At 66.7% G+C, this 115,057-nt stretch carries 97 protein-coding genes and 1 pseudogene (1 of these 98 cut by a window edge); 38 read left to right on the forward strand and 60 right to left on the reverse strand.

Annotation, left to right across the window (positions count from 1 at the left end; genetic code table 11):
• From VGN82_RS26480 to VGN82_RS15460, 4 genes and pseudogenes are all read right to left on the reverse strand, one after another.
• Window positions 1–586 (reverse strand): annotated as a pseudogene (locus tag VGN82_RS26480) (DNA translocase FtsK); the annotation flags it as partial.
• Window positions 587–1,709: 1,123 nt separating this feature from the next.
• Window positions 1,710–3,299, reverse strand: coding sequence for a copper resistance CopC/CopD family protein (locus tag VGN82_RS15450; protein WP_327527930.1), 1,590 nt, complete (start codon window positions 3,297–3,299; stop codon window positions 1,710–1,712).
• 46 nt (window positions 3,300–3,345) lie between these two features.
• Entirely contained in the window at window positions 3,346–3,867 is a 522-nt protein-coding gene (locus VGN82_RS15455; RefSeq protein WP_327527931.1) for a YcnI family copper-binding membrane protein, read from the reverse strand.
• A 239-nt stretch (window positions 3,868–4,106) separates the two neighbouring features.
• On the reverse strand, window positions 4,107–4,385 hold the full coding sequence (locus tag VGN82_RS15460; protein ID WP_327527932.1) for a hypothetical protein: 279 nt from the start codon (window positions 4,383–4,385) through the stop codon (window positions 4,107–4,109).
• A gap of 364 nt (window positions 4,386–4,749) precedes the next feature.
• Here VGN82_RS15460 and VGN82_RS15465 point away from each other — a divergent pair, with 364 nt between their 5' ends.
• The 5 genes from VGN82_RS15465 (at window position 4,750) to VGN82_RS15485 (ending at window position 9,331) form a co-directional block, all read left to right on the forward strand.
• Window positions 4,750–5,868, forward strand: coding sequence for an MBL fold metallo-hydrolase (locus tag VGN82_RS15465; RefSeq protein ID WP_327527933.1), 1,119 nt, complete (start codon window positions 4,750–4,752; stop codon window positions 5,866–5,868).
• 1 nt (window position 5,869) lies between these two features.
• Window positions 5,870–6,520 (forward strand): SCO family protein, encoded by a 651-nt coding sequence (locus VGN82_RS15470; protein WP_327527934.1) that lies wholly within the window; start codon window positions 5,870–5,872, stop codon window positions 6,518–6,520.
• A gap of 264 nt (window positions 6,521–6,784) precedes the next feature.
• Entirely contained in the window at window positions 6,785–7,720 is a 936-nt protein-coding gene (locus VGN82_RS15475) for a sulfurtransferase (RefSeq protein ID WP_327527935.1), read from the forward strand.
• A gap of 16 nt (window positions 7,721–7,736) precedes the next feature.
• A complete protein-coding gene (locus VGN82_RS15480) occupies window positions 7,737–8,999 on the forward strand; it encodes a YeeE/YedE family protein (RefSeq protein WP_327527936.1) in 1,263 nt (420 codons plus the stop codon).
• Window positions 9,000–9,085: 86 nt separating this feature from the next.
• Window positions 9,086–9,331: a hypothetical protein gene (locus VGN82_RS15485; RefSeq protein WP_327527937.1), complete on the forward strand. Its 246-nt coding sequence runs from the start codon at window positions 9,086–9,088 to the stop codon at window positions 9,329–9,331.
• 123 nt (window positions 9,332–9,454) lie between these two features.
• Here the strand turns inward: VGN82_RS15485 and VGN82_RS15490 are convergent, their stop codons facing one another.
• A complete protein-coding gene (locus VGN82_RS15490) occupies window positions 9,455–10,687 on the reverse strand; it encodes an MFS transporter (RefSeq protein ID WP_327527938.1) in 1,233 nt (410 codons plus the stop codon).
• A 400-nt stretch (window positions 10,688–11,087) separates the two neighbouring features.
• Here VGN82_RS15490 and VGN82_RS15495 point away from each other — a divergent pair, with 400 nt between their 5' ends.
• Genes VGN82_RS15495 through VGN82_RS15520 form a run of 6 tightly spaced genes read left to right on the forward strand, consistent with a single transcriptional unit; the run spans window position 11,088 to window position 16,173 of the window.
• Complete coding sequence (locus tag VGN82_RS15495; protein ID WP_327527939.1) at window positions 11,088–11,879, forward strand: ABC transporter ATP-binding protein; 792 nt, start codon at window positions 11,088–11,090, stop codon at window positions 11,877–11,879.
• A 2-nt stretch (window positions 11,880–11,881) separates the two neighbouring features.
• Entirely contained in the window at window positions 11,882–12,595 is a 714-nt protein-coding gene (locus VGN82_RS15500) for an ABC transporter ATP-binding protein (RefSeq protein WP_327527940.1), read from the forward strand.
• Window positions 12,596–12,644: 49 nt separating this feature from the next.
• A complete protein-coding gene (locus tag VGN82_RS15505) occupies window positions 12,645–13,850 on the forward strand; it encodes an ABC transporter substrate-binding protein (RefSeq protein ID WP_327527941.1) in 1,206 nt (401 codons plus the stop codon).
• Window positions 13,851–13,864: 14 nt separating this feature from the next.
• The gene (locus VGN82_RS15510; RefSeq protein ID WP_327527942.1) at window positions 13,865–14,728 is read left to right on the forward strand and encodes a branched-chain amino acid ABC transporter permease; all 864 of its coding nucleotides are present in this window, start codon (window positions 13,865–13,867) and stop codon (window positions 14,726–14,728) included.
• Complete coding sequence (locus VGN82_RS15515; protein ID WP_327527943.1) at window positions 14,728–15,669, forward strand: branched-chain amino acid ABC transporter permease; 942 nt, start codon at window positions 14,728–14,730, stop codon at window positions 15,667–15,669. Before VGN82_RS15510 ends, VGN82_RS15515 begins: the two co-directional genes overlap by 1 nt.
• Before the next feature lie 15 nt (window positions 15,670–15,684).
• Window positions 15,685–16,173 (forward strand): GAF domain-containing protein, encoded by a 489-nt coding sequence (locus tag VGN82_RS15520; RefSeq protein ID WP_327527944.1) that lies wholly within the window; start codon window positions 15,685–15,687, stop codon window positions 16,171–16,173.
• A 33-nt stretch (window positions 16,174–16,206) separates the two neighbouring features.
• Here VGN82_RS15520 and VGN82_RS15525 read toward each other — a convergent pair whose 3' ends face one another.
• The 3 genes from VGN82_RS15525 to VGN82_RS15535 all read right to left on the reverse strand — a co-directional run bounded on the left by VGN82_RS15525 (window position 16,207) and on the right by VGN82_RS15535 (window position 18,255).
• Entirely contained in the window at window positions 16,207–16,989 is a 783-nt protein-coding gene (locus tag VGN82_RS15525; protein WP_327527945.1) for an SDR family NAD(P)-dependent oxidoreductase, read from the reverse strand.
• Between the two features lie 136 nt (window positions 16,990–17,125).
• A complete protein-coding gene (locus VGN82_RS15530; RefSeq protein WP_327527946.1) occupies window positions 17,126–17,713 on the reverse strand; it encodes a thiamine pyrophosphate-dependent enzyme in 588 nt (195 codons plus the stop codon).
• Window positions 17,714–17,718: 5 nt separating this feature from the next.
• Window positions 17,719–18,255 (reverse strand): phosphonopyruvate decarboxylase, encoded by a 537-nt coding sequence (locus VGN82_RS15535; RefSeq protein ID WP_327529153.1) that lies wholly within the window; start codon window positions 18,253–18,255, stop codon window positions 17,719–17,721.
• A gap of 129 nt (window positions 18,256–18,384) precedes the next feature.
• Between VGN82_RS15535 and VGN82_RS15540 the strand changes: the two genes are divergently transcribed.
• A complete protein-coding gene (locus tag VGN82_RS15540; protein ID WP_327527947.1) occupies window positions 18,385–19,356 on the forward strand; it encodes a LysR family transcriptional regulator in 972 nt (323 codons plus the stop codon).
• Between the two features lie 49 nt (window positions 19,357–19,405).
• Here the strand turns inward: VGN82_RS15540 and VGN82_RS15545 are convergent, their stop codons facing one another.
• Window positions 19,406–20,290: a LysR family transcriptional regulator gene (locus VGN82_RS15545; RefSeq protein ID WP_327527948.1), complete on the reverse strand. Its 885-nt coding sequence runs from the start codon at window positions 20,288–20,290 to the stop codon at window positions 19,406–19,408.
• Between the two features lie 133 nt (window positions 20,291–20,423).
• Between VGN82_RS15545 and VGN82_RS15550 the strand changes: the two genes are divergently transcribed.
• The 7 genes from VGN82_RS15550 to VGN82_RS15580 all read left to right on the forward strand — a co-directional run bounded on the left by VGN82_RS15550 (window position 20,424) and on the right by VGN82_RS15580 (window position 26,604).
• The gene (locus tag VGN82_RS15550) at window positions 20,424–21,218 is read left to right on the forward strand and encodes a putative hydro-lyase (RefSeq protein ID WP_327527949.1); all 795 of its coding nucleotides are present in this window, start codon (window positions 20,424–20,426) and stop codon (window positions 21,216–21,218) included.
• Window positions 21,215–21,646, forward strand: coding sequence for a cupin domain-containing protein (locus VGN82_RS15555; protein WP_327527950.1), 432 nt, complete (start codon window positions 21,215–21,217; stop codon window positions 21,644–21,646). Before VGN82_RS15550 ends, VGN82_RS15555 begins: the two co-directional genes overlap by 4 nt.
• Window positions 21,643–22,716, forward strand: a complete 1,074-nt coding sequence (locus VGN82_RS15560) for a TRAP transporter substrate-binding protein (RefSeq protein ID WP_327527951.1) — start codon at window positions 21,643–21,645, stop codon at window positions 22,714–22,716. Before VGN82_RS15555 ends, VGN82_RS15560 begins: the two co-directional genes overlap by 4 nt.
• A 100-nt stretch (window positions 22,717–22,816) precedes the next feature.
• Entirely contained in the window at window positions 22,817–23,887 is a 1,071-nt protein-coding gene (locus VGN82_RS15565) for a TRAP transporter substrate-binding protein (RefSeq protein WP_327527952.1), read from the forward strand.
• A 15-nt stretch (window positions 23,888–23,902) separates the two neighbouring features.
• Entirely contained in the window at window positions 23,903–24,544 is a 642-nt protein-coding gene (locus tag VGN82_RS15570) for a TRAP transporter small permease subunit (RefSeq protein WP_327527953.1), read from the forward strand.
• On the forward strand, window positions 24,541–25,920 hold the full coding sequence (locus tag VGN82_RS15575; RefSeq protein ID WP_327527954.1) for a TRAP transporter large permease: 1,380 nt from the start codon (window positions 24,541–24,543) through the stop codon (window positions 25,918–25,920). The genes VGN82_RS15570 and VGN82_RS15575 overlap by 4 nt, the downstream gene beginning before the upstream one ends.
• Before the next feature lie 3 nt (window positions 25,921–25,923).
• Window positions 25,924–26,604: a DUF2848 domain-containing protein gene (locus VGN82_RS15580; protein WP_327527955.1), complete on the forward strand. Its 681-nt coding sequence runs from the start codon at window positions 25,924–25,926 to the stop codon at window positions 26,602–26,604.
• 19 nt (window positions 26,605–26,623) lie between these two features.
• On the opposite strand, the gene VGN82_RS15585 is transcribed toward VGN82_RS15580, so the two are convergent.
• From VGN82_RS15585 to VGN82_RS15610, 6 genes are read right to left on the reverse strand one after another with little or no spacing between them, the layout of a single operon-like run.
• A complete protein-coding gene (locus tag VGN82_RS15585) occupies window positions 26,624–27,808 on the reverse strand; it encodes an ABC transporter permease (RefSeq protein WP_327527956.1) in 1,185 nt (394 codons plus the stop codon).
• Between the two features lies 1 nt (window position 27,809).
• Complete coding sequence (gene rbbA, locus VGN82_RS15590) at window positions 27,810–30,548, reverse strand: ribosome-associated ATPase/putative transporter RbbA (RefSeq protein WP_327527957.1); 2,739 nt, start codon at window positions 30,546–30,548, stop codon at window positions 27,810–27,812.
• Window positions 30,548–31,594 (reverse strand): HlyD family secretion protein, encoded by a 1,047-nt coding sequence (locus VGN82_RS15595; RefSeq protein WP_327527958.1) that lies wholly within the window; start codon window positions 31,592–31,594, stop codon window positions 30,548–30,550. The genes rbbA and VGN82_RS15595 overlap by 1 nt, the downstream gene beginning before the upstream one ends.
• A gap of 60 nt (window positions 31,595–31,654) precedes the next feature.
• Window positions 31,655–32,866 carry an acetate/propionate family kinase gene (locus VGN82_RS15600; protein ID WP_327527959.1) on the reverse strand — a complete coding sequence of 404 codons (1,212 nt, stop codon included), beginning with the start codon at window positions 32,864–32,866 and terminating at the stop codon, window positions 31,655–31,657.
• A gap of 3 nt (window positions 32,867–32,869) precedes the next feature.
• Window positions 32,870–33,862, reverse strand: a complete 993-nt coding sequence (locus tag VGN82_RS15605; protein ID WP_327527960.1) for a phosphate acetyltransferase — start codon at window positions 33,860–33,862, stop codon at window positions 32,870–32,872.
• Window positions 33,863–33,870: 8 nt separating this feature from the next.
• On the reverse strand, window positions 33,871–36,165 hold the full coding sequence (locus VGN82_RS15610; RefSeq protein WP_327527961.1) for a DUF3141 domain-containing protein: 2,295 nt from the start codon (window positions 36,163–36,165) through the stop codon (window positions 33,871–33,873).
• Window positions 36,166–36,493: 328 nt separating this feature from the next.
• Here VGN82_RS15610 and VGN82_RS15615 point away from each other — a divergent pair, with 328 nt between their 5' ends.
• The 4 genes from VGN82_RS15615 (at window position 36,494) to VGN82_RS15630 (ending at window position 42,005) form a co-directional block, all read left to right on the forward strand.
• Complete coding sequence (locus VGN82_RS15615; protein WP_327527962.1) at window positions 36,494–38,671, forward strand: acetate--CoA ligase family protein; 2,178 nt, start codon at window positions 36,494–36,496, stop codon at window positions 38,669–38,671.
• Window positions 38,672–38,856: 185 nt separating this feature from the next.
• Window positions 38,857–40,053 carry an ADP-forming succinate--CoA ligase subunit beta gene (sucC, locus tag VGN82_RS15620; protein ID WP_327527963.1) on the forward strand — a complete coding sequence of 399 codons (1,197 nt, stop codon included), beginning with the start codon at window positions 38,857–38,859 and terminating at the stop codon, window positions 40,051–40,053.
• Window positions 40,054–40,151: 98 nt separating this feature from the next.
• Window positions 40,152–41,081, forward strand: a complete 930-nt coding sequence (gene sucD, locus VGN82_RS15625) for a succinate--CoA ligase subunit alpha (RefSeq protein WP_327527964.1) — start codon at window positions 40,152–40,154, stop codon at window positions 41,079–41,081.
• 198 nt (window positions 41,082–41,279) lie between these two features.
• Entirely contained in the window at window positions 41,280–42,005 is a 726-nt protein-coding gene (locus tag VGN82_RS15630) for a GntR family transcriptional regulator (protein WP_327527965.1), read from the forward strand.
• Between the two features lie 8 nt (window positions 42,006–42,013).
• On the opposite strand, the gene VGN82_RS15635 is transcribed toward VGN82_RS15630, so the two are convergent.
• Genes VGN82_RS15635 through gcl form a run of 5 tightly spaced genes read right to left on the reverse strand, consistent with a single transcriptional unit; the run spans window position 42,014 to window position 47,488 of the window.
• Window positions 42,014–42,844 (reverse strand): fumarylacetoacetate hydrolase family protein, encoded by an 831-nt coding sequence (locus VGN82_RS15635; RefSeq protein ID WP_327527966.1) that lies wholly within the window; start codon window positions 42,842–42,844, stop codon window positions 42,014–42,016.
• 16 nt (window positions 42,845–42,860) lie between these two features.
• The gene (locus VGN82_RS15640; protein WP_327527967.1) at window positions 42,861–43,916 is read right to left on the reverse strand and encodes a 2-dehydropantoate 2-reductase; all 1,056 of its coding nucleotides are present in this window, start codon (window positions 43,914–43,916) and stop codon (window positions 42,861–42,863) included.
• A 19-nt stretch (window positions 43,917–43,935) separates the two neighbouring features.
• The gene (gene glxR / locus VGN82_RS15645) at window positions 43,936–44,826 is read right to left on the reverse strand and encodes a 2-hydroxy-3-oxopropionate reductase (RefSeq protein ID WP_327527968.1); all 891 of its coding nucleotides are present in this window, start codon (window positions 44,824–44,826) and stop codon (window positions 43,936–43,938) included.
• 42 nt (window positions 44,827–44,868) lie between these two features.
• Window positions 44,869–45,654, reverse strand: coding sequence for a hydroxypyruvate isomerase (gene hyi / locus VGN82_RS15650; RefSeq protein WP_327527969.1), 786 nt, complete (start codon window positions 45,652–45,654; stop codon window positions 44,869–44,871).
• Between the two features lie 55 nt (window positions 45,655–45,709).
• On the reverse strand, window positions 45,710–47,488 hold the full coding sequence (gene gcl / locus VGN82_RS15655; protein WP_327527970.1) for a glyoxylate carboligase: 1,779 nt from the start codon (window positions 47,486–47,488) through the stop codon (window positions 45,710–45,712).
• Window positions 47,489–47,723: 235 nt separating this feature from the next.
• Between gcl and bhcR the strand changes: the two genes are divergently transcribed.
• Window positions 47,724–48,569: an HTH-type transcriptional regulator BhcR gene (gene bhcR / locus VGN82_RS15660; protein ID WP_327527971.1), complete on the forward strand. Its 846-nt coding sequence runs from the start codon at window positions 47,724–47,726 to the stop codon at window positions 48,567–48,569.
• Here bhcR and sucD (VGN82_RS15665) read toward each other — a convergent pair.
• Both sucD (VGN82_RS15665) and sucC (VGN82_RS15670) read right to left on the reverse strand, forming a co-directional pair.
• Complete coding sequence (gene sucD / locus VGN82_RS15665; RefSeq protein WP_327527972.1) at window positions 48,566–49,447, reverse strand: succinate--CoA ligase subunit alpha; 882 nt, start codon at window positions 49,445–49,447, stop codon at window positions 48,566–48,568. The two genes, bhcR and sucD (VGN82_RS15665), sit on opposite strands and share 4 nt — an antisense overlap.
• Before the next feature lie 3 nt (window positions 49,448–49,450).
• Window positions 49,451–50,620, reverse strand: coding sequence for an ADP-forming succinate--CoA ligase subunit beta (gene sucC / locus VGN82_RS15670; RefSeq protein ID WP_327527973.1), 1,170 nt, complete (start codon window positions 50,618–50,620; stop codon window positions 49,451–49,453).
• Window positions 50,621–50,941: 321 nt separating this feature from the next.
• Here sucC (VGN82_RS15670) and VGN82_RS15675 point away from each other — a divergent pair, with 321 nt between their 5' ends.
• Together VGN82_RS15675 and fdhF are read left to right on the forward strand one after the other, a co-directional pair.
• Complete coding sequence (locus VGN82_RS15675) at window positions 50,942–52,663, forward strand: NAD(P)H-dependent oxidoreductase subunit E (RefSeq protein ID WP_327527974.1); 1,722 nt, start codon at window positions 50,942–50,944, stop codon at window positions 52,661–52,663.
• Window positions 52,660–55,434: a formate dehydrogenase subunit alpha gene (gene fdhF, locus VGN82_RS15680; protein WP_327527975.1), complete on the forward strand. Its 2,775-nt coding sequence runs from the start codon at window positions 52,660–52,662 to the stop codon at window positions 55,432–55,434. Before VGN82_RS15675 ends, fdhF begins: the two co-directional genes overlap by 4 nt.
• A gap of 286 nt (window positions 55,435–55,720) precedes the next feature.
• On the opposite strand, the gene frc is transcribed toward fdhF, so the two are convergent.
• The 3 genes from frc to VGN82_RS15695 all read right to left on the reverse strand — a co-directional run bounded on the left by frc (window position 55,721) and on the right by VGN82_RS15695 (window position 59,494).
• Window positions 55,721–56,995: a formyl-CoA transferase gene (gene frc / locus VGN82_RS15685; protein ID WP_327527976.1), complete on the reverse strand. Its 1,275-nt coding sequence runs from the start codon at window positions 56,993–56,995 to the stop codon at window positions 55,721–55,723.
• An 11-nt stretch (window positions 56,996–57,006) separates the two neighbouring features.
• Window positions 57,007–58,743, reverse strand: coding sequence for an oxalyl-CoA decarboxylase (gene oxc / locus VGN82_RS15690; RefSeq protein WP_327527977.1), 1,737 nt, complete (start codon window positions 58,741–58,743; stop codon window positions 57,007–57,009).
• 64 nt (window positions 58,744–58,807) lie between these two features.
• On the reverse strand, window positions 58,808–59,494 hold the full coding sequence (locus VGN82_RS15695) for a GntR family transcriptional regulator (protein ID WP_327527978.1): 687 nt from the start codon (window positions 59,492–59,494) through the stop codon (window positions 58,808–58,810).
• Between the two features lie 264 nt (window positions 59,495–59,758).
• Between VGN82_RS15695 and VGN82_RS15700 the strand changes: the two genes are divergently transcribed.
• From VGN82_RS15700 to VGN82_RS15710, 3 genes are all read left to right on the forward strand, one after another.
• The gene (locus VGN82_RS15700; protein ID WP_327527979.1) at window positions 59,759–61,273 is read left to right on the forward strand and encodes a tripartite tricarboxylate transporter permease; all 1,515 of its coding nucleotides are present in this window, start codon (window positions 59,759–59,761) and stop codon (window positions 61,271–61,273) included.
• Between the two features lie 88 nt (window positions 61,274–61,361).
• Window positions 61,362–62,381 (forward strand): Bug family tripartite tricarboxylate transporter substrate binding protein, encoded by a 1,020-nt coding sequence (locus VGN82_RS15705; protein WP_327529154.1) that lies wholly within the window; start codon window positions 61,362–61,364, stop codon window positions 62,379–62,381.
• Window positions 62,382–62,463: 82 nt separating this feature from the next.
• Window positions 62,464–62,976: a tripartite tricarboxylate transporter TctB family protein gene (locus VGN82_RS15710; protein ID WP_327527980.1), complete on the forward strand. Its 513-nt coding sequence runs from the start codon at window positions 62,464–62,466 to the stop codon at window positions 62,974–62,976.
• Window positions 62,977–63,135: 159 nt separating this feature from the next.
• On the opposite strand, the gene VGN82_RS15715 is transcribed toward VGN82_RS15710, so the two are convergent.
• The 3 genes from VGN82_RS15715 to VGN82_RS15725 form a co-directional block, all read right to left on the reverse strand.
• A complete protein-coding gene (locus tag VGN82_RS15715; protein ID WP_327527981.1) occupies window positions 63,136–64,716 on the reverse strand; it encodes an ABC transporter substrate-binding protein in 1,581 nt (526 codons plus the stop codon).
• Window positions 64,713–66,236 (reverse strand): serine hydrolase domain-containing protein, encoded by a 1,524-nt coding sequence (locus VGN82_RS15720; RefSeq protein ID WP_327527982.1) that lies wholly within the window; start codon window positions 66,234–66,236, stop codon window positions 64,713–64,715. The genes VGN82_RS15715 and VGN82_RS15720 overlap by 4 nt, the downstream gene beginning before the upstream one ends.
• Before the next feature lie 262 nt (window positions 66,237–66,498).
• Complete coding sequence (locus tag VGN82_RS15725; protein ID WP_327527983.1) at window positions 66,499–67,836, reverse strand: aspartate aminotransferase family protein; 1,338 nt, start codon at window positions 67,834–67,836, stop codon at window positions 66,499–66,501.
• A 117-nt stretch (window positions 67,837–67,953) separates the two neighbouring features.
• Between VGN82_RS15725 and VGN82_RS15730 the strand changes: the two genes are divergently transcribed.
• A complete protein-coding gene (locus VGN82_RS15730; protein ID WP_327527984.1) occupies window positions 67,954–68,745 on the forward strand; it encodes an IclR family transcriptional regulator in 792 nt (263 codons plus the stop codon).
• A gap of 8 nt (window positions 68,746–68,753) precedes the next feature.
• Here the strand turns inward: VGN82_RS15730 and VGN82_RS15735 are convergent, their stop codons facing one another.
• The 6 genes from VGN82_RS15735 to VGN82_RS15760 all read right to left on the reverse strand — a co-directional run bounded on the left by VGN82_RS15735 (window position 68,754) and on the right by VGN82_RS15760 (window position 76,551).
• Window positions 68,754–69,701: an ABC transporter permease gene (locus VGN82_RS15735; protein WP_327527985.1), complete on the reverse strand. Its 948-nt coding sequence runs from the start codon at window positions 69,699–69,701 to the stop codon at window positions 68,754–68,756.
• Window positions 69,698–70,573, reverse strand: a complete 876-nt coding sequence (locus VGN82_RS15740; RefSeq protein WP_327527986.1) for an ABC transporter permease — start codon at window positions 70,571–70,573, stop codon at window positions 69,698–69,700. Before VGN82_RS15740 ends, VGN82_RS15735 begins: the two co-directional genes overlap by 4 nt.
• Window positions 70,570–72,102 (reverse strand): ABC transporter substrate-binding protein, encoded by a 1,533-nt coding sequence (locus tag VGN82_RS15745; protein ID WP_327527987.1) that lies wholly within the window; start codon window positions 72,100–72,102, stop codon window positions 70,570–70,572. Before VGN82_RS15745 ends, VGN82_RS15740 begins: the two co-directional genes overlap by 4 nt.
• 37 nt (window positions 72,103–72,139) lie before the next feature.
• Window positions 72,140–73,648: a M81 family metallopeptidase gene (locus tag VGN82_RS15750; protein WP_327527988.1), complete on the reverse strand. Its 1,509-nt coding sequence runs from the start codon at window positions 73,646–73,648 to the stop codon at window positions 72,140–72,142.
• 150 nt (window positions 73,649–73,798) lie between these two features.
• Window positions 73,799–75,100: a type III PLP-dependent enzyme domain-containing protein gene (locus VGN82_RS15755; RefSeq protein WP_327527989.1), complete on the reverse strand. Its 1,302-nt coding sequence runs from the start codon at window positions 75,098–75,100 to the stop codon at window positions 73,799–73,801.
• Entirely contained in the window at window positions 75,091–76,551 is a 1,461-nt protein-coding gene (locus VGN82_RS15760; protein ID WP_327527990.1) for a M81 family metallopeptidase, read from the reverse strand. The genes VGN82_RS15755 and VGN82_RS15760 overlap by 10 nt, the downstream gene beginning before the upstream one ends.
• 184 nt (window positions 76,552–76,735) lie before the next feature.
• Here VGN82_RS15760 and VGN82_RS15765 point away from each other — a divergent pair, with 184 nt between their 5' ends.
• On the forward strand, window positions 76,736–78,238 hold the full coding sequence (locus VGN82_RS15765; protein ID WP_327527991.1) for a M81 family metallopeptidase: 1,503 nt from the start codon (window positions 76,736–76,738) through the stop codon (window positions 78,236–78,238).
• A 30-nt stretch (window positions 78,239–78,268) separates the two neighbouring features.
• Here VGN82_RS15765 and VGN82_RS15770 read toward each other — a convergent pair whose 3' ends face one another.
• The 3 genes from VGN82_RS15770 to VGN82_RS15780 are packed head-to-tail and all read right to left on the reverse strand — an operon-like array spanning window position 78,269 to window position 81,239.
• Window positions 78,269–79,768, reverse strand: coding sequence for a tripartite tricarboxylate transporter permease (locus VGN82_RS15770; protein WP_327527992.1), 1,500 nt, complete (start codon window positions 79,766–79,768; stop codon window positions 78,269–78,271).
• 10 nt (window positions 79,769–79,778) lie between these two features.
• Window positions 79,779–80,228 carry a tripartite tricarboxylate transporter TctB family protein gene (locus VGN82_RS15775; RefSeq protein ID WP_327527993.1) on the reverse strand — a complete coding sequence of 150 codons (450 nt, stop codon included), beginning with the start codon at window positions 80,226–80,228 and terminating at the stop codon, window positions 79,779–79,781.
• Window positions 80,229–80,243: 15 nt separating this feature from the next.
• A complete protein-coding gene (locus VGN82_RS15780) occupies window positions 80,244–81,239 on the reverse strand; it encodes a Bug family tripartite tricarboxylate transporter substrate binding protein (RefSeq protein ID WP_327527994.1) in 996 nt (331 codons plus the stop codon).
• 249 nt (window positions 81,240–81,488) lie between these two features.
• Here VGN82_RS15780 and VGN82_RS15785 point away from each other — a divergent pair, with 249 nt between their 5' ends.
• From VGN82_RS15785 to VGN82_RS15800, 4 genes are all read left to right on the forward strand, one after another.
• The gene (locus VGN82_RS15785) at window positions 81,489–82,481 is read left to right on the forward strand and encodes a Bug family tripartite tricarboxylate transporter substrate binding protein (RefSeq protein WP_327527995.1); all 993 of its coding nucleotides are present in this window, start codon (window positions 81,489–81,491) and stop codon (window positions 82,479–82,481) included.
• 36 nt (window positions 82,482–82,517) lie between these two features.
• Complete coding sequence (locus tag VGN82_RS15790) at window positions 82,518–83,429, forward strand: LysR family transcriptional regulator (RefSeq protein WP_327527996.1); 912 nt, start codon at window positions 82,518–82,520, stop codon at window positions 83,427–83,429.
• A 125-nt stretch (window positions 83,430–83,554) separates the two neighbouring features.
• On the forward strand, window positions 83,555–84,505 hold the full coding sequence (gene kdgD / locus VGN82_RS15795; RefSeq protein WP_327527997.1) for a 5-dehydro-4-deoxyglucarate dehydratase: 951 nt from the start codon (window positions 83,555–83,557) through the stop codon (window positions 84,503–84,505).
• A gap of 215 nt (window positions 84,506–84,720) precedes the next feature.
• Window positions 84,721–85,812, forward strand: coding sequence for an SMP-30/gluconolactonase/LRE family protein (locus tag VGN82_RS15800; protein ID WP_327527998.1), 1,092 nt, complete (start codon window positions 84,721–84,723; stop codon window positions 85,810–85,812).
• 80 nt (window positions 85,813–85,892) lie between these two features.
• Here VGN82_RS15800 and VGN82_RS15805 read toward each other — a convergent pair whose 3' ends face one another.
• Window positions 85,893–88,955, reverse strand: coding sequence for an autotransporter outer membrane beta-barrel domain-containing protein (locus tag VGN82_RS15805; protein ID WP_327527999.1), 3,063 nt, complete (start codon window positions 88,953–88,955; stop codon window positions 85,893–85,895).
• 489 nt (window positions 88,956–89,444) lie between these two features.
• On the opposite strand from VGN82_RS15805, the gene pqqA reads away from it, so the two are divergent.
• The 3 genes from pqqA (at window position 89,445) to pqqE (ending at window position 91,172) form a co-directional block, all read left to right on the forward strand.
• Window positions 89,445–89,525 (forward strand): pyrroloquinoline quinone precursor peptide PqqA, encoded by an 81-nt coding sequence (pqqA, locus tag VGN82_RS26485; RefSeq protein WP_131856192.1) that lies wholly within the window; start codon window positions 89,445–89,447, stop codon window positions 89,523–89,525.
• Between the two features lie 226 nt (window positions 89,526–89,751).
• Window positions 89,752–90,045, forward strand: coding sequence for a pyrroloquinoline quinone biosynthesis peptide chaperone PqqD (gene pqqD / locus VGN82_RS15810; RefSeq protein ID WP_327528000.1), 294 nt, complete (start codon window positions 89,752–89,754; stop codon window positions 90,043–90,045).
• A gap of 56 nt (window positions 90,046–90,101) precedes the next feature.
• On the forward strand, window positions 90,102–91,172 hold the full coding sequence (gene pqqE / locus VGN82_RS15815) for a pyrroloquinoline quinone biosynthesis protein PqqE (RefSeq protein ID WP_327529155.1): 1,071 nt from the start codon (window positions 90,102–90,104) through the stop codon (window positions 91,170–91,172).
• Between the two features lie 35 nt (window positions 91,173–91,207).
• Here pqqE and pqqC read toward each other — a convergent pair whose 3' ends face one another.
• From pqqC to VGN82_RS15925, 22 genes are all read right to left on the reverse strand, one after another.
• Complete coding sequence (gene pqqC, locus VGN82_RS15820; RefSeq protein WP_327528001.1) at window positions 91,208–91,939, reverse strand: pyrroloquinoline-quinone synthase PqqC; 732 nt, start codon at window positions 91,937–91,939, stop codon at window positions 91,208–91,210.
• Window positions 91,936–92,823 (reverse strand): pyrroloquinoline quinone biosynthesis protein PqqB, encoded by an 888-nt coding sequence (pqqB, locus tag VGN82_RS15825; RefSeq protein WP_327528002.1) that lies wholly within the window; start codon window positions 92,821–92,823, stop codon window positions 91,936–91,938. Before pqqB ends, pqqC begins: the two co-directional genes overlap by 4 nt.
• A 258-nt stretch (window positions 92,824–93,081) precedes the next feature.
• Complete coding sequence (locus VGN82_RS15830) at window positions 93,082–94,683, reverse strand: isochorismatase family protein (protein WP_327528003.1); 1,602 nt, start codon at window positions 94,681–94,683, stop codon at window positions 93,082–93,084.
• Window positions 94,680–95,528 carry an MBL fold metallo-hydrolase gene (locus tag VGN82_RS15835; RefSeq protein WP_327528004.1) on the reverse strand — a complete coding sequence of 283 codons (849 nt, stop codon included), beginning with the start codon at window positions 95,526–95,528 and terminating at the stop codon, window positions 94,680–94,682. The genes VGN82_RS15830 and VGN82_RS15835 overlap by 4 nt, the downstream gene beginning before the upstream one ends.
• Before the next feature lie 12 nt (window positions 95,529–95,540).
• Window positions 95,541–96,425: an amidohydrolase family protein gene (locus VGN82_RS15840; RefSeq protein ID WP_327528005.1), complete on the reverse strand. Its 885-nt coding sequence runs from the start codon at window positions 96,423–96,425 to the stop codon at window positions 95,541–95,543.
• Window positions 96,422–97,534, reverse strand: coding sequence for a vWA domain-containing protein (locus tag VGN82_RS15845; protein WP_327528006.1), 1,113 nt, complete (start codon window positions 97,532–97,534; stop codon window positions 96,422–96,424). The genes VGN82_RS15840 and VGN82_RS15845 overlap by 4 nt, the downstream gene beginning before the upstream one ends.
• Window positions 97,531–98,415, reverse strand: coding sequence for an AAA family ATPase (locus VGN82_RS15850; protein ID WP_327528007.1), 885 nt, complete (start codon window positions 98,413–98,415; stop codon window positions 97,531–97,533). The genes VGN82_RS15845 and VGN82_RS15850 overlap by 4 nt, the downstream gene beginning before the upstream one ends.
• Before the next feature lie 4 nt (window positions 98,416–98,419).
• Window positions 98,420–99,463, reverse strand: coding sequence for a xanthine dehydrogenase family protein molybdopterin-binding subunit (locus tag VGN82_RS15855; RefSeq protein WP_327528008.1), 1,044 nt, complete (start codon window positions 99,461–99,463; stop codon window positions 98,420–98,422).
• Between the two features lies 1 nt (window position 99,464).
• Window positions 99,465–101,228 (reverse strand): xanthine dehydrogenase family protein molybdopterin-binding subunit, encoded by a 1,764-nt coding sequence (locus VGN82_RS15860; RefSeq protein WP_327528009.1) that lies wholly within the window; start codon window positions 101,226–101,228, stop codon window positions 99,465–99,467.
• An 11-nt stretch (window positions 101,229–101,239) separates the two neighbouring features.
• A complete protein-coding gene (locus VGN82_RS15865; RefSeq protein WP_327528010.1) occupies window positions 101,240–101,722 on the reverse strand; it encodes a (2Fe-2S)-binding protein in 483 nt (160 codons plus the stop codon).
• A gap of 10 nt (window positions 101,723–101,732) precedes the next feature.
• The gene (locus VGN82_RS15870) at window positions 101,733–102,557 is read right to left on the reverse strand and encodes an FAD binding domain-containing protein (protein ID WP_327528011.1); all 825 of its coding nucleotides are present in this window, start codon (window positions 102,555–102,557) and stop codon (window positions 101,733–101,735) included.
• A gap of 1 nt (window position 102,558) precedes the next feature.
• Entirely contained in the window at window positions 102,559–103,011 is a 453-nt protein-coding gene (locus VGN82_RS15875; protein ID WP_327528012.1) for an SRPBCC family protein, read from the reverse strand.
• Window positions 103,012–103,015: 4 nt separating this feature from the next.
• A complete protein-coding gene (locus VGN82_RS15880; protein WP_327528013.1) occupies window positions 103,016–103,453 on the reverse strand; it encodes an SRPBCC family protein in 438 nt (145 codons plus the stop codon).
• Window positions 103,454–103,465: 12 nt separating this feature from the next.
• Window positions 103,466–106,351 (reverse strand): flotillin family protein, encoded by a 2,886-nt coding sequence (locus VGN82_RS15885; RefSeq protein ID WP_327528014.1) that lies wholly within the window; start codon window positions 106,349–106,351, stop codon window positions 103,466–103,468.
• A 28-nt stretch (window positions 106,352–106,379) separates the two neighbouring features.
• Entirely contained in the window at window positions 106,380–107,270 is an 891-nt protein-coding gene (locus VGN82_RS15890; protein WP_327528015.1) for a phosphoenolpyruvate hydrolase family protein, read from the reverse strand.
• A 10-nt stretch (window positions 107,271–107,280) separates the two neighbouring features.
• A complete protein-coding gene (locus VGN82_RS15895) occupies window positions 107,281–109,521 on the reverse strand; it encodes an ABC transporter permease (protein WP_327528016.1) in 2,241 nt (746 codons plus the stop codon).
• Entirely contained in the window at window positions 109,514–110,302 is a 789-nt protein-coding gene (locus VGN82_RS15900; protein WP_327528017.1) for an ABC transporter ATP-binding protein, read from the reverse strand. Before VGN82_RS15900 ends, VGN82_RS15895 begins: the two co-directional genes overlap by 8 nt.
• A complete protein-coding gene (locus VGN82_RS15905; protein WP_327528018.1) occupies window positions 110,299–111,384 on the reverse strand; it encodes a branched-chain amino acid ABC transporter permease in 1,086 nt (361 codons plus the stop codon). Before VGN82_RS15905 ends, VGN82_RS15900 begins: the two co-directional genes overlap by 4 nt.
• Before the next feature lie 2 nt (window positions 111,385–111,386).
• Window positions 111,387–112,397, reverse strand: coding sequence for a branched-chain amino acid ABC transporter permease (locus VGN82_RS15910; RefSeq protein WP_327528019.1), 1,011 nt, complete (start codon window positions 112,395–112,397; stop codon window positions 111,387–111,389).
• Window positions 112,390–113,262, reverse strand: a complete 873-nt coding sequence (locus VGN82_RS15915) for a helix-turn-helix transcriptional regulator (protein WP_327528020.1) — start codon at window positions 113,260–113,262, stop codon at window positions 112,390–112,392. The genes VGN82_RS15910 and VGN82_RS15915 overlap by 8 nt, the downstream gene beginning before the upstream one ends.
• 160 nt (window positions 113,263–113,422) lie before the next feature.
• Window positions 113,423–114,673: an ABC transporter substrate-binding protein gene (locus tag VGN82_RS15920; RefSeq protein WP_327528021.1), complete on the reverse strand. Its 1,251-nt coding sequence runs from the start codon at window positions 114,671–114,673 to the stop codon at window positions 113,423–113,425.
• A gap of 258 nt (window positions 114,674–114,931) precedes the next feature.
• Window positions 114,932–115,057, reverse strand: partial view of a FadR/GntR family transcriptional regulator gene (locus tag VGN82_RS15925; protein WP_327528022.1) — the 3' end only. 573 nt of this gene lie beyond the right edge of the window; the window shows 126 of its 699 coding nt (coding positions 574–699); its start codon lies off the right edge, out of view; its stop codon occupies window positions 114,932–114,934.

A 115,057-nucleotide genomic window follows, 5' to 3' on the forward strand; every position in this document is an offset into this window, starting at 1 on the left:
TGCCGTCATAGACGGAGAGCTCGAGCATCTTCGGATCGACCATGATCAGCCGGCACTGCTCGGGCTTGAGCCGGTAGAGCAGCGACAGGATCATGGTGTTGATCGCCACCGACTTGCCCGATCCGGTGGTGCCGGCGACCAAAAGATGCGGCATCTTGGCGAGGTCGACGATCACCGGCTCGCCGCCGATAGTCTTGCCAAGGCAGAGCGCCAGCTTGTGCTTGGAGCCCTCGAAATCCTGGCTCGCCAGCAGTTCGCGCAGGAAGACCGTCTCGCGCTTGACGTTGGGCAGTTCGATGCCGATCGCATTCTTGCCCTGCACCACCGCGACGCGCGCCGAAACCGCGCTCATCGAGCGCGCGATGTCGTCGGCCAGGGAAATCACCCGCGAGCTCTTGATGCCGGGAGCTGGCTCGAGCTCGTACAGCGTCACCACCGGCCCCGGGCAGGCCTGGACGATCTCGCCACGGATGTTGAAATCCTCCAGCACGCCTTCGAGCAAGCCGGCATTCTGCTGTAGCACCTCGACGGGAACCGCAGCCATCTGGTCCGGCGGCTCGGCCAGAAACTCGATCGGCGGTAGCTCGAACGCGACGGAATGGGAGAGGACAGGCGCCGCTTCCGGGGCGATGTCGCTGTGCCTCGGCAGCTTGCGCCGCGGCGCCGGCGCGGCAGCCTCGCGAACCTTTCGCGTGACAACGATGCCGCTCGCCGCAGCCGGCCCGGCGCTGCTGGCAGGCAAGGCACTCGCAGCATCAAGCCCCTGCCCTGTGCCGCCCCAGACCTGAGGCGCGAGCCTGACGCTCACGCTGTAGCTCGGGGTCGCCATCGCATTGGTCCAATGGACGACCGGCGCGACAATCGGCACCTGGCCGGCAATTGGATTAGCGAGCGCGACCGACGGCACCTCGCCGGCTACGGGCGCCTGCACCAACTCGATCGCGCCGATCGCCTCGGCAGGCACATGAGCGTCGAGCGCGACGTCGACATCATCGGGGTCGGCCCCGGACAACCCTTCCCAGAAGGCAAAATCGGAGATGTTGGCAAAGGGTGCCGGAGCCGCGATCTGTTGATCCGGCCCAGTACCAGATTCGTCGTGCAGCTCGCTCTCGGCGCAGGCCGCTTCATCGGGATGGAAGCCTTCGTCAGCGGCCGCATGGAGATCAAGCGCCATGTCCGGCAGGGCCGACAACGCCTCCTCCGAGCTCGCCCCCTTGGACCAAACCTGCTTCACGAGTCGGTTCGGTGTCCGCCAGTAGCGGACCTGAGGCACATCCGATGGCGCGACCGCGGCGGGAACATCGCGTGAGGCCGATGCGCCCAGGGCGTCGCCACCGGTCGTGCGCGGCAGCACCCGCGGCTGGCCGGCAACGACGTTCGCCCGATTGTAGCGCGACGAAACCGGGGAAGGCGGCAGCGGCGCAATGCCGGGATCGGCAGACCTCGCCTGGCCAGGACCCGCAAGACCTGCGGGCCGCCCTTGCCCGAATGACGAAAAATCTTCGGTATCAACACCTTGCGTCAATAGATACAGATCGGACTTACGCATGGGATACCGTGAATTCTAGAAGCCTAAATCGGCTTCAACGGGTACCCGGGCACGGTTAAGAGGGCATGAACAAAGCCGGAAAAGCTGAACGGTCTTGGCCTGCACCAAGCCCGGTCCCGAGACCGGATGGCGGCCATGCCGGCGGTCTCGACGGCTGTCGTCACCGCTGAACGTCTATGGTCCCGCCAAGCCGCAGCATCTCGAAGTCCGAGACCAGGATCTCGAGTTCCACTGTCCATAGCCCAGGAACAGGCAGGCTGAGATTCGTCACCCTCCAGATGCCGTCGTCGCCCCTGACCGCAGGCCGTTCGATCGGCTCGACCCCGGCGCTGGCATTGGACAATCCGAGGCGCAGTTCCTTCGCGGGTAGCGGGCCAAACTCACCATTCATCAAAACGACATCGACCGCCACGGGCCCGGCGCGCCCTGGCGTCAGCGTGACGTCCGCCATCGCCTCGAGCGTATGGATATGGATGGAGGCGGGCTGGGTCGCGGCAATGGCGAGTGCGCGTGGTGGCGGCGTGAAGCGCCAGAGCGCCGCCGTGCCGAGGATCGCCAGCATGAGCAGGACCTCAGCTGCGATCACGCGGCGCAGCTGGCCGAGCGCGGCGCCCTGCCGACGCAGTGCGCGGCCCGTCAGACGATAGCGATTCCAGGCAGCTAGAGCTAACAGGCCGGCGACGAGTGCGAACTTGACCAGCAGCACGCGACCATAGGCCGTTGTCAGCAAGGCGGCGGGGGTCTCCACCTGAACGACGGCGAGCACGGCGCCGCTGGTGAGTAGAGGCACGACAATCCAGAGGATCCGCCTAGAAAATCGCTCGAGGACGCCTGCGGCATCGGCGCTCCGCAACGCGACGATCAGACGCCAGAGCGCCCCGGCCCAGGCGGCGATCGCGACGGCATGCAGGAAGACCGCTGGCCGCATCAGCACCTGCGGCGAGGCTGCGCTGGCGTGGCCGCTCGCCGCAAGCGCCGCGCCGGCGCAGAGCAGCGCCAGGGCTGAGAAGCTTCGTGAGACCCCTCCTTGCGGGGCGAGCGACACCAGCCCCGACAGGAGCGCCGCGGCCGCTACGAGAGCCGTGACAGCGAAACTGCTGCGGACCGCCGCAGCCCAGACCGCCCTGTCGAACAGGCTCATGGGCGATGCGTCGAGCCCGTCCAGCCCCTGGGCTGCCAGAGCCCATGGCAGGGCGACGAGCCCCAAGACGATCATCGCACGCGCCATCCGGCGCGCAGACGCGGACAGGGGCGCGATCCAGACCGCGAAGGCTGCGCCACCGACACCCGGAAACAGACCGAGATAGAGCCCTACCCTGCCGATCCAGAGCATGAGGCGAACGGCTGGATCGCCTTGCGCGAGCGCATCCGGCGGCGTTGCGCTGGGCTCGCCGATCGAGAAGACGACTGCCCCGCCGACGGGATGACCATCTTCCGAAACCACGCGCCAGCTCAGGACATGCGTTCCTTGGCCAAGGCCGGCAGGCGCCTCGATTGTCAGCGTCCGGTCCGCGAGACCGTAACGCGAGAGCGGCTGCGCCGAGCCGTCGGGAGCAATCAGCTTCAGAACCAGCGGCGATACAGGCTCGCTGAAGCTCAGGGTTATTCGCGCAGGTGCGCTCGCTACTACGGCCCCGTCGGCGGGCGAAGCGGCGGTCAGCGCGGCATGCGCAAAGGCCTGCCCCGCGATCCCTATGGTGGCGACGGCGGCCCAGAGCAGACAGAGCGCGAGGCGGAGGCGAACGGACATGGCGCATCCTCGCGGCCGGGCGAGAAGCCCGGCCGCTTCGACAGTTTCACTTCTTCGGCGTCAGCTTCAGACCCGGCGCCGGGAACTTGTAGTCATCCGGGACCTTGCCGGCAGCGGGAATCTCGATCCAGCGCTCGACAGCGCCGCCTTCGCATTCCTGAACGATAGGGACGTAGAGCATCGTGTCTGGCTGGAGATCGGTGGTGAGATAGGCGCGGAAGACGAACTCGTCGTAGTGCTCGTCCAGCAGCTTGCCGCCGCTCCAGACCACCTCCCTGACGCCCTCCGAGGTCGGCGTGCCGTAATAGTCATAGGCCTTTTCGTATTTGCCCTTGACCGTCTCCAGCGACCAGCCGGCCTTCGGCATCGGCTTGACGGCGATCACGCCCTCTGGGATCCGGACGCGAACCTTGATGGTCGCCGCGCCCTTGCAGCCATGGGGGACGCGCGCCACGGCCTTGTAGGTCGAGCCTATCGGGGCGGTCTGGGTTTCAAGGGTGACGTGGGCGAGAGCCGGGGTGGCGCTGAGCGCGACGAAAGCTGCCGCGACGAGAGTGAACTTGGACATGGATGTTGCTTCCAGAAATGGCCCTTTGGGCCGAGGAGAGTTGGCTTGAGCCCGCGCCTGCGGCGCGAGCCGATCGGCTTCGACGCTGCGCGACCGCAGGCCGCTTGAGGATCATCGTAGGTGTGGCGACGCATGCGGCGCGTCGGCGGATGACAGCGCATCGGCGCTCGACACGGCGCGGAGCGGCACGTTTCCTGATCGTCAGCGATCAGCGCCTGGCCGGCAGCGCGCCGGCCGCGTCAGGCCTGGGCGGGTGGAGCGCGCGGGTTCGCGGGCGAGCGGCCTGCGACGTAGCCATGCGGGAGGTCGAGGCGGCGCGCGAAGGCGATCAGGTCGATGGCGCGATGCACGACAGGCAGATAGGTGCCGCTCACGGGCGACCCGTCACCGCCCGGAAAGGCGGAGCCCGTGACGCAGCAGGACATCAAATCGTGCGGCGCGCTGGCTTGGTCGGAATGAGCTCCCGGCGCATCGCCGGTCGCGCAGAGCGTCATCGCCAAGGCACGGTCGAGGCTCATGCCAGCAGCATGAGCGCCCGACGCCATCCCAGCGAACACCGCCTGCAGCACGAGCAGATAGGCCGCGGCAATCGCAACCCAACGGCTTGATCGTGCTATCTGGCGCAAAGCTGGCAAAACGGCTCTCCTATGACCTCGATAGCACCCGCGGCCGCGCGATCAAGCGGAAACAACCGGGCTATCCGATGCGGAGCGCGCCCTCCTGCAAGCGCAAGGTCAGGCGACGGTTTCATGCCAACGTCGTCACAGAGCGCCGAGCGATATTCTACAATCGCCATATACTAAGAAAACTCTCCCTCGCAGGCCCGGGCTAGCATCGCGGCAGCGGCACGACGGCCGCACGATCAAGGCTGGGGAACCGGAAATGTCACAGGGAATCGAGCGCCGTTCATTCTTGAAGGCGTCCGCCGCGTTCGCGGCCAGTGCCACAGGCGCCTTCGCCTGCGTCGAGATCGCGAGTGCCGCACCGATCGAAGTGCCGACCGTCGACCGGCTGTCGCTGCGCGTGCTCATCGACTCGGCGCATGACCAATTCCTGAGGCCCACGACCGTCCAGGGCGTGCAGCATATCCCGCCCGGTTCCGGCCGCGGCGCGGACTACCGGCAGGTGCTGCACAACCAGTGGGGCCTGTCGCTCTTCCTGGAATCGCAGCGCGAGGCGGAAGCCCGCACCATCCTGCTCGATTTCGGCTACAGCCCCGATGCGCTGCTGAACAATATCGACATCCTCAAGGTCGACCCGACGAAGGTCGACGCGCTGATCGTCAGCCACGGCCACCATGATCATTATGGCGGGCTCAACGGCTTCCTCGCCAAATATCGGGGCTCGCTAGCGCCCGACCTCAAGCTCTATGCCGGTGGCGAGGACAATTTCTGCCATCGCGTCAGCCCGAGCGCGGTGCAGGGCCAGTTCACCGATTTCGGGCAGCTCGACAGGCGCGACCTCGTTGCGCAGAAGGTCACGACGGTGCTGTGCGAGACGCCCACGGTCGTCGCCGGCCACGCCTTCACGACCGGCCAGATCAAGCGCCGCTCGATCGAGCGCATCCTGCCCAACACCTTCGTGGAGCGCGGCATCAAGGACGGGCTCGGCTGCGACGCCGGCCACTACAGCGCAGCGGAGCTCGCCGGCAAGCCGATCCCGGACGAGCATGTCCATGAGCATGCCACCTGCTTCAATATCAAGGGCAAGGGCCTGGTCGTGATCAGTTCCTGCGGACATGTCGGCATCGTCAATTCGGTGCGGCAGTCGCAGGAGGTGTCCGGCGTCGAGAAGGTCCATGCGATCGTCGGCGGCTTTCATCTCGGGCCGGCGCCCAAGGACTACCTGCAGCAGGTCGTCTCCGAGGTCGGCAAACTCAAGCCGGACGTGGTCATTCCGATGCATTGCAGCGGGCTCAACTTCGCGCTTGAGGCCCAGGCGCAGCTGCCCGAGCACGTGATCGTGCCCACGACCGGCAGCCGCATTGTCTTCTCGGCCTGAGATGCGCGCGCCCAGCCGCCCGTCCTGGCCCGCCGCGCTCTGGCACCTCGCGCTCGCGCTGGCCTTCGCGTTGCTGTTCGCTGTGGTCGGCTCGGGGCAGGCTCGGGGAGAGGAGCCGGCGCGGCGCTCGGCCGCGGAGCTGATGGATGTGCTGATGTGGAACCGTGAGCCGGTCGGCGGGCCGTTCTCCCTGACCGATCACAGCGGCCAGGCGCGCAGCGATGCGGATTTCCGCGGCAAGCTGCTCCTGGTCTATTTCGGCTTTACCTACTGCCCCGACATCTGCCCGACCGACCTCGTGGAGATCAGCCGCACGATCGACCAGCTCGGCCCTGCCGGGGAGATCATCCAGCCGCTCTTCGTCACGCTGGACCCGGAGCGGGACACCTCGGCCCAGCTCGCGGAATACGTCCCGCTGTTTCATTCGCGCCTGATCGGCCTCACCGGAAGCGCCGAAGCAGTCCGCGCGGCGGCCGACGCCTACAAGGTGTTCTACCGGAAGGTCGAGATCGGAGGCGGCGACTACACCGTCGACCACAGCGCCTATGTCTATCTGCTCGACACCGAGGGCCGCTATCTCGGCTTCTTTCCGCCGAATACCCCTGCCGAGCGCATGCTGACCATCATCCGCTCGCATCTGCCGCGCGGTTGAAGGGCTCCGGCGCGAGACGGTGCGCCGGTGAATGCCAGAGCGCCTGTCGAGGCTCCGCTCCCCGTTCCCATCCGGGCTTGGTCGACGTCGACAGAATTCCTTCTTCTAGACTGAAGTCGTACGACTGCTTTCTTTCCTGCAGCCGCAGAACAAAAAAATTCCATACGGCTTCCGAAAAGCGACCGCGAACGGAATGATCCTGCTCCCTTACGTCACTTCGGAGTTCCCCTGTTCCGGGAGCGTCCGACGAACCGGAGCCCAACCATGTCCGCCCTCGCCTTCCTGCGTCGTACCGCTACGGTCCTCGCAGCCTCCGTTGCCCTCGCCGGCTCGGCCTTCGCCCAGTCCGACGCACTGGTGACAACGGACTGGCTCGAAAAGAACCTCGACAATCCGAAGGTTCGGATCGTCGAAGTCAGCGTCGAGCCGGGCCTGTTCGAGCGCGGGCACATCCAGGGCGCGCAGAACGTCGTCTGGCACACCGACCTCGTCGACACTGTCGAGCGCGACATCGCCAAGCCCGAGAAATTCCAGGCTCTCGCCCGCAAGCTCGGCATCGACAAGGACGTGACCATCGTCCTCTACGGCGACAGCAACAACTGGTTCGCGGCCTGGGGCGCCTGGGTGTTCGACATCTACGGCCTGCGCGACAACGTGAAGCTGCTCGACGGGGGCCGCAAGAAGTGGGAGCTGGAGAAGCGCCCGGTCACGACCAACCCGCAGCCGGCCAAGGCCTCAAGCTTCACCGTCGCGGAGCCCAACCGCAAGCTGCGCGCGCGTCTGGCCGACGTCGTGGCCACCGTCGAGAAGAAGTCGGACGCCCGCATCCTCGACATCCGCTCGGCCGACGAATTCTCCGGCAAGATCATTGCCCCGGCCGGCTTCCAGGAGCTGGCACTGCGCGCCGGCCACATCCCGGGTTCGGTCAACGTGCCCTGGGCCCAGGCGGTCAACCAGGCGGACGGTACCCTGAAGTCGCCCGAGGAGCTGAAGAAGCTCTACGCCAATGTCGGCATCGACGGCTCGAAGCCGGTCATCACCACCTGCCGCATCGGCGAGCGTTCGAGCCACAGCTGGTTCATCCTCTCGCGCGTGCTCGGCTATCAGGTCGCCAACTACGACGGCTCCTGGACCGAGTACGGCAACACGGTCGGCCTGCCGATCAGCAACCCGGCCGGCTCGGTCTGGGGCGGCAAATAAGCCTGCGCCGATCGCGATGAGCCTTTCCGACGACAGTGGCGCGCTGGACTATCAGCGCGCCCGCGAGCAAGCGGCCGCAGCGGGATTTTCCGCCGCGGCTTCGCCATTCGATATTCCCTGGCGTTTCTCTGGAGCGATCGCGATCGCCGCCGCGCTGGTCGCGGCGATCGTGCTCGTCGGGCGCCATGGCGATCCGGCACCGCAGCTCCAGCTCTCGCTCGTCCTCGGAGCCGCCTTCGGCTTCGTGCTGCAGCGCGCGCGCTTCTGTTTCCTCTGCATCTGGCGGGACTGGCTCGACCGACGCGATCCGCGCGGACTGCTCGGCATCCTGACAGCTCTGGCCGTCGGCATCGCCGGCTACACGCTGATCTTCGGGGCCTGGCTGCCCGAGCCGAGCGGCACACGGCTGCCGCCGACGGCGCATATCGGCCCGGTCAGCCCGGCGCTGCTGCTGGCGGGGCTCGCCTTCGGCGCCGGTATGGCGATCTCCGGCTCCTGCCTCAGCGCTCATCTCTACCGCCTGGGCGAGGGATCGCCGACTTCCCCCTTCGCCCTGATCGGCGCAGTCGGCGGCTTCATCCTGGGTTTCCTGAGCTGGAATGGGCTCTATCTCTGGACGATCTCGGAGGCTCCCGTCCTGTGGCTGCCCCGCCAGTTCGGCTATGGCGGCGCGCTCCTGACCGGCGTAGCGGTCATCGCCGGCCTCGCCTGGTTCCTGCTGCGCAGCGGCAGCTTTCCAGACGGCGATGGCCGGCCCGAGCGCGATCCGCTCGTCGCGATCTTCGTTCGGCGCTGGCCGGCATGGCTCGGCGGCCTCCTCGTCGGCCTGATCGGTGTCGCGGCCTATCTGCGTCTGTCGCCGCTCGGCGTCACCGCTGAGCTCGGCTCGCGCTCGCGCCAACTCGCCACCTCGCTCGATCTCCTGCCCTCGCGACTGGAGGGGCTCGACAGTTTCCGTGGCTGCGCCACCGTCATCCGCGACGCGCTGCTGACGCCGAACGGCCTGTTCATCGCCGGCCTCGTCGCGTCGGCCGTCGTTGCCGCGCTGCTATCCGGGGAGTTCAAGCCGAGACTGCCGAAGATCGGGCAGGTGCTACGCGGGCTCACTGGCGGCGTCCTGCTAGGCTGGGGCACGGTGATCGGCCTGGGATGCACCGTCGGCACGCTGCTCTCGGGAATCTCCGCCGGCGCAGCCTCCGGCTGGGTCTTCGCGGCGAGCCTGCTGGTTGGGGCGACCATCACGATCAGGCTCGGCCGGCGTTTCGGCCTCGCGCTGTGACGAGCGGTCGGGCTGCGCCGACCACGCGCTTGGATCGCGGCCGGACCGGTCGCATAGTCGGCGCCAACTGCGGCCGCGATGGCTGCATGCGCAGCGAGGGGCCGACCACGGTGACGACGACACCATATCTCGATACCGTCCTGGTGGACGTGACCGACCGCTCGGAGCCCATGGAACTCGAGCTCGGCCGCTCATCCTATTGGCAGGACGAGAACCTGATCTATCTTGTCGTCGATGGCCGCTCGATCATCCTCGACGACAAGACCGGGCGGCAACTCTACAAGGCGATGATGAAGCTCGGCGCCTTCCTGGGGTATGATCAGGAGCCGTAGGCTACCCTCCGCACAAGGGCGCCCGCCGGGCCGGCAGCAGCTCGACCAGGCGGAATAAGCATTGTCTATCGGTCGCTTAGAGCCTGATCCGAACAGATCGATTCAAGTCGATGGGATCAGGTACTACCGTTTGGTCATTTCGATGTCCGGTATCGTGGGCGCAATTCCGACGGGCTCGCCCTCGACGAAGGCCGGCGACGGCTTCCGCGAAATCCGGAGCGCGATGTAGATCGCGACGAAGAGCGACAGCATCATGATGTAGCCGAGCATGCCCTGGGGGCCGAAGAGCTGCATCATCGCGGTCGCGGCAACCGGCCCCAGCGCCGAGCCGGCACCCCAGAGGAACAGCAGCTGTGCGGAGAGGCCGACCGCCTGGTCGCGCCCGATGCGGAAATAGGCATGCGTCACGGCGACCGTATAGAGCGGAACGCTGCAGCCGCCGATCAGCGCGAACAGACCGAAGAGCCAGATCCGGCTCTGAGCCACATCGAGGTTGAGAAGCGTCGCCAGCAGTGCTGCGGCGACGGCGACGATACTGACAGCGATCAGCATGATCAGGCGGCTGGCGACGCGATCCGCCAGCAGACTCATCGGCCATTGCATCAGCAAGGCGCCCAACTGGATCCCTGCGGTGAGCAGGATCGTCGCCTTCTGATCCAGGCCCGACAGGATGCCATATGCAGGAATCACGCTCGTCAGCGGGCCGCTGACCAGCCCGACATAGAGGCAGCCGACGACGGCTGCGGGCGCGTGCTGCCAGAGCGTGCGCAGACCGACCGAGACGACGTCGTTCGACTCCGGCCCCCGCGCCCGCGTCAGCGCGACCGGGATCAGCGCAATGGAGAAGGCCATGCTGGCGTAGAGGAAGACGTCATGTGACTGAATCGCGAGATAGCCGACCCCGATCTGCGAACCGATCATCGCGACGCGGTTGAGGATCTGGTACATGCCGAAAATGCGGCCGCGCTTGGCGCCGCTGGCCTGCCCGCTGATCCAGCTTTCGATGCAGATGCCGTGGCCCGCCGCCGCCAGGCCCATGACCAGGCGCGAAGCCCCCCACCACGCTTCGGGCAGCAGCGGGAAACTCAGCGTAAAGACGGCCTGGAGGGCTGCGAACACGGCGAAGCCGCGAATATGGCCGATCCTGCGGACGAGAGAGGGCATGGTGAAGCAGCCCAGCAGGAATCCGAGGGAGTAGGCGGAGGCGACGAGGCCGATCAGCAACGGCGGCTGATTGGCCACCGCCATCCTGAGCGGCACGAGCACGTTCACGATCGTGCCGGCGACCTGCAGCATGAGAGCCCCGGTGACGATTGCGCCGAGCGCAGCGACGGAACCGCCCCGTGCCGTGGTCATCATCGCCTCGCCCTGTCCGGGAATCTCATCGGCGCGAGGCTATCAGGTCGCTATCGGCCGGAACAGTCGCGCACGGTGATCCGCTGGTTTTGTGCGGGATGGCCGAATCGCCGAAGCGACCGCCGGGGGCGAGGAAGCGCTCCGAGAGGCCAGCACGGTGCACAGCTCGGGTGGCTGACATCTCCCCGGCCTGACCGGGCTCCAGAGCGGTCTGGAATGACCCCGGCACGCGATAAAACGACATCGTGCCGGTCCTGGGCCCGGCTCGGCATGTCCGGGCGGCGTGCGAGATGGCGGCAACATCCGTGATGCATTGCAGCGTGATTTGACGGACGGCCCGATTTGTCTCTCGATAGGGACACGTCATCGTCGTTTGCCTAAAGTCGGATTGCGCCGGGTCATGCAGGGTCCAGAGATTGCACAGGGAACCCAAGCCCAGCTGGCGGTTACCGGCCTCGATCTCAGCTTCTATGGCGTGCAGGTTCTGCGCGGCGTCGAGCTGTCGGTTCAGGCCGGGTCTTTGACGGGCCTCATCGGCCCGAACGGGGCGGGGAAATCGACCCTCTTCAATGCGATATCGGGACTCTACAAGCCGAACCACGGCTCGGTCCAACTCGGGGGGCGCGACGTGACCGCCCTATCCCCCGACAAGCTGGTAGCCGCCGGCCTCGTGCGCTCCTTCCAGCTCGCGCGCGGCTTCCCCAAGCTCAGCGTCTTCCAGCATCTGATGCTGTATGGCGCGCAGCAACCCGGCGAGCATCTTCTGGCCGCACTGATCGGGACGCGGCCCGCCAGGGAGCGCGAGCAGATGCTGGCCGAGCGCGCCTTCGACATCGCAGGTCGGCTGAAACTGACCCATGTCCTCGACAATCCGGTGACGGCCCTGTCGGGAGGACAGAAAAAGCTCGTGGAGATCGGACGCGCCCTGATGGCCGAGCCGAAGATCCTGCTGCTCGACGAGCCCATGGCCGGCGTCAATCCAAGCCTGACCGAGGAGATCGCCGAGCATCTGGTCGGCCTCAACAGGGACGGTCTGACGATCTGCCTGATCGAGCACGACATGGCCCTGATCAAGCGCCTCTGCCACCCAGTCATCGTGATGGCCGAGGGCAAGGTGCTGACCCAGGGCACGTTCGCGCAGGTCGCCGCGGATACGCGGGTGCAGGAAGCCTATCTCGGGAGGCGGCATTGAGCGTGGCCACCCCTTTGCTCGCCGTCGATGGCATCATCGCCGGCTACGGCGCGGCCGAACAGATCCTGAAGGGCGCATCGATCACCGTCGCCGCCGGCGAGATCGTATCGATCATCGGCCCAAACGGAGCAGGCAAGTCGACCCTGCTGAAAACGATCACGGGCCTGGTCGCCGCACGTGAAGGTCGGATCGCGCTCAACGGCAAAGACGTCACCGCCGAGGGGGCCCTCGGCCGCGCGAAATGCGGCATCGGCTTCGTGCCGCAGGAGCGGAACGTCTTCGGCGCGATGACGGTCGCCGAGAACCTCGACATCAGTGGCTTCCAGGAGCCCGGCAAGGTCCGCGAACGGAGCGAAGCGCTGTATGAGCGCTATCCGATGCTGGCCAGCAAGCGGAAGGCGCTCGCCCGCACCTTGTCGGGCGGCCAACGCCAGATCCTGGCGATGGCGATGGGGTTGATGAACGCCCCTGCCCTGCTGCTGCTCGACGAGCCGACAGCCGGCCTGTCACCGAAGGCCGCCGATGAGCTGTTCGAGGCGATCGTGACCCTGAACCAGGGCGGCCTGCCAATCCTGATGGTGGAGCAGCACGCGCTCGAAGCCCTCGAGATTTCCGCGCGCGGCTATGTTCTGGTGTCGGGCCGCAACAGCCGCGAAGGCGCTGGCACGGCACTTGCCGCTGACCCGGACATCCGCCGCCTGTTTCTTGGCGGCTAGCAGCCGCCGACGCTTCGTCCGCCGAACTAGAATAAACGAGGGGATCACCATGACGCAGTTCACGACAGACCGCCGCACGCTGCTGGCGGGCGCCGCCGCGCTCGCCGGCGTTTCCGCCCTGCCCCGGATGGCCATGGCGCAGGGCGCGCCGATCAAGATCGGCACGCTGACGCCACTCACCGGGGCCGGCGGCCCCTACGGCCCGGTCATGGTCAAGGCCGTGAAGGCCGTGATCGACGAGGTCAATGCTGCCGGCGGCGTGCTCGGCCGCAAGATCGAGCTGATCTCGGAAGACGACCAGACCAATCCGGAGGCCGGCGTGCGCGCCGCGCGCAAGCTGATCGACGTCGACAAGGTCTCGGCGATCCTGGGCACCTGGGCCTCCTCGGTCACCACCGCTGTCGCGCCGCTGTGCTGGGAGTCGAAGACCTTTCTTTGCACCACCTCCGGCGCGGATTCGATCACGCAGCTGCCGCATCAGGGCTTTCTGATCCGCACCCAGCCGACGACGACGCTGCAGGGCAAGAAGTTCGGCGAGTTCGCCATCGCGCAGGGTGCCAAGCGCGTCTTCTTCCTGTCGCCGCAGACGCCCTTCGCCAAGAGCCAGTTCGACAACATCACGCTGGCGGTGAAGGCGGCCGGCGGCGAGACCGCCTCGCTGATCTATGACGACAAGAAGCCGGCCTATCGCACCGAGATCGACGAGGCGATGCGCTTCAAGCCCGACGCCATCGTCTTCGGCGGCTACACCCCCGACACCACGGTAATGCTGAAGGACCTCTACCGCGCCGATTTCAAGGGCACAAAGATCGCCTTCGGCTACTCGGTCAACCAGAAGCTGGTCGAGAGCGTGCCGGCCGAGATCGTCGAGAAGACCTTCATGATCTCGCCCTCGCCGGCCGAGGGCTCCAAGGCCTATGACCGGTTGGTCAAGATGATCGGCGTCGCCGCGCCCGATCCCTACACCACGCAGATCTACGACCACATCAACCTCGTGCTCATGGCGATCGCGATCGGTGGCGATGCCTCCGGCGACGCAATCAGGGCCAACCTCCGCAAGGTCAGCCAGGCGCCGGGAGGGACCAAGATCGACAACGCCATCGACGGGCTCAAGGCGATCGCGGCGAAGCAGCCGGTCGACTATGACGGCGCCAGCGGCCCCTGCGACTTCACGGAGATCGGTGACATCAGCGACTCCAAGTTCCGCTACGAGCAGGTCCAGGGCGGCAAGATCGCACTGGTCAAGATCGGCTGAGTGAAAGCCGCTTCGTGACCCAGTTCCTCCAGGCGCTGATCAATGGCGTCATGACCGGGGCGCTCATCGCCGTCCCGGCCATCGGCTTCTCCGCAATCTTCGCGGTGCTTCGCTTCCCAAACTTCGCCATCGCCTCCTATGCGACCATCGGCGCCTTCGCCGCGTGGTGGGCAAATTCCCAGCTCGGGCTGCCCATCATGCTGGCGCTGGCGATCGCCTTTGCCTTCACGGGCGTGGTCGGCGTCGCCGCCGAGGAACTCTCGCTGAAACGGCTGCGCAACAATGGCGCGCTGATCGTCGCGATCGCCTCGATCGCGCTCAATCTCGTGCTCGAGAACATCGTCCGCTTCATCTTCGGCAATGAGCTCAGGGGCTATGACCTGCCGATCGCACGCGATCTGCGCATCGGAGAGCTGCGGATCGGCCCGCAGCAACTGCAGAGCCTCGCCTTCGCGGCAGCCATCATGGCGGCCGTGTTCCTGTTCCTGCGCTACACGCGCTTCGGCAAGGCGATGCGCGCCGTCGCCGACAATCCCGATCTCGCCCGGCTCAAGGGCATCGACCCCGCCCGGATCGCCATCGCGACGATCTTCCTCGGCGCCGGCCTTTCCGGCGTCGGCGGCGTGCTGATCGGGCTCGACACCTCGATTGACCCGCTCACCGGGTACCGCGTGCTGCTCTCGGTCTTCGCCGCGGCGGTGCTCGGCGGCCTGGGCTCGATTCCCGGCGCCGTCGTCGGTGCGCTTGCGCTGGGTGTCGCCGAGGAACTGGCGCTGCTGGTAGCGCCAGCGACCTACCGGACCGGCGTCGGCTTCGTCGCGATCCTGCTGATGCTGACCTTCCGGCCGCGCGGCATCCTCGGCGAGAGGGCCGCCTGATGCTGTCCTATCTGATCTTCACCCTGACGCTCTGCGGCATCTACGCGCTGCTGGCGCTCAGCCTGAACCTGATTTGGGGCGGTGTCGGCCTCGTCAATCTCGGCCTCGCCGGCTTCTTCGCCGTCGGCGCCTATGCCTCGGCGCTGGCGACCGGTGCCGGCGCGCCGGTCCTGCTCGGCTGGGGCGTCGCGATCATCGTCGGCGCGGCGGTCGGCCTCCTCGTCACCTTCGCAACGCTGCGCCTGCGCGACGATTACCTCGCCATCGTCACGCTGGGCTTTGCCGAGGTCATCCGGCTGATCGCCCTCAACGAGCGCTGGCTGACCAAGGGTTCCGACGGCATCTCCGGCATCAGGGCGCCGCTCAAGGCCGAACTCGGCCTACAGGGCTTCACACTGTTCTATCTCGGCGCGGTCACGCTGATCGTCGCCATCGTCTGGGCGCTGTTGCGCCGGCTCGACCTGTCGCCCTATGGCCGCGCGATGAAGGCGATCCGCGAGGACCAGCAGCTCGCCGCCTTCGCTGGCAAATCGGTGCTGCGCTTCAAGCTCCAGGCCTTCGCGGTCTCGGCCGCCATCGCGGCCCTCGCCGGGGCGCTCTACGCGCATTTCCAGTCCTATGTCTCGCCGGACCACTTCCAGCCGCTGATCACCATCTACATCTTCCTCGCCGTCACCGCTGGTGGCGTCGGACGGCCGAGCGGCGCGGTGCTGGGCGCCTACCTCGTCGTGATCTTCCTCGAAGTCACCCGTTTCATGACGGAATGGCTGCCGGGCCTGCAGCCCGTCCAGATCGCCGCCATGCGCGAGATGATGATCGGCCTCGCGCTGATCCTGGTGCTCCATCTGCGCCCGCAGGGCATCCTGCCCGAGCGGATTCCCAAAGCCCCCTCGCCCAAAGCCCTCCCACCAAGGGCGCCCGCACCATCAACGACCGCCTGAACCCGAAGGCCCGCCATGTCAGACGATTTCGCCACCTTGTCCGCCCTGCTCAAGCAGCCGGGCCAGCCCGACACCACCTTCAAAGCGTTCGAGCAGATCACAAAGCGCCTGGTCGGCCACGAGCTGTTCACACTGCTCTATGTCGACGGCCAGGAGGTCGCGCGGATCTATTCCAACCGCCCGGACGAGTACCCCGTGTCGGGGCGCAAGACGATGGGGCCGACGCCCTGGGGCAAGCATGTGCTCGATGGCCGGAAGCCCTATCTCGGCAAGGACAAGGCCGGCATCCGCTGGGCCTTCTTCGACCATGAGCTGATCGAGAGCATGGGCCTGGGGTCCGTCATCAACGTTCCGGCGATCTATGACGGGAAAGTCGTCGGGACGATCAATCTGCTCGCCCCCGAGCACCACTATGCCGAGGAGCACATCGCGCCGGTCGAGGCGCTGGCCCCGCTGCTGATCCCTGCCTTCCTCGCCGCCCGCGCCGCGGCCCGGGCCACCTGATCATCGGGCCGGCTTCCGGCCAGCAGGCCCGGTTCAGCGCTGGGCGCCCGGCTCCGGCATGACGTAGTTCAGCACACGACGCCCGCCGTCCGGATAGATGGTCTCGCCCGTGATGTAGGAGGCATCGTCGCTGGCGAGGAAGGCAACGACCGCGGCGATCTCGGCAGCGGTTCCGTAGCGGCCCAGTGGCGTCCGCGCGATGATCGCACGATCCGTCGCGCTGGCGACGAAGTCGCCCCTCACCATTTCGGTGTCGATAGTGCCCGGTCCGACGCCGACCACGCGGATGCCATTACGCGCGAAGGCAACCGCGGCCGTGCTGGTGATCTGGTTCATGCCGCCCTTGCTAAGGGCGTAGGTCGCCACATTCGGATTGGCGAGGCCCGAATTGATCGACGACATGTTGATGATGACGCCGCCCTGCCCCTGCGCGATCATCTGCCGCGCGGCCGCCTGCGTGCCCCAGAAAGCACCTTCCAGATTGATCCCCAGAACCTTGTCATAATCGGCCTTGGTCACGTCGAGGAAGTTCTGCACCATCGCGATGCCGGCATTGTTGACCATGATGTCGATCCGGCCGAACCGGTTCACAGATGCTGCGATCAGGGCCTCGACCTGCTCCTTGTCGCCGACGTCGGTGACGACCGCGAGCAGCTTGTCCGAATGGCCAAGGTCTGCCTTCGTTTCGTCGAGGCGGGCGCTGTCGATATCGGCGATGACGACCTTGGCCCCCTCGGCCAGAAAGCGTTCGGCGCAAGCGCGACCGATGCCACGGGCGGCCCCCGTCACGACGGCGATCCTTCCAGCGAGTTTCATTCTCTGCATTCCTTCGATAGGCGGGAATCTCGTGGAGCGGCGCCTTTGTGGGTGACGGTTCCGCGCATGGCACGCTCGGCGCTGTTGCGCAAAGTGAGCGCATGCGTTCCGCCTGGCCAGCGCAGCGGTTTCGGTATCAACAGGGCGCGAAGCCGAGATGCTGGCGGAAGCGCGTCTTCACATAAGCCGCGTCGCGCGGAGGCAGCGACCGCGGCAGGTTCTCCGCAGCGATCTTGAGGACGAAGAGCCGCGGCCCTTCGGCCGGATTGCGCAGATGCCCACATAGCTCGTCGACCTCAGCAAGCGTGGACAACTCGCGCGCTTCCGCAAAGCCGCAGGCGGCCGCGACCGTGTGGAAGGCGATGCCGCGACCGGTATGGCTGGCCTGCATCCCCGTCTCGCCGAAATGCTGGTTGTCGAGCACGATGATGTCGAGATTCCTGGGTCTAGCCACCGCGATCGTCGCCAGTGAGCCGAAAGCCATGAGTTGCTCGCCATCGCCGGTGATGACCATCACCCGCTTGTCGAGCTGGGCCTGAGCCAGGCCGAGCCCCACGAGGGCGGCTCCGCCCATCGCGCCCCACAGGTAGTAGTTGTCATCCCGGTCGCCCGCGGCATGGACATCATAGCTGGGCGAGCCCAGCCCGGTGACGACCAGCGCGCCATCGCGGGCATCGAGCAGCGTCTTCACCGCAGCGCGGCGGTTCATCGTCGGAACGGTCATGCGCCTCACCACTTCTTCTTGCCGAGGAGACGCTGACCGATCAGCACCGCGATCTGCTGGTCGGCATCGAAAGCCATCGCCGCGGCCTGCGCCACGGTCTCCACCAGATCGGCCCCGGTCTCGGCCCGCAGGACGGTCAAGCCGATCGCCTCGAGAGCGGCCTGCGTCGCCTGCCCCATCGGGACCTGCCACGGGTTGAACTCAGCCCATTCGCCGCGCATCGTCACCAGCGTCAGGAAGGGGAACCGCGCCTGAACCGGCAACGACAGCATGTTGATGCAGTTGCCGACGCCGGAGGACTGCATCAGCAGGACGCTCCGCTTGCCGCCGAGCCAGGAACCGGCGGCGATGGCAACACCCTCCTCCTCCGTCGTCAGGACGTTGGTGACGACGTCGGGATCGGCATTGAACAGCTTGATCAGCGTCGAGTGCCCGGCATCGGGCACATAGGACATGTGGCTGACGCCAGCCGTCCTCAGCGTGTCGTAGAGCGCGACCGGCCAGTCGGAAGACAGGTCCCGGATTTCGGCGGCGCTCTGCATGGGTTTGACGTCGATGGCGACCAAGGTGCTGCTCCGTGGCGGTCAGTGGCAACCGCACCTGTATAGCCTCGCCGGAGCTATGCTGACGTCGAGCCTTTCTCGCGATCAGATATGCCGATATTGTATAGCATGGATATCAATCAGCTCCGGACCCTCGTCCACGTCGCCGAACTCGGCAGCCTATCCAAGGCGGCAGATCGGCTGCATGTCGCGCAGCCAGCGCTGAGCCGCCAGATCAGGCTTCTCGAGGACGAGCTCGAGGCCCGCCTGTTCGATCGTCACGGACGCGGCATGATCGTCACCGAAGCGGGACAGGACGTGCTGCGCCATGCCCTTCGCATCATGGCTGAAATGGAAGAGATCCGCGCCGCCGTCGCCGATGAGAGCGCTCCCCTGCGCGGCCATGTCGCGATCGGCATGCCGCCCACCGCTTCCGACATCCTGTCCGAGCCGCTCGTCTCGGCGTTCGGCGAAGCTCATCCGGACGCCACGTTGCGCATCGTCAGCGCCTACTCCGGATATCTGCTGGACTGGCTTCACCGCGGCGAGATCGACGCTGCCATCCTCTATGATCCCAAAGCCGCGCGCACGCTTCGCATCCATCCGCTGCTTGACGAGACCCTGTTCCTGATCGGGCCGGCCGATCGCGGTCTCTCTCCCGAAGCGAGCGTGGAATTCGCGCGACTGGAGCATGAGCGGCTTCTCCTGCCGAGCCGCGGCCACGGGCTGCGGACGATCGTCGAGCGCTGCGCGCAAGATTGCGGGTTCACGCTGACCATCAAGGTCGAGGCCGACAGCTACGCGACGCTGAAGGGGCTGGTGCGCAGCGGACACGGCCTGACGGTGCTTCCATTGGCGCCGATCCATGAAGAGTTGCAGGAAGGCCGCCTGAGCGCCGCTCCGCTGATCAACCCCGTGCCGACGCGCCGGCTCGTCATGGCCTACCCCACGGATCGGCCGAGCCCGCGCCTCGCCCGCTTCGCGGGCCAGGCCATCTCGGCGACGGTGGAAGACCTGGTCGCGCGTGGCATCTGGTCGGGCTGCATGCCCGGCACGAGCGGGAATGCCGAAGCCGCCCGAACCGACCACAAACCAGCATAGCCGGCCACATATACTCCCGGCTCGCGGAGCCTCAGCCCATGCCTGGTGCTCAGCCGGCGGCGGCGGCCTCGGCGGCGATCTCCAGCGCGAGTTCGATGATGCTGACATCGGGCGAGGCGAGCCAGCCCGCGACGAATTGCAGGTCCGGGATCCTCTGGGCGCAACCGACCTCGACGAGGCGTCCGGCCGCGACATCGTCGGCGACGATCGAGGCCGGGATCAATGCAACGCCGAGCCCGTCCAGCGCCATCCGCACCGCGGTGGCGAGCGCGGCGCTGGCATGCAGGCGCGTCGGCGGCAGATGCGGATCGGACAGCAGCTCGCGCAGCCGCATATAGGGCTGGGTGTTGCGGGCGAACGTGATGATCGGGAAGGCAGCGATCCGCGCCAGCGGGTTCTGCCCAGCCGGGAAGCCGAGCCTGGGGCTGGCGAAGAAGCCGGTCGGCTCGTCGCGCAGCGGCCGCGACAGGATCGAGGGTTCGCTGATCGGCCCCAGCATGAAGGCGAGGTCGATCTCCTGGGACAGCAGGCGCTCGCGCAGGTTCGGCGAGATATCGACTTCGATTTCGAGGGTAACTCGGTCATAGCGCGCCGACATCGCCTCGACGAAGCGCGGCAGCCAAGTGTGGACGATGGTTTCCGCGGCACCAAGCCGCAAAGTCCCGCGCAATTGCGAGCGGTCGGTCACGGAGGCGACGAGTTCGGCTCGCAGCCGCAGCAGGCGCTCGGCCTGCACCAGTACCGACCGCCCTGCCTCGGTCAGCGCGAAGGAACTGCGTCCACGTTCGATCAGGCGGGCGCCAAGCTGTTCCTCCAGCTGGGCAATGCGCTGCGACACCGAGGGCTGGGTGGTGTTCAGCCTGGCCGCCGCGCCCCGGAAGCTCTTCAGCTGCGCCACCCAGACAAAGGTCTCGAGAGTTCTGAACTCGATCAAGGGGCGCCCCATTCGATAAGCCAGAACTATCAGCGGCGATCCCGAATGACAATTGGACGGCCGATCCGGCTTCGGCCCAGTATCGCCTCCGAAGCACCCGCAAAGGGGCTCGAGGGGAATACTGGAACAGCCTATGTCAATGCAAAGCGGCTTCGCGACCGGAGCCGAAGCGCGCCGCGCCGTGCGCAACGGCAAGCTCGTCGGCCAGACCTCATCGCTGGCGCCCGGCTTCGTGCAGGGCAATCTCGCCATCCTGCCGCAGGCTCTGGCCGGGGACTTCCTGCGCTTCTGCCAGCGCAACCCGAAGCCCTGCCCGATCATCGGCATGACCGAGCCCGGCGATCCGCGCCTGCCCGATCTCGGTGCCGATCTCGACCTGCGCACGGATCTGCCGCGCTATCGGGTCTGGCGCGACGGCGAGCTCGTCGAGGAGCCAACCGACATCCTCTCGCATTGGCACGACGACCTCGTCGGCTTCGTCATCGGCTGCAGCTTCTCCTTCGAGGAGGCGCTGATCGCCGACGGGCTCGAGATCCGCAATGTCGCGCAAGGCGCCAACGTCTCGATGTTCAGGACCTCCATCCCATGCGCGCCGGCAGGGCCTTTTGCCGGGCCGATGGTGGTGACGATGCGGCCGTTCAGCCCGGCGGACGCGATCCGCGCCATCCAGATCACCTCGCGCTTCCCCTCGGTGCATGGCGCCCCGGTCCATATCGGCCTGCCCGAGCAGATCGGCATCGCCGACCTGTCGAAGCCGGATTACGGCGATCCGGTCGAGCTGCGTGACGGGGAACTGCCGGTGTTCTGGGCCTGCGGGGTGACGCCGCAGGCGGTGATCGCCGCCGCACGGCCGCCCTTCGCCATCACGCATGCTCCCGGCGCCATGCTTGTCACCGACCTCAAGAACAGCCGGCTGGCGACCCTATGAGTGGCGCGCCCCATCCAGGCTTCGGCGCCTTCGGCAAGCTCCATCGCGAGTTCTTCGATGCGCTTGCCCCCGATGGCTGGGAGCCGGTCGCGGGCTATGCCGGCGTCGAGCAGAAGCTCCTGTCCGGCCAGCTCGACCATGTCGGACGCAGCGGGGCGCTAACGCGCCTGTCGCGCTGGGCGCCTGGCGCCTTCGTCGCCGAACCGGTGCTGCATGACTGGTGCGAGGAGGTCTTCCTAATCTCCGGCTCGCTCCGCATCGGCGTGCCCGCGGATGGCGAGGCCGCCGCGCTTCTGCCCGCCGGTTCCTATGCCTGCCGCCCCGCCCATGTCCTGCACGGCCCGTTCTTCACCGAAGGCGGCTGCCTGATGATCGAGTTCAACTACTACCCGCCGACCCAACCGAACCGACAGGAGCGCTTGCTATGAAACGACTTCGCTACGCCTCGCTCGCGGCCCTCATGATCGCCCTCACCGGCCCGGCGGCGGCCCAGTCCCTGCCTGCCGGTCCGACGATCAACATCCAGGCGGTGACGCAGGTCGGCCCGGCCCTGCCGCAATACACCAAGGTCGACATCCCGCTCCTGCGCGAGGGCGTGCCGCAGAAATCCGGTGGGCGCATCAATGTCACCCTGGCGAGCTGGCCCGAGCGCAACCTCAATGGCCCGGAGATCATCCGGCTCGTCCGTTCCGGCCAGGTCGATATCGCGGCCGTGCCGCTGAACACCGTCTCCGGCGAGGTACCGATGCTCGACATGGTCGACCTCGCCGGGCTGAACCCGACGGTCGGCCAGGCGCGCAAGGTCGCGCAGGCGCTGCTGCCCGAACTCAACAAGGACCTGGAGCGCTTCAACACCCGCATCGTCGCGATGTACCCGTTCGCGGCGCAGGTCTTCTTCTGCCGCGACAAGGTCACGAGCCTTGCCGACCTCAAGGGCAAGCGCATCCGCACCGGCGGCGGCTCGTCCAACACCTTCGTCAACTCGATCGGCGCGCAGCCGACGGCGATCGGCTTCCCCGAGGTCTACGCCTCTCTGGAGCGCGGCGTCGTCGATTGCGCCATCACCGGGTCCAGCTCCGGCAATGGCGCGCGCTGGTACGAGGTCAGCCAGTCGCAATACGCCCTGCCGCTGTTCTGGTCGGTGTCGATGTATGTCGTGAACCTGAACTGGTGGAACAAGCTCGATCCGCAGGTCCGTGCCTTCCTCGAGACGACGATGAAGGAGGTCGAGGAGGCGCAGTGGAAGCTCGGCGAGGAGACCACCGAGGACGGCCTCGCCTGCAACAGCGGCGACAAGGCCGGCTGCAGGATCGGCAAGCTCGTGGACAGCAAGCCGATGGGCCTGTTCCGCCCGGTTCAGGCCGACCAGGACGTGCTGCGCTCGACCCTGACCTCGGCGATCCTGCCGGGCTTCATGGAGCGCTGCGGGGCACGCTGCGTCGAGGTCTACAACCGCGCCGTGGCGCCGATCAGCGGCGTTGCCTACCAGGCCAAGTGACCGGGGCCTGATGACGCAACGGCACAGGGCCGTTGCAGGCATCGCGATTGCATCCATGATGCGTGGCCGCCAGGTCGCGGCCACGCACCGGGAGAACCATATGAGGATTTCCAGATCACTGGCGGCGGCTCTGGCCGCATGCACCGTCGGGACGGCTCACGCCCAGACCGTGCCGCCGGGCCCTGCGGTCAACGTCACCATGGTGACGCAGCTCTCGCCCTCGATCCCGCAATATACCCGCGTCGACATTCCGATGCTGCGCGAGGGCATTCCCGAGAAGTCGGGCGGCCGCATCAAGGTGACGCTGGCGAGCTGGCCCGAGCGCGGACTGACCGGCCCCGAGCTGCTGCGCGTCATCCGCTCGGGCCAGATCGACATCGGTGCACCGGCGCTGCCGACGGTGGCGGGCGACGTGCCAATGCTGGAGATGTCGGACCTCGCCGGGCTGAACCCCTCCCATGCCCAGTCGCGCAAGGTCATCGACGCGGTCCTGCCGGAGGTCAACAAGGAACTCGAGCGCTTCGGGGTTCGGATCATCGCGACCTTCCCCTATCCGGCGCAGGTCTTCTACTGCCGCGAGCCGGTGAAGAGCCTGGCCGACCTCAAGGGCCGGCGGATCCGCACGGCCGGCGGCTCGACCAATGATTTCGTCCAGTCCTTCGGGGCGCAGCCGACGGCGATCGGCTTCCCCGAGGTCTATTCGGCGCTGGAGCGCGGCGTCGTCGACTGCGCCATCACCGGCACGGCAACCGGCAACGGCGCACGCTGGTACGAGGTGACCAGGCACATGTACGCGCTACCCGTTTCCTGGGGGAACTCGGCCTATGTCGCCAATCTCGCCTGGTGGAACAAGCTCGATCCGGCCGTTCGCGACTTCCTGCAGGCCACCTTCAAGCAGGTCGAGGACCAGCAATGGGCGCTGGGCCTCGAGGCGACCGAGGACGGCATCGCCTGCAATGCCGGCACCAAGGAGGGCTGCCGGATCGGCCATGTCGTGGAGAACCGGCCGATGACCGTCACCCGCCCGACCGATGCCGACATGGAGACCCTGCGCGCATCGCTGCGCACGGCGGTGCTGCCGGCCTGGGTCAAGCGCTGCGGCGAACGCTGCGGCGAAGCCTATAACCGGCTGGTCGCTCCGATCACCGGCGTCCGTTACGAAGCGCGCTGAAAGGAAAAGGCCGCGATGCTCGACCGAATGATCGTCGCGGCCGCCCTGTGCCGGCGGCTCGTGGCCAGGCTCGGCACCTTCATGGGCTATGCCGCTGGCTGGGGCTTCATCCTCTGCGCCGCTTTCATCACCTTCGACGTGCTGGCGCGACGCTTCCTCGGCTTCTCCTCGCAGTCGACGACGGAGCTGACCGGCTATGCGCTGGCCTTCGGCATCTCCTGGGCGCTCGCCCACACGCTGACCAGCCGCGCCCATGTCCGCATCGACGTGCTGATCAACTTCCTGCCGGCGAAGATCCGCTATCCGATGCATCTGCTCAGCCTGGCGGCGCTGGCGGTCTTCGTCGGGTTCGTCGCCAAGGGCGCCTGGGACCTCGTCGACGAATCCCTGCTCTTCGGCGCCACCGACATCAGCGTGCTGCGCACGCCGCTCTGGATTCCCCAGGGCCTGTGGACATTCGGCATCCTCGTCTTCCTCGTCCTGATCCTGCTGATGCTGGCGGAGAGCACCTTGCTAGTGCTGGCCGGGCGCGGCAGCGAGGCCGAGGCACTGCTGCACCAGCGCACCTATGACGAGGAGGCGGCGGAAGCGCTGGAGGCCGTCGGCGCCCTCGACACGCTGCCCGGCGCAGCCATCGACAAGGGAGCGACGACATGATCGCCATCGTCTTCCTGCTCGTCCTCGTCGGCCTGATGGTCGCGATGAGCTTCCTGGGCATCGGCCCGGGGAACCTGCTGATCGGCGAGGTGCTGCTGCTTGTCGGCCTGTTCCTGCTGTTCTTCGGTGCCGGCATCTATATCGGCGCGGCGCTCGGCGTGCTCGGCCTGATCATCGGCTTTGCCTTCTCCGACCGGCCATTCTGGACCTTCATCGGCCAGACCGTCTGGAACCCCTCGTCGAGCTTCGTCCTGGTCGCGGTCCCGCTCTTCCTGCTGATGGGCGAGATCCTCCTGCGCGCCGGGCTTTCCGACCGGCTCTACAAGGCCCTGAACGTCTGGCTCGACCGCCTGCCCGGAGGCCTGCTGCACACCAACATCGCGGCGTCCGGCGTGTTCTCCGCGATCTCCGGCTCCTCGGTCGCCACCGCCGCGACAATGGGCTCGGTGGCGCTGCCCTTCTTCAAGGGCACGCGCTACGATCCCAAGATGGTGCTCGGCTCGCTCGCCGCGGGCGGCGCGCTCGGCAATCTGATCCCGCCCGGCATCACCTTCATCATCTACGGGCTGATCACCGAAACCTCGGTCGGTGCGCTCTATCTCGCCGCCGTCGGCCCCAGCATCCTCGTGGTCATCCTCTTCATCCTCGTGATCCTCTGGAAGGCGAAGACGGCGGCCCCGCTGGCCGATCCGGACACGCCGCGGCTGCCGCTATCGGTCAAGCTGCGCAGCCTCGTCGACCTCGCACCGACGGCGATCCTGATCCTGATCGTGCTCGGCACCATATATGGCGGTCTCGCCACCGCGACGGAATCGGCGGCGCTCGGCGTTATCGGCGCCATCGTCTTTGCCGCGATCGAGGGCCGGCTCTCTTTCAAGATGCTGAACGACTCCGCCGAGGCGACCGCGCGCAACACCGCACTCATCGGCCTCATCCTCTTCGGCGCCTATGTGCTGAACTACGTCTTCGTCGGGCTCGGCGTGCCGCAGGCGCTGGCCAAGCTCGTCGGGGAGATGCCGTTGCCGCCCTGGGCGGTGATGCTGCTGATCATCGGCTTCTACCTCGCGCTCGGCACCTTCATGGAGGGGTTCTCCATGGTCATCACGACGATCCCCGTGATCTTCCCGGTGGTCGTCGCGCTCGGCTATGATCCTGTCTGGTTCGGCGTCATCGTCACCATGCTTGTCGAAATCGCACTGATCTCGCCGCCCGACGGCACGGTGCTCTACGTCCTGCAGGGCATGCGGCGCGACGGCGGGCCGATCACCGACGTCTTCTCCGGCGTCATCCCCTTCTTCCTCGTCTACATCCTGGGTGTCCTGATCCTGATGTGGTTCCCGCAGCTGGCTCTCTGGCTGCCAAAAGTGGCGCAGTAACTCATGCTTCAGTTCGAACGCTTCACCCTGAGCGGCCGCGACACGATCAAGGTCGCCGTCGACCGGCTCATCATCGCCGGCTGGGCCGGGCGCGATGAGGCGGCGCTGCGCCACCATGTCGAGGAGCTCGCCGCAATCGGCGTCCCGCGGCCGAGCTCCATGCCGGTGTTCTACCGCGCCGCGGCGCAGACCCTGACCCAGGAGCCCATCCTGAGCGTGCTCGGCGGCGATTCGTCCGGCGAGGTCGAGCCGGTGTTGTTCTCGTTCGCCGACGGGCTCTGGCTGGGGCTCGGCTCCGACCATACCGACCGCAAGGCGGAGACCATGGGCATCGCGCTGTCGAAGCAGCTCTGCGGCAAGCCGGTCGCCGGCGCGCTCTGGCGGCTCGCGGATGTCGAGGCCCATTGGGACGCGATCGAGATGCGCGCCTTCGCCGTGATCGACGGGCAACGCGTCCTGTATCAGGAGGGCACGCTCGCCAGCCTACGCACGCCGCGCGACCTGCTCTCGCGACGACCCGATGGCCCGGAACTGGCCGCGGGCACGGCCATGTTCTGCGGGACCTTGGGCGCGATCGGCGGCATTCGGCCGGCCAGCCGTTTCGAGATGGAGCTGCGCGATCCGAAGCTCGGGCGCAGTATCACGGCCGCCTATGACATCGAGGCCCTTCCCGTCGTGAGCTGACAGCCCGCAGGCTACGCCCTCAGTCTCCGAAGATCACGCGGCGGAAGCGGCTGAGCGCATAGCTGAAATAGACGATGCCGATGACGACGAGCGTGACGAGCTGCGGCCAGACCACGGAGAGCCCGGCGCCGCGATAGAGCACTGCTTGCGAGAAGGCGACGAAGTGCGGTGTCGGGCTGACCGTCTTCATGACGTATTGGAGCCAGACCGGCATGCTCTCCATGGGCGTGCTGGCGCCCGACAGGAGCTGCATCAGCACCAGGATCGGGATGGCGAGCAGGCCGAACTGCCCCATCGTCGTGGCGAGCGTGCCCAGCATGATGCCGAGCGCCGCAACCGTGAAGGCATAGAGCGCAGCCCCCGCCAGGAAGAGCGCCAGCGAGCCGGCGATCGGGACCTGCAGCCACCATCGCACGACCAGTGCCAGCGACAGCGCCGCTGCGACCAGGATAACGAGACCGCTGGCGATGATCTTCGCCAGCATGATCTCGGTCGGCACGACCGGCATCACCAGGAGATGCTCGACCGTGCCCTGCTCGCGTTCGCGGATCAGCGCGGCACCGGTCAGGATCACGGTCAGAAGGGTGATGCTGTTGATCACCTGCATCACCGAGGTGAACCAGGCCGAGTCGAGATTGGGGTTGAACTTGGCCCGGATCACCACATTGATCGGCGTGCTCGCAACCGTTTCGCGGCCGGCGAGGAAATTCGCCACCTCCTGCGCGATGATCGACTGGATGTAGACCGCGCCGTTGCCGGCCTGCGTCATAGCAGTGGCGTCGACATTGAGCTGGACGGAGACCTGCCGGCTGGACAGGAGATCGGCCTGGAACGAGGGCGGGATCTCCAGCACGAAGACGAGGCGGCCGTGGTCCATCTCCTCGTCGATGGCGCTGGCGCTGATCGTCACCGCGCTCTTGAAGAGCGGTGGGTTCAGCGCGCTCTGGATCCGGCGCGAGAGATCCGAGCGGTCCTCGTCGACAATGCCGACGGTGAGGTCCTTGGCCTCGGTCGAGGCGCCGGTCGATACCGTGTAGACTGCGACGCTGAAGGCATAGACGAGAAGGATCAGCATCACCGGGTCGGCGCGGATGCTGCGCAGTTCCTTGATCACCAGCTGCCAGATGTTGGCCAGATGGATCCTGAGGCTGGACAAGCGCCCTCGGGCGGGAGCTTGCGCGGCGCGGGAGGTTTCGCCGGCCATGTCAGAGCTCCTGCTTGCGCAGCAGAAGCTGCGCCAGCACGAGGAAGAGCAGCGCGAAACCAGCGAGCATCAGAAGGTTGAACGAGAGGTCGTCGAAGCCCAGGCCCTTGGTGAAGGTCCCGACGCTGACCGGCTGATACCAGGCCGTCGGGAAGCCGAGCCCGATCAGCCGCGCGCCGCCGGACAGGGAGGCGACCGGAACGAGCAGGCCCGAGAAGTTCACCGCCGGGATAATCGACAGGATCGCGGTGGCGAAGACCGCGGAGACCTGCGTCCGGGTGAGGGTCGAGATCAGCTGGCCGAAGCCGGTCGTCGCGATCACATAGAACAGGGTGCCGAGCACCAGCACCGTGATCGAGCCCTTGATCGGCACGCCGAACACGAAAAGCGCGAGCAGCACCAGCAGGACGAAGCTGATCATCGCGATGCCGATGTAAGGCAGCTGCTTGCCGAAGAGGAACTCGAACTTGGTGATGGGCGTCGACTGGAAATTGGCGATCGAGCCGGTCTCCTTCTCCCGTACCACGGCGATGGCGGACATGATCGCCGGTATCAGGATCAGCATGAGCATGATCACACTCGGCACCATCGCGTTGACGCTCTTGAAGGCCTGATTGTAGCGGAAGCGCGTCTCGATATTGATCAGGCTGGCTGCGCTCGAGCCGGTGCTGTTCTGCGCGAGCCATTCCTTCGCATATTGAGCGGCGAGCCCGGTGACATAGCCCTTCGTCGTCTCGGCGCGGAACGGCATGGCACCGTCGAGCCAGACCGAGACCTCCGGCTGGCGGGAGGATTGCAGATCGCGACCGAAGCCCGGCGGGATTTCGATGGCGAGCTGCAACTCGCCGGTGCGCAAGCGCTGCTCGAGCTCGCTGGCGCTGGCGAGCGGTGCCCGCTCGTCGAAATAGCGCGAGCCGGAGAAGGCCTCGATCAGTTGGCGGCTCTCGGGCGTGTTGTCGTGGTCCAGCGCCGAGAAACGCAGGTTTTCGACGTCGAAGGAAATGCCGAAGCCGAATGCGATCATCAGCACGAGCGGGCCGAGGAAGGCGAAGGCGAGCCGGATCGGATCGCGCAGCAGCTCCATCGTCTCGCGCCGCGAATAGGCCCACAGCCGCTTCGGGTCGAAGCGGCGCGGCGGGGGGATCGGCTCGGGCGTGGGCACCACGGCGTCGGGATTCGGCGCCGCTGTCTCAGCGTCGCGCTCGATCCCCGCAGCCTCGGCGAGGTAATCGACGAAGGTGTCCTCCAGCGAGGCGCTGCCGCGGTCCCTGACCAGCTCCTCCGGTGTACCGACGGCAAGCACCTTGCCAGCGTGCATCAGCGAGATGCGATCGCAGCGCTCGGCCTCGTTCATGAAATGGGTCGAGAGGAAAATGGTCACGCCATCATCCCGCGAGAGATCGATCAGCGTGCGCCAGAAGGCATCGCGCGCGATCGGATCGACGCCCGAGGTCGGCTCGTCGAGGATCAGCATGGCCGGACGGTGGAGAACCGCAACGGCGAGTTGCAGGCGCTGCTTGATGCCCAGAGGCAGACTGTCGGGACGCGCGTCGACAACGTCCTTGAGGTCGTAGCGTTCGAGCAGCTCGGCGATTCGGCCTTCGATCTCCTCGCTCGGCAGGTGGTAGAGCTTGGCGTGCAACTCGAGATTCTGCCGCACGGTCAGCTCTGTGTAGAGCGAGAAGGCCTGCGACATGTAGCCGACGTTCCGGCGCGTCTCCATGTCGTTCGAGCCCATCGGCTTGCCGAAGAGCCTGGCCGTGCCCTCGCTCGCCGGCAGCAGGCCGGTGAGCATCTTCATCACGGTCGACTTGCCGCAGCCATTCGAGCCGAGGAAGCCGAAGATCTCGCCGCGCTCGATGCGGAAGCTGACATGGTCGACGGCGGTGAAGTTGCCGAAACGCCGGGTCAACCCCTCCGCCTCGATTGCCGGCACCGCGCTGTCGCTGGCCGGGCGCGGCCGTACGATCACCTCCTGATGATGCGCCCGCTTCTCCTCGGGCAGCAGCGCGATGAACGCGGTTTCCAGGTTCTTCTGGCCAGTCTTCTGCAGGATCTCGGAGATCGGCCCCGAGGCGATCACCTTGCCGCCGTCCATGGCCGCCAGCCAGTCGAAGCGCTCGGCCTCGTCCATATAGGCGGTGGCGACGATGACGCTCATCTGCGGCCGGCGGGCGCGGATGGTGTTGATCAGATCCCAGAACTGGCCGCGCGAGAGCGGATCGACACCCGTAGTCGGCTCGTCGAGGATGAGGAGGTCGGGGTCGTGGATCAGGGCACAGCATAAGCTGAGCTTCTGCTTCATGCCGCCGGAGAGCTTGCCGGCAGGCCGGTCCTCGAACGGATCGAGCCCTGTCGCCTGCAGCAGCTCGTCGATGCGCCGGCGGCGTTCCTCCCTGCCCTGACCGAACAGCCGGCCGTGGAAGTCGATGTTCTCGAACACGCTCAGGGTCGGGTAGAGATTGCGCCCGAGCCCCTGCGGCATGTAGGCGATACGGGAGCCGTGCCTCTCGCGATGCGCCTTGTCTGCCATGTCGCCGTCGAACACGGTGACCTTGCCGGTCTGGATCTGGCGGACACCGGCGATCAAGGCCAGCAGCGCAGACTTGCCGACACCGTCCGGTCCGATCACGCCCACCATCCGCCGCGCCGGAAAATCGATCGAGACGTCGTCGAGCGCGACCGTCTTGCCGTAGCGGTGCGAGACGTGCTCGACCTTGGCGATAACTCCGTCGCTCATCAGGGAAGCTTCACGGTCAGATCTTCAGGCCACTGGATCGACGGGCTGGTGCGAACGAAGCCCATGCCGCGCACGCCGGTCTTGGCCTGGGCGTGATACTTCTTCAGCACCCGCGGATCGATCTGCAGCTTGACGCGGAACATCAGCTTCTCGCGCTCATCCGCCGTCTCGACGCTCTTCGGGGTGAACTGCGCGTCGGCCGCAACGAAGCCGACATTGGCAGGAATGACGTATTGCGGCAGCGGATCGACCGTGATCCGCGCCTCGTCGCCGAGGGCGAGCAGGCCGGCCTGCGCTGCCGGCAGATAGATCGTCATGTAGACGTCGCTGAGGTCCAGCAGCGTCAGAATGCGCGAGCCGGCACCGACGACCTCGCCCGCCCTCGCGAGCTGATACTGCACGCGACCGCTGCGCGGCGCGACCAGGGTCATGTCGACTAGAACGGCCTCGATCCGATCGACCTCCGCCTCCGCGCTCTTGATGGCGAACTCGGCCTGGTCGCGCTGGGCCTCGGCGGCCACGAGCGCGGCTTTCGCGCTGTCGGCCTTTGCCACGCGCTGGTCGAAGGTTTGCTGCGTCAGATAGCCCTTCGCGACGAGCTGCTGGCCACGTTCGAGCTCGGCCTGGGTCAGGGTGATCTCGCTCTTGCGCTGGACGATCAGCGCATTGGCCTCCGCAAGCCCCTGCTTGGCCTTGAGAACCTGCGCCTGGGCGCCGCGGAGCTGGGCGTCGTATTCCGGCGACGAGATCTTTGCGACGACCTGCCCGGCGGTGACGTCGTCGCCTTCCTTGACCAGCACCTGCGACAAACGGCCGGCATATTTCGCTGCGACGTCGATCTGCGTCGCCTCGATACGCCCGTTCGACTTGGCGATGCCGGAGGGCAGCGATCCGCTGCGCAGGCGCTGCAGGAATTCCTTGAGCCGCGCCTGGGCATGCGCGGGGCTGGCAATGGACACGTCGCGCGAGACCGGAGCAACCAAGCTGCCGAAGGACAGGAGGGCGGCCGCCAGGGCGGTCGCTGCCGATAAACGAGCGAATGTCATCATAACTCTCCAACCTCGGCGATGCGCCAGGCGCCCGCCTGCTTGCTGAACCGGGTTCGACTACAGAGCGGCTACAGGTTCTGTCAGGGAGGATGTCCGCAGCAACCGCAATGTGTGCTGGCCGATCATGCGCTCCTCGTCTGTCGGGACGACGAAGATGGCGGCGCGGCTTCCCTCGGCATCAATACGCCCGGCGTTGCGAAGATTCGCCTCGTCATCGAGCGACACGCCCGTCCAATGGAGCCGCTCCACCACGCTCCGCCTGACCTGATGGGCATTCTCGCCAACACCGGCCGTGAACACGAGCGCATCGACCCCGCCGAGCGAGACGGAAAGGCTGGCGAAGGCCTGCGCCACGCGCAGGCTGAAGAAGTCGAGCGCCATCGCCGCCTCCGGCCTGTCGCTCTCCAGCAAGGCGCGGACGTCGTTGCTGATGCCGGAGAGGCCGAGCAGGCCGCTCTCATGGTACAGCATATGTCCGACTTCGGCTGGGCTCATCCCCTTCTGTTCGATCAGGTGCAGCACGACGCCGGGATCGAGCGAGCCCGAGCGCGTCCCCATCGGAAGCCCGTCCAATGCCGTGAAGCCCATCGTCGTTTCGATGCTGCGGCCGCCATGCAGGGCGCAGACGGAGGCGCCGGAGCCGAGATGGGCGATGATGACGCGCTTGTCGGCCAATTCCGGCGCGATGGTGCGCAGAGCTTGCGAAACATATTCGTAGGACAGGCCGTGGAAGCCGTAGCGCCGTACCCCTTCGTCATAAAGCGCGCGCGGCAGGGCGAAGCGATCCGACAATTCGGGATGGCCGCGGTGGAAGGCAGTGTCGAAGCAGGCGACCTGCGGCAGGTCGGGCCGGCGCTGGCGCAGGACGCGGATCGGCTCGAGATTGCTCAGCTGGTGCAGCGGCGCGAGCGGGATGAAGGTCTCAAGTGTCTTCATCACCGCGTCGTCGACCAGGACCGGCGCCGCGTAGATCGGCCCGCCATGGACGACGCGGTGGCCGATGCCGATCACGCTCACATCCTGGATCTGGCCGATCACCCAGTCGCCCAGCACGTGCTGCGCCTGAGACGCGTTCGAGACCTCCGCGACGGGAAAGGATCGCTCGATCAGCACCGTGCCGGAGCCGTCCTTGGCCCTGAGGCGCGGACGGGTGCCGATGCCGTCCACCGCCCCGCCGATCATCAACTCGATGTCGTCGCCGGCGACGCGATAGAGCTTGAACTTGATGCTCGAACTGCCGGCATTGACGACGAAGAGAGCCTCGCTCACCGGCTAGCCTCCGATCGGGCGCGTCTGCGTCAGCGCATGAGCATAAAGCCCGGCGACGGCACAGGACGCAAGACGGGTCCGGACGTTGTCGGCGCGGCTGGTCAGGATGATCGGCACGCGCGCGCCGAGCACGATGCCGGCGGCATCGGCCCCGGACAGGAAGGTCAGGTTCTTCGCCAGCATGTTGCCAGCCTCCAGGTCGGGCATCACCAGGATCTGCGCCTTGCCAGCCACCGGCGAGACGATGCCTTTGATGCTGGCCGCTTCGGGGCTGATCGCGTTGTCGAGCGCGAGCGGGCCGTCGAGAAGGCCGCCGGTGATCTGGCCGCGGTCCGCCATCTTGCAGAGCGCGGCAGCCTCGATCGTGCTCGGGATCTTGGTCGTCACCGTCTCCACGGCCGAAAGGATCGCGACCCTCGGGGTTCCGAGGCCCAAGCCGACATGGAGATCGATGGCATTCTGGATGATGTCCCGCTTGCCTTCGAGGTCCGGAAAGATGTTCACCGCCGCGTCGGTGATGAACAGCGGCTCGGGATAGGACGGCACGTCCATGATGAAGACATGGCTGATGCGCCGCCCTGTACGCAGGCCGGTCTCCTTGTTGGTGATCGCCGCGAGCAATTCGTCGCTATGCAGGCTCCCCTTCATGATGAGGGCCGCCTTGCCCGCCTGGACCAGTTCGACCGCCTTGGCCGCCGAGGCGTGACTATGCGGCGTGTCGACGATCTCGAACCCCGCGATGTCGAGGCCACTCGCCTTGGCGGTCGCGATGATCCGGGCCGTGGGACCAACCAGGATCGGCTTGATCAGCCCCTGTGCCGCCGCATCGAGCGCCCCCGTCAGCGAGGATTCGTCGCAAGGATGCGCCACGGCGGTCAGCGCCGGCGGAAGCTCGCGCGCCTTGGCGATCAGGCGCTCGTATTTTTCGCGCTTTCCATTGGTCGCCGGGACTTCGCCGGCCTTGGTGGTCGGTTCGATCTGGGAAGACTGAGCCATGCTGCCCTTCACTTCTTCGACAGGGTTCGGCGAGAGGTTTGGCGCGGCACGGTTCGCGCGGCGGCCGGTCTGGACGAGACAGCGTCAGTCGGCCGCTGACGCGCTGAATCGGCGCCCGCAGTCGTCTCGTGCGCGGGCGATGGCTCCGGAAACATCCGGCTGATCCGCTCGAAACGGTCGAGCGCTTCGCCCTCGAGCGGCCCGGCGGCGGTGAGGACTTCGCGGATGTCGTCCAGCGAGATCTGAGGTGGCCGGTTCCGCAAGACCGCTCCGATGGCTTCGACCGCAGCCTCCATGTCGAAGCGCAGCATGAAGAACTGCTCGCGGACATGCGCCTTGAACTGGCGCAGCGTCATCCCGTCGAGCCGCTGATGCTGGCCATGCAGGCGACGGAGCGCGGCAAAGATGCGCTCGTCGATGCTCCTGCGCCCGGCGAGCACATACATCGCCGCTCGCAGCACGGCGATCTCGGGACCGATGTCGCTGACGCGCTGGCGCAGGCCGGCGAGCCCTGCTTCCAGCGCCGCGACGCCGCGCTCGCGATCGGCAGGGACCGGGCGCGCAGTCTCGTCGGTGACGCCGAGCGCCGCCTGCAGCGCCGGCGAACCGTAGACCTGCTTGAAGATGAGCTCGGTGGCCGTATCCCTGATGTCTCGGAAGAGGTCGAGCGAGGCGACGATGTTCTGCGAGACGATCTGCTGCCAGGCCAGGAACGGATTGTCCGGATCGACCGGCCGACGATTGGCGCGGACCTGATCCGCCCAGCCGGCCACGCCCCGCATCAGTGGGTTGTTATGCGAGAAGATCTCGAACTGCGAGCGCAGCGGATTCAGCCGTCGCTCCATCTCCGCCACCGGCTCGCTCGCCAGGGCGCGGACCGCCGGGCGCAGCCAGGTCTTGTAGAGATCGGCGTTGATCTCCGAGAGCTTGGCGACCGTCGCGAAGCGGCGATCGTCCTCTGCGGTGTTCAACCCGAGAGCACGAATATCGTCGAGGCTGCGCGCCTCGAAGCGCAGGACGTAATCGCCGCTGGCGAGATCGGCATAGCCCTGGTCCTGTTCGCGCGGCGAGATCACCGCCTCCCACAGGCCCGGAGGCAGGATGTCGATCAGGTCCATGTTCTCGGCGAGCTCGGTATGCTCCTTGCGCGCCACCGAGCTCGAAACGAACACGCCGAGATGCCCGGCCTGCGGATGGATGGTGTAGACGATCGTCTGTTCCGCCGCGATCAGCGCCAGGTCGCTGGCATAGAGATCCGTGATCCAGCCGAGCGCCTGCTGCGGCGGGGTGATGTTGTCGCCCCAGGAGCAGAACACGACGATCGGCGACATCACCTCGCGCAGGTCGAGCTGCTTGCCGGAGGAGAGAGCGACCTCCCCCTTCGTCAGCTTGTTGCCGACGAAGAGTTCCTCGACGATGAACTCGATTTCCTCGCGGTTGAGCAGCACATGCCCGCCCCACCATTTCTCGAATGAGAGGAAGCGTTCGGCCTCGGTGTCGACCTTCGACCAGACGTCGTAGAGTTTGGTCCACCACGTATTGGCGGGGTTCAGCTTCTCGAAATTCTGGACGAGATAGGCGCCGTCGAAGATCCCCGCCCCGAGATCGCCGGCAAAGGAGGCGAGCCAGGACCCGCCCAGCATGCCGCCGGAATAGCGCATCGGGTTGAGGCCGTCCTTGCCGTTCCAGTAAGCCAGCGGCGCTCCGGCGACCATGATCGGCCCCATCAGATCGGGGTGAGCGGCAGCGAGGCCGAGGACCGCCCAGCCCGCCTGGCAATTGCCGATGACGCAGGGCTTGCCGGAATAGCCGGGGTGGCGCCTCGTCACGGCCTCGATAAAGGCTGCTTCGGCGCAGCCGACATCCTCGATCGTCTGGCCTTTGACGGGGTTGGGCAGGAAGCCGATGAAATAGCAGGGGTGTCCGGCGGCGAGCGCGGCGCCGATCTCGCTATCCGGCTTCATACCGCCGATACCCGGACCGTGGCCGGCGCGCGGATCGACGACGATGAAGGGCCGCGAGGCTTCATCCGTCCTGATCGCCGCAGGTGCAACGATCCTCACCAGCCCATAATTCACCGGCCGCGGCAGCGTGCGTCCGTCCATGACGACCTCGAAATCGAAACCGAGGACGTTCGGGGCCGCCATGGCCATGTGGTCGAGATAGTTGTCGCCCCGCCGGCGCAGCACATCCAGCATCAGGACGTTGCGCTGGGCGGCATCGACCAGATAGCCGGCAAGCTCGGCACCGAGGGATTTCGCCGCTGCGGCGTGGCCGGGCGATTCTGCGAAATACGAACTCACCATATCGCTGTCCTCATTCGGCGGGGGGCCGACAGGTCGGAACCATCACGATGGTCTGCTGCATTGCAATATCACCATACTGAGACGCCCGAGCGAGCCATGCAAGGGCGGACGCCAGAATGCGGTGCCCCGAATTGCCCGCAATGATCTCAGTCAATCCGCCTCATTCGACATGAAGCAGCCGCCGCCGTCATTCCCCCTCTTGACAGCGAAGTGCATTGGCATGCCAAATACCAAACGACACCCCGACCACCAGTGAATGGGCCGGAGAACACGGCACAACGCGACGATGGATCGGCAAAAGAATTTCCACGGGAGGAAATCCAAGATGGTCAATCAAGCTGCCCTGAAGATGAAGCCGCGCGAAATCGCGGTCGACAAAGCGACGGTCCGCAAGGTGCTCGACGGGGTCAAGGCGGATGGCCGCACCGGCCTGACGGCTCCCGAGGCCAAGCTGGTTTGCGACGCCTACGATATCCCGCTGCCCAAGGAAGGCCTCGCCAAATCGGCCGACGAGGCGGTCAAGCTCGCCGGCGGCATGGGCTATCCCGTCGTGATGAAGATCGTCTCGGCCGACATCCTGCACAAGACCGATGCCGGCGGCGTGATCGTCGGCGTGAAGAGCGATGCGGAGGCGCGTGCCGCCCACGACACGATCCTGGTCAATGCCAAGAAGTACAAGGCCGACGCCAAGGTCGAGGGCATCCAGGTGCAGCAGATGCTGCCTTCGGGCGCGACCGAGACACTCGTCGGCGCGATCACCGATCCCTCCTTCGGCAAGCTCGTCGCCTTCGGCCTCGGCGGCGTGCTGGTCGAGGTCCTCAAGGACCTGACCTTCCGCCTCGCACCGGTGAACGAGACGCAGGCGCTCGACATGATCGGCTCGATCAAGGCCAAGGAGATGCTCGACGGCGTGCGCGGCGGTGATCCCGTCGACCGCGACGCTCTGGCGGCGATCCTGGTCCAGGTTTCGACGCTGCTCGAGGATTTCCCGGAGATCGAGGAGCTCGACCTCAACCCGGTCTTCGCGACCAAATCCGGCGCGACCGCGGTCGATGCTCGCATCGTCTGCAATTTCGAGGCGCGCAAGGAGCGTTTCCGGCCGGACCAGGCCGCGATCGTCAAGGCGATGAACCGGATCTTCCACCCGAAGGCGGTGGCGGTGATCGGTGCCTCGAACGAGGCCGGCAAGATCGGCAACTCGGTGATGAAGAACCTCATCAACGGCGGCTACAAGGGGACGATCGTTCCCGTGCATCCGAAGGCCGACACGATCGAGGGCATCAAGGCCTACAAGTCGATCCTCGACTATGATGGCGAGGTCGATGTCGCGGTCTTCGCGGTGCCGGCCAAGCTCTGCAACGGCGCCATGGACGAGGTCGGCCGCAAGGGCGTTCCCGGCGCGGTGATGATTCCCTCCGGCTTTGCCGAATCGGGCGAGCCCGAGCTGCAGGAAGAGCTCCTGGCGACGGCCCGCAAGCACAATGTCCGCATCATGGGGCCGAACATCTACGGCTTCTACTATACGCCGGAGAACCTCTGCGCGACCTTCTGCACGGCCTTCGACGTCAAGGGCAAGGCCGCCCTTTCCTCCCAATCCGGCGGCGTCGGCATGTCGATCATCGGCTTCGCCCGCTCGACCAAGATGGGCGTGTCCTCGATCGTCGGCCTTGGCAACAAGTCGGACCTCGACGAGGACGATCTGCTGACCTTCTTCGAGCAGGATCCGAACACCTCGGTCATCGCGATGCATTGCGAGGACCTGAAGGATGGCCGCGCCTTCTCCGAGGTCGCCGAGCGCGTCTCGAAGAAGAAGCCGGTGATCGTGCTTAAGGCCGGGCGCACGGCCTATGGCGCGAAGGCCGCCGCCTCCCATACCGGCGCGCTCGCCGGCAACGACAAGATCTATGACGACATCCTCAAGGCATCGGGTGTCATCCGGGCTCCGTCGCTGCGCGGCATGCTCGAATATGCGCGCGGCGTGCAGGTCCTGCCGGCGCCGAAGGGCGAGAACGTCGTGATCATCACCGGCGCCGGCGGCTCCGGCGTGCTGCTCTCCGATGCCTGCTTCGACAACGGGCTGACCCTGATGAAGATGCCGGAGGACCTCGATGCGGCCTTCCGCAAGTTCATCCCGCCCTTCGGCGCGGCCGGCAACCCTGTCGACATCACCGGCGGCGAGCCGCCCCTGACCTACCAGAATACGGTACGGCTCGGCCTCAACGACGAGCGCATCCATGCGCTGATCCTGGGTTACTGGCATACGATCGTGACGCCGCCGCTGGTGTTCGCCGACAAGATGATCGAGGTCGTGACGGAGGCACGAGCCAAGGGCATCGACAAGCCGATCGTCGCCTCGCTGGTCGGTGATGTCGAGGTCGAGAAGGCCTGCGAGAAGCTCTACGACCATGGCATCGTGGCCTATCCGTACACCACGGAGACGCCGGTCGAGGTGCTGGGCGCCAAGTACAAATGGGCGCGCGCCGCCGGCCTGATCAAGGGCTGAGCGCCATCCCCTGACTCCGCCGACGCCCGGACTCCGTCCCGCGTCGGCGGCTGCACGCAAAGCGTGACCGCCGCTCCCTCCCCGCACGAGGGAGCGGTTCCCACAATCGTTCAAGGCTTCTGTTCCGACTGGCCGGCGCCTCGGAAAGGCCCGGTCGCTCTCCCCGAACTCCGAGAGAGATCGCGATGAACATCCATGAATACCAGGCGAAGGGGCTGCTCCGTGACTTCGGGGTACCAGTCCCGGACGGTTTTGCCGTGCTCTCGGCCGAGGATGCCGAAGCAGCCGCGAGACAGCTGCGCGGCCCGGTCTGGGTCGTGAAGTCCCAGATCCATGCGGGCGGCCGCGGCAAGGGCAAGTTCAAGGAGCCGGAGGCCGGCGACAAGGGTGGCGTCAGGCTGGCCAGGTCGATCGAGGAGGCTGCCGCCTTCGTGCGCCAGATGCTCGGCCATACCTTGGTGACGGTGCAGACCGGCGAGGCCGGCAAGCAGGTCAACCGCCTCTATATCGAGGACGGCTCGCTAATCGACCGCGAGTTCTATCTCTCGATGCTGATCGACCGCGAGACCTCGCGGATCGCCTTCGTCGTCTCGACCGAGGGCGGCATGAACATCGAGGACGTCGCCCATGACGCGCCTGAGAAGATCAAAACCTTCTCGGTCGACCCTGCGACCGGCATCATGCCGCTGCATGGCCGCACCGTCGCCGAAGCGCTGAACCTCACCGGCGACCTCGCCAAGCAGGCCGAGGACCTGACGACGAAGCTCTATGCGGCCTTCGTCGCCAAGGACATGGCGATGCTCGAGATCAACCCGCTGATCGTCACCAAGGACGGCAAGCTGCGCTGCCTCGACGCCAAGATTTCCTTCGACGACAACGCGATCTATCGGCATCCTGACGTCTACAGGCTGCGTGACGAGAGCGAAGAGGATGCAAAGGAGATCGAGGCCTCCAAATACGACCTCGCCTACATCGCGCTCGACGGCACGATCGGCTGCATGGTCAACGGCGCCGGCCTCGCCATGGCGACGCTCGACATCATCCAGCTCTACGGAGAAAGCCCGGCGAACTTCCTCGACGTCGGCGGCGGCGCCAGCGAGGAGAAGGTGACGGCGGCTTTCAAGATCATCACAGCCGATCCCAACGTGAAGGGTATCCTCGTCAACATTTTCGGCGGCATCATGAAGTGCGACGTCATCGCCCGCGGCGTCATCGCGGCGGTGAAGACGGTGGGTCTCGAAGTGCCTCTCGTCGTGCGGCTCGAGGGGACGAATGTCGAGGAGGGCAAGGCGATCATCCGTTCCTCCGGCCTCAACGTCATCCCCGCCGACGATCTCGACGACGCCGCGCAGAAGATCGTCGCCGCCGTACGCAAGAACTGAAGGAGCAAGAAGGGCTTCAAGGACAAAGCCAAGCAACGTCCGATCCAGGGGACGCAGGAAAAGCAAGCGAAGAAACAATAATCAACGAGGGGAAACGCATGGCCATCCTGATCGACAGGAACACCAAGGTCATCTGTCAGGGCTTCACCGGCAAGAACGGTACCTTCCACTCCGAACAGGCGATTGCCTATGGCACGCGCATGGTCGGCGGCGTCGCGCCCGGCAAGGGCGGCCAAACTCATCTCGACCTGCCCGTCTTCAACACGGTTGCGGAGGCCAAGGCCAGGACCGGCGCCAGCGCATCGGTCATCTATGTGCCGCCACCCGGCGCGGCCGATGCGATCTGCGAGGCGATCGACGCCGAGATTCCGCTGATCGTCTGCATCACCGAAGGCATCCCGGTGATGGACATGGTCAAGGTCAAGCGCATGCTGACCGGCTCGAAATCGCGCCTGATCGGGCCGAACTGCCCCGGCATCGTCACGGCGGGCGAATGCAAGATCGGCATCATGCCGGCCAACATCTTCAAGCCCGGCTCCGTCGGCATCGTCTCCCGCTCGGGAACGCTGACCTATGAGGCCGTGTTCCAGACCTCCTGCGAGGGGCTGGGCCAGACCACGGCCGTCGGCATCGGCGGCGACCCGGTCAAGGGCACGGAGTTCATCGACATGCTCGAGATGTTCCTCGCCGACCCGGCGACCGAGTCGATCGTCATGATCGGCGAGATCGGCGGCTCGGCCGAGGAAGATGCCGCGCAATTCATCAGGGACGAGGCGAAGCGCGGACGTTCCAAGCCGATGGTCGGCTTCATCGCCGGCCGTACGGCGCCTCCTGGCCGCCGCATGGGCCATGCGGGCGCGATCATCTCCGGCGGCAAGGGCGGCGCCGAGGACAAGATCGCGGCCATGGAAGCCGCCGGCATCAAGGTTTCGCCCTCGCCGGCTCGTCTTGGGCGAACCCTGGCCGAGCTTCTGGCAGGCGAGTTTGCCGTCAAGAAGCGCTGCGCCGAGATCGAATGGTCGTTCTGAGCCAAATCATCGCCTAGGACGACTGCAGCAGGCCCCGCGACCGGATGGTCTCGGGGCATGCTGCATCGGGGAATCACAAGGCGACTGCGCCCGGCCCCGAACGGGACTAAGCTATCCGCGTGGCCGATTGAGCTGCCCCATATGGACGGTTCGCGGACGCATCGCTATTCGGCTTCAGACAGCCAGGAGTAGCAACCGTTGACAGCCCCCAGCGATACGACCGCCCCCACCGGCTCGACGCAGAAGATCGTCCTTGAACGCTTCGCTCCCGAGGAAACCTTCAAGACCAAGGTCTACGCCTCGCTGAAGCAGGCGATCATCACGATGGACATCTACGGTTCGCCGGAGCCGACCTGGATCGACGAGCGCCAGCTCTCGGAGCAACTCGGCGTCAGCCGCACGCCGGTGCGCGAGGCCGTCGCCATGCTCGAACAGGAAGGGCTCGTGAAGTCCATGCCGCGCCGCGGCATCATGGTGCTGAAGAAGACCAAAAGCGAGATCGTCGAGATGATCCAGGCCTGGGCGGCGCTGGAGAGCATGGCCGCCCGCCTAGCCGTCCAGCGCGCCAGCGAGACCGAGATCGGCAAGCTGCGCACGCTGTTCAAGGATTTCGACGAGGGCCACAAGCCGTCAGACCATGTCGGCGAGTACTCCTCCGCCAACCTGGTCTTCCATCAGACCCTGGTCGGGCTGAGCAAATCGCAGTTGCTCGTCGAGATGACCGACAATCTGTTGCTGCATGTGCGCGGCATCCGCCAGATGACGATCGGCCGCGACGACCGCGCCAGCCGCTCGATCGTCGAACACCTGCAGATCATCGAGGCGCTGGAGCGACGCGACATCGCGCTGGCCGAGCAACTGTCCCGCGACCACACGCTCGGCCTCGCGGCCTATGTCGACGAGCATGCAGACATCTTCGACTGACGCGCGGATCAACTGCCCTGCACGAAGGCGTTGGTGAGCGTGCCGATTCCGTCGATCACCACCTCGATCGTGTTCACCGGCTCCTTGATCGTTCCGACGCCGAGCGATGTGCCGCAGCAGATCAGGTCCCCCGGCAACAACGTCATGTCGTGCGAAAGCCTACTGACCAGTTCAAGCGGCTGGAAGATCATGTCCGCGATCGGATAGTTCTGGCGCTCCTGGCCGTTGAGCAGCGTCCGGACCGTGAGCGTCCAGGGATCGAGGCCTGTCGCCACCACCGGACCGAAGGGCCCGAAGCCATCGAAGCTCTTGGCCCGTACCCACTGGGCGAAGGTCGGGTCCGCCGCGATCAGGTCCAGCGCCGTGATGTCGTTGACGCAGGTATAGCCGAAGATGAATTCTCCGGCCGCCTGCGGACTGACGCGGCTGCAATTGCGGCCGATGATGATGCCGAGCTCGCCTTCATAGACGACCTTACCGGCATAGGATGGCGGGCGCATCACGGTGAAGCCCGGCCCTGCAGAGCTGGAGGGCGCCTTCATCAGATAAAGTGGCTCTGGCGGTACCGGGTTCGACATCTTGGCGGCCAGGGCGTGGAAATTGTTCCAGAGCGCGATGATCTTGGAGGGTGTGCTCGGCGCCAGCAGCGTGACCTCGTCGAGCGGCACCCTCTCGCCCGTCGGCCGCGCGCCGGCGAACATGTCGCCGCTATGGATCGCGATTGCCCCGCCGATAAGCGTGCCGAAGCGCTCGCGGCCCGCATAAGCAAAGCGCACCCAACGAACGCTCGCCTGTCTTGTCTCCGGCCGGATCCCCTGCTCGATGGTCGCGTTCAACATGGACAGGTCTCCCTCGTCACGACGCCGCCAATTGAAGCCGCTGCTCCGGAGCCGGTTCGCCCGCCCCTTCCCCGGCGGGCGCCTCGGGCGGGAAGGTCGGATAGAGCCTCTTGACGCTGGCCATCTGCTGCACGAGCCCGAGCACGGCATCGATGAAGGGCGTGCGGGTCCCGGTCAGCCGCCCCATCTCCTGGACCGCCGTCAGCAAGGCGTCGATCTCGAGCGGCCGGCCCTTGTCCAGATCCTGCAGCATCGAGGTGCGATGCGCGCCGACGCCGGCTGCACCATTGATCCGCCGCTCGACATCGACGCGGAAATGGACGCCGAGCTTTTCGCCGATCTCCTGTGCCTCCAGCATCATGCTGCGGGCAAGTGCGCGCGTGCCAGGCTCGGTGGCAACGACGTCGAGCGTCGCATGCGTCAGTGCCGAGATCGGGTTGAAGCAGAGATTGCCCCAGAGCTTGAGCCAGATATCGTCACGGATATCGCTGAAGAGCCTCGGCTTCATGCCGCCCGCGGCGATCGCATCGGCGAAGCGCGTCAGCCGTCCGCTCTCCTGGCGGTTGGGCTCGCCGAGGCCGAACTGATCGCCATAGACATGCTTGATCACGCCGGGCTCGATGATCTCGGTCGCGGGATAGACCGTGCAGCCGATGACGCGCTCAGGACCGATCGCGTTCCACTGCCGGTCGCCAGGGTCGACGCTGCGCAGGCGCAGACCGGCAAAGGCACCGTCCAAGCCGTGAAAATACCACCACGGCACACCGTTCTGGGCGGTGACGACGGCGGTCTCCGGCCCGAGCAGCGGCTTCAGGTCTTCCGCCGCCTCCCAGGCCTGATGCGCCTTGAGCGCGATGATGACCACGTCCTGCCGGCCGAGATCGCGCGGATCGCGGCTCGCCGGCATCCGCTCGGAGATCGTCTCGGTCTTGGTGACGAGGGTCAGCCCCTTGGCTTTGATCGCCTCGAGATGGGCGCCGCGCGCCACGAGCGAGACGTCGAGGCCGCCGCGCTTCAGCATCACGCCCATATAGCCGCCGATCGCGCCGGCGCCGTAGATGCAGATCTTCATGACGCATGCTCCCTCGTTGTCATGTTTCGGCGATCGCGTGGTTGGCCATCTGCTCGAGCGCCCTCACCATTGCCGAGTGGTCCCAATCCCTGCCGCCATGAGCGACGCAGGCGTTGAACAGTTCCTGCGCCGTCGCAGTGTTGGGCAGCGACAGGCCGAGCGCCCGGGCACCCTGCAATGCAAGGTTCAGGTCCTTCTGATGCAGCCCGATGCGGAAGCCGGGATCGAAGGTCCGCCTGATCATGCGCTCGCCATGGACCTCGAGGATTCGCGATGCTGCGAAGCCGCCCATCAGGGCCTGGCGCACCTTCACCGGGTCGGCCCCCGCCTTCGAAGCGAAGAGCAGGGCCTCGCCGACGGCCTCGATCGTCAGCGCCACGATGATCTGGTTGGCGACCTTGGTGGTCTGGCCGTCGCCGTTGCCGCCCACCAGCGTGATGTTCTTGCCCATCAACTCGAACAGCGGCTTCACGCGGGCGAAGGCCGTCTCGGGTCCGCCGACCATGATCGTCAGGCTGGCCGCCTTCGCCCCGACCTCGCCACCGGAGACCGGTGCGTCGAGATAGGAGCAGCCTGTCTCCTCGATCCGCCCGGCGAAATCCTTCGTCGCCATCGGCGAGATCGAGCTCATGTCGACGACGATCTTGCCGGGCGACAGCCCGGCCGCGACCCCGTCGGCCGAGAACAGCACATCCTCGACCTGCGGCGTGTCGGGCAGCATCAGGATGACGATGTCACTGGCCGCAGCGACATCGCGCGGCGTCGCATGGACGGCCACGCCCTTCTCGACCAGCTCGTCCGATACCGGCTTGTGATGGCGCGAGCCGTGCAGTCGATGGCCGCCGGCAAGCAGATGCTCCGCCATCGGGCGGCCCATGATGCCCAGTCCGATGAAGCCGATATCCGTCATGCCGCGGCCTTCCCCCGTTGCGTCTCTGCTGTCAGTGTTCGGTCAGGCTGCGAGCGTCGTCGCCGGCAGCCAGGACAGGCCCTCACGTGTTCCGCGCTCCGGCTTGTATTCGCAGCCGACCCAGCCGGCGTAGCCGATGGCGTCGAGATGCCGGTACAGGAAGGGAAAGTTGATCTCGCCGGTGCCCGGCTCGTGGCGCCCCGGGTTGTCCGCGATCTGGATGTGGGCGATGCGGTCGAGATTGGCCTCTATGGTGCGGGCCAGATCACCCTCCATGACCTGCATGTGGTAGACGTCGTACTGGAGGAAGAGATTGGGTGAATCGACATCGTCGAGCAGCCCCAATGCCTGATCCGTCCCGTTCAGGAAGAAGCCGGGGATGTCGCGCGTGTTGATCGGCTCGACCAGCAGCGCGATGCCCTCCTGAGCGAGCTCGTGCGCTGCGAAGCGCAGGTTGTTGGCCAGCGTCGCATGCAGCCGGGCAGGCTCGACACCCTGCGGCGCCACCCCGGCGAGGCAATTGACCTGCCGGCAGCCGAGCTTGGTCGCATAGTCGATGGCCTCGAACACGCCGCGCTGGAACTCGCTGATCCGGTCGGGAAGGATCGCGATGCCGCGCTCGCCTGCAGCCCAGTCGCCGGCCGGCAGGTTGTGAAGCACCTGCGTCAGGTTCCAGCGCTTCAGGCTCGCGGCCAGCACGTGCTTGTCGAAGCCGTAGGGGAACAGATACTCGACCCCGGCGAAGCCCGCCTCGGCCGCCGCCTGGAACCGATCGGGAAACTCCACTTCGTTGAACAGCATGGTCAGATTGGCTGCGAAGCGCGGCATGGCCCTGTCCTGTGTTGCATGCGCTGGATTGGCGATGATGTGTTCGGCACCGGCGTCACTGGGCCGGCTGCAGGACGGCTACTGGAGACGGCAGCGGCAGATCGAGCGCCTCCTCGAACTCGACGACGTTGTCGATCTCGGTGCCCATGGCGATGTTGGTGACCCGCTCCAGAATGAACTCCATCACCACCGGCACGCGGTATTCGGCGAGCCAGGCCTTGGCCTGGGCGAACGCAGCCTTGAACTCGTTGGGACTGCGCACCCGCAGCGCCTTGCAGCCGAGGCCCTCGGCGACCGCGACATGGTCGACGCCGTAGCCTCCGATGTCTGGCGCGTTGACGTTCTCGAAGGCGAGCCCGACCTGGAAATCCATGTCGAAGGCACGCTGAGCCTGCCGGATCAGCCCGAGATAGGAGTTGTTCACGACGATATGGATGTAGGGGAGGTTGAACTGTGCACCGACGGCCAGCTCCTCGATCAGGAACTGGAAATCGTAGTCGCCCGAGAGCGCCACAATCTCGCGCTCCGGATCCGCGGCCCGCACGCCGAGTGCCGCCGGCAGGGTCCAGCCGAGCGGTCCCGCCTGGCCGCAATTGATCCAGTGACGCGGGTTATGGACATGCAGGAACTGTGCGCCGGCGATCTGCGACAGGCCGATAGTCGAGACGTAGCAGACATCGCGGCCGAAGGCCTCGTTCATCTCGGCATAGACCCGCTGGGGCTTGAGCGGGACGTTGTCGAAATGGCTCCTGCGCAGCATCGTCTCGCGCCGGCCGAGGCATTCGCGGGCCCAGTCACTGCGGTTCCTGAGCTGCCCCCTGCCCTCCTGCTCGCGTGCCACCGCAACGAACAGCTCCAGCGCCGCCCGGGCGTCCGAAACGATCCCGAGATCGGGGTCGAAGACACGGCCGATCTGAGTCGGCTCGATGTCGACGTGAACGAAGGTGCGGCCTCTGGTGTAGGTCTCGATCGAACCGGTATGCCGGTTGGCCCAGCGATTGCCGATGCCGAGCACGAAGTCCGACGCCAGCATCGTGGCATTGCCGTAGCGATGGCTCGTCTGCAGGCCGACCATGCCCGCCATCAGCGGGTGATCGTCGGGGATCGCGCCCCAGCCCATCAGCGTCGGCACGACCGGCACGCCGGTGAGCTCGGCGAACTCGACCAGCAGTTCAGCCGCATCGGCATTGATCACCCCGCCGCCGGCGACGATCAGCGGTCGCTCGGAGGCCTGCAAGAGCGCCATCGCCTTCTCGATCTGGCGGCGCGAGGCAGAGGGCTTGTAGACCGGCAGCGGCTCGTAGATCTCGTCGTCGAACTCGATCTCAGCCATCTGGACATCGACAGGCAGGTCGATCAGCACCGGGCCTGGCCGCCCCGAGCGCATGACGTGGAAGGCCTGCTGGAAGACGCGGGGCACCAGCGCCGGTTCGCGCACCGTCACCGCCCATTTGGTCACCGGCTTGGCGATGGACTCGATGTCGACGGCCTGGAAATCCTCCTTGTAGAGGCGGGCGCGCGGCGCCTGTCCGGTGATGCAGAGGATCGGGATCGAGTCGGCGCTGGCGGAATAGAGCCCGGTGATCATGTCGGTGCCGGCCGGCCCCGACGTGCCGATGCAGACGCCGATATTGCCCGCCCTGGCGCGGGTATAACCCTCGGCCATATGGGAGGCGCCCTCGACATGACGAGCGAGGATGTGATGGATCGACTGCCTGCTCTTCAGCGCGGCATAGAGCGGGTTGATCGCCGCGCCCGGCACACCGAAGGCCTGGGTGACGCCCTCGCGCTCCAGAACCCGGACCGCAGCCTCGACAGCCCTCATTTTCGGCATGGCCTGCTCTCCCGCGAGAAAACCGTCATTGGCATACCAAATGCCAGTATCGGCTGCGGGTCAATTTTTTTCAGAAATATTTTTCAGTTCTTACCATCCGACAAATACCAGAGCTATTACAGTAGCTTGTGAATATTCCGATTGACTAGACGAACCTTATTGCAAAATCATTCCGGGCTACATTCGCCAAGCTCGGTCATCCATGCTTATCTGGGCACCGCGACGGGGAGCAGGCATGAGCGCAGTCGAGCAACGCAAGGGACGCGGACGGCCGCGCTCGCTGAAGGCGGCCCTCGCCGGTGGCGCTGTGCAGGCGCTCGACCGCGGGCTGACGCTACTCGAGATCCTGGCCGAGGAAGACGGCCTCACCCTCTCCGAGCTCAGCCGCCGCTCCGGCGTCTCGGCCTCGACGGTGCATCGCATTCTGCTGACGCTGGAGGGCCGCGCCTATGTCCAGCACGACATGGAACGCGGCATCTGGCTCGTCGGGGTCGGCGCCTTCAAGACCGGCTCGGCCTTCCTGCGCAACCGCCGCGTCGCGAGCATGGGGCGTGCGACCATGCATGCGCTGATGGAAGCAAGTGGTGAAACGGTCAATCTCGGCATCGAGGACCAAGGCGAGGTCGTGTTCATCTCGCAGGTCGAGAGCCACGATACGCTGCGTGCCTTCTTCCGCGCCGGCAGCCGCGGCGCGATGCACGCCTCGGGCGTGGGCAAGGCGCTGCTGGCCGAGTTTCCGGAGCACCGGGTTCGGCAGATCTGCGCGGTGCGTCGTCTCGAGCGCTTCACCGAGCACACCATCACCGATCTCGCTAACTTCATGCGGGAGCTCACGGAGGCGCGCCGGCGCGGCTGGGCGCTCGACGACGAGGAACGCTCGCTGGGAATGCGCTGCGTCGCCGCCCCGATCTTCAACGAGCATGGCGAGGCGATCGCCGGCGTCTCCGTGTCGGGGCCGAGCGTCCGCGTGACGCCGCGCAAGCTCGACGAGTACGGGCCGATGGTGCGCCGCGCCGCCGACGAGATCACGCTGTCGATCGGCGGCCGGCTGCCCAAGCCGGGAGTGACGCCCGCGAGCTAGCCCCGCTCGGCCAGCGCCTGCCGGACCGTGTCTCCGACCAGATGAGCGCTCGGTGCGATCCGCACGCCGGCCGACTCCAGTGCCTTGATCTTTCCCTCCGCATCGCCCCTGCCCCGGAGGGTCAGCGCGCCGGCATGGCCCATGCGGCGTTCGAGCGGCGCCTGACGGCCGACGATCAGAGCGATGACGGGCTTGGCCGGTCGGAGGCTCGCGACGTATTCGGCGACCTCCTCCTCCTCCGTGCCGCCGATCTCGCCGATCAGCACCACAGCCTCGGTATCGGCGTCGCCGAGCAGGAGTTCGAGGCATTCGCGCATGCCGATGCCGTGAATCGGATCGCCGCCGACACCGATCGTCGTCGACTGGCCGAGGCCGGCTGCCGTGATCTGCGCCACGACCTCGCTGGTGAGCGAGGCCGAGCGCGAGACGATGCCGACGCCGCCGGGGCGCTCGCTGCCGGTCGCCATCACGCCGAGCTTGCCGACGCCGGGGACCAGAATGCCTTGCGAGTTGGCGCCGATCAGGCTGGTCCGGCCCCCTTTGAGTGCGTCGCGCACACGCACCATGTCGAGGGTCGGCACGCGCTCGGTGACGGCGACCACCAACGGCATCTCGGCCTCGATCGCCTCGATCATGGCTGCTGCAGCACTGGACGGCGGCACGAAGACGATGCTCGCATTGGCGCCGGTCTCGCGCCGCGCATCGGCGACGCGGTCATAGACCGGCAGGTTCAGATGCGAGCGGCCGCCCTTACCCGGCGTCACACCACTGACGACCTGCGTGCCATATTCCATCATCCGCGCGACATGGTGGGTGCCGGCCCAGCCGGTCAAGCCCTGGCAGACGACGCGCGTATCCCGGTTCAGGAAGACGGCCATGGCTCAGGCTCCCCTCTGCGCCAGTTCGACCGCCTTGGTCGCGGCGCTCCACATGTCCGGACAATCGGTCACCGAGCAGCCGAAGTTCTTCAGCCGCGAGCGAGCGAAATCCGCGTTGTTGCCGGCAAGCCGCATGACCAGCGGCAGCGAACGGCCGCTGCGCCGCAGGGCGATGCCGAGCCCCTCGGCGATGGTGTCGCAGGCCTGCATGCCACCGCCATGCACATTGATCAGGATCGCGCGCGTGGCCGGATTGTCGAGCAGCAACCCGAAGCCGTGAGCAATATCGAGGCTCTTCGCCGTGGTCCGGATATCCATGAAATTGGCAGGGCGTCCCTTGGCGGCGACGAGCATGTCGAGCGTGGCGAGGCCGAGCCCCGCGCCGTTCGCCACCATGCCGATATCGCCGTCGAGCTGGACGTAGTTGAGCTGATGGCGCTGGGCCTGCAGTTCGGCAGCGCTGGTGTCGTCCTCATCGCGCAGCGCCGCGAGTTCCGGGTGCCGGAACAGGGCGTTGTCGTCGAGCATCATCTTGGCGTCGAGCGCGACCAGGGTCCCCGCCTCGGTGACCGCAAGCGGGTTGATCTCGATCAGGCTGGCATCGAGCTCGAGGAAAGCGCGGCGCAGGCCGTCGATGAGCGCGCAAGTCTGCTCCTGCAGCCCGCCATCGAGACCGAGCCCGGCGACGAAGGCCGAAACCTCCTGCCCCCGCGGTTCGCGCCCGGAGCCAAGCCTGAGCTGATTGACCTGGATCTCGCCCCGCGCCGCCTGCTCCTCGATATCCGCACCGCCCCTGGCGCCGCCGATCAGCATCAACTCGCCCGAGGAGGAGTCGATCAGCAAAGCGAGGTGCAACTCGCGCCGCACAGGGACCGCGGTTTCGACGAGGACGCGCCTGACGGTCTGCCCTGCCGGTCCGGTCTGCGCCGTCGCCAGCACCCGGCCGAGCAGCGCAACCGCCCTGGCCTCGGCTCCTTCCGGCGTATCGGCTTGCTGGATGCCACCGGCCCGATAACGCCCACCGGCGTGGATCTGGGCTTTCACCAGTACGGGTCCGCCGAGCCGACGGGCAATCTCGCCGGCTTCGCGAGGGGTGACCGCGACACCGCCGAGCGGCGCGTACAGGCCGTAAGGCGTCAACAGGTGCTTGGCCTGGAACTCATGGATCTTCACGGTTCGCTCCCTCTCCCGTCGCGTCGTTACCCGGCGCAATTCTTATCTGGCATACGTTATGCCAACTTCGAATGACGTACAACCAACCTCGTCGTATGGCTGCGTCGGGGCCACAATCCGATGCGATGGCGATCGGCGAACTGATGCTGAACGGCCCTTCTCGGACCGCGCGAGGACCCCGCCGCCCGGCCGCTGGCATCAGGCATGCCAGCAGTTGCACTTTAGAGGGTTTCGGATATCGTCAGGCTTCGCCGCAAGCGCCGACATAACGGCGCAGGGCAAGCGGAACCCGGGTTCCGGTCAGGGAGAACGATTCGGCCAATGAGCGGGCAGCACGAGCAGCACAGCCACAATGTCCAGCCTTTCGAGCATCCCGGCCTCGGCCGGAAGCGCGCCAGGTCGACGCCGAAGGGGCGGCAGGTCGACCCACGCGCGCTGCAGGACATCGCGGAGCTGCTCGGCGAGCGTCCGCGCCGGCGAGACCTGCTGATCGAGCATCTCCATCTGATCCAGGATCGCTATCACCAGATCTCGGCCGCGCATCTGGCCGCCCTCGCCGACGAGATGAAGCTGTCCTTCGCCGAGGTCTTCGAGACGGCGACCTTCTACGCGCATTTCGACATCGTGAAGGAAGGCGAGCCGGATCTCCCGCCGCTGACCGTGCGGGTCTGCGACAGCCTGACTTGCGCGATGTTCGGCGCGGAAAAGCTGCTCGAAAGCCTGGGCAACGCCGCCGGGCCTTCGGTCCGGGTCGTCAGGGCGCCCTGCGTCGGCTTGTGCGACCAGGCGCCGGTGGCGGAGGTCGGCCATCACTTCATCCATACTGCCACCCCCCAAAGCGTGCGGGCAGCGATCGAGGCTGGCGACACGCATCCGCACATGGCCGATTACGTCGACTATGACGCCTACCGCGCCGGCGGCGGCTATACCCTGCTCGACAGCCTCCGCTCAGGGGAGCGCAGCGTCGAGTCGATCCTCACCCTGCTCGACGATTCCGGCCTGCGCGGCCTCGGCGGCGCCGGCTTTCCGACGGGGCGGAAATGGCGCGCGGTACGCGGCGAGCCAGGTCCTCGCCTGATGGCGATCAACGGCGACGAGGGCGAGCCCGGCACCTTTAAGGACCGGCACTACCTCAACACCGACCCACACCGTTTCCTCGAAGGTACGCTGATCGGCGCCCATGTCGTCGAGGCCAGCGATGTCTACATCTATCTGCGCGACGAATATCCGCTGGCACGAGAGATCCTGGCGCGAGAGATCGCCAAGCTCCCTCCGGGCGGACCGGCGATCCATCTGCGCCGCGGCGCCGGCGCCTATATCTGCGGCGAGGAATCGGCGCTGCTTGAAAGCCTCGAGGGCAAGCGCGGGCTGCCGCGCCACAAGCCGCCCTTCCCCTTCCAGGTCGGCCTCTTCGGCCAGCCGACGCTGATCAACAATGTCGAGACCGTGTTCTGGATCCGCGACATCGTCGAGAAGGGCAATGGCTGGTGGAACTCGCATGGTCGCAACGGTCGAACCGGGTTGCGCAGCTATTCGGTCTCGGGCCGCGTCAAGGAGCCCGGCGTCAAGCTCGCCCCAGCCGGCGTGACCATCCGCGAGCTGATCGACGAATTCTGCGGCGGCATGCAGGACGGCCATCGCTTCCGTGCCTATCTGCCAGGTGGCGCCTCGGGCGGCATCCTGCCGGCCACGATGGACGACATTCCGCTCGATTTCGGCACGCTCGAGAAGCATGGCTGCTTCATCGGCTCGGCCGCAGTGGTGGTGCTGTCGGACCACGACGACATGCGCGCCGCCGCGCTCAACCTGATGCGCTTCTTCGAGGATGAGAGTTGCGGGCAGTGCACGCCCTGCCGAGTCGGAACGCAGAAGGCCGTGATGCTGATGCAGCGGCCGATCTGGAACCAGGACCTGCTCGGCGAGCTTTCCCAGGCCATGCGCGACGCCTCGATCTGCGGGCTCGGCCAGGCGGCCTCGAACCCTTTAACGTGCGTGATGCGTTACTTCCCCGAGGAATTCATGACGACGGAAGCGGCGGAATGAGCCAGGGCATCAGCTTCGAACTGAATGGCGAGCGCGTCGAGGCCCGTCACGGCGAAACGATCTGGCAGGTGGCGCAGCGCCTCGGAACCGAGATTCCGCATCTGTGCTACTCGCCGGAGCCGGACTATCGCGCCGACGGCAATTGTCGCGCCTGCATGGTCGAGATCGAAGGTGAGCGCGTGCTCGCCGCCTCCTGCATGCGCAAGCCGACGGTCGGCATGAAGGTCCACACCGCCACCGAACGCGCCGAGAAGGCGCGCAGGATGGTGATGGAACTGCTCGTCGCCGACCAGCCGGCGCGGGCGACCTCCCATGACCCAACATCGAAGTTCTGGAACTGGGCTGAGCGCACCGGCGTCAGCGAGAGCCGCTTTCCCAGCGTGCAGCGCTGGCATTCGGATGTCAGCCACACGGCGATGAGCGTCAATCTCGACGCCTGCATCCAGTGCGGGCTGTGCGTGCGGGCTTGCCGGGAAGTCCAAGTCAACGACGTGATCGGCATGGCCTATCGCAGTGCCGGCGCCAAGATCGTGTTCGATTTCGACGACCCGATGGGCGATTCGAGCTGCGTGGCCTGCGGCGAATGCGTTCAGGCCTGCCCCACCGGCGCGCTGATGCCCTCGGTCTTCCTCGACGCGAACCAGACCCGCACGGTCTGGGCCGACCGGAAGGTCGACTCGCTGTGCCCCTACTGCGGCGTCGGCTGCCAGGTCACCTACAACGTCAAGGACGAGAAGGTCATCTATGCCGAGGGCCGCGACGGGCCGGCCAATCACAACCGGCTCTGCGTCAAGGGCCGCTTCGGCTTCGACTACATCCACCACCCTCACCGCCTGACCAAGCCGCTCATCCGGCTGCCCAACATGCCGAAGGATGCACGCGACCAGGTCGATCCCGCCAATCCCTGGACGCATTTCCGCGAGGCTTCCTGGGAGGAGGCGCTCGACGCCGCGGCGAAGGGGCTCACACGCATCCGCGACGAGAAGGGCCGCAAGGCTCTCGCCGGCTTCGGCTCGGCGAAGGGCTCCAACGAGGAGGCCTATCTCTTCCAGAAGCTTGTGCGTACGGGGTTCGGCTCGAACAATGTCGATCACTGCACCAGGCTCTGCCACGCATCCTCGGTGGCGGCGCTGATGGAAGGCGTCAATTCCGGCGCGGTCACCGCCCCCTTCGCGGCTGCGCTGGACGCCGAGGTCATCATCGTCATCGGCGCCAACCCGACCGTGAATCATCCGGTCGCGGCGACGTTCATCAAGAACGCCGCCAAGAAGGGCACGAAGCTCGTCATCATGGATCCGCGGCGCCAGACGCTGTCGCGCCATGCCTGGCGGCATCTCGACTTCAAGCCCGGCAGCGACGTGGCGATGCTCAATGCCCTGCTGCATACGATCATCACCGAGGGGCTGACCGACGAGCAGTACATCGCCGGCTACACGGAAGGCTATGAGCGGCTCAAGGAGAGCATCCAGGCCTTCCCGCCGGAGAAGATGGCGGCCGTCTGCGGCATTCCGGCAGAGACGCTGAAGGAGGTCGCGCGCGCCTATGCCCGCTCGCGCGCCTCGATCATCTTCTGGGGGATGGGCGTCAGCCAGCATATCCACGGAACCGACAATGCCCGCTGCCTGATCGCGCTCGCCATGGTCACCGGCCAGATCGGCCGGCCGGGCACCGGCCTGCACCCGCTGCGCGGCCAGAACAATGTCCAAGGCGCTTCGGACGCCGGCCTGATCCCGATGGTCTATCCGGACTACCAGTCGGTCGAGAAGGATGCCGTCCGCGCGATCTTCGAGAACCTCTGGGGGCAGTCGCTCGATCCCAAGCGGGGTCTGACCGTTGTCGAGATCATGAACGCGATCCATGCCGGGGCGATCAGCGGCATGTATATCGAGGGCGAGAACCCGGCGATGTCCGATCCGGACCTCAACCATGCCCGCGAGGCGCTGGCGATGCTCGACCATCTCGTCGTGCAGGACCTTTTCTTGACTGAGACCGCCTTCCACGCGGACGTGGTGCTGCCGGCTTCCGCCTTCGCGGAGAAGGTCGGCACCTTCACCAACACGGACCGTCGCGTCCAGATGGCCCGGCAGGTAATCCGACCGCCCGGCGAGGCGAAGCAGGATTGGTGGATCATCCAGGAGGTCGCCAACCGCATGGGCTGCGGTTGGGGCTATGGCGGGCCGGCTGACGTCTTTGCCGAGATGGCGATGGTCATGCCGTCCTTCCGCAACATCACATGGGAGCGGCTTGAACGCGAAGGCGCGGTGACCTACCCCGTCGACGGGCCGGACCAGCCCGGCAACGAGATCATCTTCGCCCAGGGTTTCCCGACCGAAAGCGGACGGGCGAAGATCGTGCCGGCCCAGATCGTCGCGCCGGACGAGGTGCCCGACGCCGAATACCCGATGGTGCTCTCCACCGGCCGCGTGCTGGAACACTGGCATACCGGCTCGATGACGCGGCGCGCCGGCGTTCTCGACGATCTCGAGCCCGAGGCGGTCGCCCTGATGTCGCCGCGCGATCTCGGCCGCCTCGGCCTCGTCCCCGGCGGCCTGGTCCGGCTGGAGACGCGGCGCGGTGCCGTCGCCGTCAAGGTGCGCTCCGATCGCGACGTGCCGCAGAACATGGTGTTCCTGCCGTTCTGCTACGCCGAGGCGGCCGCCAACCTCCTGACCAATCCCGCGCTCGACCCCTTCGGCAAGATTCCCGAGTTCAAATTCTGCGCCGTCAGGGCCGGCCCCGCCGACGAGGCGCTGAGCACCGCCGCGGAGTAGCGAGCGGCAGTAGGGCTCGCGCTCTCGCGAGAGGCCCACAGGCTTCCGCCAGAACCACGTGTCATCCCGGACAAGCGGCGAAGCCGCCGATGCGGGATGACACTCTTCCCGTCATTGCGCGGAACGAAGTGACGCCGCCATCCAAGGCGCCAGCGCTCTGCCCCCCGAATTGCTGCGCTGCGCCCGCAATGACGGCGGCGCCGTGCTCCAACAAGGCGCCGCGCTCCAAGAGACGCAAAAAGGCCGGCGCCCCCTGCGAGGCGCCGGCCCTTTCTCGGCTTGACGATTACTCTGCCGCCGTGCGCGTCAGCGCGCCGGTAGCGCCGGATTCGGTGATCGACGCGATGCGGCCCTCGTCGAACTTGAGCACGTCGCGCAGCACCTCGTCGGTGTGCTCGCCAAGCAGGGGCGAGCGCTTCACCACGGTTGGGCTGTTGGAGAGCTTGATCGGGTTTCCGACCGAGAGGTACTTGCCGCGCTTCGGATGATCGACCTCGACCACGGTGCCGGTGTCGCGCAGGGACTTCTCCTCGGCGATCTCCTTCATCGAGAGGATCGGGCCACAGGGGATGTCGTACTCGTTGAGGATGTCCATCGCCTCGAACTTGGTCTTGGACATGGTCCACTGCTCGATGCGACCGAAGATCTCGTTCAGCCTGGGCAGCCGTGCCGGCGGCTTGGCGTAGTCCGGGTCGGTCTTCCAGCCGGGCTCGCCGATCACGTCACAGATCTTCTCCCAGACCGGGGCCTGAGTGATGAAGTAGATGTAGGCGTTGGGGTCGGTCTCCCAGCCCTTGCACTTCAGGATGCGGCCGGGCTGGCCGCCGCCGGAATCGTTGCCCGCGCGCGGAACGGCATCGCCGAAGGGCACGCCCTCGCCGAATTGGCTGTATTCCTTGAGCGGGCCATGGTCGAGCCGCTGCTGGTCGCGCAGTTTGACGCGGCAGAGGTTCAGCACGCCATCCTGCATCGCACAATCGACCTTCTGGCCGAGGCCGGAATGGGTGCGATGATAAAGTGCCGTGACGATGCCGAGCGCCAGATGCAGGCCCGTGCCGGAATCGCCGATCTGGGCGCCAGTGACCAGCGGCACGCCGTCGCGGAAGCCCGTCGTCGAGGCCGCGCCGCCGGCGCATTGCGCGACGTTCTCATAGACCTTGCAGTCCTCGTAGGGGCCTGGACCGAAACCCTTGACCGACGCGACGATCATACGCGGATTGACCTCGTGGACCTTTGCCCAGGTCAGGCCCATGCGGTCAAGCACGCCCGGGGCGAAATTCTCGACCATCACGTCGCAGATCTTCACCATTTCCCAGAGCACCTCCATGCCCTTGGGGTTCTTGGTGTCGAGCGTGATCGAACGCTTGTTGTGGTTCAGCATCGTGAAATAGAGGCTGTCCGCATCCGGCACGTCGCAGAGCTGGCCGCGCGTGATGTCGCCGGTGCCCGGACGCTCGACCTTGATCACGTCCGCACCGAACCAGGCGAGGAGTTGCGTGCAGGTCGGTCCGGACTGGACATGGGTGAAGTCGAGAACCTTGACGCCTTCGAGCGCTTGCATTGGACCCTCCCTTATTTCTTCTTGAGTGCGCTTTGCGGATTGAGATTGCCGATGCGGCCGCTTTCGCTGCCGGCGGTCGGGTCGATTACCGCGTTGATCAAGGTCGGCTTGCGGCTGTCCATCGCCGCGTTGACGGCGCGCTTCAGCTCGTCGGGCGAAACCGCGTTGACGCCGACGCCGCCGAACGCCTCCATCATGCGATCGTAGCGGGCATTCTCCACGAACACGGTCGTGGCCGGATCGTCGCCGGCGGTGTTGACGTCGGTGCCGCGATAGATGCCGTTATTGTTGAAGATGACGACGCAGACCGGCAGGTTGTACCGGCAGATCGTCTCGACCTCCATGCCAGAGAAGCCGAAAGCCGAATCGCCCTCGACGGCGAGCACCGGCTTGCCGGTCTCGACGGCGGCGGCAATGGCATAGCCCATGCCGATGCCCATCACGCCCCAGGTGCCGACATCGAGGCGCTTGCGCGGCTGGTACATGTCGATGATGCCGCGGGCGAGATCGAGCGTGTTGGCACCCTCGTTGACCAGGATGGCGTCCGGTCGCTCCTTGATGATGGTGCGCAGCACACCGAGCGCGCCGTGATAATCCATCGGCACGTTGTTGTTCATCAGCCGCGGCGCCATCTTGGCGACGTTCTCGTCGCGCTTCTTGGCGACGGCGCCCGTCCACTCGGCTGGCGGCTTGGCCCATGAGCCGCCCATGCCGGCGAGCAGCGCGCTGACGCAGGAGCCGATGTCGCCGACGACCGGCGCGACGATCTCGACGTTGGAGTCCATCTCCTTCGGCTCTATGTCGATCTGGATGAACTTCTTCGGTTCCTCGCCCCAGCTCTTGCCCTTGCCGTGCGACAGGAGCCAGTTCAGCCGCGCGCCGATCAGCATGACGACGTCGGAATCCTTGAGCACGGTCGAACGCGCCGCGCCGGCGCATTGCGGATGCAGATCCGGCAGCAAGCCCTTGGCCATGCTCATCGGCAGGAAGGGAATGCCGCTCGTCTCCACGAGCTGACAGATCTCATCGTCGGCCTGGGCGTAGGCTGCGCCCTTGCCGAGAATGATCAGGGGTCGCTTGGCGCCCTTCAGCACGTCGAGCGCGCGGCGGATTGCTTCCGGCGCCGGAAGCTGCGCCGGAGCGGCGTCGATCACCTCGACCAGCGACTTGGCGCCCGCTTCGGCGTCCATGACCTGGCCGAACAGCTTGGCCGGCAGGTCGAGATAGACGCCGCCCGGCCGGCCGGAGACCGCGGCGCGAATCGCGCGAGCCAGGCCGATGCCGATATCCTGCGCGTGCAGGACGCGGAACGCCGCCTTGCACAACGGCTTGGCGACAGCCAGCTGGTCCATTTCCTCGTAGTCGCCCTGCTGCAGGTCGACGATCTCGCGCTCGGAGGAGCCCGAGATCAGGATCATCGGGAAGCAGTTCGTGGTCGCATGCGCGAGCGCCGTCAGGCCATTGAGAAAGCCGGGTGCCGAAACGGTCAGGCAGATGCCGGGCTTCTTCGTGAGGAAGCCGGCGATCGAGGCGGCATAACCGGCGTTCTGCTCGTGGCGGAACGAGAGGACGCGGATGCCTGCCGCCTGCGCCATGCGACCGAAATCGGTGATCGGAATGCCCGGCACGCCATAGATCGTGTCGAGTCCGTTAAGCTTCAGCGCATCGATGATGAGGTTGAAGCCATCGGTCAGTTCGCGCTCTGCCTCTGGCGCGGCAGAAGAGATGCTCTGTACGACTGCGGACATCCCGCTTTCTCCCTAGTTATTTGATTATTGTTTCTGATTTTATTGTTTTTGATCTTGGCCCAGCTCAGTCGAGCTGGACGAACTGGTCGACGTGCTGGCGCAGCTTGAGGGTGTGTTCGCGGACGAGTCGCTCGGCACGCTCGCCGTTGCGGGTCTCCAGCGCCTCGACGATCTCCTTGTGATCGACGATCGAGCGACGAGCCCGGTCCTGCTCGAAGATCGTGCGCTGGCGGATGGCACGCACATGCGTGAACAGGCCATTGGTGATCTCGGCGATCAGCTTGCAGCCTGACAACGCGATGATCGCCGCGTGGAAGCGGATATTGGCGTCCGAGTACTCGCCCATGTGCACTTCGATGTCGGCGCTGTCGAAGGTGTCGACGAGGCCGTGCAGGCCAGCGATCTCGGCATCGGACGCGACTTCGGTGGCAAGGCGCGCAGCCATGCTCTCGAGCGCGGCCCAAACCGTGATCATCTCGAGGATCTCGGCCTTGGTCTTGCGCACGATGAAGATGCCGCGGCGCGGCGCGATCCTGACCAGCCCTTCCTGTTCGAGCTGGGCGAGCGCTTCGCGCAGGGGCGTCCGGCTGACGCCGAACTGAAGCGAGAGCGCGCGCTCGTCGAGCCGCAGCTCCGCGTTGGCGTCATAGATCTTCATCGCACCGATCGCAGCCTTCAGGGCCTCGTAGGTACGGCTCTTGAGGCTCTGAACCTCCTCGATCGGTTGGACTTCCAGCTGTGCTTTGACCATTGCGAAGTCGATTTCCGTGTTGCTCTCGCCAAGCGTGCCCGATCCGCATCATGCGGCGAGAGCGCTGGTTTCTGGCATACCATATAATGAAAGAAATAGCCGCGCAACGGCCCCAATTCGGCAATTATAATGCTGCAGTGCAGCCAGAAATGGCATATTGCATGCCACGATAATTCATCTTAGGCTCATTCGAATAAGGCCAGTCGGTTCTGCGTTGGTCATTGCGCGGTCCCAGAACAAGGCCAGCTATGGGGACGAAGCGCTATGGATGAACTGAACGCCCTGTTCGGCGGATTCGCCGTCGCACTCAGCGCCTACCACATCATGCTCATGGTCATCGGCATCACGCTCGGCGTGATCATCGGTGTCCTGCCGGGCCTCGGCGGCGCGAATGGCGTCGCCATTCTCCTGCCCCTGACCTTCAGCATGCCGCCGACCTCGGCGATCATCCTGCTGACCAGCATCTACTGGGGCGCGCTGTTCGGCGGCGCCATTACCTCGATCCTCTTCAACATTCCAGGTGAGCCCTGGTCGGTCGCGACGACCTTCGACGGGCACCCGATGGCGCAGAACGGCAAGGCCGACGAGGCTCTTGTCGGCGCCTTCACGGCCTCCTTCGTCGGCGCCATCTTCGCCGTCTGCCTGATCACCTTCCTCGCGCCGGTGGTCGCGAAGTTCGCGCTGAAGTTCGGGCCAGCAGAATTCTTCGCAGTGCAGTTCCTCACCTTCGCCAGCTTCATCGGCATGGGGCGGGGCTCGGCTTTCAAGACGGTCGCCTCGATGTGCCTCGGCTTCGCCCTGGCCTCGGTCGGCCTCGACGGCGTGACCGGCACGCTGCGGATGACGTTCGGCCAGGATGAACTCCTGAACGGCTTCAAGTTCCTCGTCGCCGTCATCGGCCTTTTCGGCATCGGCGAGATCCTGTGCTCGATGGAAGACGGGCTCAAGTTCAACGGCGCCGCCGCAAAGCTGCGCATGGATGCGGTGATCCGCACCTGGCGCCAGCTCCCCAAGATGTGGCTGACCTTCCTCCGCAGCTGCATCGTCGGCTGCTGGATGGGCATCACGCCTGGCGGTGCGACCCCCGCCTCCTTCATGGGCTACGGCATCGCCAAGCGCCTGTCGAAGAACGGCAACAATTTCGGCAAGGGCGAACTCGAGGGCGTGATCGCGCCCGAGACGGCAGCCCATGCCGCGGGCACCTCGGCCCTGCTGCCGATGCTGACGCTCGGCATCCCGGGATCGCCGACCGCCGCCGTCCTCCTCGGCGGGCTGCTGATCTGGGGGCTGCAGCCCGGTCCACTCCTCTTCGTCGAGAAGCCGGACTTCGTCTGGGGCCTGATCGCCTCGATGTATCTGGGCAACGTCGTCGGCCTCGTCATGGTGCTGACCTGCGTGCCGCTGTTCGCAGCGATCCTGCGGGTGCCGTTCTCGATCATCGCGCCGGCGATCGTCTTCATCTGCGCGATCGGCGCCTACACCGTGAACAATGCGATGTTCGATGTCTGGATGATGCTGGTCTTCGGCGTGCTCGGCTATCTCTTCAACAAGCTGCGCTATCCGCTGCCGCCGCTCGTCCTGGCGCTGGTCCTCGGCGACCAGGCAGAGAGCTCGTTCCGGCAGGCCATGCTGGTTTCGCAGGGCAATGTCAGCGTGTTCTGGTCCAACTGGCTGTGCGGCAGCATCATGACGCTGGGCATGGTGATGGCGTTCTGGCCGATGCTCCAGGCGCTCCGTGCCAAGCTCTCGGGCGGCGACGCCGTCGCCCGCGCGGCGTGAGGCCGCCCCGCGGGCATTCCCGCCACCGCATTTGCCTTCATCACTTTACTAGCGCGGCGGAAAGCCGCCCATCGAGGGAGGAAGCATGATGATCCGCAGGGGAGTCTCGAAGGTCAGTGCAATTGCGGCGACGCTCGCGGCAAGCGCCTGCCTGGCCTCGCCCGCCTTGGCGCAAGGCTGGGAGCCGACGAAGCCGGTGACGCTGGTGATCCCGGCCGGAACCGGCGGCGGCGCCGACCAGATGGCCCGTTTCATCCAGGGCCTCGTGCAGAAGCACAACCTGATGAAGCAGCCTCTGATCGTCATCAACAAGGCCGGTGGCGCAGGCGCTGAAGGCTTCCTGGAGATGAAGTCGAGCGCGAACGATCCGCATAAGATCGTGATCACCTTGTCGAACCTGTTCACGACGCCGCTGGGCACGGGATCGCCGTTCAGCTGGAAGGACATGAAGCCCGTCGCCATGCTGGCGCTCGACCAGTTCGTGCTCTGGGTCAACAGCGAAGCGCCACAGAAGACCGCCAAAGAGTATGTCGACGCGGTCAAGGCCGGCGCCGACCGCCAGTTCAAGATGGGCGGGACGGGCTCCAAGCAGGAGGACCAGATCCTCACGGCGGCAGTCGAGCAGCAAACCGACGGCAAGAAGTTCACCTATGTGCCCTATGCCGGCGGCGGGCAGGTGGCGGTGCAGCTGGTCGGCAAGCACGTCGATTCCACGGTCAACAACCCGATCGAGGCTGTCGCGCAGTGGCGCGCCGGCCAGCTCCGCCCGCTCTGCATCTTCGACGCGAAGCGCTCGACCTACACGGCGAAGGTGACCGACAAGGAAGCCTGGAGCGACATCCCGACCTGCAAGGAATCGGGCCTGCCGGTCGAGTACCAGATGCTGCGCGGGATCTTCACCACCAAGAATGCGACGCCGGCGCAGGTGAACTTCTATGTCGACCTGCTGAAGAAGGTCATGGCGACGCCGGAATGGCAGGAATTCATGGAGAAGGGTGCCTTCAACCAGACCTTCATGAGCGGCCCGGACTACGAGAAATGGGTCGCGAGCGCCGAGACGCAGCACGCCGACTTGATGAAGAACGCCGGCTTCCTCGCGACGCAGTGACCGGCAGCGCCCGCGGCCGGGCTCGATGAGCGCGGCCGCGAGACCATCCAGGCCATCGAGATCCAGCGGAAGGTTTGATCACATGGACACCAATGACGAAGCCGAAGGCCGCGCGCTCTTCAGCTACCGCTCGCTGGACATTGCGGTAGCGCTGTTCTTCCTCGTCGTCTGCGCGATCGTCATGATCGACAGCCTGCGGCTGGGGATCGCGTGGAAGCCGAATGAGGGACCGCAGCCGGGCCTCTTCCCGTTCTACATGGTCGTGGCGATGGGCATCGCCTCCCTCATCAACCTGGCTCACGCGCTTCCGCACACGGCGGAGGGCGAAAAGGTCGCGACGACCGTTCCGGGCCTCAAGCGCATGGCGGCGATCTTCGTTCCCGCCGTGATCTTCGTTCTGGCGACGAACTATATCGGCATCTACGTCTCGGCCGCGATCTATATCGGCGCCTTCATGGTGTTCTTCGGCAAGTTCCCGCTCTGGAAGGCGGCGGTCGTGTCGCTCGGCATCGCGATCATCAATTTTATGATGTTCGAGGTCTGGTTCCTCGTGCCGCTGCCGAAGGGGCCGCTGGAAGCTGCACTGGGCTACTGATCGGCGGCGGCGCGTGAGCGGGGGGCGAGCGCGACCGTCATCGGGGCGGGCCGGCAGTCATCTGCCCAAGCCCGGCGGGGCTGCGACCGACAAGGCCGCAGCCCTTTTCATGTGCGCTGTGGGCCGGGGGCCGGGTAGCGCCGCGGCGAGTTGCGCCGGCTACTTCTTCTCGATGTTCCAGAACAGCATGACCGGGGCCTTGAGCACGCCCGAGACGTTGGCGCGGCTGGCATAGGGCTGGTCGAACTGGCCGAGCACGCGATAGGGCTGCATCTCGGCCAGCCGCCGATGCAAAGCCTCGACCGCCGCCTTGCGGCTGGCCTCGTCCGGCGCATCGACCACGGCCCCGCGCAGCTTTTCGGCTTCGGCGTCGCAGGGCCAGCCGGACCAGGCCTTCTCGCAGGCCATGTTGGTGCCGATATTGGTCAGCGGGGACTGCATTGTCGCGCCCGAGGCGGTGGTCACGAACAGGTTCCAGCCGCCCTGCTCCTGGGTGCCCCGGTTCTGCTGTCGGGTGGTTACCGTGCCCCAGTCCGCGACCTGCAGGTCGATGTTGAACCCGACCTTCCTCAGCGAAGCGGCCGCAACCTCGGCCATGCGTCCGATGGGCGCGATGTCGTTGCTCGTGCTGAGGACCAGCTTCTCGCCCTTGTAGCCGCTCTCGGCGAGCAGGCGGCGCGCCGTCTCGAGGTCGGGCTTGGCGAAGGCGTCGGTCCCGACCTCGGTTCCGTTCGGGCCGCCGCAGACAAAGTAGGAATTGCAGCGCCGCCACCACTGATCGTCGCCATAGCCGGCCGCGAGGAAATCCGCCTGGTCGGTGGCGAAGGCGAGCGCGAGCCGGGCCTTAGGATTGTTGAACGGCGGATGGAGGCTGTTCGGCCGCAGCATGCCCTGGTTCGCCAGGTTGGAGAAGCGATCGACCCGGATGTCCTTGCTGCCCGCGATGACGGGGATCAGATCCTGGCTCGGCTGTTCCCAGATGTCGATCTCGCCGGTCTGCAGGGCCGCCGCGGCGGTGGCCTGGTCAGGCATGATCATCCATTCGACGCGATCGACCTTGACGACGCGACCGCCGGCCAGACCGTCCGCGGGCTCCTGCCGTGGCACGTAATCGGCGTTCCGGTCGTAGACGACCTTCGCGCCGCTGCGCCACTCCGCGCGGTTGAAGCGGAAGGGGCCGCTGCCGATCGTCTCGGTGATCGGCTTCATCGGATCGCTCTTGGCGTCGCTCTCGCGCATGATCACGGGGATCTGCCCGACGGCCGAGCCGAGCGCGAAGGGGACCAGGGCCATCGGGCGCTTGAGGTGAAGTACGAAGGTCCGGTCGTCGGTGGCTTCCATCCGGTCGGTGTATTCCCCGAGCTTGCCGCCGATCGTGTCGCGGGCCATCCAGCGCTGCAGCGAGGCGATGACGTCACGTGTCGTCACCGGCTGGCCATCGTGGAACTTCAGCCCGGGGCGCAAGGTGAAGGTCCAGGCGAGCTTGTCTGGCGAGGTACTGAAGCTGTCGACCATCTGCGGGCGCGGCTGGAGACTGGCGTCCCAGGCAAAAAGCGTCTCGTAGATCATCAGCCCGTGCATGCGGGTGATCACGATCGAGGCCGCGACGGGATCGAGCGTCTTCAGGTCGGCATGAGGCGCGACGCGCAGGACGTTCTTGGGGGCCTGCGCGAATGCCCCGGCCGCGAGAGCGCAGACGCCAGCGCCGCAGGCCAGCGCCATCAGACGACGAATGATCATGACAGGTCTCCTTCGGGAACGCGTTCGAAGTGGAGAATGCGCGCGCGGTGGCTGGCGACCCGCAGGGTTCCGTCGGGCTGCAGCCACAAGCAAGGGCGATGCCGCCAGGGGCCGTGGACCAGATCGGCAAGCGCCCGGCCGCCGGGTAGCGGCGTCAGCCTGCTCTCGAAGCCGATCCCGCCGGCCCAGGGAAGGCGCGCCGTGCCATCCGGCCGGATCGTCAGCGCGAGATCGAAATTCCGTTCGCGCCAGCTGCCCGGGAGGCGCGGATCGAGCGGGGTTGGCGGAACCCGCGAGAGCCGCCGCCTGACGCCTCCGATACGGCCCTCGAGACTGTCGGGCCCGTCAGGCGTCAACTGGATGTCGAGATAGGCGGGCAGGCTGCGCAGCCCGCCTGTTTGATCGGCGACGAGCCGCTCGAAGCCGCCGTTGAAACTGATAGCGTCTGGCGTCAGCTCGGCCCAGACCGGTCCCGCCTCGGCGGCAAAGAGACCCGTGGGAGCATTCTGCGGAGCAGGCGGCAAGTCCTGCCCGAGAAGCCTGGCGAGGACCTGCAGCGTCAGCCAGAGGGCGTCCTCCTCCCGGTTCGTCATGACCACCACGCCGACACCCTGCGCCGGCGCCATCAGCATGTGGTTACGGTAGCCCGGCAGGGAGCCGCCATGCCCGACCAGCGCGATCTCGCCGAGCCTCGTCTCGACAAGGCCGAGCCGGTAGGCACTGGCGCTGCCATCGTTGAAACGCCTCGGCTCGACGAGACGATCAATAACGCCCGCAAGATGGTCGCGTCCGGAGAGCAGCGCCGAGCACCAGCGCGCCAACGCGGCGGCGCTGCCCGCCATGCCGCCGGAGGCAGAGAAATGCAGGCCGTAGCGGCCACGCCGCCAACCGTCGCCATCATGCCAGTACCCGCTCGCCAGGCCGGGGATGATTTCGGTTTCATCCGAAGTGAAGCGAATGGCGAGATCGAGGGGAGCGACCAGTTCGGCAATGATCTGCGCATAGGGGATCGCAGCGCGGCGCTCGAGCGCCACCTGGGCAAGGCGCCAGCCGGTATTGGAATAAGCCATCTCCTCGCCGGGCGTGCCGTTCAGTCCCGGGAAGTGGTTCAGCATCGCGCGGATATCCGCGGCGCTCAGCGTCGCTGTGAAGGGCACTCCCGCCTGCCAGAACACCTCCATCATGTCCGGCAGGGCGGCGGTCATGTCGAGCGCGCGCCCGAGCGGTACCTCGGCCAGCGTCGCCGGGAGATCGCTCAGAAGATCGCCGAGGCGCGCTTCGAGATCGAAGCCGGCGCGCAGTAGCGCCGTTGCGAGGAAGTGCTTGCTGATCGATGCGAACCGGTTCGGCGTATCCGGCGTGAAGGCCACTGCCCCTTCGACCGAGGCGTAGCCCCCGCCGGCCGCATCGCGGACGCCTTCGCCATCGAACAACACGATCGCGCCACCTGGACCGCCGCCGCGCGTCCAGGCTTCGGTGATCGAGCGGGCCGCCGCGCCAGCCTGTGCCCAGTTCAACATTCAGGCCCTCCCCTTGCCCTCAGGTTAGCGGAACCCCGAGCCCTGACGACAGGCAACGCAACCATGCCGCCATGCACGATCGACAGAGCGGATTTGGTCCTTGAAGGCGGCTGCACGGCCCGTGCGGCAGGGGGCAATTCTGCAGCGAGCCGAAGTGCCTAGGCGTTGGCAGACTTAGGACCGCCGGAAGCCTCAACGCTTTATCAATCAAGAGTTTGGGGGCAGATCCGCCCAGATTGATTCAACCTGATCGGAGCCCGCCTTAAGCTGTGACCTGCGAGGCGACTTCGCGAGCCGCCAGCCGCACCGCTTCCAAGGTCGCGTCGACCACCTCCGCATCGTGCTCCGACGAGACGAACCAAGCGCCGCGTTCCAGGACGCGAACGCCGCGCTTGAGCAGGGCGAGCGCGAAGCGGCCATAGGCCGCCTTGTCGGCCCGGGCCACGTCCCGATAGTTCCGTGCGGGCTCATCGAGCCCGAAGGCGATGTGGAACATCAGCGGGAAGCCTGCGACCTGCGCCTTCACGCCGGCCTCGGCCAGGATGCCCCGAATCCCGTCCTGAAGTCGCTGCCCCTGCTCGGAACTGCGCTGGTAGTGATCGGGCGTCAGCATCGTCTGCGTCGCGACCAGGGCCGCCATGGCGATCGGCTGCGCGTTGAACGTGCCGCCATGCAGTACGCCATCGGCGAAGAGGTCGAGGAGATCCGCCCGGCCGGCAATGGCCGCCACGGGAAAACCGTTGGCGATCGCCTTCGCCATGATGGTGAGATCAGGCGTCACGCCGAAGCGCTCCTGCGCCCCGCCCCGACCGAGGCGAAAGCCGGTGATGACCTCATCGAAGATCAGCAGCGCGCCATGCTTGCGGCAGGCGGCGAGCGCGCCTTCCAGGTAGCCGGGCGCGGGAGCGATGGCGCCTTGGTTGCACATCGCCGGCTCCATCAGCACGGCAGCGACATCGCCCTTCGCAAGCCGGGCCTCCAGCGCGGCGAGATCGTTCCAGCCGAGGACCGCGAGGCCATCGCCCGCCGCCGGATCCTGCCCCCTGCTGCCGATGACCGGCGCCGGCGCATCCTCCGGCCCGGCTGCATTGAGGCCGGGGGCGGTCGACCACAGGATGTTGTCGAACCAGCCGTGATAATGCCCTTCGAACTTGATGATGGTCCGCCGACCGGTGGCGGCACGCGCGAGGCGCATCGCCGCCTGCGCCACTTCCGAGCCCGATGAACCGAAGCGCAGGCGCTCGGCGGAAGGGACGCGTTCGCAGATCAGCCTGGCGGCCTCGTACTCGATCGGTGCCTGCCCGGCGAAGAGGATGCCCTTCTCCGCCTGCTTCTGCGCCGCCTCGATCACCGGCTTCGGCGAGTGGCCGAGCACGGTCGCGCCCATGCCGCAGTAATAGTCGATGATCCGGTTGCCATCGACGTCGATGAGGTAGGCGCCCTCGCCGCGCTCGAAGACGAGCGGCCCCGGAGCCATGCCGAGACGGAAGTTGCTGTTCACGCCACCCGCGATGAAGCGGGCATTCCTGGCGATGTCCCTGGCCGAATTCTCGAAATGCAGTGTTTCCGCCTGCCCGGTGCCGCTTCCTGCCACCTGCATCGCCTCCCCTGCTGAAGCTTCGACCAGATCAGGCCGCCATCACCGTGTAAAGGAACGTTGGTTTCGTCTTGCGGAATTCGATCGAGCTGTTATGCGATCGGGACAAGCGGAGCGAGCATGGCCAAGAAACCCGACAACCCCTATGTCGTGCAGCCGGTGATGAAGGCGCTCAGGGTGCTCGAGCTGGTCGCCCGGCATGGGCACGAGATCGCGCTGACGGCCGTCAGCAAGGAGCTGCGGATCCCGAAGACGACGACCTTCCGCTACCTGCAGACGCTGACCGCGGCCGGGTTCCTCGACCACAACCGCTCGACCGATCGGTACAATCTCGGCCCACAGCTGCGCGCCATCGCCCGAGCGGATGCCAGCGTCAGCAAGATCCGCGCACTTGCGCGGCCCGCCATGATCGAGCTGATGCACGAGTTCAACGAGACCGTGAACCTGGCGGTCAAGGGCAACGGCACGGTCGTCTATATCGATCTGGTCGAGGCCAACCGCTCCCTCAGGATGCAGGCGCGCATCGGCGAGAGCCATCCGATGCATTCGACCGCACTCGGCAAGGCAATCCTCGCCTTCCTCCCGGAAGCCGAACGCCGGCGCCAGCTCGACCTGCCATTGACCGAGATGACCGGCCGCACCCTGCTCGAACGCGAGGAGATTGAGCGGCAGCTGCGGCAGGTCGTTCGTGCGGGCTACGCCACTGAGATGGGCGAGAACGAGGACGGGGCGATGTGCGTGGGCGTGCCGATCCTCGACGAGGATGGCTACCCGGTGGCCGCGCTCTCGATCTCGGCGCCGTTGATGCGCATGCCGCGTTCGCTGGCGGCCAAGGCCGGAACGAGATTGCGCGAGGTGGCGGCCACCATTTCGGTCCAATTCGGGTCGCATCCCACGACGACGGCGCTCTGAGACCCCGCTCATCGGTACTCGATCCGCGGGTCGATCCACGCGTAGAGAACGTCGACCGAAAGGTTGATCAGCATGTAGGCCACCAGGATCACCAGGATGCAGCCCTGGATCAGCGGATAGTCGCGGGTGCTGATCGCCTGGATCAGCAGGCGCCCGAGGCCCGGATAGGTGAAGACCGCCTCGGTGACCACGGCCCCGCCGATGAAGTTCGCCATCATCAAGCCGACGATGGTGACGAAGGGCAGGAGCGCGTTGCGCATGATGTGCAGGCCGACGACGCGGCTTTCCGGCACGCCCTTGGCCCTTGCGGTGCGGACATAGTCGGAGCGCGATTCCCCGATCAGCGAGGCGCGCAGGAACCGCGCCAGGATGCCGGACACATAAACGCCGAGTGTCAGCGCCGGCAGGGCGAGGCTGCGCAACGCATCGAGCGGAGCTTCCCAGAAGGGCACGTGCCGCGAAGCCGAGGGCAGCCAGCGCAGTTCCACGGCGAATACGAGGATCAGCAGGATCCCGACCCAGAAGGTCGGCACACCGAGCGCCAGCGCGCTCCAGCCGCTCAGCACCCGGTCGAGCCAGGAATTCGGCTTCACGGCGCTGGCGATGGCGACCGGAATGCCCAGCACAAGCGCAATGAAGATGGCGGCAAGCGCGAGCTGTGCCGTTGCCGGCAGCCTTTCGCCGATCAGTTGTAGCACGGGCTGGCGGCTGTGGAGCGACAGTCCGAAATCGCCCGTCAGCGCCCGGCCGAGCCAGTCGAGATATTGCACGACCATCGGCCGGTCGAGGCCGTGGCGCTGGATCGCGGCGGCGATCTCTTCCTGCGAGGCGTTTTCGCCGACGATGACCGCGACCGGCCCGCCCGGCACCGCGTAAAGCATCGCGAAGATGGCGAATGAGGCAAGCAAGAGGACAGGCAGCATCTGGACGAGCCGGCGCAGGACGTAGGCCGTCATCGCCTGCCCCCGGCAGTCTCGCGGACGGCATCGGTCTCGTCGCGGTCGATGAGCGCCGTCAGCGCCCGGCCGATCGTGTCGAAGGACAGGATCGTCAGCGTCAGCACGATCCCCGGCAGCACGGCATAGGTTGGCGCCTCGTAGAGATAGGATTTGCCGGTGCGCAGCATCTCGCCCCAGCTCGGTGTCGGTGGTGGAACGCCGACCCCGAGAAAGGAGAGCGCGGCTTCCAGCAGGATTGCGATCGACGCCAGCACGATCGCCTGCACCACCAGCGGGCTCAATGCGTTGGGCAGGATGGTTCGGAACATGATGTAGCCCGGCCCGCCGCCGAATCCGCGCACCGCGGTGACGAAATCGAGCGGGCGCAGCGCCATCACCTGCGCACGGGCAATGCGGGCGAAGCTGGGAATGCCGGCGACGCCGACAGCGACCAGTGCCGCGCCCTGGCTGCGGCCGAGGACTGCGATCAGGGCCATCGCGAAAAGGATGTTGGGCAGTGCCAGCAGGACGTCGATGCAGCGCATCAAGACGGAATCGCGCCAGTCCCCGTAAAAGCCGGCGACGAGCCCTACCGGCACGCCGACGAGCGCGGCGATGAAGACCGCGCCGAAGGCCGTCGCCAGCGAGGTGCGCGCGCCATAGACGACGCGCGCGAGGATGTCGCGGCCGAGTTCGTCAGTGCCGAACCAGTTCTCCAGCGACGGAGGCTTGAGTGAATCGGCAATGCTCTGCCGCAGCGGATCGAGCGGCAGGAAGCCGGCGAAGAGCGCAGTGCACGCCACCAACACGAGGAAAGCGAGGCTGAGCGCCGCGCCGCGCCGGGTCAAGAGCCGGCGCAGCAGGCGCCCCGCCGCAGCAAGGCCCGTCACTTGAACCCGATGGTCCGCGCGACGAGGAGGTTGTCCATGTCGAGCGTCACCCCACCGATCTTGGGCGACGTCACGATCAGACCGACATCGTAGGAATTGGTCGGGATGCCGAAGGCCTCCTCGACCATGACCTTGTTGAGGTTGTCATATGCGGCCTTGACGTCGGCCTCGCCGCCGGTCGACGCGTCGACCCTGGCGATGGCCGCGACATAGTCGGGGTGGGGATGCGGATCCTTGAGGATCGGGTTCTGCGAGGTGCGGTAGATCGAGTTCGTGGTGACGCGCGAGGGGAACTTCTGAACGTTGCCGACCGCGCCGAACACCGCCGCGAAATCGCCACCCAGCAGCGCCGTGACGTATTCTGCTCCGAGCCTCATATCGAGCTCGATCGGAATGCCGGCCTTGGCGAGCGAGCCCTGGACGATCTGGCTGATCGCGACGGATGGCTCGTCGCTGCCGTTCACCAGGAGCTTCCAGCCCTTGATCTCGTCAGCGGAGAGGCCGGAGGCAGCGATCAGCTTCTTCGCCTTGTCGATGTCGAAGGCGTAGGTCTTGGCATAAGAGGCGTTGAAGGCCGGGCTCGCCGGCGCCCATGGCAGCGCGACCTCCTGTCCCATTCCCGCATAGCCGACGCGCAGGATGCTCGGCCTGTCCATCAGGTAGTTGAAGGCCTGCCGGAACGACTTGTTGCGGAAGGGGCCGCGCGTCGAGTTGATGCGGAAGACCTGCACCAGCGGCCCCGGCCCAGCGAAGACCTGATAGCCAGCGCCCTTGAGCCTGACCGCGCTGCGCGAAGACCCGCCATAGACGATATCGACGGCGCCCGACTCCAGCGCCGCGGTCGCCGCCTGATCCTCGGTGAAGACGGTGAAGGCGAGGTCCTGTGCCACCGGCTGATTGGGCCGCCAGTATTTCGGATTGGCCTTGAGGCGAAGCCCCTGCCCGACTGCGCGGCTGACCAGCGTATAGGGGCCGGTGCCGGCCGGCACCGTCTCGACCGTGTCGATGCCCTTCGGATCGATGGGTAACAGGAACTGCAGCAGGTCGAGGATCTGCCGTTCTGGCACCGGCGCCTTGAAGTTGATGGTGACGGTGCGGTCATCCGGCGCCGACCAGTCCTTCACGATCGACATCGTCGAAAAGACGTTCTTGCCGCGCTTGGGGTCGGCGCCCTTCTGCAACGTCGCCAGCACGGAATCCGACTTGAAGGGCGTGCCGCTGTGGAAGGTGACGCCGTCGCGCAGCGTCAGGGAAACCGAAGTCTTGTCCGGCGCGATCTTCCACTCGGTCGCCAGGCTAGGCTCCGGCTTGCCGTCCGGCGTGTACTCGATCAGGCTGTCGTACAGGTTCTTGATGACGTGGAAGTTCACGGTCGAGAGTTGCTGCGGATCGTAGTTCGCCAGTTCGCTCAGCACCGCGACGCGCAGCGTTCCACCCTTCAGCTGCTGAGCCGATGCCGGCAGCGGCGCCGCCAGGGCCGTTCCAGCGAGAGCGAGGCCAGTGATGCAGAATTGACGTCGCGACAGCATTGTCATCGCTTTCCCCTCGTTTTGCTTCAGTTCTCTTTCAGCCCGTTCCCGCTCCCGGCTGGGACGAATGCGCCCGCCAGTCGCTTATTGATTCCAGTGGGTAGACCGGCCGCGGAATGCGCTGCCACGGCAGGGTGAAGACGTCGGACTGTCCCGGTCCGCTGGTATCGGCACGGACGAGCCCGGAGGCGATCGCGTCGAAATACTGGAAGTTCGAGGCGGTCTTGAGCACGGCCATCTTGTAGTCCGCCAAGTTGACTCCGAAGGCCTCGTAGACGTCCGGCACATTGCCGGCGACGCCGCGCAACTCCGAGATCAGCAGCGTCACCGGCCCGACGTCGAAGATTGCGACCCGGCCCATGTCGACCTCGGTCTGGTGGTTGAAGCTGAGCGGGATCGCACCGCTGCCAAGCCTGCGCACGCGCCCCGTCACCGTCAGCGGCTTGAAGAAGTCCGGCGCCGCATCCCCACCGAGCGGCAATGTCACCTCCGCGCCCTCGCCGGCCGCCGTCAGCGTCGCGACCGCCTGGGGCGAGATCAGCGGGATCAGCGCCCGGCCCTTGATGCCGAGCCGCAGCATTGCCTCCAGCAGCAGGTTGCTGTCGCCAGCCGCGCCGCCGAAGACGGTGTCGCCCGTGTCGCTCAGCACCACCATGCCGCGCGTAGCCGCATCGGCCTTCAGCACCGCCTCGTCTACAGTCACAGCCTCACGAACCTGGAAGTCGTCGCGCATCGACCAGGCGAGATCGGCGAGCTCGTCCGCGAGTTTTTCGGCCAGGGCCTGGTCGCCATCGGTGACGACGATCGTCGACCAGCCGCCCTCGGCGACATCGAGCCAAGGCTGCATCGGATAGTTCGACGCCTGCAGAACGCGCTTGTCCGCCTCCAGAGCCCGCGCCCGGTCGAACCAGATCTTCATCGGCCCCTTCGATGTCAGGAACTGCTCCTGATGCGAAAGCAGGGGGATCTTCCGCCATGCCATGACCGGCCTGAGCTTCTCCCGCAGGATGCGCAACAGCACCTCGGTCCCGATCTTGCCGGTGTCGAAGACGTCATGGGGCTGGGTGCGGTGCCCGACGATCGCCGTGCAGTTAGCCACGGTCTTCTGCGTGATGTTGGCGTGGTGATCGAGCCCAAGCATGATCGGCACATCGGGGCCGACGATCTGCCGGCAGAGCTCGGCCTGCTCGCCCTCGACATCGTCGATGCCCTCGGCGGCGCAGGCGCCGTGCAGATGCAGGACGAGACCGTCGATCGGGCCGACATTCTCCAGACCCACACGGATCTTGTCCTGGAAGTAATCGAAAGCCTCACGCGTGATCCGCCCGCCCGCCACGCTCCAGGCCCGAATGATCGGGATGGTCTCGACAGCGAGGCCCGACTCCCGGATCGCGGCATAATGCCCGCCGATCTGACCGATCTCACTGAAATGACGGACGATCTCGTCGCCTTCATAGAGGCCGAATGCCTCGTAGTCGGCAAGCGTCGTCGGGACCGGGTTGAAGTCGTTCGTCTCCTGGACAATGTGGATCAGCGCCAGACGCACCACGACCTCCCGGATAGCAAATTCGAGCCTTCGGACAGTTTCCGTCGTTCGACGGAACGGCCATCTTGTTGCTTCTACGGTTCAGGCTAGGAAGGCCGCCAGTTTACGTCAAGGATTGCGAGTTCCGCCAGAAGGAACACAAGGCCGCCATCAGAAGAAGGTGCGGATCGCGCCGGTGACGCGGCATTCGTCGTCGATCAGCATCAGCACGCTCCACTTGTCGAACGTCGTGCAGGGATGGCCGATGCCGAAGGCGACCATGTCGCCGATCTGAAGCGGGCTCTCCTCGGGCGTCCCGAGATGGCAATGCTGGTCGTTGAGCGCGAGAACGGTGTGCCCAGGCGGCATCGTCGCAGGCAGCGTCATCGCGCCGGGACGGAACCACCGCAGCGGCACGGGCAGCCCGGCATCGTAGCTGATGTCGCGCTTGCCCAGGGTGAGAAGGCTGCGCCCGCGCTCCGGTCGCGACTGGACATAGGCCCAGACCTCGAGGGCAGGCTCCAGTCCGCCGGGCGGCAGCTTCAGGTTCGTTTCCAGCGTGATCCGGCTGAAGGCCGCAGAGTAGGCCGTGGAATCATGGGTCAGATAGCAACCGGAACGCAGCACCTTGACGACCGGCCGGGTGAAGGTCGCGGCATTGAAGACCTCGCCGACGCGGTCGAACAGGGAGGTTCCGCCAGCGCTCAAGATCATGGCCTGCGGGCCGAGCAGCCCCTCGGCTTCGGCGGCGGCCGCGACCGCGACGACCTCGCCGAGCAGCCCGTCGGCCTTGGCGGTATCGCTGTGCAGGCCCTCGAAGCATTCGAAACCGCAGAGCTGCAGGCCCGGCGATGCCGCAACCGCACGTGAGACCTCCAGAGCCTCCTCACGGGTGCGCGCTCCGGTACGACCGCCCGTGAAGCCGATCTCGACGAGAATGCGCAGCGGATTGGAGCCGCCGCGAGCCTGCGCTGAGCGCGCCAGCAATGCGACGCCGGCCGCGCTGTCGGCAAGGCAGTAGAATTCGAATCCGGGATCTTCGAGCGCGTCGAAGCAGGCCGCGATCTCCTGCGCCCCGACAGGCTGGTTGGCCAGGATCACGCGTTTCACGCCGAAATACCGAGCGACCGCGAGCTGCTGCATCGTGGCGACCGTGATCGCCCAGGCACCATCGGCGATCTGAAGGTCGAAGAGCTGCGGCGCCATCGTCGTCTTGCCGTGAGGCGCGATCAGCAGGTCGTTTGCCTTGGTGAAGGCGCTCATCCAGGCGCTGTTAGCCTTGAGGACGCTCTCGCGTATGACCGCCAGTGGCATCGGCATGTCGCCGGCGAGAAGGCTCCAACCTTGCTTGCCGACATCCCCGAGCCATACCGCCCGACCGGGCGGCATTCCCTTGCTCAGCGCGTCGAGACGCTGATCCTCGATCTCTTTGAGCGACAGGCGCGGAAGCGCGGCGGAGGCAGTTACAGCCATGGATTTGGATCCAACGGGGAAAAGGGGCGCCTGACCTTGGTGTAGGGGATCTTGCTCGCATCCGGCGGATAGGGTCCGCCGCTGTCGAGATAGAGCACGCTCGCTGCGATCGGTGCGAAGGCGGCGTGGAAATGGTTCGAGGACTTCACCACGACGATCGTCTTGGCCGCGAGATCGATGCCGAGATCGGTGAACACCGGCGGGCTGAAGGTCTGGGCCCGTGTCGAGGCCAGCACAATATCGAGCCTCCCGATCCGGATCGCTGCCGCTGGGCCGAGCGAGACCCAGCTCTGCTCGAAGGGAATCCGGAGATCGTCGGTCGTGCCGATCACTTCGACGACCGCGTCGATCGGCTTGCCGGAGGACGGCGCGGCCTTGCCGATGAAGCGCAAGGGTATCACCGAGCCAACGCCGGCGGCGCGACAGAGGCTCACGGCAACGGGATCCCACAGCGCACCGATCGCCGCCGGCACGTCGGGATGCCGCAGTAGTGCCTCGACCATCACCGAGGAATCGCCGGCGACGCCGCCGCCCGGATTGTCCCAGCGGTCGGCAAGCACCACTGGCCTGCCCGGCTCGGCCAGCTCGAGAGCGGCGGCGATCCCCTCCTCCGGCTTGTAGTGCCTAGGCGTCGCGCCACCACCCCAGCGCAGGATCTCGAGGCCGAGCTGCCGCGCCAGGGCTTCCGCCTTCGCCTTGTCCCCATCGGCGATGACGAGCACCTTGGTCCCAACATCGGCGACGTCGGCGGCCTGGAAGCCATGCGCGACGGAGATGCTCAGGATCCCGTCCAAACCCTCCATGGCCTTGATCCGATCGACGAAGCTGCGCCCGGGCTCGCGGCTGGTCATGAAGGCCGCAAGCCCGCGACAGTCGAAGACGCCGCTCGCGGGGCTAACCTGCTTGCGCGCCGTCCTGAGGCAGAGTTCCAGCAGATCCTCGGCCCGCGCCAGAAAATCCGTATGCGGGAATTCCTTGAAGGCGACGATGATGTCGGCGCCTTCGACCATCTGCTCGGTGAGATGGCAATGCATGTCGAGTTCCGCGCCGATGACGCAACGCGGCCCCGCCAGGGCCCGCACCCGCGCGATCAGGTCGCCCTCGCAATCATCGTAGCCGCGCGCGACCATCGCGCCGTGCAGTCCAAGCAGGACGATGTCGACCGGCATCGCGGCTGCGAGCTGGCCGAGGATCTCGTCGCGCAGGCTTTCATAGGCCTCGCGCGAGACCAGCCCCGCAGGCTCGGCCCAGGTCGCCGTGCCCTCGATCAGTTCGTAGCCTTCGCTGGCCGCACGCTGGCGCGCCGCGACGATCGGCGCCGAACACAGCGTCGGCGTATCCGGATGCTTGCCGGGCGGGCAGTAGAAGGCGCCTTCGAAGGCGCTGCGATCGACGAAAAGCGGCGCGAAGGTGTTGGTTTCCGTCGCCAGCGAAGCCGTGAAGAGCCGCATCCGGATTGTTCCCGCTCGGTGGGGCACCGTCTCGGTCCGGCAGCCAGCCGGCTTCATGAAACCGGGTCTCGGCTCGACCTGTCAAAGGACCGGCGTTTCTTCCGATGGAACAATGCCGGCTTGCGTCGCAACGGTGCAGCCGCCGAGATGCGCAGGCCTCGCGACGACGGGAGCTTCGCCGAACATGCCCCAGCGCCGACGCATCCTGCTGGCTTCGCTCTTCCACGAGACCCACAGCTTCGTCGACGAAGTCACGACCCTTGCCGACTTCACCGTGCGCCGCGCGGAGGAACTCGTCGCCAGGCGCGGCGACGGCTCGACGGTGGACGGCTTCCTGGAAGTCGCGGAAGCCGAAGGCTGGGAGGTCGTGCCAAGCGTGGACTACACCGCCCTTCCGGCGGGCACCGTCGAGCATGCCGTCTTCGAGCAGTTCCTTGCCGAATTCGATGCCGCGCTCAGGATGGCACTGGAGCAGGGAGGGCTCGACGGCATCTGGCTCGCCTTGCATGGCGCAATGGTCACGACCAGCTGTCGCGATCCGGAAGGCCAGCTTCTGGCTCATATTCGAACCGTTCCGGGCTGCGAGGCGCTGCCCGTCTTCGGCGTTTTCGACCTGCATGCGAATTTCACCGCCGCCATGGCAGAGCACGCCAATCTTCTCGTCGCCTATCGCGAGAATCCACACGCCGATGCGCGCGACTCCGCTGTACGCTCAGCTCGGCTGCTGGCCCGCGCGCTGAAGGACGGCTCCTGCCCGCGCATGCTCGCCCGCAATGCACCGGTGATCTGGCCCCCCACGGGCACCGGCACCGCCGATCGACCGATGCGCGACCTCGAAGCCCTGGCGCGGCGGATCGAAGAGGGGATTCCTGCGATCTGGGTTGCGAATGTCATCGGCGGGTATTCGTTCTCGGATGTCCCCGAGGCCGGCGTCGCCTTCGCGGTCGCGTTCACTGGGGCGGAACCGCCTGCTCGCGAAGCGGTCGCCCGTCTGGTCGAGACTGCAACCGAGCTGCGCGAACTCGGTCTTCCCGCTGAATGGGATATCGACGACGCGGTCTCCCAGATCCGGCACCTGCCGGGCGGTCCTTATCTCGTCGTGGAGCCTGCCGACAACATCGGCGGCGGGGCTCCGGGCGACGGCACCTCGGTGCTCCGCGCCTTCCTGCGCCATGGCGTCGAGAACTGCGCCGTCGCCATCGCCGACCCCGCTGCCGTTGCCGCCATGGCCGGCGCGAGACCAGGCGAGATCCGGACGATCTCCGTCGGCGGCAAGGGCAACGCGATCGCCGAGGGGCCCGTCGAAGCGGAGGCGCGTTTCGTCCGCGCCAGCGACGGAATTTTCACGCTCGAAGACCTCAACAGTCACCTCGCGGCATCGCAGGGGTCGCACTTCAGCATGGGGCCAAGCGTCGTCGTCGAGGTCGCGGGTGTCACGGTGCTCCTGACCAGCCGCAAGACGCCGCCCTTCGATCTTGGGCAGTTCCGCTCGCAGGGCATCCACCCCGAAGACTTGAAGGCCATCGGCGTCAAGGCGGCCGTGGCGCACCGACGTGCCTATGACAAGATTGCCCGAGGCAGCTTCACCGTCGCGACACCGGGCCCCTGCACCAGCCGGATCGGCACCCTGCCCTTCAAACATCTGCGCCGACCGGTTTTTCCAATTCACGCCGAGAGCGAGCTTTGACCGGCGAAATCGCGATGCCGTCCGTTGACGCTATTCGGCGAGAGCCTCCTGTCTGCGGCGCAGGATGGCGGGCGACAGCATGGCAAGCAGCGCCAACGCTACGGCGCCAAGCAAGAGCGCGCTGATCGGCCGTGTCAGGAAGACCGAGAAGTCGCCTTCCGACAGCAGCATGGCGCGCCGGAAATTCTCCTCGAGCTGCGGGCCGAGCACCAGCCCGAGCAGCAGGGGGGCAGGCTCGACGCCGACCTTGATGAAGAGATATCCGACCGCCGCGCAGCCCAGCATCAGCCAGACATTGAACAGGCTGTTGGCGATGCCGTAGGTGCCGATGCAGCAGAACAGCACGATGGCCGGGAAGAGAAGGCGGTAGGGGACCTTCAGCATCGAGACCCACAACCCGATCAGCGGCAGGTTGATGACGAGCAGCATCAGGTTGCCGACCCACATCGAGGCGATGACGCCCCAGACGAGCTGCGGCTGCTCGCGCATGATCTGCGGGCCGGGCTGGATACCCTGCATCATAAGCGCGCCGATCATCAGCGCCATCAGCGCGTTAGCGGGGATGCCGAGCGTGAGCAGAGGGATAAAGCTCGTCTGGGCGCCGGCATTGTTGGCGGCCTCGGGGCCGGCGACGCCTTCGATCGCGCCATGGCCGAAGCGCGACGGGTCCTTGGCGAGCTTCTTCTCAAGCGCGTAGGAGGAGAAGGGCGGCAGCGCTGCACCACCGCCCGGGAGCACGCCGAGCGCCGAGCCCAGCATCGTGCCACGCACCATCGCCGGGAAAGCAGCGCGGAGATCGGCCCGGCTGGGGATGAGGTCGCGGACCTTCTGGCTGACGACGCGCCGCTCGGCCGGGCGCTCGAGATTGGCGATGATCTCGGCCAGCCCGAACATGCCCATCGCGACCGGTACGAAATCTATGCCGTCCGAGAGCTCCGGGACGCCGAAGGTCATGCGGGCGGCGCCGGAGCTGACATCGATGCCGATCAGCCCGAGCAGCAGGCCGAGGAAGACCATGGCGAGCGACCGCGCCACCGAGCCATGCGCCAGCACGACGGCAGCGATCAGCCCGAGCACCAGCAGGCTGAAATACTCGACCGCCGTGAATTTCAGCGCCAGAGCCGCCAGCGGCACGCTGAGCAGCGCGATCACCACGGTCGCGACCGTGCCGGCGAAGAAGGAGGAGATCGCCGCGATGGCGAGCGCCGTGCCCGCCTTGCCCTGCCGGGCCATCTGATGGCCATCGAGGCAGGTGACGACCGACGAGGTCTCGCCGGGAACGTTGACCAGGATCGCGGTGGTCGAACCGCCATATTGCGCGCCGTAGAAGATGCCGGCGAGCATGATCATCGCGCCGGCCGGCTCCATGCCGAAGGTGAAGGGCAGCAGCAGCGCGATGGTCGGGATCGGGCCGATGCCCGGCAGCACTCCGATGGCCGTGCCGATCAGCACGCCGACCAGGCAGAAGCCCAGATTCTTGAGCTGCACGGCCGTGGACAGGCCCATCAGCAGGTTGTCGAAGAGTTCCATGAGCCTGCCTTCAGCGCGGCCAGAGCGGAACCGGCAGCGCCAGAACCTTGACGAAGAGCAGCGCCGCGAGGCCGGAGAGCAGGATCGCGAAGCCGATGCTTTCGAGCGGCCGCGTCTCGCGGGTCGCCAGACCCGCCAGGAGAACGGTCAGAACCGAGGCGATGGCGAGGCCGAGCCGCTCGGCCGTCAGCGCGAAGATGCCGACCGCGAGCAGGACGGCGAGCAGCGGACGCAGATGGACCGGCTCGATGGCCGCCCCCGCATGCCGCGCGCCGCGCAGGAGGAAGAACGCCCCGAAGCCGAGGAGCGCCAGCGAGACGACGCGGGGCATGTAGCCCGGCCCCATGTCGGCGGCGCTGCCGATCGGCAGCCTGCGGGTCATCCAGAGCGCCCCCGTCGCCACCGCGACGAGAAACAGCCCGAGGATCAGGTCCCGCCAGTCAAGTGCGCGGCGCGTCATCGGCCCGGACACCGCTCAGTTCACGCCCTTGATGCCGGCTTCCTTGATGATGCCGCCCCAGCGATCCGTCGCGGTCTTCAGCCAGGCGGAGAAATCGGCCGGAGAGCCGGGCTTCACCACCCCGCCCTGCTCCGCAATCTTGGCCTTGATCTCGGGATCCTGCAGGATCTTGCCGATCTCGGCGTTGAGGCGCGCGACGACCGCGGGCGGCGTGCCGGCCGTGGTCAGCAACCCCTGCCAGGTGCCGGCATCGTTGCCGGGCAAACCCGCTTCCTTGAAGGTCGGCATGCCGGCGATGCGCTCCTCGCCCGTGACCGCCAGGCCAACGAGCTGCTTGTTGGAGACGAAGGGCAGCGTCGCGGTCGAACCGTTGATGATGACGTTGCTCTCGCCGGAGACCACGGCCCGCGAAGCGGCCGCGCCGCCGCGATAGGGCACGTTCTTCCAGTTGATGCCGAGTTCCTTGGCGATGGCGACCGCCGTGATGTGGTTGGCAGCGCCCACGCCGGCATTGGCCACGGCGAGCTTGCCGGGATTGGCCTTGGCATAAGCGACAAGCTCCTGCGGCGTCTTGGCCGGCACGGATTCATGCACCGCCAGCACATAGGGGCCGAACATCACCATGCTGACGGGGGCGAGATCCTTCACCGGATCATAGGTCAGGTCGGAAAACAGGCTCGGCGCGGTCGCGAGCGAACCAACATCCATCAGCAGCAGCGTGTGCCCATCGGCCGGGGCCTTGGCGACAGTGTCAGCTCCGAGATTGCCGGCCGCGCCCGGCTTGTTTTCGATGACGACGGGCTGGCCGATCGCGGCCGAAAGCTTGGGGCCGACCAGGCGCGCGAGAATGTCCGAGGTGCCGCCCGGCGCGAAGGGCACGACGATGCGCACGGGGCGCTCGAAATTCTGCGCGGCGGCCGGCTGGGCTGCGAAGCCGGCGAGCGCGAGCAGGCCTACCGAGAGTGCTTGGCGGCGGGAGAACGAATCCAGGCGGGATTGGGCCTTGGTCATGGCGGTGATTTCCTCCGTTGGTTGGCCGCGCGCTCGCCCGAAACGGGGCGCGCGGAACGCATGCGGTCTTCTGGCCGCTTCGAAACCGGAGGATAGGTCAGGCACGATGCTGCGGTGAGTTAGTTTGGCAATGGAAAGATACCTTTTTTGGATCGCACCATAGCGCGAAGGATGTTGCGGAGGGCCACGCCGGACCTACTCTGACGTGCAGACGGCAAGAATGCCGCGTCACATCCGGGGAGGATTTCGATGAAGCCCATCATGACCCGCCGCGCAGCACTCGGGCTTGCAGGCGGCGCGCTCGCGACGCCGTTCCTGGCACGCAGCGGCTTTGGCCAGAGCTACCCGGCCAAGCCCGTCACCGTGATCATTCCGTTCGGTGCGGGCGGCACCACCGACCTGATCGGCCGCATCGTCTGCGAGAAGCTGTCGCAGCGGATGGGCAAGACCTTCGTGATCGAGAACCGGGCCGGCGCCGGCGGCAACACCGGTGTCGCGGCCCTCGCCCAGGCCACGCCCGACGGCTACACGATCGGCATGACGACGCCGTCGACGCACGGCATCAACCCCAGCCTCTACAAGGAGAGGCTGCCATTCCGGCCGCTCGAGGATTTCGAGTTCCTTTCCCTCGCCTCGTCCCAGCCGAACTTCATGTGCTGCCACCCGTCGCTGCCGGCGCAGAACGTCGCGGAGATGATCGCCTATCTGAAGGCCAATCCGAACAAGGAGGCCTTCGCCTCGTCGGGCATCGGCACGTCGATCCATCTCTGCGGCGAGCTCTTCATGCAGCTTGCGGGGGTGAAGATGCAGCACGTCACCTATCGCTCCTCCGGAGCGCTGATCCAGGATGTCATCGCCGGGAACGTGAAGATCACCTTCGACAACTTCACCTCGCCCTACCCTCACTACAAGGCCGGAACGATACGGGGCCTTGCCGTGACCACGACCCAACGCGCCAAGATCGCGCCCGAGATCCCGGCGCTGGCCGAAACACTGCCGGGCTTCGACATCGCGTCTTGGAACGGGTTCCTGGCGCCGAAAGGCACGCCGAAGGAGATCTGCGACAAGCTCATCGTGGAGATGCGGGCGGTCCTGCAGGATCCGGCGGTCGTCGGTCGTTTCGAGGAACTCGGTGCCGCAGCGACACCTTCCACGGCCGACGAAGCGCGGGCGAAGGCCGTTTCCGAGCTCGCGAAGTTCAAGGGCATCATCGACAAGGCCGGCATCAGCATCCAGAACTGAGCGTCGGCGCGATCCGGCACCGGGCAAGGAGGCGCGATGTTCGAACTGAGCCAGCTCCGCTGCTTCGTCGCAGTGGCGGAGGAGCTGCATTTCGGCCGGGCGGCTGCACGCCTCAACATGACGCAGCCGCCGCTCAGCCGGCAGATCCAGATCCTCGAGCGCATCCTCGACGTCGCCCTGCTCGAGCGCAGCAATCGCACGGTTCGGCTGACGCCGGCCGGTCAGAGCTTCCTGGCCGAGGCGCGCCGCCTCCTGAAGCTGGCCGAGAGCGCAGCGCTGCTCGCCAAGCGCGTCGCAAAGGGCAAGGCTGGCTCGATCAATATCGGGTTCACCGCGGCCTCGGCCTATTCCTACATGCCGCAGCTCGTCGCAGCCTGTCGGCGCGAATTGCCGGAAGTCGAGATCGCCCTGAAGGAGATGGTCAGCGGCGACCAGCTCAAGCGCCTGGACTCCGGAGAGATCGATATCGGGCTGCTGCGCCCGCCCGTTCCCCGCACGGGGCTGCGCAGCTTCCGCGTCTGCGCCGAACCGATGATCGCCGCAGTCCCCGCCGGCCATCCGCTCGCCAGGGCCGAGGCGATCTCGCTCGATGATCTCGCGGTCGAGCCCTTCATCACCTATGCGCCCTACGAGGCGCGCTATTTCCACGATCTGGTGGTGGAGCTGTTCACGCGGGCCGGGCTCGTGCCGGACTATGTGCAGCACCTCGCGCAGATCCATTCGATCCTGGCCATGGTGCATTCCGGCGTCGGTGTCGCGATGGTGCCGGAGGCGGCGGAGAGCCTGCATTTCAGCGGTGTCGTTCTCCGCCGCCTGACGCTGCCGAGCCAGCGCGCGGCAGAACTCTACTTCGTCAGCCGCGAGGACAACGACAATCCGCTCCTGCCCACAGTTGCGACGCTGGCGCGGAACCTTGCGACCGCGCCGCGACCTGCCCCCTCGGCCTGAGGGAGGACTCCGGGACGGCACACCGGCGCGCCATCCAATCTCGGCATCGATCGATACAGTGATTGGTCTCTATCGGCATCGATCCTGGTCTACTTCTTCGCCATCAGCCAGCGAAGGACGAGACCATGACCAAGATGACCCCGCAGGAGATGGCCCGGACGATCGGCGACGGTCTCCTGTCGTTTCCCGTGACGCCCTTCACTGCGGGCAACGTCTTCGACGAGGCACGCTATCGCTCCAACCTCGACTGGCTTTGCGGCTATGAGGTCGCGGGGCTCTTCGCCGCCGGCGGCACGGGCGAGTTCTTTTCGCTCTCGCCCGAGGAGGTGGTGAAGGTCGTCGGGACTGCGGTCGCCGAGACCCGTGGACGGGTCCCGGTGCTGGCCGGCGTCGGCCATGGCACGCAGGTCGCGACACAGCTCGCAGCCGATGTCGAAAAGGTCGGCGCCGACGGCATCCTGCTGCTGCCGCCCTATCTCGTCTTCTCCGAGCAGGAGGGGCTCGCCGCCCATATCGAGGCCGTCTGCAAGGCGACCAAGCTCGGCGTCATCGTCTACAACCGCGACAACGCCATCATCAACGAGGACACGCTGGCGAAGCTCTGCGAGCGCAATCCCAATCTCGTCGGTTTCAAGGACGGCGTCGGCGACATCGAGCTGATGACGCGCATCCATCTCCGGATGGGCGACCGGCTGACCTATGTAGGTGGCCTGCCGACGGCCGAGACTTTCGCCCTGCCCTATCTCGAGATGGGCGTGACCACCTATTCCTCGGCCGTGTTCAACTTCGTCCCGCATTTCTCGACGAAGTTCTATGCCGCCGTGCGCCGCCGCGACCGCGAAACCGTGCAGGCCGGCCTGCGCGACTTCATCCTGCCGCTGATCGCGATCCGCAACCGCAAGCGCGGCTATGCAGTCTCGATCATCAAGGCCGGCATGAAGGTGATCGGCCGCGATTCCGGCCCGGTGCGAGCGCCGCTGACGGACCTGACCGAGGTCGAGGTCGCCGAGCTCGCGGCGCTGGTCGCCCGCCTCGACAAGGGTGATTTCGCTACCCGCGAACTCGCCGCTGCCTGAGCATCGCAGGCAGATGTCATCCCGGGCGACCGCAGGTCGACCCGGGATCCCTGCCCGAGCCCGTCCCGACAAGTAGCCAGGAGCACGCAACAGCCGCACCCATTCTGAAATTTCAGATTTCAAACTTCACGACGTATGGTAAGGCTGCACGCCGGGCACGCCGCTGCGGTCGTGCCCGGACAAGAACCAAAACAATCACTCCCGGGGAAACGCTCATGAAGCTGTCACGTCGCAAGCTCGTATTCGGCGGCCTTTCGGCCGCCGCCGGTTCGCTCTCCGCCCGCGCGGCGCTCGCGCAGGAATTCCCGTTCAAGCCGAACCAGCGCTATCCGGACCCGGCGGTCGAAATCCTCGACCCGTCCTTCGCGAAATACCGGATCTATTCGAGCACGGTCGAGCAGCTCGGCAGCGGCATGCGTTGGGCCGAAGGCCCGGTCTATCTGCCTGAGGAACGCGCCGTCCTGGTCAGCGACATCCCGAACAACCGCATCATGAAATACGACGAGGGGAAGAACAGCTTCACCGTCTTCCGTGAGAACGCGAACTTCGCCAACGGCAATGCACGCGACCGGCAGGGCCGCCTCGTCACCTGCGAGCATTCGGTGACGCGCCGCGTCACCCGCACGGAAAAGGACGGCAAGATCACGGTCCTCGCCGACGCGTTCGACGGCAAGCGCCTCAACGCGCCCAACGACGTCGTGGTGAAGTCGGACGACACAGTCTGGTTCACCGACCCGCTGTTCGGCATCAACGGCGAATGGGAAGGCTCGCGCGCCAGGCCGGAGCAGGCGACCACCAACGTCTACCGCATCGCAACCGACGGCAAGGTGACCGCCGTGGTAACCGACCTCGTCAATCCCAACGGGCTCGCCTTCTCGCCCGACGAGAAGAAGCTCTATGTCGTCGAGTGGCGCGGCACGCCGAACCGCTCGATCTGGAGCTTCGATGTCGGCGAAAGTGGGCAGGTCTCGAACAAGACCAAGGTCGTGGACGCCGCCGATTTCGGCGCGCTCGACGGCTTCAAGGTCGATCGCGATGGCAATCTCTGGTGCGGCTATGGCAGCAACGGAGCGCTCAACGCCGAGCCGACCGATATTGGCGGCCGCAAAGTCTTCACGCTGCGTGGCAAGCCGGAAGACCTCGACGGCGTCATGGTGTTCAGCCCGGCCGGCAAGCCTTTGGCCTTCATCCGCCTGCCGGAGCGCTGCGCCAATCTCTGTTTCGGAGGCCCGAAGAACAACCGGCTCTACATGGCGAGCTCGCATTCGCTCTATGCGCTCTATGTCGAGGCGCATGGCGCGGTCTAGATACCAAACGGGCGCCGAACGGGTCGAAACGACCCGGTCGGCGCCCGCATCAGCCACGCCCGGCCGAAGCCGACCGCGCGTCAGAACCTGACGGCGAGGTTCGCCTTGAAGGCGTGGTCGCGGGCGTCGGTCGCGAGCTGGCCGGTATAGGACAGGCCGACCGTCGTGTTCTTGCCGACAGCGAAGTCGAGCCCTGCTTCCACCAAAGCGGCGTTCTTCGCGATCGGCAGCCCCGCGACGGTGAAGGCGTTGGATCCCGCGAAGGCCAGCGTCGTCTCCGGATCGACGTCGCCGAAGGCGTGGCGCCAGCCGAGCGCGCCACGGAGCGTCAGGTCCATCCCGTTCAGGCTGACATTGGTCGAAGCGCGCAGCCCGAGCGTGGAGTAGCCGACATTGGTGTCGTCGCCGCGGCCGGAGAGCGCCGCAGCGCCGCCGATCTCACGGATCCCGTCGCTGTGCAGGCTGACATAGGCCAGGCCGGCGAAGGGCTCGAGCGCGATCTGGCCGACATCGAAGCGGTAGCCGACCTCGCCGAAGACCTGGGCCGTCCCCGCGTGGGAGCTGCTGCGCAGGGCGTCGCCGAAGCCAGCGAAGGCGACCGTGCGACGGGTCGTGACGTCGTGCCAGGTGTAGCTGGCGCCGAGCCGCAGGCCGAACGCGCCCCACTGGCCACCGCCATAGAGACCGAGATGGTAGTTGTCGCTTTCGCCCGACGACAGACGGCTGTTCACGTCGAATCGGTCGTGGCTGTAGCCGGCCAGTACGCCGATACGGAGGGTGTCGAGGACCGCTAGGTCGGCGCCGAGCATCAGTCCCCCGGTCGAGCGCGAGAGCGTGCCGGCATTGCCGTCGCCGTCCGTCCGGCCGAAGCCGCCGAAGCCCTGGCCCCACGCGGCGAAGCGGTCGCTGCGCAGCGTCGGCATCGGGCCCTTCACGGCCGGCGCGAGGTCGGCGGTGAAGCCGTAGTTCATCGTCGCCATCGGGGCCGAGCCGACCGTGCCGAAGGCAGAGCGCAACCGGTCGATCGCAGCCCCGCGCACGGCGGCACTTTCCTCGACCAGCACGGTCTTGGCCGAGGCGTGGATCTCACCCGAAAGCTGATCAAAAGCAGCCCTACCCGAAGCAGCGTCGAGGACGAGGACGCTGTTGTACAGCAGCAGCGTGCCGCCGAGCTGCGGTAGGCTGTCGAGCCCGCCGGCAGTTGCGAGCTGGTTGCGGCTGTCGGCGGCCGTGCCGAAAGGCTTGGCGCTGACGTTGAGGCCGATCGCGCCCGTCTGCGCATCGAGCGCGAGATTGAGGAACGCCGAGCTGGAGGTGACGCTGGCGAAGCCGCCCTCGATCCCGCCCGCGGCGGTGATCAGGGTATAGCGCTGGCCCTGCTTGTAGAGCCCCTGCGGGTCGATCGCCGAGACGATGACGTTGCTGCCCGACACCGTGGCCTTGCCCGTGACAGCGATGCGGTCGGAGCTGCCGTTGCCGCCGATCTCGGCCGCATATGTCGAGCCCGGCGCCAGCGTGAGGTTGCCGTTGACGGTGAGCGTGCCGATTGAATTGCCGGGCGCGATCGTGGCGCCGGCCTGGACCGTCGTGGCGCCGACCGTGCCGCTGCCGCCGAGCGTTCCGCCGAGCACCGTGAACGTCGAATTGGCGAGCGAGCCGTTCACCGCGAGCCGGCCATCCCAGATGGTGAACGGCAATGCCGACGCATTGGTCCCCGTCAGCGTCCAGTTGCTCGCCCCGGTCTTCTGATAGATGCCGAAGCCGTTGATCTGGGAAACATCGAGGCTGCCGCTGGCCGAGCCGCCCAGCCTGAACGTGTCAGCGGTGCTGAACGCCTGGACGTTGCCGATGATGGCCGAGCCACCCCAGAGCTCGAGCGTGTTGACCCCGCCGGTAAAGGTGATGGCGTTGGCGCGCGTCGCGCCGTCCCCCGACAGGCCGCCGGCGATGGTCCCATTGTTGACCACGGTCAGGTTCGAACCCGTGACACCAACGCCTCCGGCACCGACGGTGCCGGCAACCGGACCGATCGTCCCGCGCGCTCCGCCGTTGCCGCCTGTGATCGTGCCGTCGTTGCGCAGCGTCGCGTTGCTGGCCGAGAAGCCGGCTCCGCCAGCCCCGCCCGACCCGGCCCAGGAGCCGGCGAGGGTTCCACCATTGCCGCCATTGCCACCCCGACCGCCAGCGAGCGTGCCGATATTGGTGAAGTTTGTATCGCTGCCTAGAAAGCTTGCGCCACCCGCTCCGCCATTGCCGCCCCGCCCCCCCGTGACGCCGCCATTGGCGCCGTTGCCGCCAGCGCCGCCGACGACAGTGCCGCGATTGGTCAGGATCGAGTTGATGCCGACGATGCCCGTACCACCGGCTGCGCCATGGCCCGCTCGGGCGCTGCTGCTGCTGGCTCCGACACCAGCAGCGCCGCCCATGCCGCCGTCGCCGCCACGAATGGTGCCGGACGTGAGCAGCAGCACAGAGGTCGCGTGGAGGCCGATGCCGCCGCTGCCGCCATTGCCGCCCCATGCGAGAGCCGCTCCGCCGGCACCACCTTGCCCGCCGGTGATGTTGAAGCCGAAGGCGCTCGTGCTCTGGGTACCGTTGAGGACAGCGCCATATCCGCCTGCGCCGCCGCCACCGCCGTCTCCGTTGCCACCAACGCCAACGCCGCCGGCACCACCACGTCCGCCGGCGACCGCCGAGGTCGGCAAGCTGCTGCCTAGATAGCCGTGCGCGCCACCGCCGCCGCCGCCACCGCCGCCATTGCCGACGAAGGTGACTCCATCAGCGCCATCCTGGCCCGCCATCGCTCCGCCGGCTCCGCCGGCCGCCGCGGGGTTGTTCAGCGTGGCCACGCCCCTGGCACCAGAGCCGCCGGTGGCGCCGGCGCCACCGCCGGCGCCGCCGGCGCCAGTGGCAGTCAGGGCAGATGGGGTGGCGTTGCCGCCAGCGCCCGCGACGGAATCAACGCCGCCGATGCCGCCAAAGGTCAGATCGCCCGCAGCGCCGACGCCGCCATCGGCCATCGCACCGGTCGCCCAGATGCAGGCGACGCCACAGAGCAGCAGGTTGCGCAGACGGAGAGCGCGGGCGGTTTCGGCTGTCCGGGCAAGGCCGGCAGGAGCCCGTGTCTCGAAGGCGGCAGGCATCGGTGTGTCCTTGATCATACAGTTGGAGAGCCCATCCGCCCGGTTGGACAAACAGGCAAGTTTGCGAATGCGGGGAAGGATGCACGGTCCGATTTCAGCCGAAGTGGCTGCGACAGGCCGCTTTCCGGCGTGCCTCGCGGAGACCCAAGCAGATGCGGCCGGACAACCCGGGCGCCACGCAGCGGGCGACGAATCAAACAGTAGTCGCCCCCCGGCGATACTTGAGACCTCCGACAAGAGAGGCGCCGGCTCAAGGGGGAACCAGTGCAAATTGTTTGCTGTGGCCCAGATGCTACGGGTCGCTTCGCGCCATGTTTCGGTGAGAGGCGCAGGCAGCACCGGCACCGCATGAACGACCGCCGGGCGTCCTCGTCACTGGTACGCATCACCGGACGGGGAAGCCCGCTTCGTTTGCAACGGGCAACCGGCGGGTGTACGCTTCCACGGCTTTCGTTGGCGAAGGCTGGCGTCGATCCGGAGATACCGATCATGCGCAAGTGGAAAAAACCCGCGATCATCGAAGTGACTGTCGGCTGCGAAGTGACCTCCTACGCACCAGCGCAGCTCTGACGTTTCTGTTCTGAGAACCAGGCTACCGCCTGAAGCGAAATCCAGTGGCGCCGTTCCCAAGCCGGCGTCGTGGGACGGATGCGGCGTCAGCGCTGTTCCGTATCCCGTCCGCAGGGCGGACGGGATTTTTGCTCTGTGCGCGTGCATGCGGCGCGCCCCTGCGTCGCCGACCTGCTCCCGGCACCCTGGCTCCGGGATTTGACAATTTCGCGCGAGCCGCCGCCCCATGAACGCCGACATCAGGACAGTCGATATCGCCGCTATCGTTCCGGTCCTTCCTCGGGGCGTTCGTCTGCGGTTCGACGAGAGCCGACAGCAATGGTTCCTGCTCGGTCCCGAGCGCGTCTTCGAGCCTGACGAGATCGCGCTCGAGATCCTGCAGCGCGTCGACGGCGTGCGCAGCGTAGAAGCCATTGCGCAGGATCTGGCGACGGCCTTCGAGGCGGATCGCGACGAGATCTCTGCCGATGTCATGGCTTTTCTGCGCGGCCTCGCCGATCAGAGGATGATCGATCTGTGAGCGATGTCGAAACGCTCCCACAAGCCATTCCGGCGCCACCGCCCGAGTCGCCGCCCATGGGCTTGCTGGCGGAGCTGACGCATCGTTGCGCCCTGCGCTGCCCCTATTGCTCCAACCCGCTCGAACTGGAGCGTCGCTCGAGCGAGCTCCCGACCTCAGAGTGGAAGCGGTTGATCGACGAGGCAGCGGCGCTCGGCGTCCTGCACATCTATTTTTCTGGCGGCGAACCCATGCTGCGGCGCGATATCGCCGAACTGGTCGCGCATTCGCATGGCGCCGGGCTCTACACCAACATGATCACCTCGGGCGTCGGCTTTCAGCCGGCCCTGCTGGACGCGGTTGCCGAGGCGGGGCTAGACCATATCCAGCTCTCGGTGCAGGCCATCGACGCGACGACCTGCGATCGCGTCGCCGGTTACGAGGGGGCGTCCGAGCGCAAGCATGCCGTCGCCGCCGACATCGCCCGGCTCGGGCTGCGCCTCACCGTCAATGCCGTCATCCATCGCGAGAACGTGCATGAGATTTCCGACTTCGTGCGGCTTGCGGAAGCGTGGGGCGCGGCGCGGATCGAGATCGCCCATGTCCAGTACTATGGCTGGGGCCTGGTCAATCGCGCCCGGCTGATGCCGACGCGCCAGCAGGTCGAAACCGCAATGGCGGATGTCGAAGAGGCTCGCAGCCGGACGGCCGGGCGCCTCGTCATCGACTGCGTGCTACCCGACTATTATGCCCGATATCCGAAGGCCTGCATGGGCGGTTGGGGCGCGCGGCTGATGAATGTCACGCCCTCGGGCCGTGCCCTGCCCTGCCACGCGGCCGAGACGATCACGGGCATGACATTCGACCATGTGCGCAACGCAAGCCTGTCGGAGATCTGGTATCGCGGCGCCGCATTCAACGCCTTCCGGGGCACGGACTGGATGAAGGAGCCATGCCGGAGCTGCGCCAGAAAGGAGCTCGATTTCGGCGGTTGCCGTTGCCAAGCCATGGCCTTGGCGGGCGATGCGGCCGCGACCGACCCCGCCTGTTCATTGTCGCCGCTGCACGCGGAACTTGTCAGGCTGGCTGAAGCCGAGGCCGGCTCCGAGCGCCGTGATTTCATCTACCGGAGCTATCAGGGCGCCTGACGCATCGGGCCACTAAGCAGGGGTCCGTGTCTCTCTCAGCCCGCCGGCACAAAGGCGCCCGGCGGAATATGGCCGGGCTCGACATAGGCATGATGGAGCGCGTCCAACATGGCCCAGAGCACGTCGCATTTGAATTTCAGCGCAGCGATGACCGCCTGCTGCTCGGCCGGCGTGCGGGCATGGGCCGTAACATAGGCGAGCGCGGTCTCGACATCGCGCCTTGCCTGCTCCGGGCGGGCGGTGAAATAGCTCAGGCTCTCGGGGCTGACGAAGGCGTAATGCGCCAGCATGCCCTCGACGCGGTGGCGGATGACCTTCGGCGAAAACAGCTCGGTCAGGGAAGAGGCGACCGCCTCGAGCAGCGGGCGCTCGCGCACGAAATTGACATAGGCATCGACGGCAAAGCGGGTCGCGGGCAGCACGCCGCGATGCGCGATCACATCCGCGCGCGCCAGACCCAGGCTTTCGCAGAGCCGGAGCCAGCGTTCGATCCCACCTTCGCCATCCCGGTCGCCGTCATGGTCGATCAGGCGCTGGCGCCAGGCCCGCCGGAGCGCGGGGTTCCCAGCCCGGGCGATGAGGAACGCATCCTTCACGGGGATATGGGCCTGATAGGTGAAGCGGTTGAGGGCCCAGGCCTGAACCTCGCCCTTGCTGCAATGGCCGGAGTGCAGTCGGGCATGGAAGGGATGCTTGTCGTGATAGCGCTCCTCGCCAACTTCGCGCAGGCGCCATTCCAGTTCCTCGGGCGATAGCAGAGCGGTCACAGCCTCACCTCCATGCCGTCAAAAGCAACCTCGACACCCGCAGCCTCGATGATCAGACGCTCCGGCGACCCCTCGATCAACGCCGGATTGGTGTTGTTGAGGTGGATGTAGATCTTCCGCGCCGCCAATACCCCCTCCAGCCATTCCAGCGAGCCGCCGGCGCCGCTGATCGGCATGTGCCCCATGCGGCGGCCGGTCTTTTCGCCGACACCGGCGCGGATCATCTCGTCATCCGTGAACAGGGTGCCGTCGAAAAACAGGATGTCCGCGGCGTCGGCCCTGGCGCGCACCTCCGCGGACAAGGCGGCGCAGCCCGGGATGTAGACGATCGATCGCCCGCCGCCGCTGACCCGGATGCCGGCCGTCTCTCCGGCTTCAGACTCGAGCTGCGGCGCGCCGTCCTCGAGGTAGAGCGGCACCTTGCCGGGAACGGGAAACAACTCCGCCGTCAGCCCGCCACGCATCTCGATGGCCCCCAATGCGGTTGCGGCGACGCGTCGGGCCGGCACCGGCGCGAAGATGGGATTGGCGTCGATCGCATCCAGAACAGGCTCGAGCGCGATCAGGTCGAATGGCTGTCGCTCGCGCAGGTGAAGCAGCCCGGCGACATGGTCGATCTCAGCACTGCTTAGGATGATCGTGCCGATCGGCGAATGCCGCTGCTCACGCGGCCACAAGGCAGGCGTCGCGCGAATCTGGCTGCCGAGATCGGGCGACGCGTTCAGCACGACCCAACTCTCGCCGTCGAGCGTCACCGCCAGGCTCGTTTGCGTGCGCCAGGGCACGCGGGGATCCTTGCTCCAGGCGAGCGCACAGACCCGGCACCGGCAATTCCACTGCGGAGAACCACCACCTGCTGCCGTGCCGAGAACGAGGCCCTTCATCGGTGCGCCTCAGGCCAAAGGCTCGTGAGCGCAACGCAGGACGATGTCCATCGCCCGCTCCGGAGCCTGAACCGTTGCGTCAGATCCCGCATGCGACCCAGGACATGCCCGCCGCCCCCATCGAAGACCTGGAGTGGAAGGGCCCGGATGCCGCCGCCCTCGTGCTCCGGTCAGAAGACTAGGGCATCGTCGCGCTTATCGCTACGGCCCTCGCCGTTTCGGAAGCCGTCGGCAGCGCGGAACCGCCTGTCACCGACATCACCCCCCGGTGGAGGCGATCACCGCGTCGACGTCGGTCACCACCGCGACGTTTTGCAGCGCGTAGTTGACTGAGGCGGTGTGCCACTCCGCGTTCATCGTCGAGCAGGCATCCTCCGGCACGACCATGAAATAGCCCTTGTCGGCGCCGGTGCGGGCGGTGTGCTCGATCGACATGTTCGTCCAGGCACCGGTGACGATGACAATGTCGCGGCCAAGCGCCTTGAGCACCGTCTCCAGCCGCGTGCCCTCCCAGGCGCTCATGCGCTGTTTTTCGACGACATGGTCGCCACCCTGCGCCTCCAACCCCGGCACGGGCGCCGCGCCCCACGTGCCACGCACCAGTGCATTGGCGTCGGCCAGCCCCTCGAAGAGCGGCGCGTTCATCGTCACGCCGGCCGCGCCCTGATCGACGACGAACCAGACATGGATCACCGGAATGCCCCGCGCCCGTGCCGCCTGCGCCAGACGCGCCGCATTGCCGATGGCGTTCTGCTCCTTGCAATGCATGGGCGAGCCGGAGGCGGCGAATGCGCCGCCCTCCATCACCACGTCGTTCTGCATGTCCTGGATCAGCAATGCACAGCGCGCGGCTTCCAACCGGTAGCCAGGCGCGGCCTTGTTGGCGCCATTGCGAGCGACGCCTGCCTGCGCAGGAGCTCCCGCCCGGCGCGCCGCGGAGGCGCGACCGCGCGCCTTCATGTAAGGCTCCAGACGCGGCCCGACCTTGGTCTCGACGGCGTAGAGCGAATGCGAGGCGGTCAGGAACAGCGTGCGCCAGTCCGGCCCGCCCCATGTCAGATTCCCGACCAGTTCGGGCACGCGCAGCCTGCCGATCAGCTCGCCCTTGATCGAATAGACCCAGACGCCGCCGGGCCCGCAGACCCAGATATTGCCCTGCGCGTCGCATTTCATGCCGTCGGGCACGCCGGGCTCGGTCGATGAGACGATGCCCGAGGCGAAGAGGCGTGGCGGGCCGAGCCTGCCGTCGGGCAGGATGTCGAAGACCCTGATGTTGCACTGGACCGTGTCGTTGACGAAGAGCCGGTCCTCGGTGGGGCAGAAGCAAAGCCCGTTCGGCTGATCGAAGAGATAGCGATCGACCAGGAGCTGCGGCTCTCCGCCGCCGGGCGGGATACGGTAGACGCCCTGGAAGCCCAGCTGCCGCGGCCGCTCGACGCCGAAGACCGGCATGCGACCGTACCAGGGGTCGGAGAAATAGATCGAGCCGTCCGACTTCACGACCACGTCGTTGGGGCTGTTGAGCTCCATGCCCTCGAAATGCGAGGCCAGCACTTCGCGCCTGCCGTCCGGCCGCTCGCGGACGAGGCTGGAGGTGGCATGCTCGCAGACGATGAGGTTCAGTTCGGCATCATAGGTCATGCCGTTGCACTTGTTGGCCGGACGCATCACCTCGCGCACGCCGCCGCGATCCCAGCGCCTGCGCACATCGCCCGGCATGTCCGAGAACAGCAGGTGCTGCTCCTGCGGATGCCAGAGCGGCCCCTCGCAGAACTCGAAGCCGCTGCCGAGCTGACGCACCGGCGCCCAGAGGTCGATCAGCTCGGCGAATTGCGGGCGGATTGCGGTGTGCGTGGTCATGCCGCGAACCAGTTGCGCGCCGGCAGCGACTGCACCACCGGCCCGGGCACTGCCATGTCCATGCGTCCGACGACCTGGCCATGGGCGATCTTCGCCGGCTTGTCATGGACCGGCAGGAGGAACGCACCGTTGGCCAGCAGCTTCTTGATCGCCGCCTTCTCCTCGCGCTTGGAGACGCCGTGATTGCCGGTGGTGCGCGGCTCGTTGGCGTGGAGCTCGTGGAAGGGCGTCACGATCTGGTCGTTGAAGTCGTAGATCACGTCGCCGCAGATGATCGCGCGGCCCTCGGCCGTGTCGACATGGACGTTCATCGAGCCCTCGGTATGGGCGCCGGCAGCCTCGAGATAGCAGCCGGGAAACTGCTCGATCATCCCCGACAATTCCAGGTCCTCGAAGCGCAGCGCGTCGCGCGTATGCAGCCGGTCGATCAGATGCTTGATGTCGGGCGCCGGATACTGCGGGTGCATCAGACCGGAGACCGAATACTCGAGCTCGCGGCGGTTGACGATCACCGTCGTGTTCATCGGGAAGAGCTCGTCCTTCCCGGCATGGTCGATATGGAGATGGGTGTGCATGACGTAGCGCACATCGCCCATCCGCACGCCATGCCTCGCGAGCTGGTTCTCGATCATGTTCTCGTGGAACTGGAGGCCGCGCATGCCGAGGCTTTCCATGATCTGGTTGTGGCGATAGCCGGTATCGACCACCACCGGCCAGGGACCGCCAAGGATGAGGAAACCGTAGGTGGGAACCCGGCGTGTCCGGCCGCAATCGCGCCCGAGCACGAGGAAACTCGCCTCCAGCTCGATATCGCCGTAGTCGAGGATCTTGATTTCGAGCGCCATGCGTCCCTCCCCTCAGTCCTGTCGCAGGCGGTAGACCCGCCTCGCCGTTTCGTTGAATACGGCCTGGTGTGCCTCCTCCGGCACGGCCGCGAGATGCGCCGAGATCAGCTCCGGATAGGTCGTCCAGAGCTTCTCGATTGGAAAGTTGGAGCCGAAGAGACAGCGCTCGGCGCCAAAGAGCGCCAGCGTCTGCACGGCGATCAGGCGGATATGCGAGGCGTCGTTCCGACGCAGGAAGGTGCCAAGCCCGGAGAGCTTGCTGACGATGTTGGGCTGAGCGGCGAGCAGCGTCATGCCGGCGCGCCAGGTGGCTAGGCCGCCGGGGCTGAGATCCTCCAGCATGCCGGCGTGCTGGAGGACAAAGGTGACGCCCGGGCAGGCCGCCGCAAGGTCCGCGGCCCCTGCCATCTGCCCGGCGAAGACCTGGAGGTCGAAGCTGAAACCGTAATCCGCCAGCCGGCCGACATTGGCCACGAGGCGTGGATCACGAGCCAATTCGGGCCCGCTGGCGAAGCGATAGAGCGTGTTCTCGTGCCAGTGGAGCTGCATCCGGATGCCGCGGACCCGCGGATTGCGAGCGAGCGCATCGAACTGGGGCCTGGCGTCGTCCGCCAGCATGTCGACATAGGCGACGATCGCGATCGGGAAGCCGGTCTCGTCGGAGGCGCGCGAGACGAACTCGACCTCGTCGAGAAAGCGCACCGGAGCCCAGTTGGCCTGGACATAAACCGCCTCGGTGATCCCCGAAGGTCGGCAGTCGGCGAGATACTCGGTGACCGGATAGTCGCGCTGGATCGGCTCGTAGGGGCCGAAGATGCGGGGCTGCATCGGCCCGACGAGCCAGGGCAGATCCTTCTGCCGCCAGATGTGGAAATGGGAATCGACAAATCCGGTCATGCCGCTGCTAAGCCTCCGAGCGAGAGAATGTGCCGGCAGATGCGGGCGGTGGTGGCGCCATTGCCGAGGCTGGCGAGATGCGGCGCGATCAGCCGCAGCGCCTCCGTCTCCGGCCGATAGGCGGGGTCGGCGGCGAGCGGCGTCAGCCAGTCGATCCGGTGGGCGCGCTGCGCCAGCCTCGTGATCGCGGCGACGAGGGCAGAAGGGTCACCCCGTTCCAGCCCATCCGAGAGCACCACGACGACCGCGCCACGCGCGTAGGATGCGAAGCGCGGCACGGCGAGGAAGGCCTGCAGGGCATCGCCGATGCGCGTGCCGCCGTCCCAGTCCGCCACCAGCCCGGCCGCATCGACCAGCGCCTGCTCCCGTCGCCTGCGGCGCAGCGCCTTCGTGACCCTCGTTAGTCGGGTGCCAAAGGTGAAGATCTCGGCGCGCGGCGCGGCTTGCATCACCGCATGGGCCAGAGCGAGATTGGCATCGCTGCGCTGCTTCATCGAGCCAGAGACGTCGATCAACAGCAGGACCGGCCGCGGCCGCGTCACGCGACGCAGCTTCTTCAGGCTCATCACCTCGCCATCGTGGCGGATGGCGTCGCGCATGCTGCGCGCGAGATCGACCGTCGCGCTGCGCCGCGCCGTGCGGTGGCGATAGCCGCGCCGGCGCGGCAGCGCCGCGGGCAGCGCCCGGCCGAACCGTCGCAGCGTCGCGTTATCGTCGAGTGGCTTCAGCACGCGGACGGACAGTGCTTCAGCGCCGGTCGCCGCCTGGCCGGTCTCGTTGATCTCCTCCCCCAGCAGCACCTCGCGGGAGCCCGAATCGTCCTGCACGGACATCTCGTCATCGGGCGCGAAATCCTCGTCGCCCGGCTCGGCGATGGCACCGAGGAAATGTGCGTCGAACAGCGCGTCGAACAGCTCGCGCTGCTCCGGATGGGGCGCGAGCGTTGCGACCGCCGCCTTGCGGACATGCTCGAGGCTGCGCGGCCCCAGCAGTTCGATCGCGGCGAGGAAGGAGACCGTCTGCTCCGGCGCGACCGCAATGCCGTGCTCCCGCACGAGCGTCGGGAATGCGACGAAGAGGCGTGCGGCGGGTGGAACGGGTGCGATCATGCCGCAAGTCCCGGGATGAAGAGCGGCAGGCGCGGACGCAGATGGGCGAGGTCTTCCTCGTCCTTGATCGCGGTGCCGAGCGAGCGGCGGAAGGCCTCGGGCCAGGGCGCGCCGCTTTGCGCCAGTGCCGTTGCCGCCTCGGCCCAGTCGACCGCCTCGGCCACGCCCGGTGGCTTGGCAAGCGGCTCCTGGCGCAAGAGCCCGACGGCGTGGACGACGGCGCGCGCCGTGCCCTCCGCCACGGCCGAGGAGCGCAGCATGATGATCTGCGCCTCCCGCTCCGGCTCGGGATAGGCGATGTAGTGATAGACGCAGCGTCGGCGGAGCGCCTCGTGCAGCTCGCGCGTACGGTTCGAGGTCAGCACCACGACCGGCCGCTCGGGGGCCCGAAGCGTACCGCGCTCAGGAATCGAGATCGAGAAATCAGAGAGGAATTCGAGCAGGAAGGCCTCGAACTCATGGTCGGAGCGATCGATTTCGTCGATCAGCAGCACGGTCGATTCAGGCCGCCGGAGCGCTGTCAGCATCGGCCGCTCGATCAGGAAATCGTCGCGGTATATGTCGAGATGCTCGCCCTCGCGCGCCTGCCTGATGGCGAGCATCTGGCGCGGATAATTCCACTCATAGAGCGCGGCCGAGGCGTCGATGCCCTCGAAGCACTGCAGGCGGATGAGCTGGCGCCCGAGGATGCCGGCGATGGCCTTGGCGGCCTCCGTCTTGCCGACGCCCGGCGCCCCCTCCAGCAGCAGCGGCTTGCCCAGAGCGAGCGCGAGATAGCCGGCCGTCGCGATGCCGTCATCGGCGAGATACATCGCAGCCGTCAGGGCCTGTGCGAGGTCCTCTGGGCTGGAGATGCCGGCGACGGTCGTGCGGAGCGCCATGGCGTCAGCGCCAGTTGACCGGGCCGCCGCGGCGCGGGCCGGGCTTGACGCCGCCATTGGCCTTGATGCCGCGCAGGATCTTCTCCGGCGTGATCGGCAATTCGTCGACGCGCACGCCAACCGCGTTGTAGACGGCGTTGGCGACGGCCGGCAGCACCGGATTGGCGCACATCTCGCCCGGCCCCTTGCCGCCGAACGGCCCGTCGGGCGCCGGCCGCTCCAGCACGGTGACGTGGTAGGGCGCGATCTCACCCGGCCCCGGCATCAGGTATTCGTTGAAGTCGCGCGGGCCATGCTCGATGCTCGGATAATAAGGCTCCGGCGTCTCGTAGAGCGCGTGGCTCATCCCCATCCAGGCGCCGCCGACGAGCTGCTGCTCGACCATGCGCGGGTTGATGACGCGGCCGAGCTCATAGGCGCTGGTCATGGCGAGCACCTCGACCTCGCCGGTCTCGTCGTCGACCGCGACATCGGCGACGAGGCAGGCATGGGCGAAGGCCGTGTTCGGGTTCATCTCGCCGGTCTCGGCATCGACGGCCGACAGCGGGATCAAGAAGATGCCGCGGCCCGCGATGGTCTTGCCCTGCTTGAACTGCGCCGCCTGCGCCGTCGCCTTCACCGTAATCGTCTTTGAGGGAGCGCCACGGACATGGATGTTGCCGCGCCCGTCGGTGACGAGATCGGCGGCGTTGACCTCCAGTTCCTCGGCCGCCGCCTCCAGCAGCACGCCGCGCGCCTCGCGCGCCGCGACGATGATGGCGTTGCCCATGCGATGCGTGCCGCGAGAGGCGAAGGAGCCCATGTCGTGCGGGCCGGTGTCGCTGTCTGCGGTGTCGACGAAGACGTCCTCGATCGGCACGCCCAGCGTTTCCGCCGCGATCTGCCGCGAGACCTGCTTCATGCCCTGGCCGAGATCGATCGCCGACAGGGCGACGGTGAACTTGCCTTCGGGGTTGGAATGGATCAGCGCCTGGCTCGGATCGCCGCCGAGATTCATGCCGATCGGGTAATTCACCGAGGCCATGCCCCGGCCTTCGTAACGGGCCATTTCAGCGCCTCCTCGTTCCGAAGACGGATGAAAACCGCACCGCGCCGTGCTGCGTCTGGGCCGGGGCGGCGGGTGGCGGTGGTGGCACTGCGCTTGCCGGCGCGGGCGAATAGGGCGGTGGAGCCGGCTGGCCGGTGACCGGCTGATAAGGCGAAGGCGCATAGGCCGGCGGGACGGGCGGCGCCATGGCCGGGGCCGGCTCGTAGCGCGGCACCTGCGTCGGCGCGGCGCGCCCGTCGCGCGAGCCATCCATCACCGGCTGCTTACTCAAGGGAATGCGCATCGTGCCGGCCGGCAACGTCTGGGTCGCCGTGCCCGCCCGCGTGTCGGGCCGGCCGATCTGCCCCTTCGTGTCGATCACCGTTGCCGGGATCTGGCCGCGCTCGCCGGCACCACCCGTATGAGACGTCTGCCGCTTCGCCTGCTCGGAGAGCGGCCAATTCGCCTTCTCGGCCGCGACCTGCACGCATTCGATCAGCGCCGTGTTCTTGGCGACGCGCCGATGCGCCTTCATGTCCCCGTCGCGATAGGCCTTGAGGATGCGGAACTCCATCGGGTCCATGTTCGCTGCCTCGGCGAGGCGGTCCATCTGGACCTCGAGCGCGAAATCGACCGCGGTGACGCCGAAGCCGCGCATGGCGGTCGAGGGGCAGCGATTGGTGTAGGCGACGTGGACGTCGGAGGCGACGTTCGGGATCCAGTACGGCCCCGGCAGATGCGCCGTGCACTTGATCGCCGCGTAACTCGACAGCCGCGTATAGGCGCCGGCGTCGAAATAGCTGCGGATGTAGCGGGCGACGATGCGTCCGTCCCGCATCAGCCCGTCCTTGATGTAGATGCGCTCGGCGCCGCGCGGCGAGCCGTAGAGCATCTCCTCCTCGCGATCGAGCACGAAGCGCACGGGCTTGCCCGTCAGCATCGCGCCAAGCACGGCGAGCGGCTCGGTCAGCGAGTCGACCTTGCCGCCGAAGCCGCCGCCGACCGTGCCGCCGACGAAATGCAGCTTGTTCGAGGGAACGCCGACGATCTTGGCGGTCGTGTCGAGCGAGAAGAACAGCCCCTGCGCGCAGGAATGCACCAGGTAGCGCCCGTTCTGGTCCGGCGCGGCGATCGTGCCGTTGGTCTCCGTCGGGGCATGCTCGATCGGCGACATCTGGTAGCGATGCTCCATCACGATGTCGGCCGAGGCGAAACCACGTTCGACATCGCCGAAGCGTAGCTTCTGGTGGTCGAAGCGCTCGTGATATTCGAAGTAGTTGCCCGGATAGGTGTCGTTGACGACGGGCGCGCCCGGCTTCAGCGCCTCCTCGACGTCGAAGACGGTCGGCAGCGGGTCGTAGTCGATCCGCACCAGCTTCTTCGCCGCCAGCGCCTGTGCCTCGCTATCGGCGAGGATCGCGACCACCGGCTCGCCCTTGTAGCGGACCTTTTCGACCGCGAGCGAAGGCTCGTCGTCCTTGCCGAAATTGATCAGGCTCAGCAGCGTGTTCTTGTTCACCGGCACGTCGGCGCCGCGCAGCACGCGCTTGACGCCCGGCGCGCGCTCCGCCGCCGAGACGTCGATCGAGCGGATGCGGGCATGGGCGTGCGGACTGCGCACGGCCTTGAGATGCAACAGCCCGTCGAAGGCATGGTCGTCGAAATAGCGCGTCCGCCCGGTGACATGGCCGGGCATATCCTGCCGCTGCAGCCCTTTCCCGATCACATTGAGATCATCGTCGCGCTCGTCGGCGAAGAGATCCTTGCGCATCTCCATCGTGGCCATGGCGACCTCCTTCAGGCTCGGCGCGCGCCGGGCGCGCCGGCAGCGGACAGAATGGCGGCTACGATCGGCTCGTAGCCGGTACAACGGCAGATGTTGCCGCTGATCGCCTCGATCACCTCGTCGCGGCTGGGGTTCGGGTTCTTCGCCAGCAGCGCCCGCGCCGCGGTCAGCATGCCCGGCGTGCAGAAGCCGCACTGCGCCGCGAAATGGTCCATGAAGGCCGCCTGCAGCGGATGCAGGTTCGGCCCGTCGGCCATGCCGGCGGCCGTCTCGACATGGCGGCCCTCGCAGGCGACGGAGAGCGTCAGGCAGGAGAGCTGCGGCTCGCCGTCGACCAGCACGGTGCAGACGCCGCAGGTGCCCTGGCCGCAGCCATATTTCGGCGAGAAGTCGCCGAGCCCGCGCCGGAGCGTATTGAGCAGCGTCTCCGGCGCATCGACGAAGGCAGCGCGGTCGGAGCCGTTGAGACGGAACTGGACCGGGATCTTGGCCATGCGAGCCTCCTCAGCGGGGTTCGCCGGCGAGCAGCCGGCCGAGATGGACGGGCAGCACCTCGCGGCGATACCATTCGCTCGCAATCGCGTCGGTCGCGGGCTGACAGCCTTCGAGCGCTGCCTGCTTCGCCGCCTGGATCGCCGCGGCATCGAGCGTCTTGTTCTCCAGCGCGCGTTCGACGCCGCGCGCCCTGATCGGTGCCGGCGCCATCGCGCCATAGGCGACGCGCGGCTGCATGATCCGTCCTGCCTGCGCCGGCAGATGAGCGGCGATCGAGAGTACGGAGATGCCCTTCGGCTTGACCCGGCTGATCTTGCGGAAGCGGAAATCGCCGGGATTGGCAGGTCGCGAGAACTGCACGCCGGCAACGAGCCCCGGTGTCGTGCCGCGGTCGCGTCCGGCGAGGAACTCGTCGAGCGGCGTAGCCCGACCCGAGCCGAAGCCCGCGTGCAGCACGACCTGCGCGTCGAGCGCCAGCAGCGCCACGGTGAAGTCGCCATATGGACAGGCGGCGAAGAGATTGCCGCCGACGGTCGCCATGTTGCGGATCGCCGGGCCGCCGATGGCGCGCGCGGCGGGGTGCAGGAAGGCGAGGTCCCGGCTCGCCAGGATCTGCGCCATGGTGACGCCCGCGCCGAGCTCGATCCGCCCGCCGCCGGCATTGATCTGCCGGAAGGCGGGATCGGTGACGCGCACCAGGGTGCCTTCGGTCAGTCGCCCCTCATTGACGTCGCGCATCACCAGCGTGCCGCCGCCGAGGAGCACTGCATGGCGGTCTCCGGACAGGATGCCGGCCGCCTCTGCCATCGTCGTACAGTTTCTCACGCCGAGCATGTCAGACGCCCTCCCTGACCAGTTCGGGCAGGCGGCGCACCGCCTCGATGCCGTTGGTGTAGACCTCGTCACCGACGATGCGGGCGAGTTCCTGCTCGCGGCCGGGCGGCGTGGTGAAGCGGCTCTCCCAGTGCCAGAAGGCCCGGTTGCCGTCGGTGACCGGCAGCAGCCGGACATGTGCGACGTAGTTGAAGAGCGGGATCGGTGTGTCGAGGAGGCAATAACTGAAGGTCATTTCGAGATCCGAGAGGGTGAGGAGCTGCTCGCGCAGCTCGCTGCCGTCCTGCAGGGAGAAGCGGCGCACGCAGCCAATCCGGTCGGATGGGTGTCCGCGCTCAATCTCGCTGCGCGCGACGATCGGGTGCCAGCGATCATGGCCGTTGAAATCGCGCAGGATCGACCAGAGCCGGTCCACCGGCGCGTCGATGATGGTGCTGCGGACGACGTGAGGCATGGCCTCATCCCCCGAATGCGCGCTTCAGCGCGTCGAACCCACCCTGGAAGACATTCGCGCCGATGCCCTCGACCAGCTCCGCCTCGCGCTCGGGCGCGCAGTCGAAATCGGCAGACCACTCGATGAAGGTTCGCTCCTGATCGGTGATCGGCGTCAGCCTCAGCGTCGCGACGTAGTTCGTCAGCGGCATCGGCGAATCCAGGATCGAATAGGTGCAGAACATGTCGTAGTCCGACAGGCCCAGGAGCTGCTCGCGCAGCCGGTCGCCGCTGCGCAGGCTGAAGGCGCGGATGCAGCCAACCTTGTCGGCCGGATCGCCGTTCTCGATGCGGCTCTCGGCGATGCGCGGATGCCAGTTCGGCAATCCGTTGAAATCACGCACGCGGGCCCAGACCTTGGCGGCGGGTGCGGCGATGACGCTGGAGACGTAGACGCGGGCCATGCTGCTCGATCCTCAAGCCTTGGTCTCGGACGTGCCGTCGGCGCCGGGCTTGCCACCGCTGTCACCCTTCGGCTTCGCGGGCTGCACCTCCTTGGCGACGCGCTGCATGTCGGAGGCCTCGCGCATCAGCCCGCCCATCTTGGCGAGGTTGCCGCCTTCGATGCCGATCTCCTTCAGCACCTGGTCGATCATCGGAGCCTGCACGCGGTAGCGCAGCGCGGACTCGATCACTTCGTCGGTGGGCGAGCGCGCCGCGCCCCCTGCCCCGCTCGCTCCCAGCCCGCCGGCGAGCCCGTCGACATGGAGGATGCGGATGCCCTCGATCTTCTCCATCGGCTTGACGCTCTCGCGCACGATGCCCTCGATCCGGTCGAGCAGCCGGCGCCGGAACAGGCCGTAGCGGGCGCCGTCGGTCAGCACGTTCTCGGCCTCGTAGAGCAGCTTCTGCGCCTCGGCATCGACCGCCTTGCGGATCTTGTCAGCCTCGGCGGCGATACGTGCTTCCTCGGCCGCCTTCTCGGCGAGCATGACCTCGACGGTCTTGCGCCGCTTCGCGGTCTCGCTCTCGCGGATGGTCTTGACCTGCTCCTCGGCCTCGACGGCCTTGGCACGGGCGATCTCGGCATTGGCCTGCGCGGCAGACTCCTCCAGCGACTTGGCGTAGAGCGCGATCGCCTTGTCCATCGCGGCGCTCTCGACCTCGCGCTCGCGCTCGATTTCGAGCTTGCGCAATTCGCGCTGCCGGCCGACGCGGGCCTCGTCGAGCCCGCGATCGGAGGAGATGCGCGCCCGCTCGACCTCCTCGTTGGAGGCGATCTGTGCCTCCTGCAGCGACTGGTTGCGGGCAATCTCAAGCTGTTCCAGTGCCCGGCGCCGCTCGATCCGCGCCGCTTCCAGCGCCTGCTCGCGGACGATGTCGACCGTTTCGACCTGCTGGCGTGCCGTGATCTCGGCCTGGCGCAGCGCCTTGTCTGCGTCGGTCCGCTCGACCTTCTTGGCGGCGATCGCGATCGCCCTTTCCTCTTCCGCGACCTCGACCGCCTTCTTCTGGGCGATCTGCAGCATCTCGCGGGTCTTCGAGGAGTCGATGCGGTCCTTCTCCAGCCCCAACTCGGTCGCGATCCGCAGGCGCTCGACCGTGTCGCGCCGCTTCAATTCGGCTGCGTCGAGATCGGCGTTGCGCCTGATCTCGAGCTCCTTCGTCGCGAGTTCAGCGGCGATGCGCTCGGCGGCCACGGCCTTCTCCTGGGCGATGCGGGCGGCCTCGGTCGCCTCGCGCGCCGAGATCTCGGCGGTCTCGATCGCCTGGCTTCGCAGGATCTCCAGATTGCGGATCTCCTCGTCACGGCGGATGCGCTCGCCGGAGACGATCCGCTCCTGCGCGATGCGGGCCTTCTCGACGCTCTCGCGCGCCGCGATCTCGGCCGCCTCGACGGTTTCCGTCCGGCCGATCTCGAGCAGGCTCCTGCGCTGGTCGAGCGCGATCCGGTCGGCCGTGATCGCATCCTCCTGGGCGATGCGAGCCTTTTCGATGGCCTCGCGCGCGGCGATCTCGGCCTCGTCCAATGCCCTGTTGCGTGCAATGCCGAGAGCGCGGACCCGCTCCTCCTGCGCGATGCGCGCGGATTCGATCGCTTCGCGTGCGGCGATGTCCTCCTGCTCGAGTGTCCGGGTGCGCTCGATCTCGCGGTTCCGCACCTCCTGCTCGCGGACGATGCGCTCGGCATTGACCGCGGCCTCCTGCAGGATGCGCGCCTTCTCGGTGGTTTCGCGCGCGGCGATCTCGGCTGCCTCCAGCACCTTGGCGCGCTCGATCTCCTTCTGGCGGATGTCACGCTCGGAGGCGATGCGAGCGGCGTTGATCGCCTGCTCATTGGCGATGCGGGCCTTCTCGACCAGTTCGCGCGAGGCGATCTCGGCCTCCTCGACCGCTTGCGTGCGGGCGATCTCCTGCTGGCGGATGTCGCGCTCCGAGGCGATGCGCGCCTCGCTGATCGCGCGCTCATTGGCGATGCGCGACTTCTCGATCTCCTCGCGCGAGAGGATCTGCGCCTGCTCGGCCTCGGTGTCGCGGGCCGCCCGCTCGCGCGCCACCTCGGCGCGCTGCACGGCGCGCTTGATCTCGATCTCGCGCTGCTGTTCGAGCCTCGCCGCCTCGCTGTCGCGCTCGATGTCGAGCGCCTGCCGCTCGGCTTCGAGATTGCGGGTGCGGATGCGGATCATCGCCTCCTGCTCGATGTCGTTGCGCAGCTTCCGCTTGTCCTCGATCTCCTCGATGATCCGCGTCAGACCGGCCGCGTCGAAGCGGTTCGACGGGTTGAAGAACTGCAGGTCGGTCTGGTCGAGATCGGTCAGCGCGACCGATTCCAGAACGAGCCCGTTCTGGTCGAGCGCCTCGGCGGCGGCGTCCTTGACCTTCTGGACGTAGGTGCCGCGCTGCTCGTGCATTTCCTCCATGGTCATCTCGGAAGCGACCGTGCGCAGCGCCGAGATGAACTTGCCGGAGAGCAGCGCATTGAGCTGGTCGGGTTGCAGCGTGCGTCGGCCGAGCGTCGCGGCGGCGACCGAGACCGATTCCCGCTGCGGGCGCACCCGCACATAGAACTCCGCGTCGATGTCGACGCGCATGCGGTCGCGGGTGATCAGCGCGTCGTTGTTGGCGCGCGTCACCGCGAGCTGCAGCACGTTCATGTTGACCGGCGTGACGTCGTGGATGATCGGCAGCACGAAGGCGCCGCCATTGATCACCACCTTTTCGCCGAACAGTCCGGTGCGGACGAAGGAAACCTCCTTCGACGAACGGCGATAGAGCCAGTTCACCAGATAGACGACGATGGCGATGACGATCACCGCCACGATCAGCCAGAGGATCAGCGATCCGATCAGCTGTCCCGTCATGTCCTCTTCCTCCCGCCCGTCCTTCGGGTCACTTCGACTTGCCGGTCTTGGCTGCCGGCTTCGCTGTCCTGGCCTTGCCGCTTCCATCCACCCGGCTGATCCGCTTGAACGCGCGCGTCTGGTCGCGGATCGCGATCTCGACCGGCAGCCGCTCCATCGAGGAGGCCCCGTAGAAGCCGTGGCAGTGCTTCGTGTTCTTCATGATGAAGTCGGCATCGGCCGGCTCGGCGACCGGCCCGCCATGGACGAGGATGATCGCGTCCTTCTTGACCTTGAGCGCGGCGGCCGCCCAGGCATCGACCAGCGCCGGGCAGTCGACGAGCTTCAGCGCCGTCTCTGCCCCGATCGAACCGCCTGTGGTCAGGCCGAGATGGCAGACGATGATGTCGGCGCCGGCCTTGGCCATAGCGCGCGCATCGTCCTCACAGAAGACGTAAGGCGTGGTCAGCAGGCCCTTCTCGTTGGCGAGCGCGACCATCTCGACCTCAAGGCCGTAGCCCATCCCGGTCTCTTCGAGATTGGCGCGGAACGTGCCGTCGATCAGTCCGACGGTCGGAAAGTTCTGGATGCCGGCGAAGCCCATGCGCCTGACCTCGTCGAGGAAGACGTCCATGCGGCGGAAGGGATCTGTGCCGCAGACACCCGCGATCACCGGGGTGTTCTTCACCACCGGCAGGACCTCGGCCGCCATCTCCATGACGATGGCGTTTGCGTCGCCATAGGGCATCAGCCCGGAGAGCGAGCCGCGGCCCGCCATGCGGTAGCGCCCGGAATTGTAGATGACGATGAGATCGATGCCGCCGGCTTCCTCGCATTTCGCCGAAAGCCCCGTGCCCGCGCCTCCACCGACGATTGGCTCCCCCGCCGCGATCATGGCCTTGAAGCGCTTGAGCAGGCTCGTCTTGTCGAAGCTTGTCATGAGCGGCTCCTCACGCTTTCGCCCGCTCGCGGCGGCGGCCGGCATGCAGCGCGCGGAACTGCTGCACCAACGCTGCGGCGAAGGCGGGGTCGTTGATGTGGAGCGGCAAGCGAATGAGCTGCCGATTGGCGCTTGTCCGCACCGTCTGCTCCAGCGCCTGGAACAGTGCGGCATCTGCCGCTGGATCGTAGAAGGCTTGGCCCTGTGCATCGAGCGCGGAGAGGCCGAGCTCCGGGATCAGGAAGCGGACCTGGCCCTCCATCTGGTTCAGCCGCTCGCCGATCCAGCGGCCCATCCGGGCGTTCTCCTCCGGCGTGGTCCGCATCAGCGTGATTTGCGGGTTGTGAGGGTAGAGCTTGCGATTGCGGTAGCGTTCCGGAACCGTCTCGGGCGCGAAGAAATTGACCATGTCGAGCGCACCGACCGAGCCGACATAGGGAATGCGCGTGCGGATGATCGCGCCGAAGCGGTCCTCAGTGGCAGGCAGGAAGCCGCCCATCAGCATGTCGCAGATCTCGGTGGTGGAGACGTCGATCACCGCGCCGACGAGGCCGGAATCGACGAGCTTTTCCATCGATTGCCCGCCAGTGCCCGTCGCATGGAAGACGAGCGGCTCCCAGTCCGCCTCCAGCAGCTTCGCTACCTGCTGCACGCAAGGAGTAGTCACACCGAACATGGTCAGCCCGACCAGCGGTTTCTCGGGCTCCGCCCGGCGCGGGGCATTCTCGCGGCGCAGCTCGGCGAGCCGCGCCTTCGCCATCGCCGCGATCGCGCGCGCACCGTTGCCGAGCACGAGACGCGAGACCCGGTTGAGCCCCTGCACATCGGTGACGGCGTGCATCATCGCGATGTCCGTCGCGCCGACATAGGCGCGCACATCGCCCGAGGCCATGGTCGAGATCATCAGCTTCGGCAGGCCGACAGGCAGCGCCTGCATCGCCGGCGTCACCATCGCGGTCGCGCCCGAGCCACCGGCGGAGATGATGCCGAGCACGCCTTCCTGTCGCGGAAGCCAGGCGGCGAAGGCCTCGGTCATTGCCGCAACCGCCGTGCCGCGATCACCGGAGGCGATACCAGTCGAGCCCCTGGCCGAGGCGAGTGCGACCTGCTGTGGCGTGACATCGCCGCCCGCACTACGGCCCGAGGTCGAGAGATCGACGAGCCTGGTTCGCAGGCCTTCAGCGTGGATCAGGTCGCGGATATAGCGCAGCTCCTCGCCCTTGGTGTCGAGCGTGCCAGCGATGACGACATAGGGTTCGCTCGCGGCCGCTGCCGCCAGCGGCCGGATCGCGCCCACCGGCTCGCCATTGCGCGTCGCGAGCGTCGGGCGCGAGATGGTGCGGGCCTGCGCCTCGATCCTGGCGGCGGGTATCGGCTGCGACCACCGCGTCGGGATGACCGGATTGGCGTTGTAGATGCGCGTCGGCCCGACGGGAGCCGTGGGCGCCGGTCGCGCTGCCCCACCCTGCCCCGTCGCCGGCTCCTGCGCGGCATCGGTCTCGTCATGGCCATGGCGGCCGACGCCGAGCAGGCGCTGCTGCAGTTCGCGGTCGCCCGCGAGCGTCGCCGAGGCGATGATGCGGTTGATCCGGCCATTGACCATGATGGCGACCGGGTCGGACATCTGGGTCGCGACGCCGATGTTCTGTTCGATCACGAGGATCGCGACCTCGCCCTGCTCGGCGAGCCGGACCAGCATCTCCTCGACATGCGCGACGATCACGGGCGCCAGGCCTTCGGTCGGCTCGTCCATGATCAGCAGGCGCGGGTTCAGCAGCAGGGCTCGACCGATGGCGAGCATCTGCTGCTCACCGCCGGAGAGCTGCCCACCGCCATTGTTGCGCCGCTCGGCCAGGCGCGGGAAAACCTCGTAGACGCGCTCCGGCGTCCAGGCCGCGCGCTTGCCGCGCTGCATCAGCCGCAAATGCTCGTCCACCGTCAGCGAGCGCCAGAGTCTGCGGCCCTGCGGGACATAGCCGATGCCGAGCCTTGCGACCTCGGCCGGTGTGCGACCGGCGATCTCCTCGCCGAAGAACCGGATCGAGCCCGAGCTGATCGGCACGAGGCCCATGATCGCCTTGCACATGGTCGTCTTGCCCATGCCATTGCGGCCGACGACTGACAGCACTCCGCTCTGCAGCGTGAGGTCGACGCCCTGCAGCGCGTGCGAGCGTCCGTAGAAAACGTTGAGGCCGGCGATCTGCAGGATCGGCAGACCGGGCCCGGGAGGCGCTTTCAGGCGCTCAGCCATGGCCGCCTCCGAGGTAGAGTTCCTGAACCTCGGGGTCGGACTCGATCTCTTCCGGACGCCCCTCTTTGAAGATGCGCCCGTTGTGCATCATCGTCACGCTCTCGACGACGCGCAGGGCGACATCCATGTCGTGTTCGATGATGATGTAGCCGATATGGCCGGGCAGCGAGGTCAGGATATGGACGAGGTCGCGCCGCTCGGTCGGCGAGAGGCCGGCCGCAGGCTCGTCGAACAGGATGAAGCGCGGCGCGCCCGACAGAGCCAGCGCGATCTCGAGCTGGCGCTGCTGGCCATAGGCGAGCTCGCCGACGAGCCGGCCCTTGACCGCCGACAGATGCACGGCATCGACCAGCCCTTCCGCCGCGTGAACCAGCGCATCGTCGCGGCGCGGACGCAGCAGGGAGAAGCGGTTCCGCGACACGCCGCGGCAGGCCAGATAGACATTGTCGAGGACGGATAGCCCAGTGAACAGCGACGAGATCTGGTAGGTCCGGCGCAGACCCCGCCTGATCCGCTCCTGCGGTGGAAAGGCCGTCACATCCTCGCCGAAGAAGCGGATGATGCCGGCGCTGGGCGAAAAATCGCCGGTGATGCAGTTGAACAGCGTCGTCTTGCCGGCGCCGTTCGAGCCCAGCACCGCGCGACGCTCGCCAGGGCGCACAGAAAGCGTGATGTCGGAGAGCGCCGCGAGCGCGCCGAACAACCGCGACACGCCGCGCAGCTCCAGCGCGTTGGCCGAGCCCGCCGCAGCCAGCCCTTCCCGTGCCGCGATCGCGCTCATGGCGCGCCTCCACCGACGCGCATTCCTGCATCGCGGGCGTCGCTGTCCTTGCGATAGCGCTCGCGCAGGCGCTGCCAGATCCCGATCAGCCCGTCGGGCGAGAACAGCACGATGACGAGAAAGCCGAGCCCGATCAGGAGCTGGTAGCGCTTGCCGTCGAGCCCCACCCCTTCGAGCAAGTCGAGCGAGAAAGTGCGCAGCAGCACATAGACGAGCGCGCCGATGAACGGCCCGATCGGCCGGCTCAGGCCGCCGACGACGGCGATTATGAGCATGTCGACGACGGGTCCCACGCCCGCCGTGCCCGGGGAGATCTGGCGCTGGTACCAGACGAGCAGCACGCCGGCGCAGGCAGCGATGAAGGATGCGAAGGTGTAGGCCGCGATGCGATGCGCGACGACGTCGAAACCCAGCGCTGCCATCCGGCGCGGATTGTCTCGAGTGCCCTGCAAGGCAAGGCCGAAAGGCGCGCGTGAGACATAGATCACGGCCCCATAGGCCAGGACCGAACAGCCCAGCGTCAGATAGTAGAAGGGCAGATTCTGGCCCCAGTCGAGGCCGAGGAAGACAGGCGGCTTGACGCCGTTGAACCCGCTGAAGCCGTTGAAGACCGTATAGTTCTGCAGCGCCAGATAGTAGAAGGCCGACGCGATCGCGAGCGTGATCATGATCGTATAGATGCCTTCGGTCCGCACCGAGAGCGCACCACTCAGCGTGCCGAACAGGGTCGCGACCAGGATCGCAACCGGGGCTGCCATCCACCACGGCCAGTGCAGGCTGATCTGCGTGATCGCGCTGTCGCCGAGGATCGCGACGAGGTAACCCGCGCAGGCTGCCACCGTCATCTGCACCAGGCTGACGATGCCGCCATAGCCGGCGAGAAACATCAGGCTGAGCGCCACGAGGCCGAGGATCATCGAATAGGCGATGATCTGAACGAGCCAGAACGGGCTTGCGATCGCCGGCATGACCAGGAGCAGGACGCCTGCGACCCAGAAGGCCGTGCCGCGCCGGGCCAGCCAGGCCCCGAAGCCTTCGGGGCTGCGCGCGCGCTGCTCGAGGTTGAGATCAGCGATCGCCATCGTCAGCGCCTCGCCGCCAGGCCCTGCGGCCGCACCGCCAGCACCGCGACCATGATGATGAAGGTCAGCATCACAGCGTAGGTCGGCATGTAGACCGAGCCGAACTGCTCGGCGAGGCCGACGATCAGCGCCCCGATCGCGGCGCCGGGAATCGAGCCCATGCCGCCGACGATGACGACCACGAGCGACGACAGCAGGATCTTGGTGTCCTCGCCCGGCTGCAGCGACTGGAAGGTGCCGCCAACGACACCTGCCAGCCCGGCAAGACCGGCGCCGAATGCGAAGATCATGACGAAGACGAGCTGGACGCGCACGCCTGTCGCCGAGAGCATGTCACGATCATCGACGCCGGCGCGGACCAGCATGCCCACCCGGGTGCGGTTGAGCGCGAGCCACATCAGCACGCCGACGATGATCGCACCGATCAGGATGGCGATGCGCACGAAGGGATAGGTCATCATGACCGGGTCGCCATTGCCGCGCAGCGCCACGACGAAGGGCAGCTGGACGGGCCCGGACAGCCAGTCCGGGGTCGTCACCTGGAAGGTGTCGCCGCCATAGTTCCACAGCAGCAGGTCGGCGAAGATGATCGACAGCCCGATGGTGACGAGCGTCTGGCGCAGGTCCTGGCCCTCCATCCAACGGAACAGCAGCACCTGCATCAGCACGCCGACGATGCCGACCACGATGAACGCCGCCAGAAGCGCCATCAGCCATGAGCCGGTCAGCTGGCCGACGCTGTAGCCGAGATAGCCGCCGAACAGATAAAGCGAGCCATGCGCCAGGTTGACGTTGCGCATCAGCCCGAAGATCAGCGTGAAGCCACTGGCGACGAGGAAGTAAAGCGCGCCAAGCGTGATGCCGTTGAAGAGCGCGCTGAGGAACACGCGCTTGCGACCGAACATGGCTTCCATCCCCGGCGTCCAGACCGAGAAGATCAGCCACACCAGGATGCCGACCACGAAGATGATCACGAGCGACCAGATCGGGCGGCGCGCGATGAAATCAGACATGGGCCGCCTGCATCGGCATGGCGGCCTGCATCGGCGCCGGCCCTACCGTGCGCAGCACGCGGCGATAGTCGCGCGGCGCCATGCCCATATGGGCGGTGAAGAAACGGGTGAAGACGCTCTGGCAGGAGAAGCCGAGGCCGTGGCCGATCCGGGTCACCGGGTCCTGCGAGAAGACCAGCTTGTCGAGAGCAGCGTCGAGGCGGACGGTGTTGGAGAAGACCGTCGGGGTGACCCCGACCTGCTGGCGGAAGAGCTTGAAGAAATGGGCGCGCGACAGCCCGGCCTCGCGGGCGACGCGCTCGAGGGCGCCTTCATAGCTTGGATGATCCTCGAGCAGCCGGCAGGCCCGCAGCACGCGGCGGTCGAGCGCGCCTTCGGGCGCGAGATGGGCGAAGGAGGAAGCGAGCTCCGGCTCGATCGGCTCGCTCGAGGCCTGCGCCAGCGCCATCAGCACCGGCCCGAGATTGAGGTCGCGCCGCGGCGACAGCAGCATCTCGACGATCTTGTCGCGCCAGGCAGCGAGCTCGCGGGTGATGACGAGCTCCGACGAGGGGAACACGATCCCGCCGGGCGGGCTCATCGCCTGGGCTGCCAGCCATTCCGGCCTGAGATAGACGACGAGAAAGAGGCCGAAGCAGCCGGGGGTTTCGGGCTGGAAGTTGTGCGGTTCCCATGGGTTGATGGCGATGCCCATGAACGGGTCGACGCGCGTGGAGCGGCCGCCGACGGTCACGAGCCCGCGCGATCCCTCCAGGAAGAAGATCAGATGGGCCTCGCGATGCGCATGCAACACCAGTGGCCGGTCGAGATCGTAGATCGAAACCCGGCCGAAGGGACCGTGGCAGACCGCGACTGCGCGACTCATGTTTCCTCTCGAAAGCAGATCCGGCGCGGCGACTTGGGTCTCATCAGGCAAGCCGCCATCCATGCGCCCCCGCGATTGATCGGGGGCGCCGGCACCGGGACGTCACGGGGGCGAAGGGGCGCGCATCTCGCGTTGTTCCCCTCCAGCAGTCATCAGGCGTCTATTTCTTGCATTCCGGATTGGTCCGTGAGGGCAGCCCCACCGCCTTGAAGGCCTCGGCGCTCAGTCCCATCGTCTTGTTGACGTTCGGAACGGTGCGCACGAACTTGTTGGTGAGGTCGCCGTTCGGCAGTTCCGCAACCTCAGTGATGAAGGTCGTGGCGATCGCCTGCCGGTCGTCGTCGAGCTTGATCTTGCCGTTGGGCGCGTCCAGCTCGATCTTTGCCAACTCCGCCCGCAGCTTGGCTCCGCCGTCCGAAAGGTCGGCGTTGACCTTGCCCAGCGCCGTCGCGAGCGCGGTGAAGGCGTTATAATAGTTCGTCGCGAAGAGCGACGGGCTGGCGAAGCGCTTGTCCGCCGGGAACGCGTCCTGATAGGCCTTGACCCAGGCCTTCCAGCGCGGATCGTCCCAGGCATCGGCGACACCGCCCGAGGATGGCGTGCCGACGAGCAGTTTCTTGGCCGCGCCCTTGGACGACAGCACCGTCTGGTCAACCATGATGGAGCCGCCGACGAACTTGGCGTTGCCGCCGGTCTGGCTGTACTGGTTCAGGAAGTTGACGGCGTCGCCGCCGCCGAGGCCGAGGAACACGGCATCGACGTCGTCGGGGATGTTGGCGATGACCGAGCCGAAATCCTTGGTGCCGAGCGGCACCCACTGGCGCTGGGTAATCTGCCCGCCCGCGCCGCAATAGCCCAGCGCGAAGCCGAAGACCTGCGTATAGGGGAAGGAATAATCCTCCGCGATGACCGCGACCTTCTTGTAGCCCTTATCCTTGAAGACGTAGTCGCCGAGGCCGGCCATCCACATTGCGCCGTTGCTGTTGAAGCGGAAGTAGTTCGGCGACGGATTGACATAGGTGGTCTCGAGCGCGCCCGAGGAACCGTCGACGACAGTGACGTTCGGGACGGTCTTGGAGTAGTCGCGGATCGCGATACCTTCCGAGCCCGAGAGCGGGCCGACGATGACCTGGACCTTGTCCTGCTCGACGAGCTTTCGCGCTGCGCGCAAGGCGGAGTCGGGGCTGGCATCCGTGGTCGCGATGATCAGTTCGACCTCGCGACCGGCGATCTTGTTGCCGAGCTGCTTTAGCGCCACCTGGACGCCGCGCACGCCATCCTCGCCGCCGGACGTCAATGCGCCCGACAGCGTCGCCATCATGCCGATCTTGAGTTTTTCCTGAGCGCTGGCGACCGATGAGGCAGCCACGAGACTACAGACCGCGACAGCGGTCAAAAGCACCTTTCGCATCGTATCTCCTCCCTGCATGTCCGACCACGCCGAAGGTTTCAACGGCGAGGCCGATGGCGGCTTTTTGATCCGCTCTAAGGGAAAGGTAACACACGGAGGCTCGCTGCCAAGGTCGCGGACATTGCTCTGGGTCTGCTTTTTTGCCCGCAGAATCAGGCCGGGACGGGCTTCAGGGGCGTGGCACCGCCGACCTTGCGGTCTCCGTCGATCCCGGTGTCCGCCTGCGCGCGGCAGGTCCACCGCTCGTGCGCGGCGATCCTAGGGGGAACGCCCGATCAGCCGGTCCTCGACATTCTGCAGATGGCGTCGCACCGCATCGGCCGCGCCGCCCGGCTCGCGGTGAGCGATGGCGTCGACGATCCGGGCATGGTCTTCGAAACTGTG

Origin of the sequence: Allobosea sp. (assembly GCF_035999205.1) — a bacterium.
Classification (GTDB): Bacteria; Pseudomonadota; Alphaproteobacteria; order Rhizobiales; family Beijerinckiaceae; genus Allobosea.

Coding starts and splice junctions, on each gene's coding strand:
- sucC (WP_327527963.1), top strand. CDS start 38,857: ATGAACATCCATGAATACCAGGCGAAGGGGCTGCTCCGTGACTTCGGG.
- sucD (WP_327527964.1), top strand. CDS start 40,152: ATGGCCATCCTGATCGACAGGAACACCAAGGTCATCTGTCAGGGCTTC.
- VGN82_RS15890 (WP_327528015.1), bottom strand. CDS start 107,270: ATGACAAGCTTCGACAAGACGAGCCTGCTCAAGCGCTTCAAGGCCATG.
- VGN82_RS15725 (WP_327527983.1), bottom strand. CDS start 67,836: ATGCAGGTGGCAGGAAGCGGCACCGGGCAGGCGGAAACACTGCATTTC.
- VGN82_RS15885 (WP_327528014.1), bottom strand. CDS start 106,351: ATGACGGGACAGCTGATCGGATCGCTGATCCTCTGGCTGATCGTGGCG.
- VGN82_RS15705 (WP_327529154.1), top strand. CDS start 61,362: ATGATCCGCAGGGGAGTCTCGAAGGTCAGTGCAATTGCGGCGACGCTC.
- VGN82_RS15450 (WP_327527930.1), bottom strand. CDS start 3,299: ATGTCCGTTCGCCTCCGCCTCGCGCTCTGTCTGCTCTGGGCCGCCGTC.
- VGN82_RS15480 (WP_327527936.1), top strand. CDS start 7,737: ATGAGCCTTTCCGACGACAGTGGCGCGCTGGACTATCAGCGCGCCCGC.
- VGN82_RS15540 (WP_327527947.1), top strand. CDS start 18,385: ATGGATATCAATCAGCTCCGGACCCTCGTCCACGTCGCCGAACTCGGC.
- VGN82_RS15875 (WP_327528012.1), bottom strand. CDS start 103,011: ATGCCTCACGTCGTCCGCAGCACCATCATCGACGCGCCGGTGGACCGG.
- VGN82_RS15715 (WP_327527981.1), bottom strand. CDS start 64,716: ATGATCATTCGTCGTCTGATGGCGCTGGCCTGCGGCGCTGGCGTCTGC.
- VGN82_RS15770 (WP_327527992.1), bottom strand. CDS start 79,768: ATGGAACTCTTCGACAACCTGCTGATGGGCCTGTCCACGGCCGTGCAG.
- VGN82_RS15535 (WP_327529153.1), bottom strand. CDS start 18,255: ATGCAGAGCGCCGCCGAAATCCGGGACCTGTCTTCCGACTGGCCGGTC.
- VGN82_RS15840 (WP_327528005.1), bottom strand. CDS start 96,425: ATGACCGGATTTGTCGATTCCCATTTCCACATCTGGCGGCAGAAGGAT.
- VGN82_RS15900 (WP_327528017.1), bottom strand. CDS start 110,302: ATGAGCGCGATCGCGGCACGGGAAGGGCTGGCTGCGGCGGGCTCGGCC.
- oxc (WP_327527977.1), bottom strand. CDS start 58,743: ATGTCCGCAGTCGTACAGAGCATCTCTTCTGCCGCGCCAGAGGCAGAG.
- pqqB (WP_327528002.1), bottom strand. CDS start 92,823: ATGAAGGGCCTCGTTCTCGGCACGGCAGCAGGTGGTGGTTCTCCGCAG.
- VGN82_RS15735 (WP_327527985.1), bottom strand. CDS start 69,701: ATGACGGCCTACGTCCTGCGCCGGCTCGTCCAGATGCTGCCTGTCCTC.
- VGN82_RS15880 (WP_327528013.1), bottom strand. CDS start 103,453: ATGGCCCGCGTCTACGTCTCCAGCGTCATCGCCGCACCCGCCGCCAAG.
- hyi (WP_327527969.1), bottom strand. CDS start 45,654: ATGCCGCGCTTCGCAGCCAATCTGACCATGCTGTTCAACGAAGTGGAG.
- VGN82_RS15695 (WP_327527978.1), bottom strand. CDS start 59,494: ATGGTCAAAGCACAGCTGGAAGTCCAACCGATCGAGGAGGTTCAGAGC.
- VGN82_RS15895 (WP_327528016.1), bottom strand. CDS start 109,521: ATGGCTGAGCGCCTGAAAGCGCCTCCCGGGCCCGGTCTGCCGATCCTG.
- VGN82_RS15745 (WP_327527987.1), bottom strand. CDS start 72,102: ATGCTGTCGCGACGTCAATTCTGCATCACTGGCCTCGCTCTCGCTGGA.
- pqqE (WP_327529155.1), top strand. CDS start 90,102: ATGGGCTTGCTGGCGGAGCTGACGCATCGTTGCGCCCTGCGCTGCCCC.
- VGN82_RS15475 (WP_327527935.1), top strand. CDS start 6,785: ATGTCCGCCCTCGCCTTCCTGCGTCGTACCGCTACGGTCCTCGCAGCC.
- VGN82_RS15855 (WP_327528008.1), bottom strand. CDS start 99,463: ATGGCCCGTTACGAAGGCCGGGGCATGGCCTCGGTGAATTACCCGATC.
- VGN82_RS15860 (WP_327528009.1), bottom strand. CDS start 101,228: ATGGCCACGATGGAGATGCGCAAGGATCTCTTCGCCGACGAGCGCGAC.
- VGN82_RS15780 (WP_327527994.1), bottom strand. CDS start 81,239: ATGACCAAGGCCCAATCCCGCCTGGATTCGTTCTCCCGCCGCCAAGCA.
- VGN82_RS15490 (WP_327527938.1), bottom strand. CDS start 10,687: ATGACCACGGCACGGGGCGGTTCCGTCGCTGCGCTCGGCGCAATCGTC.
- VGN82_RS15455 (WP_327527931.1), bottom strand. CDS start 3,867: ATGTCCAAGTTCACTCTCGTCGCGGCAGCTTTCGTCGCGCTCAGCGCC.
- VGN82_RS15465 (WP_327527933.1), top strand. CDS start 4,750: ATGTCACAGGGAATCGAGCGCCGTTCATTCTTGAAGGCGTCCGCCGCG.
- VGN82_RS15765 (WP_327527991.1), top strand. CDS start 76,736: ATGCCCCAGCGCCGACGCATCCTGCTGGCTTCGCTCTTCCACGAGACC.
- VGN82_RS15915 (WP_327528020.1), bottom strand. CDS start 113,262: ATGAGTCGCGCAGTCGCGGTCTGCCACGGTCCCTTCGGCCGGGTTTCG.
- VGN82_RS15615 (WP_327527962.1), top strand. CDS start 36,494: ATGGTCAATCAAGCTGCCCTGAAGATGAAGCCGCGCGAAATCGCGGTC.
- VGN82_RS15920 (WP_327528021.1), bottom strand. CDS start 114,673: ATGCGAAAGGTGCTTTTGACCGCTGTCGCGGTCTGTAGTCTCGTGGCT.
- VGN82_RS15790 (WP_327527996.1), top strand. CDS start 82,518: ATGTTCGAACTGAGCCAGCTCCGCTGCTTCGTCGCAGTGGCGGAGGAG.
- VGN82_RS15910 (WP_327528019.1), bottom strand. CDS start 112,397: ATGTCTGATTTCATCGCGCGCCGCCCGATCTGGTCGCTCGTGATCATC.
- VGN82_RS15505 (WP_327527941.1), top strand. CDS start 12,645: ATGACGCAGTTCACGACAGACCGCCGCACGCTGCTGGCGGGCGCCGCC.
- VGN82_RS15905 (WP_327528018.1), bottom strand. CDS start 111,384: ATGGCGATCGCTGATCTCAACCTCGAGCAGCGCGCGCGCAGCCCCGAA.
- pqqD (WP_327528000.1), top strand. CDS start 89,752: ATGAACGCCGACATCAGGACAGTCGATATCGCCGCTATCGTTCCGGTC.
- VGN82_RS15755 (WP_327527989.1), bottom strand. CDS start 75,100: ATGGCTGTAACTGCCTCCGCCGCGCTTCCGCGCCTGTCGCTCAAAGAG.
- VGN82_RS15800 (WP_327527998.1), top strand. CDS start 84,721: ATGAAGCTGTCACGTCGCAAGCTCGTATTCGGCGGCCTTTCGGCCGCC.
- VGN82_RS15675 (WP_327527974.1), top strand. CDS start 50,942: ATGAGCGGGCAGCACGAGCAGCACAGCCACAATGTCCAGCCTTTCGAG.
- frc (WP_327527976.1), bottom strand. CDS start 56,995: ATGCAAGCGCTCGAAGGCGTCAAGGTTCTCGACTTCACCCATGTCCAG.
- VGN82_RS15580 (WP_327527955.1), top strand. CDS start 25,924: ATGCTTCAGTTCGAACGCTTCACCCTGAGCGGCCGCGACACGATCAAG.
- VGN82_RS15575 (WP_327527954.1), top strand. CDS start 24,541: ATGATCGCCATCGTCTTCCTGCTCGTCCTCGTCGGCCTGATGGTCGCG.
- VGN82_RS15585 (WP_327527956.1), bottom strand. CDS start 27,808: ATGGCCGGCGAAACCTCCCGCGCCGCGCAAGCTCCCGCCCGAGGGCGC.
- VGN82_RS15595 (WP_327527958.1), bottom strand. CDS start 31,594: ATGACATTCGCTCGTTTATCGGCAGCGACCGCCCTGGCGGCCGCCCTC.
- VGN82_RS15485 (WP_327527937.1), top strand. CDS start 9,086: ATGCGCAGCGAGGGGCCGACCACGGTGACGACGACACCATATCTCGAT.
- VGN82_RS15760 (WP_327527990.1), bottom strand. CDS start 76,551: ATGCGGCTCTTCACGGCTTCGCTGGCGACGGAAACCAACACCTTCGCG.
- VGN82_RS15775 (WP_327527993.1), bottom strand. CDS start 80,228: ATGACGCGCCGCGCACTTGACTGGCGGGACCTGATCCTCGGGCTGTTT.
- VGN82_RS15785 (WP_327527995.1), top strand. CDS start 81,489: ATGAAGCCCATCATGACCCGCCGCGCAGCACTCGGGCTTGCAGGCGGC.
- rbbA (WP_327527957.1), bottom strand. CDS start 30,548: ATGAGCGACGGAGTTATCGCCAAGGTCGAGCACGTCTCGCACCGCTAC.
- VGN82_RS15525 (WP_327527945.1), bottom strand. CDS start 16,989: ATGAAACTCGCTGGAAGGATCGCCGTCGTGACGGGGGCCGCCCGTGGC.
- sucD (WP_327527972.1), bottom strand. CDS start 49,447: ATGGCCGTCTTCCTGAACCGGGATACGCGCGTCGTCTGCCAGGGCTTG.
- VGN82_RS15460 (WP_327527932.1), bottom strand. CDS start 4,385: ATGAGCCTCGACCGTGCCTTGGCGATGACGCTCTGCGCGACCGGCGAT.
- VGN82_RS15640 (WP_327527967.1), bottom strand. CDS start 43,916: ATGAAGATCTGCATCTACGGCGCCGGCGCGATCGGCGGCTATATGGGC.
- VGN82_RS15710 (WP_327527980.1), top strand. CDS start 62,464: ATGGACACCAATGACGAAGCCGAAGGCCGCGCGCTCTTCAGCTACCGC.
- VGN82_RS15470 (WP_327527934.1), top strand. CDS start 5,870: ATGCGCGCGCCCAGCCGCCCGTCCTGGCCCGCCGCGCTCTGGCACCTC.
- VGN82_RS15850 (WP_327528007.1), bottom strand. CDS start 98,415: ATGGCGCTCCGCACGACCGTCGCCGGCATCTCCAGCCCAGAGGACCTC.
- pqqA (WP_131856192.1), top strand. CDS start 89,445: ATGCGCAAGTGGAAAAAACCCGCGATCATCGAAGTGACTGTCGGCTGC.
- VGN82_RS15530 (WP_327527946.1), bottom strand. CDS start 17,713: ATGACCGTTCCGACGATGAACCGCCGCGCTGCGGTGAAGACGCTGCTC.
- VGN82_RS15515 (WP_327527943.1), top strand. CDS start 14,728: ATGCTGTCCTATCTGATCTTCACCCTGACGCTCTGCGGCATCTACGCG.
- VGN82_RS15565 (WP_327527952.1), top strand. CDS start 22,817: ATGAGGATTTCCAGATCACTGGCGGCGGCTCTGGCCGCATGCACCGTC.
- VGN82_RS15730 (WP_327527984.1), top strand. CDS start 67,954: ATGGCCAAGAAACCCGACAACCCCTATGTCGTGCAGCCGGTGATGAAG.
- bhcR (WP_327527971.1), top strand. CDS start 47,724: ATGAGCGCAGTCGAGCAACGCAAGGGACGCGGACGGCCGCGCTCGCTG.
- glxR (WP_327527968.1), bottom strand. CDS start 44,826: ATGACGGATATCGGCTTCATCGGACTGGGCATCATGGGCCGCCCGATG.
- VGN82_RS15570 (WP_327527953.1), top strand. CDS start 23,903: ATGCTCGACCGAATGATCGTCGCGGCCGCCCTGTGCCGGCGGCTCGTG.
- gcl (WP_327527970.1), bottom strand. CDS start 47,488: ATGCCGAAAATGAGGGCTGTCGAGGCTGCGGTCCGGGTTCTGGAGCGC.
- VGN82_RS15560 (WP_327527951.1), top strand. CDS start 21,643: ATGAAACGACTTCGCTACGCCTCGCTCGCGGCCCTCATGATCGCCCTC.
- VGN82_RS15830 (WP_327528003.1), bottom strand. CDS start 94,683: ATGACCACGCACACCGCAATCCGCCCGCAATTCGCCGAGCTGATCGAC.
- fdhF (WP_327527975.1), top strand. CDS start 52,660: ATGAGCCAGGGCATCAGCTTCGAACTGAATGGCGAGCGCGTCGAGGCC.
- VGN82_RS15495 (WP_327527939.1), top strand. CDS start 11,088: ATGCAGGGTCCAGAGATTGCACAGGGAACCCAAGCCCAGCTGGCGGTT.
- VGN82_RS15870 (WP_327528011.1), bottom strand. CDS start 102,557: ATGCTCGGCGTGAGAAACTGTACGACGATGGCAGAGGCGGCCGGCATC.
- VGN82_RS15520 (WP_327527944.1), top strand. CDS start 15,685: ATGTCAGACGATTTCGCCACCTTGTCCGCCCTGCTCAAGCAGCCGGGC.
- VGN82_RS15555 (WP_327527950.1), top strand. CDS start 21,215: ATGAGTGGCGCGCCCCATCCAGGCTTCGGCGCCTTCGGCAAGCTCCAT.
- VGN82_RS15865 (WP_327528010.1), bottom strand. CDS start 101,722: ATGGCCAAGATCCCGGTCCAGTTCCGTCTCAACGGCTCCGACCGCGCT.
- VGN82_RS15720 (WP_327527982.1), bottom strand. CDS start 66,236: ATGTTGAACTGGGCACAGGCTGGCGCGGCGGCCCGCTCGATCACCGAA.
- VGN82_RS15805 (WP_327527999.1), bottom strand. CDS start 88,955: ATGCCTGCCGCCTTCGAGACACGGGCTCCTGCCGGCCTTGCCCGGACA.
- VGN82_RS15700 (WP_327527979.1), top strand. CDS start 59,759: ATGGATGAACTGAACGCCCTGTTCGGCGGATTCGCCGTCGCACTCAGC.
- VGN82_RS15845 (WP_327528006.1), bottom strand. CDS start 97,534: ATGATCGCACCCGTTCCACCCGCCGCACGCCTCTTCGTCGCATTCCCG.
- VGN82_RS15835 (WP_327528004.1), bottom strand. CDS start 95,528: ATGGCGCTCGAAATCAAGATCCTCGACTACGGCGATATCGAGCTGGAG.
- VGN82_RS15605 (WP_327527960.1), bottom strand. CDS start 33,862: ATGGCTCAGTCTTCCCAGATCGAACCGACCACCAAGGCCGGCGAAGTC.
- VGN82_RS15550 (WP_327527949.1), top strand. CDS start 20,424: ATGTCAATGCAAAGCGGCTTCGCGACCGGAGCCGAAGCGCGCCGCGCC.
- kdgD (WP_327527997.1), top strand. CDS start 83,555: ATGACCAAGATGACCCCGCAGGAGATGGCCCGGACGATCGGCGACGGT.
- VGN82_RS15635 (WP_327527966.1), bottom strand. CDS start 42,844: ATGTTGAACGCGACCATCGAGCAGGGGATCCGGCCGGAGACAAGACAG.